The sequence below is a fragment of the Rhizobium sp. AG855 genome, from assembly GCF_003610655.1.
Lineage (GTDB): Bacteria > Pseudomonadota > Alphaproteobacteria > Rhizobiales > Rhizobiaceae > Allorhizobium > Allorhizobium wuzhouense.
This window is the reverse complement of sequence record NZ_RAQG01000005.1, coordinates 173,015-288,357: the sequence shown is the minus strand read 5'-3', so window position 1 is coordinate 288,357 and position 115,343 is coordinate 173,015. Positions and strand designations below refer to the sequence as shown.

Below are 115,343 nucleotides of genomic sequence, written 5' to 3'. Positions count from 1 at the left end.
TCGACATTGCAGCCGCTCAGTGAAAGCGGTGCCGCCGTGGAGCGCCACTGGCAGGAGCTCGCCTCCAAGCGACGCCTCTATACCGGGCTCGGGATCGTCATCCTGTTCTTCGCGGTGACAGGCTCCGTCTGGTTCGCCAATGAGACGAATTCCGGCAAGTTCTTCGATCGGCTGCCCTATTTCTTCGATTTCATCGGCGACCTCGTACCGCGCGATGGCTGGGAGATCTGGCGTGCCCTGTTCGACCTGCCCTCTCCCTATGACGATGGCAGTTTGAAATTCAACTACCCGGACGGCAGGCTCTATCTGACCCAGAGCCTCTATATCCCCGAGTATTTCTACAAGATGGTCGAGACCATCAATATCGCACTGCTCTCGACGGTCATCGGCGTGATCTTCGGCTTCTGCTTCGCCTTCCTGGCTGCACGCAACATGATGCCGCTCGTCTGGGTGCGTTGGCCGATGCGCCGGGTGATGGAAGTGCTGCGCGCCTTTCCCGAAGTGGTGCTTGCGGGCTTCTTCCTCGCCATCCTCTCGCTCGGGGCGATCCCGGCGATCATCGCCGTTTCGATCCATACGATCGGTGCGCTCGGCAAATTGTTCTACGAGGTGATCGAGAATGCCGACATGCGCGCCGACGAAGGCTTGCGAGCGGTCGGCGCCAACTGGTTCGAGCGCGTCTGGTTCGGGATTACGCCGCAGGTCATGCCGAACTTCATCAGCTATTTTCTGCTGCGTTTCGAGATCAATGTCCGCGCCTCGACCATCATTGGTGCGGTCGGCGGCGGCGGGATCGGCGAAGTGCTGCGCCTGTCGATCAGCCAGGGACACGAGGCCAAGACGCTGGCCATCGTTCTCCTGCTTCTGACCACCGTCATTGCCGTCGATCAGTTCTCCGCTTCGCTGCGCCGCAGGCTCGTCGGCGAACAGGCCTTCCAGGCGGTTACGTGAGGATATGACAATGTCCATGATCAACACTGCCGAACTCAACCGTCTGGCCGAGCGCTATCCGCATGTGCTGGAGCGCAGCGTCTGGCAACGCTACCGGATGCCGCTGTCGATCGGCATTCTGGCGCTCTATTTCGTCTTCTGCTGGTGGTTCTTTGCCGTCGGCAAGACGATCAGTGAAGCCAACTGGGGTCTGGCCGGCAATTATCTCGCCGACTGGGTTTCCTATGAGATCCGCCCGGAATTCCAGATCGCGCCGGATGGATCGATGGAGATCACCTATCCGCGTTTCGATCCGATCGGTCCCCACCCCAACCCGGACTGGATCGACGCCAGGAAGGAGACGGTCACCCGCACCCTGACAGAGGTGGCCCCTGCAGCGCAGACGGCCGCTCCGGCTGCACCGAAATCCTCCTTCAGCTTCCTCGCACCGACGGCACCGCAAGCCGGCAGCGCAGCGCAGGCAGCGCCGACCGCCCCGAAGACAGTGACGCAAGAGGTGATCACCAGCGCCCATGTGACGCTCGGAAGCGCAGCCAGCATCGATCTCGACGGGACCAATCTCGTGCTGACACGCTGCGGCGAAACGGTGTCGCTGGCGCTTGATCACGTGCGCGATACCGTCACCCTTCAAGGCCCACGTCCCGACTGGGTTGAACAACGGGCCGAAGGCGGTCGCGTTATCGCCTATTTCGGCATGGCCGGCTGGATCGACGTCACGGCTGAGCGGGTGCGGGTGCGCAAGCGTTTCCTCGGCTGGGAAAATTTCATCTTCGACACCAACTCGCCCTTCTTCGATCTGACGCCTGCGCAGGTCCTGCACAAGATTACGTCCGAAGACCGGATCGATCCGAAGATGAGCAATCTGGCGCTCGCCTGGAACAATGTCCTCTACAATGCGTCCTGGCAGCACCTCGACGTGTGGACCAAGCTTCTGCAGACCATCGTCATGGCCTTCATGGGCACGCTGCTGGCCATGCTCGTCGCCTTCCCGCTGTCCTTCATCGCCGCGCGCAATATCAGCCGCAACCGGCCGATGAACCAGCTGACCAAACGTTTCTTCGATTTCCTACGCTCGGTCGACATGCTGATCTGGGCTCTGTTCTTCACCCGTGCCTTCGGCCCCGGACCGCTCGCCGGCATTTCGGCGATCTTCTTCACCGACACCGGCACCCTCGGCAAGCTCTATGCAGAGGCACTTGAGAACATCGACGACAAGCAGCGTGAGGGCGTGAAGTCCGTGGGTGCCTCGCCCATCGCCGTGCAGCGCTTCGGCGTACTGCCGCAGGTTCTTCCCGTCTTTGCCTCACAGGCGCTCTATTTCTGGGAGAGCAATACACGCTCAGCCACGATCATCGGCGCCGTCGGCGCTGGCGGCATCGGTTTGAAGCTCTGGGAAGCGATGCGCACAAACTCCGACTGGGAAAACGTTGCCTATATGGTGGTGCTCATCCTCATCGTCGTTTTCCTCTTCGACGCCATTTCCAATAGCCTGCGCTCACGACTCATGGGAAAAAGCCGGCACTGATCCCGAACGGGCGCATGCGTTTGCGCTCGATCCAGCATTTCGAAAGCACGACCTTGCGTTACGCCCTCTATTTCACGCCCGCCGAAGACGCTCCGCTCACCCGTACAGCCTCGACCTGGCTGGGACGTGACGCCTTTTCGGGTGCGGTCCTCACACAGGAGGACCATCCGGAGATCGGTTTTGACGAAATCTCGGCACTCACCGAAGATCCACGCCGCTACGGTTTTCATGCCACGCTGAAAGCACCATTTTCGCTGAAAGACGGTTGCAGCGAAGCCGATCTTCTGGCGGCCATGACCGCCTTCTGTCGAAATCACTCGACCTTTGCCATCCCCTCGGTGGTCATGGGCCAGCTCGGCCCCTTCTTTGCGCTGGTGCCTGAAACGCCGCATCCGCCGCTGCAGGATTTTGCCGCTGCCGTGGTTGAGTTCTTCGAACCTTTTCGCGCGCCCCTCTCCGATGCCGATATTGCGCGCCGCAATCCAGAGAGACTCGGCGAACGTCAGCGGCAGAACCTCTTCACCTGGGGTTATCCGCATGTGTTCGATGACTTTCGCTTTCACATGACACTGAGCGGGCCGGTACCCGAACAGCGTGCAGATGTGATGGCGCAGTTGCTTGAACGCCGCTTCTCGCCCTTTACCCGGCGAGCGCTGGCAATCGATTCCCTCACTCTTTTCATCGAGCCGGAGCGCGGTGCGCCCTTCATCGTCCATTCCCGGCAGCCGCTTTCCCCTGCCCCAACCAATGGTTATCATCATGGCTGAACTGATCCTCTCCAACGCCCGCATCGTGATCGAGGACCGTATCGTCCACGGCAGCCTTCTCATTCGCGACGGTCTGATCGAGGCGATCGACGAAGGCGCAAGCCGCCTCGGCGAGGACCTCGGCGGCGACTACGTCGTTCCCGGCCTGGTCGAACTGCACACCGATCATCTTGAGGCCCACTATTCTCCGCGCCCCGGCGTGCGCTGGGACAAGACCTCGGCGATCCAGGCCCATGATGCCCAGGTTGTCACGTCAGGCATCACCACGGTCTTCGATTGCCTGCGCATGGGATCGGATGAAGACGGCGGTTTCGACAAGGGCGAGATGCGCGACATGGCGGACGCCATCCAGGCCGCCGAAAAGGATGACCGCCTGCGCGCCGATCACCTGATCCACCTGCGCTGCGAGGTCGCCTCGAACAATGTGCTGGACCACTTCGCCGATTTCGAAACCGACCCGCATGTCCGCCTCGTCTCGCTGATGGATCATTCTCCAGGCCAGCGGCAGTTCCAGACGATGGACCAGTACACGCTCTATTATAAGACCAAGCGTGGCCTCTCCGACGTGGACTTTACCCGCTTCGTCGAAAACCGGCTTGCGCTGTCGGAGCAGTATTCCAGCATCCACCGAGACACTCTGGCTCGGATCTGTGCCGAGCGCGGCATCACGGTTGCCAGCCACGACGATGCGACGCTTGCCCATGTCGAGGAGGCCAAGGGTCATGGGGTGAAACTCGCCGAATTCCCGACCAGCCTGGAGGCGGCAGAAGCCTCCCACAAGGCCGGCATGAGCGTGCTGATGGGGGCACCGAACGTGGTGCGCGGCAAGTCGCACTCCGGCAATATCGCGGCACGTGATCTCGCCAAGCTCGGCGTGCTCGACGTGCTGTCTTCCGATTATGTTCCGCTCAGCCTGCTGCATGCGGCCTTCGTGCTCGCCGACGATATCGACGGCATCGACCTGCCGGCAGCACTCGCCATGGTCACGGCGACGCCGGCCCGCACCGTCGGCCTTGAAGATCGCGGCCGGATTGCCCCCGGCCTGCGGGCCGATCTCGTCCATGTTCGCCGCTCCGAGGGTGTACCGGTGGTCAAGGCCGTGTGGCGCCAGGGACGACGGGTGGCGTGATGAGTGCATCGCCGGAAAGTCCAGCTGCAACGCAGACCGGCACATTGGTTGCCGTTGTTGGTCCGAGTGGTGTCGGCAAGGACAGCCTGATCGGCGCTGCGAGGACTGCGCTTGCCGACTCTCCGGGCATTCGTTTTGCAAGGCGCATGATCACCCGCCCGGCGGACGAGGCGGGTGAAAACCACATGCCGGTTTCGGCGGGGGACTTCGGCCAGCTGGAGAAAGCCGGCGCCTTTGCCGTGAGCTGGGACGCCCATGGATTGAAATACGGGGTGCCGGCGTCCGTGCTGGATGATCTCGAGGCGGGCCGTATCGTCGTGGTCAATGGTTCGCGCTCGGCGCTCGATCGCTTCCAGTCCGTCTTTCCCCGCCTCGTGGTGGTCACTGTGACGGCCAGCCGCGATGTGCTTGCGGCCAGATTGGCCGCGCGCGGACGCGAGAGCAGGGAGGAAATCGAAGCACGGCTTTCGCGCGCCGTCGATCCGCTACCGGCGAGTTTCAACACCGTCAAGATCGACAACAGCGGTAGCCTGGACACAGCCGTCCGGACCTTGGTCACCCTGCTCCAGGATCTGCAGCAGCAGAAGGCTTGAGTCAGGTTGCCGGGCCGAGGGGCAAATAACCAACCCCAGCCGCTTCGGCTGCCTCAACTGCCGCGTCATATCCTGCATCGGCATATCGGATAATACCAAGCGACGTGTCATTCGTCAGTGCATGCGACAGCCGTTCGGCCCCCGCATCCGTTCCGTCGGCTACGATGGTGACGCCGGCACTGGTCATGTAGCCTGCATACCCCCCACCGCCTGAGTGTATAACGACGAGATCGGCCATGGAGGCGCACAGGGTCATGGCATTGATCAGCGGCCAGTCGGCGATCGCGTCCGATCCATCCTTCATGTTCTCCGTCATGATGTTGGGATGGGCCATGGCGCCTGCATCGAGATGATCACGCGAAAAGGCGATCGGGCCTTTGAGTTCGCCAGACGCAACCATTTCATTGACCGCAACGGCAAGTCGGGTGCGTTCGCCGTGTCCAAGCCACGCGATGCGGGCGGGAAGTCCTTCGAACGGCACATAGTGCCGCGCCAGCGCAATCCAGTTGGTGACAATGAAATTGTCGGGAAAGAGTTCGAGCACGAGGTCGTCGATCCGCGCGATATCGCTTTCCTCGCCCGAGAGCGCCATCCAGCGGAACGGGCCGATCGCCTTGCAGAACAGCGGGCGCAAATAGGCCTCGGTGAAGATCGGAATGTCGAAGGCGTTTGTCACGCCGCCTTCCCTCGCCTGGGTGCGGATCAGATTGCCGTTGTCGAAAACTTCGGAACCCTTTTTCTGGAAGGCGAGCATGGCGCGGACATGGTCGACGATCGAGGCACGGCTCGCCGCCATCAGCTGGGCAGGCCCCTCCTCGCGCAGACGACGAACTTCGTCGAGGCTCATGCCCTTGGGGACATAACCATAAACGAGATCATGCGCGGAGGTCTGGTCGGTGACGATGTCGGGGACCACGCCCCGCGCCTCGATCTTCGGATAGATGTCGGCGGCATTCCCGACCAAACCGACGGAGACGGCACGCTTTTCCGCAACCGCCTCATCGATCAGGCGCAGCGCCGTATCGAGATCCGGCGCGATCACGTCGAGGAAGCCGATCGCCCGGCGCTTTTCGGCCCGTTCCGGATCGATGTCGACCACGAGGATGGCGGCGCCCGCCATACGGCCAGCCAGCGGCTGCGCCCCGCCCATGCCGCCGAGACCCGCCGTCAGGATGAAACGACCGGCAAGCGAGCCGTCGAAGCGCCGCTCGGCAATGCGCATGAATATCTCGTAGGTCCCCTGGATGACGCCCTGCGAGCCGATATATTGCCAGGCACCGGCCGTCAGTCCGCCCCAGCAGATCAGTCCCTTCCTCTCAAGGTCATAGAAGACCTCGGCCTTCGCCCATTGGCCGACGATATTGCAATTGGCCATGATGACCAGCGGCGCTTTGGCATGGGTCTTGAGCAGCCCGACCGGCTTGCCCGACTGGATGATCAGCGTCTGGTCCTCGTCCATGGAAAGAAGCGTTTCGACGATCTTCGCATGGGCGGGCCAGTTGCGCGCCGCCTTGCCAAGGGCCGCATAGACGATCAGCCGATCCGGATCTTCTCCGACCGAAAGCACGTTTTCCAGCAGTCTGAGAAGCGCCTCCTGGCGCCAGCCCTTTGCCCTCAGCTCAGGACCGCCGGGAATGGGAAAGCCGGGATGGCGCGGATTGGGTTTCGGCATGGCACGTCTCCTTCAGCGTTCGGTCAGTCTGCCAGGGCGTAATCGGCGATACGGATGCCGAGCGCCTTTTCGACCGGCGGATAGACGGCGGGATCTTTGACGCCGGACGAAAGAGGGATCACCGTTTTCGGGACATGCAGGATGAAGATCGCCATGCCCTCATGCAGCTGGCCGACGCTGAGCGGCTCGCCCTCGGTCGACAGCGTCGTGATGACATCGGGGAAGGTGGCGAGACGTTTGCCCCCTGCGTCATCGACGGCCATGTATTCATTCATGATGTGCAGCGTCAGGGCCGTATCATCAGAGCCGACCGTGACCGTGCCGACATCGAAGGCCTCGTTGGTGTAGACCACTGCCTTCTTCGTCACGATGCCTTCCTTCAGGATCGTGCCCGAGGTTGCCTTGACGATCGCGTCGATGACGGCACTCGCCCCCTTCGCTTCCGCTGCGATGATCGCTTCACCGAGGGACAGCGCCAGCGAGATGCCGCCAAGGGCTGCGTTGCGCCTGACGTAGGACGCCCGCAACGGGTTGCGGCAGGATGCGATGAAGCCGCCGGACTGGTCGGCGGCCGTGCGCAGGATCGGCGAGATCTTGGCCGTGGCGCCGCGGACCACGAGCTCAATATACCGGTTCTCCGCCCGGTTGCCACCAACGGCCGTCTGGATCATCTGTTCCGGCGAGCCCGCCATGCCGATTGCGCCCATGTCGCCGGTCGGATGGGCGCGGATATCGCCGACCGCATCAACGACCTTTGTGCCGAGAATGGCGGAGGGCAACCAGCCGTTTAGCGTGGAGGATTTGCCGTTCTGGCCGATGATCAGGCCTGACAGTTTCTCGCCGAGCGCCTCCTGCAGAAGCTGTACGGCCTTCACATAATCCACGCCCTGCATTTCCCAGGGGGTCGTCGAAGCGGGTGCGCCTATGGCAGCAGCCGTCGCCACCCAGTCGTCATCTGCCAGTTCCTCGATCGAGACCAGTTCCGGCTTGCCGATGCTGACGGCCGCGTAGCCCAGCATGCGGCCATGATCGGCCCACCCACCGCCACCAGCGGCATAGACGGAGCCGCCCTTGACGGCCGCCTCGACATCCTTCTCAGTCAGTATGCGTCCCATCTTCGGTCTCCTTCAAGTCGTCGTCCAGTCTCAGAATTGCATCGAGCAGCACAGCCGCCCCGAGCGTGATATCGGCGTTGTCAGCCCATTCTTCCGGCGCGTGGCTGCGCCCGCCGGCGCAGGGGATGAAGACCATGCCTGCCGGGCAGATCCGCGCCATGAAGGCGGCGTCATGCCCGGCCCCGGAGGCCATCCGGCGATGGCTGGCGCCGGTCGCATGGCAGGCCGCTTCCAGGGCGTTGATCGCAAGAGAATGCATCGGGGTCGCGGGATTGTCGGAAAGCAGTTTCGGCGTCGCGATGGCCACGCCTGTCTCCTGCGCCACCGCGTCAACGGCTTCTCCGAGACCAGCGCGGAACCGGTCGATGTCCGGCCGTAATTCGGCTCTGACATCAAGCAGCATTCTGACCCGCGAGGGCACGACATTGGCGGCATTCGGCTCGATCTCGAACTCGCCGACGGTGGCCGCGAAATGCCCCGGTCCTGATGCAAGCTCTTTCCCGAGGCGCTCGATCGCCAGCACCAGCCGGGCAGCTGCTGACAGCGCATCAAGGCGTCCCGTCATCGGCGTTGTCCCGGCATGATCGGCCCGGCCGGTAACGATCACCTCAATGCGGGTGATACCGGCAATTGCCGTCACCACGCCGATGTCGAGACGGGCCTCCTCCAGCACCGGCCCCTGCTCGATATGGAGTTCCAGGAAAGCGCGTATATCCGTCCTGGCGGCAGACACGGACGGGTCGCCGCCGACCATGACAAGCCCTTCCTCAAGGCTGAGGTCGCCGGCCTGGCGGCCCAGCCATTCCACCGGCATGACGCCGGCCATACCCCGGCTGCCGATGCAGGAGACGCCGAAGATCGAGACTTCCTCGGCGAGGAAATCGACGATCTCAAGGTCATGACTGAGGGTGATGCCGCGACCGGCGATGGTGCGCGCGACCTCAAGTGCGGCCACCACGCCGGCAATGCCGTCGAAGCGCCCGCCTTCGGGAACCGTGTCCGAATGGGAGCCGAGCATGAGGGTGCCGCGACCAGGCTCGGTTCCGGCTCGCCGGCCAATCAGATTGCCGCTCGCATCGATCCGGGTTTCAAGGCCTGCGCTTCGAAAGCGATCCTCCAGATAGCGGCGCCCTTCAAGAAAGAGCGGCGTAAAAGCGCGGCGCGTATAGGGGCGATCCGGTTCGGTGATGGCGGCCAGCGCATCGATATCGGCGGCGATCCTGCTCGCATCCACCAGCAGATTGCGCGTCATGACATGCGCCCCGGAAGGGCAAGACTTGCCGGCGGCCTAACGAAGTTTCCGGTCCCTGGCTCCGCCAGCATCCGACTGCCGTCAAAGGCGAGCTTGCCGCGCAGATAGGTGGCCGCCACGCGATATGGCAGCCTGATGCCATTATACGGCGACCAACTGACGACGTTATGGCCGCTTTCTCCCGCGTCGTAGACATGGTTGCTTGGCGTCATCACGGCGATATCGGCATCCTTGCCGACCTCCAGCGCCCCCTTCACGTGATCAATGCGGAAATGCCGTGCGGGGTTCTCGGCCATCAGCCGTGCGGCCCAGGTGAGCGGAATGCCGCGCTCAAGCGCGCCCTTGACGAAGAGCGGAAGCATGACCTCGAGCCCAGGCACGCCGGAGGAATTGGCGAGCATGTCGGGGTTGGTCTTGCGCTGCTCCGACCAGCTGACATGGTCGGTCGAGACAAGCGTGACATTACCGGCCGCGACATGGCGCCAGAGCTTCTCGACCTCGGCGCGCGGGCGGATCGGCGGGTTGATCTTGGCCTTGCCGCCGAGCCGCCTGACATCGTTTTCCTCGTCGAGCACGAGATAATGGATGCAGGCTTCGATGGTTGCGGCATGTCCCTGGGCGCGGTAACCGGCAGCGATCTCGTAACCGCGTCCAAGCGAACAATGCACGACATGGGCGGGGCAGCCGGTCGCGACACCTGTCTCGTAGATCTGGTGCATGGCGAGCAGTTCAGTGAGCGGCGGGCGCGACAGGCCGTGGGCGCGGTAGTCGGTGATGCCTGCCGCCTTCACCGCCTCGATCGCTGCGCGGATAAATTCGTCATCCTCGTTATGCACACCAGCCGGCAGACCGGTCGGTGCGATGGCCTGAAAACACGATTGCAGGAGAGCGGCCGGAATGCGAGGAAAACGTTTCGGATCGGTGCCGAAGGTGGAGAACTTGAAGGCGGCGACCCCGGCCTCGACCTGCTCAGGGATCCGGGCTGGCCCCTCCTCCGGGTCGATCGTGCCGTAAAGCGCAAAATCGACTCGCGCCTGGGAGGACGCGTGCGCCACCTTGCGTTTGACGGCAGCGCCCGAGCAGATCAGGTCACCCTCGTCATAGGGCATGTCAACGATGGTGGTCACACCGCCGGCTGCCGCGGAGCGGGTCGACCAGATGAAATCCTCCTGGCCCTTCTGGCTCAGCGAATGCACCTGTGCATCAATGGCGCCAGGAAGGATCAGCGCCTCGCCCAGATCATGGCGCGCGCGGGCAGAGGGCGCAGCGCCCTGGCCGATTGTGGCGATCAGGCCGTCACGAACAGCAACATAGCCGGAGGGTATGATCCGGTCCGGCAACACCAGAGTTCCCTTGAGTACCAGATCGAAGTCCGTCATGACCTTCTCCCTCTGCGGCGCCGAAACTTACGGTCGTGCCGTGGAGTGTATTGCTTTATTCCCGACCTGGGATATCCCATATGTTGAACAGGGGATGCGTGTTCCCAAGCCATCCCGCGCTCAGAGGCCCCATGGATACGTTCACGCTGATTGCCGCTCATACGGTCCTCACATGCGGAGGGCTGCGGCAGGCAGCACGCACCTTGGCACGCCCCGCTGCAAGCGTCTCCGCCGCACTGATCCGGCTGGAAAAGGCACTGGCGACACCCCTCATGATCAAGACAAAGGCGACGATTGCGCCGACCCTGGAGGCCCAGCGTTTGCGGCCGGATCTCGAAACGGCGGCCGACATTTCCCAGCAGCTGCACAGCCTCCTCGGTTCAGCCGGACAGGGAAATCCTCCCGTTCGGACGCTAAGCCTCCTGGCGCTGCAGCGTTATTGTGATGTTGTGCGCGCCGGCAGCATCCGACGTGCCGCAAGAGACCTCCAAACGGGCCAACCGCAACTCTCTCGGCAGATTGCCGGGCTCGAAACACTGGCTGGGCAGCCACTCCTGGAGCGAACCGTCGGCGGCACGCTGCCCACCGCAATCGGCCGCGAACTTCTGGCGCATGCCGAAGCGCTCGATGCCGTCTGGCAGGGCATGACGCGGCAGGCGGACCGCGATTTTCGCCGGACCATATCGACCTTCCGGCTCGGCACCATCATCCCACTGGGGCATGAGAGCGAAACCGCGCGCCAATTGGCAGCGCTGGCCGCCCGCTGGTTGTCGGAGCGACCGAAGACCCCCCTGTTCATCTCCAGCACGACGGCTGAGGATCTTCTGAGCGGATTGCAGTCTGGCCAATTCGATCTGGCGTTGCTGGACACGGATCTCGTGCCAGCACATCTGGAACGCAAGGTTGTGGCGAACCTGAGCCTTGCGATTGTTGGGCGTCCGCCATTGTTGTCAGACGGAGCCCCGGATCTACCGAGCCTGATCTGCAGCCGGCCGATCGCCGTGCCAAGCAAGCGAAGCGGCTTGCGTCAAATGTTCACGGCCTATCTGGCCTCCCATTTGACCGAGGCCGAACGGGATGGCCTCACGCTGCTCGAAATCGATTCTTTGCCGATCCTGGTCAATCTTGTGCTGGAACATGGATTCCTCGCCGTCTTGCCGGAGGCTTCGTTTGCCAAGATGGACGGGCCGCTTGATGCCGTCAGGCTCGAACCGGATTATGACCTGAAACTCACCCTCGCCTGGCCCCCGAGCTTCGCCGCGCGGCGACTTGCCGATCTGGTGCTGAAGTCGCTTTGGGTGCAACCGACCACCCTGGAATGAATGGATTGGCCAATCACACTGCCGCACCGGGCGAGGCTCAAATGATGCCCCATGCCCGAAATCGCTCCCTGCCGGTCATCTCTCTCAAGCCCAGCTCCAAGACAATCCGCCGTGCCGCCTGCGGCGTCACGCCGAGGGTCTTGGCGACCATGCCGGCCGAGACAAGCGGCCTGGCAAGGACCAGGTCCACGAGTTCCGGTAGTTTTGACGAGGTCCGCCGCCCCTCCAGTTTCCGCTCCATCATTTTTCGCGCCAGCGCCAGCCGATCGTGCTCCTTCAGCCCGAGCTCAGCAGCCGCGATCAGCCCTTCGGCAATGGCCACCAGCCGGGTCTCGCGATGGCGATGCCGGCGCCGGTCGATGGGAATGGTTTTCAGTCCGATGTTGATGGCCGCGAGATGGGTGCCGGTCGTCACGCCTGCTTGGCGGAGGATCGAGGCGACCAACAGTCGTCCAAGCCAGGGCGCATGCTGGAGCACCGCCAGCTCATTCCACGCATCCAGGGCAACGATCCCCCGCAGGACCGCCGGCAGATCCTCCACCTGCCGCAAGACCTCGCTCCATTCCGCCAACCGTTCGTCCTCGTCCCAGTCGAGATCATAGACCAGCGGATCCCTTTCCGGCGCGCTCGCGCTTTCGACGGGCCGCTTTGCCTGTTCGATGGCGGCATCCGATCGGGCGAGCAGAGCGTCGATGGCGGCGAATTCGGCATCGAGCAGGCCGGCGCCGTCATCGCTTTCTTCCGCCTCCCATCCTTCCACGACATCGCCAGTGAGAGGCCCGCTCTCCGCGCTTGCCGCAATGCGGTCCGGCACCGGTGCTGCCATCTGTCCTCGCAAGCTTCGCAGGCCTTCGGCCGATAGCGCCCAGCCGGGCAATTGCGACGCAATGCGCCGTCGGGTTTTCAACACGTCCCGGGCGATGGTAAGTTCGTGAGTGGGCGCGCGAATGTCTCTAAGGGCGTCGTGGAGCACCAGGTCTTCAATATGGACGAGCTCGCCGTCGAGCCACAAGGATGCGCATGCATCGGAAAATTGCATGCGTTCGATCCAGCCGGCGCCGACCGGCGAGCGGGCGACACGCTCATCCAGCCGTGCAAGCGCAACGCCTGCGTCGAAAGCCGGACGCACCACGTCCGTAAAGCTCAACTTGGTGGGATCATAAGCCATTGAAATCGTGGTAAACGATTTCCGAACCGAACTCTATATCCGCCTTAATATTCAACTTGGGAAACGGTTGTCGATGGATCATCTGACTTTCGGTGAGCGCAATTCCTGACAGCCGGTAGTTTAACGCAGGCCATAATGCCCGTATCACCGGGATTTCGGGCTAACTAACGACACCGCGCGTCACCGCGACCTGCGCTGGCTTCACGCCACGGCTGGAATGCATCCAGCGCAGACAGTTTAAAGAAAAAGCGGAGTTACCGCTTATGTTTCGACATAGCCACTGCACCGACTTTAGGTCATGCCTGAAGGCATCCAAAGCGGCACAGCCGTCTTGCAATCTCACGACCTAGTTTAACCTGTGATGAAGCCGTCCGATTCAAGGCGCATGCAGACGGCGCGGGGCTCGGTGTAAGCATGCACGACTTCCGTTCCGAATTCCCGTCCAAGGCCCGACAGTTTCACCCCGCCAAAGGGCATGGATGTATCTAGGACGTTGTGCGTGTTGATCCAGACCGTACCAGCGTCGATCTCGGCAGCCAGAAGATGCGCTTTGTTCAAATCACGGGTCCAGATGCTGGCGCCGAGCCCGAATTCGGTATCGTTTGCAAGAGACTTGATCTGCCGAAGGTCATTGATCGGCATCGCAATGACGACCGGCCCAAACACTTCTTCCCGCGCAATCCGCATACCAGCACGTCCACCGGTCAGCACGGTCGGCTGATAGAAATAGCCCTTTTGGCCGTTACGTGCCGCGCCGCAAAGAGGTACGGCGCCCTCATCGAGGCCGCTGGCGACAAGTGCAGAAACCCGCTCTATCTGGCGCGCGGAAATCAGCGGCCCAAGCTGGGTATCCGGATCAAAGCCGCTGCCCAGTCGAAGCTCGCTGGCGATCCGGGCGACACCCGCACTCACCTCGTCGAAAACCGAGGCTTCAATAAAAAGCCGGGAGCCTGCGGTACAGACCTGCCCGGAGTTGGGGAAAATGGCATTCGCCGCACCGGGGATCGCCTTGTCGAGGTCTGCATCGGCAAGGATGATGGTCGGGGATTTGCCGCCAAGCTCGAGCGTTACGCGCTTCATATGGCGTGCTGAAGCTTGGAGAATGCGCTGGCCTGTCGCCGTGGATCCGGTGAATGCAATCTTACGCACTTTGGGATGATCAACGAGCGCCTGCCCTGCTTCCTGGCCGTAGCCAGTGACGATATTGACTGCGCCGTCCGGTAATCCTGCTTCAAGGATGAGCTCGCCAAGACGAAGCGTGGTAAGCGAAGCCTCTTCCGATGGTTTGAGGACAATCGTGCAGCCGAAGGCGATTGCAGGCGCGATCTTCTGGATCGCTTGCCCAAGCGGGAAATTCCACGGCGTTATCCCACCGACGACACCGACCGGCCTGCGGTCGGTATAGGCGCGATAAGTGCCACCATCATCGAAGAGCGGCGAAAGCGTGATGTACTCCCCGTTGACCTTTGATGCCCAACCGCCGTAGTAGCGCAAAGCGTCGATCGCGAACTGCATATCGACATTCCTGGAGACGAAATAGGGCTTGCCGTTGTCCAGAGTCTCCAGGCGTGCGAGTTCATCGGCATCGCGCTCGATGAGGATGGCCAGCTTCTCAAGCAACCGGCCGCGGTCAATCGGACGCATCTTCTGCCACAAGGTGCTTTCGAAGCAGCGCTGTGCCGCATCAACTGCCCGGCCGATGTCATCCGCAGATCCGGCGGCAATCTCGGCGATCTTGTCTTCCGTCGCTGGGTCGTACACGGTGATAGTTCGACCATCGGCAGCCTCACACCATTTCCCGTCGATCAGCATATGCCCCGGCGGAATCCGCACTGGTGCGCCCCCGGCCCTCTCGATCATCGCTAGCATTCAAAGACACTCCAACTTAATGCGGGTCATGGTGCCGCCGAGCGATCACTTGGGTCTCGAAGATCGGCTGGTCGCGTGGCGCCTCTCAGCATTCAATGGCGTGAAAATGACAACCTTGCGTCGCCAAGGTCCAATAGTATTGGAGAACTGGATCAATCGCAATCTGTTATCGCTGAATGCTCTTGACGCATCCTTTTGCTCTTGATCAGGCGCGTAGGAAGGTCAGGAACCGCTGCAGCGCCGGTAAGGCATGTTGGGCGCGATGAACGAGTGCGAGATTGAGCCCGACATCCAGGCCGTTTACCAAAACAAGTTCAACCCCGTTGGGCTTGCGCCATTTCTGGCATTCGTTGACCAGGGCATTACCCAGTCCCGTTGTGACCAGCGCCAGCATCTCAGCTTCGTTCTCGGCTTCATGCACAACGCTGACTGCGACGCCTGACTGAAACAGGGCACGGTGCAGTTCATCATGAAAGGCAGGACTTGCGCGTCGATGAAACTGGATCATCGGCAGACCGGCAAGCTCCGAAATATCAAGGGATTTCCGCCTTGCAAAAGGGGACGCCGACGGTACGGCGAGCATCACGTGATGGCGAGCAATGTGATGGACGGCCAAAAGCGGATCCTGGGGCGGGTTATAGAGAAATCCCGCATCGATCCGGCCGTCATAAATGCCCTCAACCTGATCTAAACTTCTCATGGAGTTGAGGACCAGCGTCACATTCGGGTTATCCCTCCGAAATGCCATGATGGTCTCGGGGATGACACCGTTCCAGGCTGCCACTTCGATAAAGCCCAGCTTCAGCATTCCAGACTCACCACGCGATACCGCCTGCGTTTCGCTAACCGCATGGCTCAGATCAACGAGGATCTTTCTGCAGTGATCACGAAACGTCACTCCAGCTGCAGACAGTTTTACGCCACGTGGGAGACGCTCGAAAAGAGTGACCCCGAGTTCTCCCTCCAGAAGTTGAATCTGCCTGCTGAGCGCTGGTTGAGCGATGTGGATGCGCTCGGAGGCACGGCCGAAATGCTCGTCCTCGGCAACGGCGATGAAATATCGAATTTGTCTCAGATCCATACAGACTGATAGCAATTCGCTATGATCGATGACAAGCGATAATATTGGACCGATCCCGCCGCAGCCGCCTATCCATTCAGAAGACAAAGATCCGGTTTCTGTCATGGATAGAAACAGGACGCATGAGGGATCGGGTATGAACACTCCATTTACCGCGTTCGAGGCTCAGGCCAATAATCACCCGCAAGCACCAATGCTCATCATACCGGCGAGCGCCGGCCTGAGCTATGCGCCGAACGGGCTTCGCAAGTCCTATAGTGAGGTTCAGAGTGAAGTGCGTGCCATCGCAAGCCGCTTTGCCGAAGCTGGTTATGGCGCGGGATCCCGCGTCGCGCTGCTTCTGGAGAACCGGCCCGAATTCTTTACCGTCTGGCTTGCACTGAACGGACTGGGCGTCTCGATCCTGCCAATCAATCCGGATCTTCGCGCCACCGAACTCGATTACCAGCTTGCTGTCGCCGATGTTGATCTACTGGTAACCTATTCAAAGCAGGCGCCCACCCTGTTGCATCTGCAAGAAGGGCCGGTCCGGGTGATCGAAACGTCTGATCCGATCCCGCCGGCAGGGACCAGGGCCGCGCGCCAGACAGGGGCTGCGGAAGACGAATGCGCGTTGCTTTTCACCTCGGGGAGCACCGGCAAGCCAAAGGGATGCATGCTTTCCAACGCGTACTTCATGAACCTCGCCGACTGGTACATAAACCAGGGCGGGATCGCGGCGATCGAACGCGGCCAGGAGGTGGCGCTGACACCCTTGCCGATGTTCCATATGAATGCTCTCGGCTGCACGGCGCTTGGCATGATCATTTGCGGTGGGGCGATCGTCCCGCTGGACCGGTTCCATGCCAGCCGCTGGTGGCAATCGATCAGCGAGTCCGGCGCGACCATCATCCATTGCCTTGGTGTCATCCCGGCGATCCTGCTGCGGTTGCCGTCATCGCACTTCGATCGTGATCACCGCGTGAAATTTGCCTTTGGTCCAGGTGTCGATGCGCAGCACAAGATTGAGTTCGAAGCGCGCTACGGGATCCCTCTCATCGAGGCCTGGGCGATGACGGAAACGGGCGGTCGCGCAACAACGACCACCGCCTGCGATGACTACACCCCCGGACTGCGCTGTGTCGGTCGTCCCCGCCAGGGCATGGACTACCGCATCATAGACGATTACGGCAACGACGTTGCGCTTGGCACACCAGGTGAACTGATCGTGCGTGCAGCAGGTTGCGATCCGCGCAGCGGCTTCTTCAGCGGGTATCTCAAGGATGAAGAGGCCACCGAAGCTGCATGGGCCGGCGGCTGGTTCCACACTGGCGATGTTCTCTACGAGGACGATAAGGGCCTGCTGTATTTCTTTGATCGGAAAAAAAGCATCGTGCGCCGCAGTGGCGAGAACATTGCGGTCCTTGAAGTCGAAACGGCCCTGCAAGGCAACACGATGATCAAGGCCGTTGCGGTGACGCCCGTACCGGACGAGCTGCGTGGTGAGGAAGTTTTCGCATTTTTCGTTGATGGCACTCATCAGAACCATGGCACCAGAAGGCAGCTGGCAGAGGACGTCGTGCGAGCCGGCGCCCAGCACCTCGCGTATCACAAGCTTCCCGGCTATGTCGCCTTCATCGATGCCCTGCCGCTGAGCTCAACACAAAAACTGCAGCGCGGCGAGATCAAGACTATGGCTGCCGAGTTGGTAAAAGGAGGCCAGGCTATCGACCTGCGTGATCTCAAGGCAAGCCTGCGCCGGAAAGCGGAGCAGGCTTGATGGCGGCTGGGACAGCGCGAAAGTCTTACGATGGAATTGTCGCCGCGGTGCCGGTCACCGTGCCTTACGAACGCTTTTCGATCCATCCCGCGCAATGGTGGCTCGGGCGGGCATTGAGGGCGTTGGTTGATGCTTCTGGTATCAGTCACCGAGATTTCGACGGGTTTGCAATGGCGAGTTTCTCGACCGCTCCCGATACAGCCATCGGGCTTACCCAACATTTCGGCTTGTCGCCGCGCTGGCTCGATCACGTCCCCATGGGCGGTGTCGCGGGCGTCATCTCCCTTCGCCGAGCGGCCAGAGCAGTGCAGGCTGGCGATGCCGATATCGTCGCCTGCGTGGGCGGAGACACCAATCATGTGGATAGTTTCCGGAAAACCCAGGCCAATTTTTCTCGCTTTGCCCAGGACGCGTCCTATCCTTACGGAGCCGGCGGCGCCAATGCGAGCTTTGCGCTGATCGCTCGAAACTACATGAACTGCTTCGGAGCCAGGCGCGAGGATTTCGGCAAGCTTTGCGTTGCCCAACGTGAGAATGCGCTAAAAAACCCCAATGCGCTGATGAAGAAGCCGCTCACGCTCGACCAGTACATGACCGCCCGTGCCATCGCCGACCCGATCCATCTCTTCGACTGCGTCATGCCCTGCGCCGGCGCCGAAGCGTTTCTGGTTATGCGGGAAGAGACGGCGAAATCACTGGGACTGGCATATGCGCATATCCTGTCGACGATAGAGCGTCATCATGCGTTTGCCGACGACGACGTGCAATATCGGGGTGGCTGGGTTCGCGATATCGAGGAACTCTATGCCATGGCGGGAGTCACGCCGGACATGATCGACGTGTTGCAGACCTATGACGACTATCCGGTCATTTCGATGATGCAGTTCGAAGACCTTGGCTTCTGCAGGAAGGGTGAGGGACCGGACTTTGTGCGCAGCCACACGTTCGAGATCGAGGGCAGCTTCCCTCACAACACGAGTGGCGGGCAGCTTTCCGTCGGGCAGGCCGGTGCCGCTGGCGGCCATCTCGGTATCGTTGAGGCACTGCGCCAGGTCATGGGTACCGCTGGCCCGACCCAGGTTATCGGCGCGCATATCGGCCTGGCATCCGGCTTCGGAATGATCAACTACGACCGCGGCCTGGCATCCGGCGCCGTCATTCTTGCGGGATCCAAGACGTGACAGACCCGATCGCACCCCCGAAGCGCAAGAACCCACTGATGAGAACGCGGCGGGCCCTGCTGCCGCCATCTGCCCGCAGTCGCACCGCTCAGGGTTTGACATGGGCAGCGGCTGAGGGCCGGTTTGCGCTACAGACCTGCCAGGAATGCCATCGCTTTGCGTATCCGCCGCGTGACGTCTGTCCGGATTGCCTGTCGAGCCACCTGACCTTTGTCGATGCCCCGGCAGGCGGGATGCTGGTCACGGCAACGACGATCCGCATGACAAGCGATCCCTACTTCCGTGAACGCATGCCGTGGCGTCAGGGCATCGTGACGTCCGATTGCGGTCCCAGGATCATCGCCAATCTGAATCGCGGCTGTTTGGAAGGCGAACGGGTGCGGCTGACGCTTCAACTCGACAAATCAGGCAATGCGGCAGTTTTTGCGTGGCCCGAAAAGGACGAACCTCACATGGATGACGATCCTGCACTCCGCGAAATGACCGCTAATCCGAAATTTCGACGGGCATTGGTTACCGACGGAAGAAACCCGGTCGGCCAAGCCATGGCAAAAGCCCTTTCCAGGGCTGGCGCCACGCAAATCTTTGTCGGGATCGCACAACCGTGGAAGCCTCTTGCCGAAGAGGAAGCCTTGCTCGCGATCAACGGCGTGGAACTGGTTACGCTGGATCTGAACGATGAGAAGTCGGTGGTGGAGCTCGCAGCAGATATCGGCGCCAAAGTCGATATTCTGATCAACACAGCCGATCATACCCGGCCGGTTCATCTCTTCGAGGAAGGCGGTTCCCGTAAGCTCTTCGACGCCATGAATGCCACCGTGCTGGGCTCGATGCGCCTAGCGCATGCCTTCGGACCCGTGATGGTCAGCCGTGGTGCCGATGGGGTCAACTCCGCTGCGGCGTGGGTCAACGTGCTCTCAGCCTACGCTCTGGCCAACCTGCCGGAGTACGGGGTGCTTTCGGTGTCACATGCGGCCAGCCTGTCGCTGTCACATTGGCTGCGATCGGAATTGCGCAATGGCGGCGTCAAGCTGATGAATGCCTTTGTTGGGCCTCTGGACACCGAATGGTTCCAGACCGTCCCGCCGCCAAAAGTTGCGCCGGCGCAACTGGCAGAGGCGGTTGTCGATGGCCTGCGTCTGGGACTTGAAGAAATCTATGTCGGCGACGTGGCCAAAGACATCCGCGCACGCCTCGCAGCAAATCCGAAAGCACTGGAGCGGGAGATCGGCAAATGAACTTGGACGCAGTGACACCTCAATCGACACTTGCCTCGCTCGCCTTAGAGATCGCCACAGGCGCCATCGACGTGATCGACCTGACGCAGACGCTCTCCTCGGATTTCCCAACGATCGTCCTGCCACCAGAGTTCGGCCAGACCGCACCTTTCCGCATGGAGCGCATCTCCTGCTACGACAGCAGGGGGCCGGGTTGGTACTGGAACAACATCTCGTTCGGCGAGCACACTGGCACCCATTTCGACGCGCCGATCCACTGGTATACCGGGAAGGATCTACCCCTTAACACCGTCGATACCCTGCCGATGCCGGACATGGTGGCTCCTGCAGTTGTCATCGACTGCTCGGCTCAGGCGGACGCAGACGCAAACTATCTTCTGAGAAAAGCGGATGCCCTAGCTTGGGAAGACCGGTTTGGGTACATTCCCGCGCGCAGCTGGGTTCTCATGCGGACCGACTGGTCGAAGAAGTCTGGCCGCGAATATGCCAATCTGAAGGAAGATGGTGCCCATACGCCGGGGCCGGACGCGGAGGTCATCCGCTGGCTGGTCGAGGAGCGAAATATTCTCGGGTTTGGAACGGAAACAATTGGTACGGATGCCGGGCAAGCCGGACATCTTTCGCCGCCGCACCCCGCTCACCACTATCTTCACGGAGCGGGGCGATATGGGCTGCAATGCCTGGCCAATCTCGACCGTCTACCGCCGACGGGTGCAATAATTATTACAACGCCGCTGAAGATCCAGAATGGGTCGGGCAGCCCGCTTCGCGTGGTTGCACTCGTGGCTGTCTGAGCCAGGCCCACAAGAGGGAAGTCTCCAAGCCCAATTGCCGTCTCCGTTTCGCCGTTGAGGGCGCGGCCCGGGACGGCAAGCAGGGTCCGCGTCGTATCGCGTGGTCGACGTCGGTCGACCTCCACCGATTCAATCCTGATAAATATTCCAGACGTTACGCCGCAGCCGCGCACATGAAAATAGTTTTGGCTGCGCGAGACCGCGGGCGTCGGCACGCACAGTGCAGCAGCCACACCCAAAGTTCCGGAAGAGTTTGCGTCATATGCCCGGCTTGGCGCTAGGCTTGGGGATTGCCTTTCGCGGCGGCCACCAGTTCTTTGGTGTAGGGGTGCTGCGGGTTGTCGAAGACCTCGTCTACCGGACCCTGTTCGACAATCTCGCCCTTGCACATGACGAGCGCGCGGTCGCAGATGTGGCGGACGACCGCAAGGTCGTGCGAAATCAACAGCAGAGAGAACGAGGCATCGTCGCGAAGGCCGCGTAGCAGTTCGAGGATTTGCGCCTGCACCGAAACATCAAGGCCCGAGACGATCTCGTCGGCGATCAGGAGGCGCGGATTCGAACAGAGCGCGCGTGCAATGTTGACGCGCTGCTTCTGCCCGCCCGAGAGCTGATCAGGAAAGCGTCCGATCGCATCGGGTGGCAGCATGACCTTTGCTAACAGGTCGCGGGCCAGATTGTTTCGCTCCTCGGAAGAAGGCGCGTTGTGGCGACATTCCAGGCCTTGGGTCACAAGGCTGCCGATGCGCCGACGGGGGTTGAGCGCGGATTGCGGATCCTGAAAGACAAGCTGAACCTGATCAAAAAACCTGTCGCGGGGCGTCGTACTGCGATCCAGTCCGACGACCTCGAGCGCACCGTCGGTAACATCCTCCAAGCCGACAATCAGCTTCGTCAATGTGCTCTTGCCCGAACCGCTTTCGCCGACGATGCCGACAAATTCGCGTTCGCGCACCTCGAAGTTCAGCCCGCGCAGAGCCTCGACCTGTTGCACCCGTCCGAGCCAATCTCGTTGCCGGTATGTCTTGCCAAGTGCGCTAGCCCGGAGCACGAATTTATCACCGAGCTCCGCTGCAGCCCGACCTGTCATCAACGGCGGGGGGGCAATGAGTGCGGTCTGTTCTGGCCGATGGCAGGCGGACCAATGGCCGGGTGAGACGGTATGCGGCAAAGGACTGATGGTTGTGCAAACCTCATCTGCAATGGGGCAGCGCGGCGCAAATTCACAGCCCTTCATCACCGTCCTCTCGATGGCGCTGGGCATCGATTTCGGGAGAGTGCGCAGCCGCGTCATCGGTCCGGAGAGGTTCGGCGTCGCCAGATTGAGGCAGCGGGAATAGGGGTGCTTGGGCTCTTTTATGATCTCCCGCGCGTCGCCCCGTTCGGCTACTCGGCCGGCATAGAGAACTGCCACGTCATCGCAGATATCGGCTGCCAACTGGAGGTCGTGGGTAATGAAGAGCATGGAGGTGTTGTGAGCCCCTCGCATCCTTGCAATCAGCTCAACGACTTTCCGTTGGCTCGTGACGTCAAGCGCGGTCGTCGGCTCGTCCGCAATGACAAGACGGGGATTGGAAGCAAAGGCCATCGCGATCAGGACCCGCTGCAACATGCCTCCCGACAGCTGATGCGGATAGCTCTTCAGCAGGTCCAACGGCCGGTCCAAACCCACTTCCGTGAAGAGCTCGATCGCACGCTCCTGGCGCTTTCGCGCCGTGCCGAAGCCCACTCTCGCCAGATGACGGCCGATCTGCTGGCCAATGGTCAATGTCGGGTTGAGTGCCGTCATCGGCTCCTGCGGGATGAAGCCGATATCCCGACCGAGGAGGTCTCTGCGGGTCTTCCGGTTCATGTCTGTGAGCGTCAGACCGTCAAAATCGATCGAGCCGCCTGATATCCGCAGCCCGTTTGGCAACGTATCAGCAATCGCGCTGCCGATCATCGACTTGCCGGCGCCAGATTCCCCAATAATGCCAAGAATTTCTCCCGGACGCACCGCAAGATCGACATTGTGCAGGATTTGCTCGCCCGTTCTAAGGCAAATCTCAAGATTCTTGATGTGTAGGATATGGTGTTCCATCATGGCTCAACTGTTCCGCTGTGCGATTTCACGAGGGTCGAGAACCCGGCGGAGCCCATCTCCCAACACGTTGAAACTCAGCACGGTTACAAAGATCGCCAGGATCGGCAGTGCCAAGCCCCACGGTGCGTCAAACATGTCGATGCGCGCGTCCGCAATCATCTGGCCCCAAGCCGGAACATCGGACGGTACTCCCATAGCGACGAAGGAAAGGATGGCCTCAACCACGACCGAAATTCCCATTTGCAGGCTTAGCAGCGTGATGAGCATGGGAAGCGTGGCGGGAAAGATCTCCCGAAGGATGACGCGCGGATGAGAAAAGCCGACAAGGCGGGCGAAGGATACGTAGTCCTTCCCGCTGACAACCTGCACTTCGCTGCGCAGTACGCGGCAAAACCGGGTCCAGTCGACAAGGATGATCGCCAGGATGACCTTGTCCGTTCCAACGCCAAGGCTGATGATAAGCAGCATGGAGAGGACGACCGGCGGGAACGAGAGCCAGATCTCGACGACGCGGCTGATCAGCCAATCGACCCATCCCCCGAAATAGCCGGCCAGATGGGCGAAAACGGCACCAAGGATCATCGCCCCGAAGGATGCTGCCGTGGCAACGACCATGGCAGTGCGCGCGCCGTAGATAAGTCGCGAGAGCGTGTCACGGCCGAGGCTATCGGTTCCCAGCAGATGGTCAGCCGCACCGTCCGGCATCCAGAAGGGAGGGGCCAGCACATAGAGAAGGTCCTGGTCATTCGGATGGTAAGGTGCCAGCCACGGCGCGAAAATTCCGCAGAAGAGCACCAACAGGGCAATAGAGCCGCCCACCAGGATGTTAAGGTCGTACAGCCAGGGAGACTTGCCCATTACTTGCTCCTCAGCTTCGGATTCAGGAGATATGCCGCCGCATCCGCAAGAGAATTGAAAAGGAGCGTGGTGGCGCAATAGATCAGTGCAATCGCCATGATGACCGAAAGGTCCGCCGTCTGCATTGCCTTGACCATGAGATTTCCAAGACCAGGAAACGAGAAGATCATCTCGACCAGCAATGTGCCACCGAACAGACCACCGAACTGTGTTCCGACCAGGATCACCACCGGGAGGATCGCATTCTTCAAAGCCTGCCCGAACAGGATCTCGCGGTCGCTCAGGCCCCGCAGGCGGGCCTGCCGGATGTAGCTTTCCTGGTAGGTATTGAGAAGGCTGGAATGCAGCACCCTGATAATCGTCGGTGAAAAGGCAAGTCCCAGCGCGATGACTGGCAGCGCGAAATGATGCAGGACGCTTGCAAAGATGGAAAGATCGCCGGTGAGGAGTGAATCGATGAGCAGAAAGCCCGTATGCGTCGGCACCTGCATGCCGGGATCGAGTCGACCGTTGACCGGGAAAATCGGTATGAGCATGCCAAAAATGAGGATGAACAGGAGGGCGAGTAGAAAATCCGGCAGAGCCATAATGACCGACGTGATGACCATTCCGGCGGATTCAAAGATCGTGCCTCGGACCGAGAAGATCACGATGCCGCCGGCAACCCCGACGATGATCGCGAACATGAGCGCCGACAACGCAAGCTCGATCGTTGCGGGCAGGCGTTCAAGCACAATGGAGGAGGTCGGCATTCGGTATTGCGCCGAATCTCCAAGGTCGCCCACAATGGTACGCTGAAACCACAACGAGTATTGCTGCCATATGGGCTTGTTCAGCCCCATCTCTTCACGCTTTGCTTCCACCTGCGCGATCGTCGCTGAAGGGGGCAGCGACATCTGCGCGGGATCCACGGGCAGAATACGCAAAGTCACGAAAACCAGAATCGTAACGATCATGAAGACAGGGACGACTGAAATTAACCGCCGGCCCAGCACCCGAAAGATTGACTTGATCAAAACCACACCTCCAAGCCGTCAGCACCTCGGAACCCACACCATTTGTCAATTCCGAGGTTGGACTTTTACCCGACTATGCCGATGTGATACCGGCCGGTCGGATAAGTCCATTGGCTGAGGGCGTCAGCTTGATGTTCTTTGTATAGCCAATGGTCTGGATGGCCTGCAGTAACGGAATAATCGCTCCCTCGTTGACGAGAAACTTGTTGAGCACTTCATACCCCTTGATGCGCTTTTCATAGTTTGGCTCCTTGAGGAGCGACTTGACCATGGCTGTGATTTCCTTGGTTCTGTAGGTCGAAAAGGGCAGATCTTCATCAAACATGTTTCCGGCGAACAGTTCCGGATCACCGGTACCGTTCTCCCAGACGAAGAGGGATGCGTCCGGCAGTTTCCCCGCAGCGTTCAGATCATACCATTGCGCTTCCGTGATCACGGTCAAATTGGTCTTGATTCCGACTTTTTCCCACATCGTCACAATTGCGCGGGAAATGTCATAGTCGCCTGGAAACTGGCCATTCGTGGTGGCAAAGTTCAGGGTCAGTGGCCTGTTTTCGCCATAGCCCGATTCCGCCAGGAGCGCCTTGGCCTTTTCCGGATCGTAAGCGAAGTGGAAGTCAGGCGGAAAGCTCGGCATGCCTGGAATGGTCGGCACGTCGATCGTAACGGCATCGCCACCGAAGAACGCCTTGGACAACAGCTTCTTGTCAATCGCATGATGGGCCGCCAAGCGGACATTGCGATCGGCGAAGGTTCCGTCGGCACGCACGGTCACGTAGATGATACGGGCAATGGGGTTGGCAATTGCATTCAGGTTCTCGCTCTTCTGCAACCGCTTGACGTCGCGCACCGAAAGTTCCATGGCGATATCAACCGTTCCAGATTCCAGGGCGGCCAGGCGAGCGGTCGGATCAGGAATGATCTCGAACGTCAACTGCTTGATCGAGGGACGCTCACCCCAGTAGTCGTCGCGTCTGGCCAGAACAATACGGCTGTCGCGCTTGTACTCGACTAGCTTGTAAGGCCCGGAGCCCATGGGGGAAGTCTGCAGGCCCTGCGCTCCCACTCTTTCAGCATACGCCTTCGAGATGATGTAGCTGGCACTGAAGCCGAGCCATTGCGGCGCAGTGGGAAACGGCTTGGAGAAGCGCATGATGGCTTCCGTGGGAGAGATCACTTCAATGTCGGAGACCGCGCCGAAGCCGACGATCAAGTCGATCTTGTCACCATTTACAAAACGCTCGTGGAAGGTGTAGCGGAAGTCCGCCGCCGTCAGCGGGGTTCCGTCGGAGAACTTCACGTCGTCGCGCAGCTTCACCCGAAGGCTCATGGCATCATCAGCGAGAACCCATTCGGTGAACACACTAGGCACGAGCTTCAGTTCAGGTGTGTAGTCGATCGGCTGGTCAAAGACCGCCTTGAGGATCGACTGTGGGTCCGGCGCCTGCCGCTGATTGGGGTCCCATGTGACAGGATCGGTCATCCATGCGATCGAGATATTGTCGATTTCGCCCGCGAAGGCAAAGTCTGGACGAGCAAGCAATGCACAGCCGGCTGCACCGGCAAGTTTCATGAACAGGCGTCTGTCGAGATCATTCATGCGGAACCCCTTATTTGTTTATTCTGGTTCTTGGTGGCCGCCCGGACTGGCGGCTTGATGATGCCTGAAGATCGGTTCGTTCGCGATGGCGCTCGCCGCTGCAGAAAACCTCTCGTTGGGCCTCGCTATTTTATCTGTTGCTGAGACACTACGTTGCGGCTACCGTAGCGTCTATATCATTTCAGGCCGATATTTTTGCATTTCAGGCCATTTTGAGACTTTGACTGGCCTCTAATGACGATTTGCGAAAACAATAATTCCGCATTATTTTATATATAAAATAATTCTGCGCGCTGGAGGAGCAAATGACTAATATCAAGGCACGCGTTACCACCGTCTCCGCTCCACGCGGCAAGGCGACGGCAAGCGATGAGGCGACCGTAAGGCGTTTCTTCCTCGATCTGATCGTCAACGAGATGCCACCTGACAACCCGGAATGCCGTCGCGTCCTTGCCAAGTTCAAGGTCACCGCCGGCAAGGCGGTCAGCCCCTATTCGACTTACCCCCTGAAGTCCTTTGTCGCCTTTGCCGAAGAGGTTGCTCAAATCCTTGGCCGCCCCTATCTCGGGCTGGAACTCGGGCAAGGCTTTCGCATATGGGAAATTGGGCCTGTCTATCCGCTTTTAGCAACAGCCCCCACCTTGCGCGATGCACTCGATGTATTTTCGCGCTTTCAGGCCAGCTGGCAAAGTCACACCACGCTGGCAGTCACTCGGGAATTCGACGAAACCAGATACGGATATCTGATCGACAACCTGGAAATCTGGCCCCGCATTCAGGATTCGGAAAATGCCATCAGTGGGTTGTGCGCGCTAATCCGGCAAATGCTGTCGGATCGCTGGAGCCCGGCAGAGGTCACTTTCGAGCATGACGTATCGCAAAGAAGTGAAGTTCTCTCGCGGTTTTTTCGTTGCCCTATCAGAGGCAACGCGAGCTCGAACATGATTGTGGTCCGGGACGCTGACCTAGACAAGCCTCTGCATGCCTGGATCAACTCCAACGCGCCTGCAAGAGCGATCGTCGAGCGGCATTTGTTCGATTTGCTTCGCCCGCCGGAAGATCCCTTTCGTCCCCTCCCCGAAAGACTGGCACAGTTGATCGACCAGCGCCTCGGTCGGGAGAGCGTTGATCTGGAGTCTCTTGCCGAGAAATTGGGACTGGCCCCACGGACTCTTCGCCGTCAGCTCAGCACATTCGGAACGAGCTTCAGCGAGGTCCTCAACCAGGAGCGCCGAAAAAAGGGAGAGATGTTGCTCAGTACAGGAACAATCAAGCTTAGCCAGCTTGCGACCCACCTCGGCTATGCAAACCAGTCAGCGTTCTCGAGAGCCTTTCGTGACTGGGCGGGTGAGCCGCCGAGTGCCGCATTGCGACGTGCACGTCGTCCCGAGGCTGCGTCCGAGCCGGCGGACAATGAAACCGAGGAGTAGAGCGAAGGGCATGCGAAGCGGCGGCAGCATAGCCGCTTCGCATGCAAGATACTCTAGCCGGCGAATCGACCTGACAGCAAAGCGCCGAAGCCCGGAATGCGAGGCTCGAGGCCGAGTTTGGTCAGCATCTGATAGGTCGTTGCCACGGAGGCAGACAGAACCGGAATACCGCATTCATCCTCGACCTTCTGGATCGCCGACAAGGACGGCATCTGGACACAGGCAGAGAGGACGAGCGCATCAATGTTCTGCAGGTCAAGCCGTTTGTAGATCTCCAGCAGATTTGCCGGGTCCTGCGCGGCCACCTCGAGATTGTCGGGGATTTCGAGGGCCACGAAGTCTGCAACCTCGACGCCTTCCTCCTCGATATAATCCGCAACCAATTTGGTCAGCGGCTTCATATAGGGCGCCACAATCGAGATCCGTTTTGCGCCCATGACATGGAGACTGTCGACGAGAGCACCGGCGGAGCTGACAACGGGAGCGGGGTGGCCATTGTCAACCGTTACTTGGTGCAGACGCTCCTGGCTTTCCCGATGGTAGCCTTTGCCCATTGCCATGATGGCGACAAGGCAGGCATAGCCCATGACATCTACATCCGCATCGGAAAGCTCAAGCGCGCAACGATCACTGTCGCGGTCCATCGCCTTCAGCTCCTCAGAGGTAACTTTCTTCATGCGCATCCGCGAGGAATGGAAGGAGAAGGTCTCAGGCAAATGCACTTCACGAGTGCGTAGCATTGCCGGAATTTCCCGTTCCATCGTGAGGTTCGACGAGGGAACGATCTGGCCGATCTTGTAGGATTTGCTCATAGTCATTCTCCGATCTTCACGACTGGATTGCGCAGCACGCCGATCCCATCGACGCCGCATTCGATCACATCACCCGGCCACATCCATTCCTGCGGATCACGCCCCGCGCCAACGCCAGCCGGCGTGCCGGTGGCGATGATGTCGCCCGGCTCCAGCGAAATGCCAGACGAGATATCGGCAATGAGCGCCGGGATGTTGAAGAGCAGGTGCTTTGTGTTGGAGCGCTGCTTTTCCTCGCCGTTTTTCTTGAGCCAGAGGGTGAGATTATGCGGATCCGGTATCTCGTCGGCCGTGACGATGGCCGGGCCGAAGGGGCAATAGCTGTCTTGTCCCTTGGAGAAGATCCACTGACCCGCGCGGCGGTTGTCGCGGGCCGACACGTCGTTGATGACCGAATAGCCGAAGACGTGGCTCATTGCGTCTTCCACACGAATGCGTGTTGCCCGCTTGCCGATGATGACGGCAAGTTCGACTTCCCAGTCGAGCTGCTGCGTCATCGCCGCATTGTGCTGGATCGGCTCGCCATCCGCGATAATTGAAGTCGGCGGCTTGGAAAAGACCACCGGTTTTGTCGGCAGATCCTTGGACGTGTCGAGCGTGCGGGCGGATTCCGCGACATGCTCGACATAATTCAGCCCGATGCCGAAGATGTTCTTGCGCGGACGCGGGATGGGCGCCAGCATCCGGGCGTTTTCGACAGGCACGGCAATTCCCGGCGCGCGTTTGCCGTCGGTTTCCTTCAGCGCCCGGTCAAGGGCCGCCAACGCGTCCGGCCCCTGGTCGATGAGGTCGAGCATGGTTGCGGGAAAGCGCGTTCCGGTCGTCGCGCCGAGCTTTTCGACATCAATGACAAGGCCGCCATGTACGATGCCGAGGCGTCCTTCGGATGCCGCCGTCAGACGATATGTGACAAGTCTCATGAGTATTATCTCGATCAGTTGGACGAAAGAATCTGGTGACCGTCGTTGTCGACCAAGGCCTGCTCGGCATAGAAGCCAAGCTTGCGCATGGTCGGCAGGTCGTTGAAAGAAAACAGGCATGCGTCGTCGCCGACCTGCGTGTTGCAGTGCTCGTGCCACATCCAGGTCGGGACGCAGAAGATGTCCTTTTCCTTCCAGTCAAAGCGCTGGCCGTTGATGATGGAATAGCCTTCGCCCTTCGCGACCTGGTAGATGATGTTGCCGGTATGCCTGTGAGCCTTCGTGTGCTCGTTCGGCCGCAGCAACTGCATGTTGGCGCCCATCGTCAGCATCGGGTCATCGCCGGTGACAGGGTTCACGTAGCGCATGATCACGCCGTCATAGGGTGAGCCGTCGGTGACCTTGGAATACTTGACGAGCGCTTCGTAGGTCGGTTGCCAAGCGAACTTGAGAAGCGGCGAATAGGGTTTGTCCCACTTGTCGAGTTCCGGCCGCAGGCCGGGGCTGCCATAGGTGAGCGGGCTGTCGTTCAACGGCAGCGTCACAGTCTGGTAGTCGTCCGGATGCACAGCGTAGAAATTGGCCTCCAGCGCATTGGTAAGCGGAATGTCGAGACCGTCCTGCCACATGCAGATCTCGCCGTCTTGGGCGATGCCGTGCTCGTGCCAGGTACCGTTCGGCGTGATGACGAAGTCGCGGCCCTCCAGTTCGACCTTGTGGCCGTCGACGATCGTGTAGGCGCCCTTGCCTTCCATGATGAAGCGAAGTGCGGAGGCCGCATGCTTGTGCGCACCGGCGCGCTCGCCAGGCTTCATGACCTGGATGCCGGAAAAGAGCCAACCGCAGGCGGCGCTCACGTCGCGCCGCTTGGGATTGCGCAGATAAACGACCCGGCGTCCTGCATCTTCCGGACGGACGAGATCGATGGCACGCAATACCTGGCTGCGGAGATCCGCATTCTTCCAGAGGATCGGGGCCGAACTCGGCGTCGGCTGCCATGGCTCGATCGAGTTTGCCACCGTCCAAAGGGCGCCGGTGTCCAGTTCGGCCAGGTCATCGTAATAGGCCTCAAGCTCGGCATTGTCACGGACGCGGGCACGACCGAGAATGTCATCATTTTGTGCTGTATTGGGCATGGTCACTTCCTTTCGTGGATTAGAGGTGCAGCGTTTCGGATGCAGGCTGTTGTTGAGGCGGCTCGGAGCCTTCCGCAGCCTCGCCCCGGGAGCGCAATGCGACGGGCGGCAGAGGGGTCTGGTTCACATGAAGCTGGAACACGTCGAAGCGATTGTAGTGACCGACGATGTCGTGCATCTGCTTGGGTTGGATGCATCGCCTCAGGTCGATTTCGGCATAGACGATGCCCTCGTCGTCGATCAGGGGATCTCCCAACACCCGCCCGTCCGGGCCGATGATGCCGGAGAAGGCACTGGACTTGCGCTCCAGCAGAGCCCGTGCATCCGGCCTGACCTTCTCCATCTCCCTGATGATCTGCTCGGAAATCGTAGACGTTGAGACAATGGTGAAGACCTTGCCCTCGAAGCTGTGAGATTGCCCGCGCAGCTTGATCGCTTCAGCCATATCGTAGTCGGGAGGCGCCACAGGAAGTGAAATGTAGCTCGCGGCGTGGATCAATTCTCCTTGCGCCAGAAGCGTGAAGCGTGCCAGCGTGTTGGTGTTCTCACCGCATGCAAGGCCGCCAAGAGGACCGATCTCTGTGTCGTAAACCTTGAGACTGGAGCCGTCGCCGCCGGCCCAGGTCAGCTTCTCGGCCCAGGTGGGCACGAGCTTGCGATGCTTGCCGATGATTTTTCCGTTGGGGCCGATGAAGACCAGTGTGTTGTAGAGCGTGCCAAGAGAGACCGCGCTCCGCTCGTTGACGCCGATCACGACATACGCGTTGGTGGCTGCGGCCGCAGCGCAGACGATCTCTATCTCGGGACCGGGCAGAAAGACGGAGGCGCGAACAAGTCGCTCGAACCAAGTGCTTCCTGTCAGCGGATCGGTAATCCAGCTCCAGTAGGGATAGGCCGGAATGAAGACTTCCGGAAAGACGACGAGTCGCGCTCCGTTACCGGCAGCCTCGGCGACGAGGCTGGCCGCCTTTTGTGCCGTCCTTTCCGCATCCAGAAAAACTGGGCTGGCTTGCACCGCGGCTGCCGTGAAAATCGGAAAATCCTTGTCGGGTAGCATGAGGCCTCCAGTCCACGCGTTTTGATGTGGCTTGCGCTGAATGGGAGGCGACGCTCCACATCCGCCACAAACCTCGGCGCCGGCGCTTAAAACCACCAGAGCCGTCCACCTCCGTTCGCCGGCCGATCGAAGCTTTTTATTCTGCCGCGTTGTCCGACTTGAATTAGTTTACATATAAAGTTATGCAATGCCATATATTTTTTTGGAGGCGATCATGGCTGAACGTTCTTTTGCCAAGGAAGTGGAACATTTACGGCTCGGCGACGGCGATATCTTTCGTGGGGAGGGCATTCTTGCCATCACGAAGGCATTGTTGCAGTCGGGTGTATCCTATGTCGGCGGCTATCAGGGCTCGCCCATCTCGCATCTCATGGACGTCCTCGCGGACGCGAATGACATTCTCGATGAGTTGGGGGTGAACTTTCAGAGTTCTGCCAACGAAGCGACGGCTGCGGCAATGCTCTCGGCCTCAGTCATGTATCCGCTGCGGGGGGCTGTCGCCTGGAAATCAACAGTCGGTACCAATGTGGCATCGGATGCGCTCGCAAACCTTGCATCAGGCGGCGTCACAGGCGGAACGATGGTGATCATCGGCGAAGATTACGGCGAAGGCTCGTCCATCATGCAGGAGCGAACGCATGCCTTCGCAATGAAATCTCAGATGTGGCTCCTTGATCCACGTCCGGAACATGCCTGTATCGTCAATCTGATCGAGAAGGGATTTGAACTATCGGAAGCTTCGAACACGCCCGTGATGCTGCAGGTGCGTGTTCGCTCATGCCACATGACGGGCAGTTTCGTTGCAAAGGACAACAAGCGGCCCGAATTCACCATCGCCGATGCGCTCAACAACCCAAAGCGTGACCTGAGCCGGATTGTGCTGCCGCCTGCCGCCTATGAGCATGAGCAGGAAAAGATCAGGCATCGCATGCCCTCAGCGATCGAATTCATTCGCGCTAACAAACTGAACGAGTTCTTCGGTGAACGGACGGGCAAGACCGGGATCATCACGCAAGGCGGCATGTATAACAGCCTCATCCGGGCGCTCCAGTTCCTCGGCCTCAGCGACGCCTATGGCAAGACACGGATTCCGATCTACGTGATGAATGTCGGCTATCCGACCATCACAACGGAAGTGGAGGAATTCTGTGATGGGCTGGATGCGGTTCTCGTGGTTGAGGAAGGCCAGCCGAATTATATCGAGCAGTCGATCACGACCGTCCTGGCGCGCAGTTCCGCCGCCGCAAAGGTCCGTGGCAAGGACTATCTTCCGATCGGTGGCGACTACACCGCCGCAGTCCTGACGGCCGGTGTCGAGAAATTCCTCAGTGATTTCGACCCGCAACAGTTGGGCAACCGGCCACCAAAGCCCGTCGCGGAACCCATTCTGACCCAGCCGGCGATTGCAAGGCTGAAGGACGTCGTTCCCGCACGTCCGCCGGGACTTTGCACAGGCTGTCCCGAGCGGCCGATCTTTGCGGCCATGAAGCTCGTCGATGAGGAACTGGGCACACATCATGTGTCGGCCGATATCGGTTGCCACCTGTTTTCGATCCTGCCGCCTTTCAACATCGGCGCCACCACGATGGGCTTCGGTCTGGGAGCGGCCTCGGCCTCGGCCTTCAACGTCAAGGGCGCAAAGCGGTCCATCGCGATCATGGGCGACGGCGGCTTCTGGCACAACGGATTGACCAGCGGCATCGGCAACGCGGTCTTCAACAAGCACGATGGTGTTTTCCTGATCGTCGACAATTTCTATTCGTCGGCAACAGGCGGGCAGGACATTTTGTCCTCCCGCGCTTTCAACAAGCGTCGGAAGACGAAGAATTCCATTGTCGATGCCGTGCGCGGCATTGGTGCAACCTGGGTGCGTCAGATCGACCGAACCTATGATGTTCCGAAGATGAAGGCGCTTCTGAAGGAAGCCCTGACGACAACCGAAGAGGGGCCGAAGATCATTGTCGCCTCTTCGGAATGCATGCTGAACAAGCAGCGCCGGGAAAAGCCGAAAGTGACCAAGGCCATCAAGGGCGGCGCGCGCACTGTGACGGCGCGTTTCGGCGTAGATGAAGAGGTCTGCACCGGCGACCATGCCTGCATACGGCTTTCCGGCTGTCCGTCGCTGTCCATCAAGCAGCTGGACGATCCCCTGCGCGACGATCCAGTCGCTTCGATCGACAATACCTGCGTGGCCTGTGGAAATTGCGGAGAGGTGGCCGATGCGGCTGTTCTCTGCCCTTCATTCTATCAGGCCGATGTCATCCACAATCCAACGCGCTGGGACAGGCTGAAAGAGAGACTGACCGCGCCCGTTATCCGTTTCCTGCAAAGGCGGCAGGACCGCTTGGCCATCAGTTTCGAGGTTTGAGATGTTGAAAGATGATACCGTCAAGCTCGACCTGAAGCCCGTGGGTCCGGCGACCGAGCGGCCGATATCGATTGCAATCGTCGCGATGGGCGGCCAGGGCGGCGGCGTCCTGACCGACTGGGTGGTCGCACTTGGCGAAGAGCATGGTTGGGTCGCGCAATCGACCTCCGTGCCCGGGGTCGCCCAGCGCACGGGCGCGACCATCTATTATGTCGAGATGATGCAGATGGGAGAGGATGGTCGCTATCCGATCCTGGCCCAGATGCCGACACCCGGCGATGTCGATGTGGTCATCGCGTCAGAATATATGGAAGCGGGCCGCTCCATTCTTCGCGGCATCGTCACCCCGGATCGAACCACGCTGATCGCCTCTAACCACCGCGCCCTTGCGATCACCGAGAAAATGGCGCCGGGAGAAAGTGTCGCCGACAGCGGCGCCGTGACGGATGCTGTCCATGTCGCCGCCCACCACGAAATCATCTTCGACATGAATGCGGTCGCGGTGGAAAATGGGAGCGTGATTTCTGCCGCGCTCTTCGGCGCGCTCGCCGCCTCCGGCGCCCTGCCCTTCGCACGCGAGACCTACCACAAGGTCATTCGCTTCGGCGGGAAAGGCGTTGAGGCAAGTATCGCCACATTCGACGCCGCGTTCGATCGGGCGCTGCAACCTAAACTCAAGCCGGCGAGACCGGCGACAGGTTCGGCAACCGATATAGTCTTGCCCGAGCATTTGCAGAATCCGCGCGCCAATGCGCTCCTGCAGCAGATACGGACCTCGCTCGCGCCACCGGCACACGCAATGACATTTCTGGGCCTGAAGAAGGTCGTGGATTTCCAGGACATCAGGTACGGCAGCGAATATATCGACCTTCTGATTGATCTCCACCAGCGGGATATCGTCGCCGGAGGAGAAGGACAAAATTTTGCTTTCACGGTCCAGGCCGCCAAGTATCTGGCCAACGCTATGGTCTATGACGACATGATCCGCGTCGCTCGCTCGAAGATCCGCTCGGCACGCCGCGAGCGGATCAGGAAAGAACTCGGTGTAGATGCCGAAAAGATAATCCAAACGACCGAATACATGCATCCGCGCATGGAGGAGTTCGTCTCTGCGCTGCCGGTTGGTCTGGCACGGTGGATTTCGCGCCACCAGAAGCTTTACGCATGGGCAGACCGGCGCATCAACAAGGGACGAAAGGTGAAAACCTATTCGCTGCGGTGGTTTTCAATACTCTACCTGCTCGGCAGCCTGCGGTTCACCCGTCGAATGTCGCTACGCTATCAGGCGGAGATGCGCCATCGCGATGATTGGCTCGCGGCGGCCTCGCGCACTCTCACATCAAACTATGCGCTGGCCGTGGAGATCCTCAAGTTCCGGCGGCTAATCAAAGGCTACTCCGACACGCACGAAAGAAGCCTTTCCAAATTCGACAAAGTTATGCGATCGACATTGCAGATTGCGGATCGCGAAGATGCGGCAATGTGGGCAGGGCTCCTTCTCACCAGCGCCGTCAAGGATTCATCTCATGAATCGCTGGACGGCGTCGTCAAGACCATTGAAACGATCCGCTGAAGAGTTTGAAAGCCATGAACATCATCACAACCAGCACGGCGGCACAAAAGCCCGAGCCGATTACACGGGCAGACGTTCCCCCGCATCTGTGGTCCGCGAAATTTGTCTTTCGGCATGGACAATGCGACCCGGCCGGCATTGTCTACACGCCGAAATTCTTCGATGTTTTCAACCAGGCCATCGAAGCATGGTTCTGCGAGTGCCTCGGCATCGACTATTACGATATCCTTGGCCCCCGCAGGACTGGGCTCGGTTATGGCATGGCTGCATCGACCTTCTTCTCCCCTTGCATGATGGGCGATGAAATCGAGGTTTTCGTCACAGTGAAGCGGATTGGAGCCAAGTCCTATACGCTCGTCCTTCATGCGCTCAAGGGCGATAAGGAGGCCTTGAGAGGAGAGTTCGTCACCGTCGTGACATCGCTTGCCACACACCAGTCCATCGAGATCCCGGACGACATTCGCGAGGCGCTCATTGTTTACTCGCACACCGCCAGAGAGTAGATGTGACCTTCAGCGAAAGCCAGACACAGAGAACAATCGGTGCGGACTGACAACAAAATCAACGGGCAGCCGAACGATGCCGGCAGCGAAGGCAAAGTGGAGCGACATGTTGTTGAGACCAGGCTCTGGCTTCAGATTCTGAATGTTCACCGGGTTATCTATACCGACCTCAACACAGCGTTGGCGGATCAATTTGGCCTTTCAGTGCCAAAATTCGATGTGCTTTCGCACCTTTATCGTTATCCGGATGGCCTTGCGCTGGGCGAGCTGTCGAGAAAGCTGAGGGTCAGCAACGGGAATGTCTCAGGCCTCATTGCGCGCCTCGGCAAGGATGGTCTTCTTGGAAAGGAAAATGCGCAAACCGATAGGCGGTCGTTTCGCGCTTACCTGACCGAGCACGGTCGCGCGACCTTCGAGGCAGCGCTTGCAGTGCATAGAGAGGTCGTCTCCCGCGCCATGGCTTCTCAAAGTTCGGCTCAGATCGACATGTTGACTGAAGGGCTAAGGTCGCTTTCCACAGGGAGCGGCCGGGACAAGCAATCTGGTGATATAGCCGATGACATCAAAGACTGATCAGCCGGAGAGACCGGCTCCGATTTTCCCTTTCAATGACAAGGATCAGATGGAGAATTATCTCCCGTATCAGCTGAACCGGCTGGCGCGGGAATGGTCAACCATTCAAGGTCAGGTCTTGCAGGCGCATGGCTGGACGGAACCCATGCTGAGGATCATGTCATCGCTGCATGCTCACGGGCAAATGACGGTCAATGAAGTGGCAGCCCTGTCCTTGATAGAGCAGTCCGGCGCAAGCCGAGTGATCGAAACACTGGTCAATGCCGGTCACGTCGTTCGAAAAATCTCTGACAAGGACCAGCGGGTTCGCACTGTCGCCCTGACGAGCCGCGGCAGGAAGAAGCTTCAGGAGATCGCCCCCGCGATCAACGGCATCTATTCGCAATTTGTCTCTCAGCTGCAGCCGGATGAGTTGCGGGCATGTGTCTGCGGCCTCCAAAAGCTTCACACCCGGATTGCGTCGAACGAAGCGGCGGGGGAGGACCGCGTTGCCTGATCCGGCGGAGACTGGTCCTTAAGCACCTCGCCTCGTGTCAGCCGGTGAAACGATCAAGACTATAGGGAGACGGATCGAGGATCGGCGTGCTGGCGGTCACAAGATCTGCCGCGAGCTGGCCGGCCGCCGGCGACGTGCCGAATCCGTGCCCAGAAAATCCTGAAGCGAGGGTCAACCCAGGGATCTTCATCACCGGCGAAATCACCGGCATGGAATCGGGAGTCACGTCGATCATGCCGGCCCAGCTCTGCCGGACGACGGCCCCCTTGAAGACAGGCCAGGCGGCTTCGAGATTGTGCTGTGCTTCGGCATTGAGCGCCGGATTGACGGGAGGATCCATGATGCGCGCGTTCTCGAAAGGAGAACGGTCGGATGCGGTCCAGCGGCGGCCCAGCGACAGGTCCCGGACAAGATCCCTGCCGACGGAAATTCGTACATTTTTCCACTGTGCGATCAGGGTCGGCAGATATTTATGGCCTATCAGTAGATGGTCCAGCGTCAGCGGCGCAAACAGTGCCCCTCTCTGGGTGATCGTGTAGCCGCCGTCGAGCCGCTTGCGGAAGGAGAAATCGGGACCGCCCACCGCGATATCTGTTGGGCCGTCCATAGGCGCGGTTCGGAAAACGGAGGCGACCAGAGGCAGCGTCGGCAGCGCAACACCCAGATTGCCGAGAAAGCGGCGCGACCACAGACCGCCAGCCAACAATACCTGTTCGCAGCGAATTTCGCCGCGTTCCGTGACGACGCCAGCAACCCGGCCGGCTGCCATCGAGAGCGTCCGAACGGCGCATTGCTCGACAATGACGGCGCCTCTTGCAATGGCGGCGGACGCGATGGCGCTGGAGGCGAGTGTCGGTTCGGCCCTGCCGTCGGATGCGGTATAGATGCCACCCACCCATGTCCCTCTGCCACCGGGAGCCAGCCGGGCGATCTCGGCGGGGCTCAAAAGCTGAGAATCCAGCGACAGCCCCTCCACTGACTTGATCCATCGCTCATGCCCGGCCATTTCGTCATCTGTGCGCGCAACATACATGATGCCAGCCTGGCGATAACCGACATCGGTGCCTGTTCGCTTTGGCATCTCCGCCCAAAGCGCGTCGGATGCCAGCGCCAGTGGAACATCGACCTTGTCGCGCGACGTCTTTCTGATCCAGCCAAGATTGCGCGACGACTGTTCTGCGGCGATGCGGCCCTTCTCAAGCACGACAACGGGAACCCCTCGTTCGGCGAGTGTAAGGGCTGCTGTGAGGCCAACTATGCCGCCACCGATCACGACAACCGTCGTCTGTTCGGGAAGATCCGGAGAGGTTTGAACGGGAACGATGACGGGGGCCAAGGCAGTCTTCCTCAATCACGATGGGATTTGGCGTAAGACCTCAGTCTGGCGACCAAGGCCGTGCTCGCGCGGTCTCAACCGGCCAGGGAGATCACCATTTCCGTAACCTTGGCCTTCGACGCACCGCGATAGGCGGTGACTTCGATCTCCACCTTGTATTCGGTGGACCCAAGGGGTGGGCAGGTCATCGTCAGTGTCGGGTTGATGCCATGCATCCTCTCGGCATAAGCCGCCATGATCGTCTCGATATGTTCCGGAAACTGGACGAAAACCCGCGCGGCCACCACGTCCTCAAGGCTTGCCCCAACCGCTGCTAAGGCGCCTTCAATGTTGGAAAGAGCCTGAAGCGTCTGTTCTGCAAGATCATCGGGTATCAACTTCGTGCGGGGATTACGGCCTGCGGTGTTGGACACGAAGATGAGATTGTCGACCGCAACGAGGCGAGAATAGCTGCCGCGTTCCTCAAAACTTGAGCCGGTTTTGACTTTGATGACATCGGTCATGGTTTCCGGTGTGCTTTCTGCAACAGTTTGATGGGATGGAGGAAGAGCGCGCTTTGCGCAGGGGGTCCATCAGCGTAGCGTCGGTGTATCCCAGAGGTTCAGCTTGACGCCGATCCCCTTCTCCAGAGCATTACGATAGACGACCGTGCCCCAGGCGACATCCTCCACCGGCATGCCTCCCACCGACATGATGATGATCTCTTCATGGTTATTGCGGCCGGGGGCCTCGCCGGCAACGATCTTGCCCAGGTCTTCGAGCTGATCCGGAGACATCTTTCCTTCGGAGATGAGATCCATGAACTTGATACCGACCGCAGGGATCGAGTTATGCACCGGCTTGGGATTTTCCTCATACCAGGCCTCGTAGAGTCCCGTATTGTCGAGAACCTTGCGGATCTCAGGCGCGTGCATGCCCTCATCGACATTGCAGAGTGCCGGCATGGCAAGGAAGGTACCCGGATTGATCCATTCCCTGACAATCAAGGGATAGGTCGACGGGTCGCCGGTGGCGCCGGAACTGCAAAAGGTTACGATGTCGGAATTGCGCACCACCTCTTCGACACTGTCGACGACCGAAACATTGGTGATCTGGGGGAATGTATCGCCAAGCCATTTAAGGAATGCATTGAGGTTCTTCTGGCCGCGACCCTTAACCTTCACTGTGTCGATCTGCGGGCAAACTGCCATGAAGGCGGAAAGGGAGGTTTTCGCCATGACGCCTGGGCCGAGAATGCCGACGACACGGGAATCCTTGCGAGCCAGGTGTCGAGCGCCAACGCCTGGGACCGCGCCGGTCCGATAGGCCGAAAGCAGATTGGCCGACATGAAGGCCAGTGGCGCGCCAGTATCGGCGTCATTGAGCACGAACATCAGGATGGAGCGCGGCAGCCCCTTGTCGCGGTTCGCGATATTCGAGCCGTACCACTTCATGCCGGCTGTCCGGAAGCTGCCGCCCAGATAGGCCGGCATTGCCATGAACCGACGGTCCGGCGTGGCTTTGGGCATGTCTGGAAAGGGTGAATTTTCAGGGAAAATGATCACCGAGCCATGCGAATTGTTGTTGGCGCCCGCCATGCGATAGTCGCCGTGATGAAGCAGGCCGAACATCTCTTCCATGGTATCGACGCATGCCGCCATATCGGCAACTCCGGCTCGGATCATGTCCGGTTCGGAAAGATAGATGAAGTCGATCCGCGTCGAGATCTTGGGCCCGTCCGTTGGGAGGTCGCAGTTGTCCTGAAGCATGGAAGTTACTCTGCTGATTTCCGATGCCTGGAAGCTGTCATGGATGGAGAAAGCAAGGAATGTCGGAAGTGGCCGATAATTTTGCATATCAGGCCACGCTTCAGGTTCCGACAGACGTGTTTCGTGGTCGTCAGCCCGTCGGGTTGATGGCCTCAATCCACCAGTCCCGCCGATCAGGTTGCGCTGACGGCGCATATCGTCGGGCAGCAGGCTGTCCATGCTTCGTGCTTCAATTGAAACACGTCGACTGACAAATCCCCGCCCTTCGTCAGATCTCTGCCTATCGGCAGGCGCGTCGCCCTGCATCAATATGCCAATGCGTTCAGCCCTGTCGAATGGCGCGATGGCCCATCCAGATGATTATGGTGCTCAGCCTTTTCCTATGGTCAAACCGCGAGCGGCCTGCCCCCAGCACCAGCAGTTAACATATCGTCTCAAAACTGAGGCCGGCGCCGTGACCACGCCACGCGCCGGCTACCTGCATGGACTCTCGAATGGTCTAGCCGGGAGGGACAAATACCGGTGCTCGGCATCGACGCCGATGAGTTCAAGCCTGCGGGCGGCGGCGTAGCCTCAGTGGCTCTCGACGAATTCGGCCATGCGCCTGACGAGGAAAAATCCAACGGTTGCGCCGGCATCCTGCAATCCCACAGTCTTTTCCTGGAACGCTGCAGCCTTGCCGTGCTGGGCCACCATCGACTTTGTCGCCTCCAGTGCTTCTTCTGCAGCCTTGGCAGCCGAAGAAAGCGCGACAGGAACACTGTCACCCGTTTCCGCCGCAGCTTCGAGCGCCCTGGTGAGCGGATCAAGCACATCAAGCAGCGTCTTGTCTCCGACCTTGGCCTTGCCTCGTTCGGCAATCCCATCGGTATAGGCCCGCCAGAACAGAGCAAGAGCAGCTGTATCCAGAGCATCCAGTCCTTCGACTGCCTTACTCGCCCTCAGGAAACCTGTCGCCGTGAGCGTTCCCATCGTCGAAGGCGCAGTCCGCGCCATCGTGGCACCGGCGGTACGCAAAAGTTTAGACAGCCCGACATCCCGGCCTTCAGCGGCAACCGCTTCGGCAGCTGCGGCAAAAGATTTGGCCATCGTGATTCCGAGATCGCTATCACCGACCTTACCGTCAAGAGCGATCAGAAATTCGCGTTGCTCGGCAAAGAGTTGCTGCCAGCTTTGAAACAGGGCGATCAGGTGGCCCGCATCCAGTTTTGCAAGGCTCATGGCATTATCCCGTAACATGCTTGAAGAATGGCGTGTTGGCTGGAGCGGCCATCAGGCGGTCGAGTTCTGCATCCAGATGCAGGATCGAGACAGAGGCGCCCGCCATTTCCATCGAGGTGGCGAACTCGCCGATCCAGACATGCTTGGCCGTGATGCCGCGCGAGTCGAGGAGCTGGCGGACCCGACGAAACAGGATATAGAGTTCCTCAAGCGGTGTACCACCGAGCCCGTTCACGAGGACGGCGACGTCGTCACCCGATTTATAGTCGGTTTCATTGAAGATACGGTCCATCATCTCATCGACGACCGCGTCTGCCGGAGCGAGTTTCTTGCGGCTGATACCGGGTTCGCCATGGATACCCATGCCGATTTCCATTTCGTCCTCGCCGATGGAAAAGGTGGCGTGACCGATTTCCGGCACGACGCAACTTGAAAGTGCGACCCCCATGGTCCGGCTTTTCAGTCGTGCCTTGTCGGCAATCCTCGATACCTCGTCGAGCGACAGACCTTCCGCCGCCGCTGCACCTGCCGCCTTGTAGATGAAGAAGATACCTGCAACGCCACGGCGCTTGTGTTCCTCTCCGACGACTGAGGAGGCGACGTCGTCATTTCCAACGACCTGCTTAACGGCGATGCCATCAAGATCTGCAAGTTCGGCGGCCATGTCGAAGTTGATGATGTCGCCGGAATAGTTGCCGTAGATGTAGAGGACCCCTGCGCCCTGATCGACGGCCTTCGTCACCTGGTACATCTGCTCTGCGCTGGGGGACTGGAAGACACCACCAACGGCTGCTCCGTCGAGCATGCCGTCGCCTACAAAACCGAGGAACGTCGGCAGATGGCCCGAGCCTCCACCGGTGGTCAGTCCGACCTTGCCCGCCTTCGGTTTTGCCGTGACGAGGCAGCGCAGGTCGCCATTCGCGTAAGTGACCATAGGATGTGCCGCGTAAATGCCCTCGAGCATTTCGTCGACGAAGTCGACCGGATCGTTGAGAAATTTCTTCACTTTATCCTCCACTGTTACTTTTTGCGCTGTCGCGTGACGAAGAAGGCAGCTGCGAGCAGGATGAAACTGCCGACGACCAGTCGCTGCCAGGTGCTCGGGATCCCGACCAGCACCAGAACGCTGTTGATGACGACGATCAGCAAGACGCCGAGAACCGTGCCGAGAACCGTGCCGGTTCCACCTGTGATCCGGGCTCCACCGAGAACGACGGCCGCAATCACGTTGATTTCCGTTCCAACAAGATCAAATGGATTCGCCTGACGGTTGGCGCAGACATGAATGACACCTGCAAGACCTGCCAATGCTCCCGCATAACCGAAAAGGAACAGGTGTACCGTGCGCAGGCTGTAGCCCAGACGCTCGGCGATGCTGGCATTGCCACCCACGGCAAAGATAGCCCGCCCCATCAGGGTCCGGTTCAGGATCCACCAGGTGAGAATGGCGGCTGCGGGAAGCACGACGAAGTAGAAAGGCAAGGTAATCAAAGCGCCATTGGCGGATTCGAACTGCAGCAGCGGCATCCGCCCGAACGCCCCCATTTGTGGTGGCAACGACATGATCCACACGGTGCCGATGAAGGAGAGCAAAAAACCCCGAAACAGATACTGAGTGCCGATCGTCACGATCAGCGAGGGCACCCGCAGATGGTGAACAAGGAGCCCGTTGATGATGCCGAGAAAAACACCGCCTGCCATCGCGATCAGGATGATCACCAAGATCGGCAACCCGGGCAGATGGGTTTGCACCAAAAGGGTCACCGAATACATCGTGAAGGCGGCAATGGCAGTGAACGAGACATCGATGCCTCCCGCCGCCAGAATGACGAAGACGCCGAGTGCAAAAAGTCCCATCACGACGCTTGAGCGACCGATATCGATCAGTGTCGAAGGCTGCAGAAATGCCGGATTGGCGATCGAGACCGCAACACAAATGGTCACGAGCAGAGCGAAGGTAATCGTCTCGGGGCGCCGGCGTATCAGAGAACCCAATCCATAAGTTCTTTCGGGCGTCGAAGAAGGGGCCGCCTCGGCTTTAATTGCATTCATTATTCGGCCCCCTTTGCACTGCCCAACATTGCCCGGTAGAGGTCGTCCTCAGACGCTTTCTCCGCATCGAATTCCGAGACGATCTGGCCACCGTTCATGACGATGATCCTGTCGGCGTTCTGCAGGAGTTCCGGCAGATCATCACTGACGATAATCAACCCCATGCCCGAGGCGGAAAGAGATTGGATGACCCGATAAATGGTATCCTTCGAACCGACATCGACTCCAACCGTCGGGCCGTGCAGGATCAAAAGCCTGGGGCGGATGCTGAGCCAGCGTCCAATCAGAACGCGTTGCTGGTTGCCGCCAGAGAGCGAGCCGACAGGAAGGTCAATATTCTTTGTATTGAGGCGCATTTGAGCAGACAGGTCGTCGGCGAGGGCCCTTGCCCGATCGCGGTCAATGACACCGATGGCATTGGTCAGATCCCGGACGGTCAGGGCGATCTCGTTGTCGAGAATGGACTTGTCTAGAAACAGTCCCTCGGCGAGGCGATCCTCCGGGACATATCCGATACCGTACTGGATGGCGTCAGAGGGTGAGTTCAGCCTGATCTCTTTCCCGTCGATCAGCATCTTGCCCCGCCCGGTCGGCATGACACCTGCAAGTGCCATGGCAAGCTCGTTGCGACCGGAATCCGCAAGACCGGTGATACCGAGAATTTCGCCGCTTCGCACGGCGAGTGAAACATCTTCGACATTGTCGGTCTGCAAATGGTCGATTTCGAAGAAGACTTGACCGCCCGGACGTGCCTCGCGATACCGAGTTGCAGTAATCTGCCTTCCGGTCATCAATTCTGCCAGATCGCCCTTGGTAAAGTCGGCGATCGGGCCTTGGGCCACACACTGCCCATCACGGAAAACGATGGCGTTTCCACCGATCCGGTAGCACTCTTCGAGCTTATGGGTGACGAAAAGCACGGTCACACCTTCGGCACGCAGGCGCTCGACCACTACAATCAGATTGTCGACTTCACGTCTCGTCAGGGACGTCGTAGGCTCGTCCATGATCACGAGCTTTGCCCGCGTTGCGATGGCTCGAGCGATCGCCACCAGTTGGCGGGTTGCAAGCGGCAGGTCAGAAACGATCTCCTGCAGGAAGCCTCGGTCGGTGGGCAGGCCGACGGCAGCAAGCGCACGTGCCGCCGTTTCATGCATCTGGCTACGCCTGAAGATACGCGCAAGCCGCCCGCCCGCAGACACGAGCTGCTCCGTCAGCGCGACATTTTCGGCGACCGTCATATTGGGCAGGAGCGAAAGATCCTGGTAGACTGTCTCGATACCAGCCGAAAGCGACTGAATGGGGGTAAGCGCTGGAAAGCTCTTGCCTTCCAAAATGATCTCACCCGCAGACGGTGGATGGGCACCTGACATGATCTTGATAACAGTGCTTTTGCCGCAACCGTTTTCACCCAGAAGGTGATAGACCTGACCGCGAGCAAGCGTCAGGTTGATGCCCCGAAGCGCGTGCACACCGCCAAACCACTTCTGGATATTGTTCAATCGCAGCAGCTCTGCCGGCTGCTCAATATTGGTCTGCATTGCTATCACGGGCACACGATCCTCATTTTTTCCGCAGACGTGTTCATGCTGCGGTGGCGTGACCGGAAGATCTTCCCTCCGGTCACGGGGCTGATCGGGAGGATCAGAACAGGAAGTCCTTGTAGGTAGCCTTGTCGGCGAGAACCATGCCGTTACCGACCACCAGCAAGCCCTTGCCGGCGCCCTGCTTCACGGTCACCTTTTCATAGCCGGGCACACCGAGATCCATGCCATCGGTGAGCTCCTTCTTTTCGAGCAGGAGCTTGGCAATCGTGTTCATTGCCATTCCAGCTTTCTGGGGATCCCAGAAGCCGATTGCGGTGATTGCTCCGGATTCAAGAAGATCGGCCGAAGGGTTCGGAAGACCCGTGCCAACCAGGCAGACTTTGCCGCTCAGACCTGCTTCATCGATGGCCCGGCCAACGCCGAGGACGTCATTGCCGGCGGAAGTCTGGAAACCCTTGATGTCAGGATGCTTGCGCAGGATTTCCTTGGCCTTTTCATAGGTCCCATTTGCATCGTCGAAGGACTCGTTGTTCGCATCGACAAGCTCCATGCCGGGATACTTCTTGGCATTTTCTTCGCCGGCCCCGACCCACTGCATGTGCGTACGGCTGCCGAGCGACCCAACAAATGTCGTCCACTTACCTTCCTTGCCCATGCACTCCGCAAGGCGCTCGTTCAACGCGGCACCATAATCAGCGTTATCGAATGCTTCGACATTGGCGTTTGTATTGATCTGGTTGTCGGCCTCGTGGGTGACAACGATGATGCCACGTTCCATGGCCCGCTGCAGCGTGCCTTCGAGCACGGCCGGATCCATCGGAACGACCGCGAGCGCATTCACGCCCTTGGCCACCAGATCGTTGACGATCTGCAGCTGCTGGGCAGAGTCGGCAGTCGCCGGACCGCTCTGGCTTGCGACTACATCCGGATTGGCCTCCTGGAAGGCAACCACACCGGTGTTCATGCGGTCGAACCACGGGATACCGCTGATCTTGACCACTGTCGCGATCACAGGCTTGTCCTGCGCGACCAGCACTCCGACCGAGCCTCCAAGCGCGACGGCTGCAAGTGCGGTGCCGAGCATCATTTTCCTGGCAAACGAGTTCATGCTTTCCTCCACAAGTTTTCCCTCGATTTGTTACTTCGGCGATTGAGGGACAGACGCCGAAGGATCTTCAGGGCGACGCATCGGAGCAAAAAAACCGATCACGTCGTAGCGTCCAACCGCCAGAAAGGTGAGCAACAGTGCTCCCCAGGCGAAATCCCGGACAAAATTGGAAAGACCGCCGAAGTTGAGCAGGCTCGACATCAGCTGAAGAGCGACCGCACTTAGAACTACGCAGACGACGCGGCCGTAGCCACCTTCAGGGCGAACACCTGCCATGACCGCGATCAAGATGGCGATCAGCAGATAGGAGCTGCCATAGTCGAACTTCACATTGACGTTGCGGGCCGCGATTATGATACCAGCCAGACCCGACAGCGTTCCGGACAAGGCATAGGTCGTTAGGACGACACCATTCTTCGGAAATCCGGCGAAAGTCGCAGCCTTAGGGTTCGTCCCCATCAACATCAGCCATAGGCCGAAAGGCGTGAACTTCAACACGGCGCCAATAAGCGTAGCAACGACCACGAAGATGACGAAACTGATCGGTATGCCAAACAGCATATCGTTGCCGAGGCTCCAGAGTATCGCCGGACTGCCGACGGTGACGGCGCGGCCTTGAGAGACAACGATCGCAAGGCCCATGAACGCCATCTGCGTGCCAAGCGTGCAAAGGATCGGCGTGATGGAATAGCGGGCAATCAAGATCCCGTTGAAGAGACCACCAACCAGCCCGACCAGCAGGCAGCCAACCATGAAACCGACGCTGAACGTGGCTGGATCGGAGGCCGGCCCCAACAAAGACACCATCAGCACCGCAGAGACCACGCCCGACAGATTGGCAAGCGCAATCCCCGACAGATCAATGCCGCCATTGCCGGCACACATCGCAAGCATCACCCCGATGGCCAATAGGCCGATTTCAGGCACCTGACCCGCCATCGATTGCAGATTGAACAGCGACAGGAAGGAGCCGCCGGAGATCAGCTCTCCAGCAACAAGCAGCAGGGCGTTCATGACGACAAGCATCACGAATTGGCCGCCGGTTCCCCGCATGGTCTCCTCCCATGTTTAGTGAACAGTTTACGACTTCACTAAACGGTAACAAAGCAGAAACCCGCTGGCAAGGCCTATTTTGAACGCAATTCTCGTTGCGAACGCATCCTATTTGCCTTAAACATGCTGATTGACCGCCACATTGTTTAGTAAATTATCTCGCAGATGCAGCATTCGGAACAGTGATGAAGAACGGCAAAAATCTCACGATCAGAGACATTGCGGAGGCCGCCGGCGTATCTGCTGCAACCGTGTCTCTGGTGCTGAATGGGAAGGGTGACATTTCGGGCGTGACGCGGGCCAAGGTGCTGGAAGCGGTGGCAAGCCTCAATTACGTTCCGCGGACAAACAAGTCCTCCGCCGAACCTGGCGAGACGCTGCGCTTCCTGAAAATCGCAAAGCATGGCCATACGGTGAACCGCGACCATAGCGTGTTCATTTCGGACTACATCGATGGAATGTCAGCCGAGGCGACCAGACGGAACTACACCCTCGAGGTGGTCAGCTTTGAAGGCCAGCCGATCAGTTCCGTTGCGGAATCGCTTGCTGGCGCTCCCATCTCGGGTGTCGTTGCACTTGGTACGGAATTGACTGAAGCTGACATCAGGTTGATCCAGGGACTTGGATACCCGACAGTGTTCATCGATACGTTCTTCGATGTCGTCGACGCCAATTTTGTCAATATGAACAACGAGGATGCTGTCTTCAAGGTACTGTCCCGCTTTCATCAACAAGGCTTCAGGCGGATCGGCTTTGTTGCCTCGCATGTGGAAACCACGAATTTCAAACTTCGGCGGGATGCCTTTTTCAAGAACATGGGACGGCTAGGCCTGACGGTGGATGAGGCCGATATCCTCTCGGTGGAATCGACATATGACGGCGCTTACAGCGACACCCGGCAATTGCTGGCAGATGGACTTGATCTGGCTGAATGTTATTTCTGTACCAATGACATCATTGCCTACGGTTTCATCCGTGCATTGCGAGAGCACGGGCCGAAAATCCCCGAAGATGTCTCAATTATCGGCTTTGACAACCTGCCTCAGAGTGCCACGATGGATCCCGGCCTGACGACGATCGAGGTGTCAAAACGAAAGATTGGCTATCTTGCCGTCACCATTCTCGATGACCTCATCCATTCGACCGAGTCCCAACCAGCCGTAAAGATCCTGGTCGGAGCAGATCTGGTTCTACGCGGAAGCCACGAAAAACTCGTGCAGCGCAGCAGAAATCGTGCGCCGAAGATCGAACTGCCCGCAGAATGACAGCTTCCAGGCCGATGACCCCGGTCCGCAAGCTGACCTTCATCCACACCGTCTCGGCATTGGAGCCCATGTTCGCATCGCTGGCCTCGGAAAGACTTGCCGGCTGGGAAATCGCATCCACCATAGATGAAAATCTGCTGGCGCAAACCATCGCGAACGGTCGGGTGGACCAGAAGGTTTTCAGCGACCTTGAACGCCATGTTCAGGCGGCGACAAACGTTGGGAGCAGTGCGATCATTGTCACGTGCTCGACACTTGGCGAGGCCGTAGATCAACTGGCCGCAAGAACCGTGACGCCGCTTTATCGGATTGACAGGGGAATGGCGGAAAGGGCGGTTGTGCAGGCTTCAACGATCGGCATCCTTGCAACTTTACCCACCACGCTCGACCCAACCACCCGGCTGCTCCAAAGCACGGCGGAACGAATGCGCCGCCATTGCAAATTCATATCGCGGCTCTCGGCCGGCGCATTTTCCTGCCTGCGCGAAGGCAATCGTGAAGGCCATGACGAGCGCGTCCGCAAGGATTACGAGGCGCTGTCCGGCGAAGTCGAACTTGTGGTTCTTGCCCAGGCATCCATGGCGCGCGCGCTTCACGAAGGGCCACTGCATCGGCCCTACCTGACGAGTCCCGAACTCGGCATGGACTATATCGCTCAAGTGCTGCGCCTATCGCGCATGTCGGTTGACTGATTTCGAGGAGGAGAGAATGGAATACAGATTTCTGGGACGTTCGGGTCTCAAGGTATCGGCGATATCCATGGGCACGTTTTCGTTCGGAGGGGTCGGGGGATTTGCCAAGGTTGCCAACCAGGGAGTCGTGGAAGCGCAGCGCCTGATCGACAGTTGCATCGAACTCGGCGTCAATCTCTTCGATACGGCAAATATGTATTCGCTCGGACGATCGGAGGAAATACTCGGCGAAGCGCTGGGAACGAAGCGCAATGATGTGCTGATTTCATCCAAGGCGCGCATGAAGATCGGCGACGGTCCCAACGACGAAGGCGCCTCTCGCTTTCACATCATTCGCGAATGCGAGCGATCACTTAAACGGTTGAAGCGTGACTATATCGACATCTACTTCATGCATGAATGGGATGGCCTGACACCTCTCGATGAAACCCTGGAGGCACTGGATACGCTGCGCCAACAAGGCAAAATCCGCTACATCGGCTGCTCGAACTATTCCGGCTGGCACGTCATGAAGGCTCTCCACACCTCGGACGCCAAGGGATTGCTGCGGTTTGTCACACAGCAGATCCATTACACACTTGAGGCACGAGAGGCGGAATACGAACTGCTCCCGCTTTCGGTCGACCAGGGCCTGGGCGTAATGGTCTGGAGCCCCTTGGCCGCAGGGCTTCTCTCCGGCGCATTCGGGCGCAACAAGGCTCCGGAGCAGTCGCGACAGGCGCAAGGTTGGAGTGAACCGCCGATCCGCGATCAAGAGCGCCTTTGGACCATTGTTGATGTGCTCGAAGAAATTGCGACGGAACGAGGCGTGTCGGTCGCGCAGGTGAACCTCGCCTGGACACTGTCCCGCCCTGCGATTTCAACACTTGTGGTTGGCGGCCTCGACGAGAAACAGTTTCGCGACAATATCGCAGCCGCCAGTCTCAAGCTTTCTCAAGAAGAGCTATCTCGGCTCAACCTGACAAGCCGCCCGCCATACATCTACCCATACTGGCATCAGCACAACTTCGCAGCCGAGCGGCTGTCGTCGGCAGACCAGGCGCTGCATGCCTCCTTCGCTGATCTCGGCATGGTTTGAGCTCAGGGGCCGGATTGCACAGAGACTTGTAAGAAACTCGCTTCGGCGAAACACCACAGGTAACCGTACAGGAGTGGACTGACCTGAGACAGCGGTAGCAACCTCACACACGATGGCATCGCCCTGCGTCCGACATTCGCATGCGCGCACCTCGCAAGGGGTATTCCAACAGCGGTTTTAAAGCCGCCTTCATGCACTTGATGATCGGTCCGCTTTTGAAGCCGATCGAAAATGAGTGGGGGCCGCAGCATGTAAGGCGGCGATGCCTTGGCGTCACAACTGTCTCCGCGCAGTTACAACCTAGATGTTGCTAAAGCCGCTGTAACCAAGAAGGGGCACATCACAGCGGGTATCGAGCCTGCCTGGTGCTGCGCTCCGAGTACAGCCCGTTCGGGTCTCCAACGTCTGACTTTATGACGGGGCCCGCATCGACGCTTGTTGGGCTGTCTGACTGCATCCGGACAGCAGGGTTATCCATGCCAGAGATCGACATGACTACGGCCATGGCCGTTGAGGCTTTCGCGCCCACAACGGTGAATTTCCGAAGTCGGCGCGATTTTGCCACTTGGCCCGGCTTGGTGCCGAAACGGAATTCGAGCGGTGAGAAGCCGTTTCTTGCCTAATCGCGACGCGAAATTCGAACGCGCTTGGCGACCTGCTTTTCCTCGACGTCCAGCCATTGTGGCGTGTCGAATGCAGCCGGATCTTTCAGCAGACCTTCAATATCAAGCCCATGACGCAGCAATTCTTCGCGCGCTTTGCGAGGCAGGAGACCGGCTAGAAACTGCACTGGCCCCGCAGGAACCTGCAGTTCTTCGACGCAGATTCCGTCGACGAATTTTTCGATGATGATTGTGCTCATGGCGTCGTCTTTCCTGATTGAATTGTTTCGGGTCGTTTGGGTTTCAAGGTTGGCCTGCTCCAGCACTCGGATGAGACGGTCTGTCTCTGGCAAAGAAGTCGTCAATGGCAGCTGAACGCCCCTCAACACATCCCCAAATCAGCGCCATTGCCAGAAGCGTGATGAGCCAGCCAAGCATCACGTCGGAGAGGAAATGCGCGCCGAACAGCACCCGATTGAAAGCGATGAAGGCAAGGCAGGGCGCTGTGATTGCAGCGACGACGGCACGATAAGGTGATGCGACGAGAACCACGAGCGACAGGGCCGCTGCTGCTCCAGCCGCCTCTCCGGACGGGAAGGAGCAGTTGCGCGTGCAGGCCGCCGCGAATTGCCAAACGGGGGTGAAATCCGCATAGCCGCCGAACTCGAGCAAATCCCGGGGGCGGGCTCGCCCAATTAGCGCTTTCAGTGCCTCGACGATCGCGACCGGGCCAACCATGAAGCTGAGGAGAACAAAGAGCGGCTTGTGCGGTTGGCAGAACCAGCGGCGTCTGGGGAGTACAAAGTGGAGACAAATGAGAACCACCATCGCAATAATGATGCAGTACAAGCTCTGCCGGCTGAGGTCCCTAACCGCCTTGAGGAAGGGATGATCAGATAGGAAGAAGGTTCCGCCTTTCGCAAACCAGCGCGCTACTGTCTGATCGATCATCGGAAAGACCATGAAAACGAAGCTTGTGCCGACAGTGGTGGCCGCAAGCCAAAACACCACCTTGTCGACCAACGGCTGCGAAGCGCCACGCCACGTCGCGGATGGGGTCTGAACCGGGGCCTCCAAAGCGATTTTCTGCATGCCGTTCTCCCCAAAGCACTCCCACCGTGGCGCACGACAAGCGAAAGCCTCCGCAGGCACGATGCGTTTCGGTCAGAAAAATAGAGCAGCCCGGATGTCGAATTGACCTCAGGGCCTGTGAATGCGGAAAACTTGAAATCGGATTGTCAAGAAACGACGAAGAACTGGTGAAGGTCGTGTCCGCCTCTCCCTCACGGCACCTTTTTCAAGCCGTTTGGAATTGCGCAAGTCTTTGTTTTCGCTCATAGTCCAGGCGCGGTTTCGACCGCATTCAACGCAAGTGGCGACCAGGAGACAAAGTGGAAAACAATCTCGTTCTGATCGTTGAAGATGAACCGGCGATCGCTCGGATTCTCGACGGATACCTGAGGCGTGACAGGTTTCGCACGGTTCAGGCATCTGATGGAGAAATCGCGCTTCAACATCACGCGCAATTGAAGCCGGATATCGTTCTCCTGGATGCAGGCATTCCAAAGGTGGATGGCTTCGCCGTGCTCGCCCGCCTTCGACAGAGCAGCACGACGCCCGTGATCATGGTCACGGCGCTTGCCGACGACCTCGACCGGTTGAGCGGCCTGCATCTCGGCGCAGACGACTATATCGTCAAGCCTTTCAACCCGCAGGAAGTCGTGGCACGCGTCAAGGCAGTTCTGCGGCGCACCCTCGGCGAACACAAAGAGGCAGTGCGGCGTTTCCGCGACATCGAAGTGGATTTCGGCAACTATTCGGTGCTGGTCCACAAGGGCGGCAAGCGCATCCCGCTGACTTTAACGCTGAGCGAGTTCCGGATTCTCGCCCACATGATCCGCCACCCCACACAAGCCTTCGGACGTGCCGATATTCTAGATGCTTGCCTCCCGGAAAGCGACGCACTTGTGCGCACCGTGGATACCCATATATCCAATCTGCGGCGCAAGATGGAAGAACTGGGGCAAACCGGTTTTTTCCCCGCCGTACGGGGCATCGGGTACCGTCTCAGTGATCCGCAATGAGCCGGCCAAATCGACTGAGCCCGTCGCTGGCCACAGTGACTGCCATCGTCATCGCCACCATGCTTCTGCTAAGCGTCGGCCTCGCTTACGTCGGCGTCACCTGGTACTCGTCCTATCTCGACGAAAGCATGACCACCAGCATGCCACCGCAGGCAGCCTTGGCCTACAGGTTACTGAAAGAAGGACAGTCTTCAGACGGCGCCTCCGTCAGAGCACTCATTGACTACATGAATGAGCAGGACGCGCAGGCAGATGTGAGGATCCGGCTTTCTGCCCTCGTCTGCGGCCTGATCTCGGCAACCGCCTGCGCTATCATCGGCATCTATCTCGCCAGACGCATCGCCTCCCCTCTCGAAGATCTGACGGCAGCGGCGAAAACGCTGCAGTCCGGTGACTTCTCCGCCCGTGTAGTGGCACCGACTGGCAGCACACGGGAAGTGGCAAGCCTCGTGCAAACCTTCAATGCTCTCGCCGTCAGCCTCGACACGATGGAAAAGCGGCTGCGTTTCAACAATATGGCGATCGCGCACGAGTTGCGCACGCCACTGACAATCCTGCAGGGCGGTTTGCAGGGCATGATCGACGGCGTGTTCGCCCTGGAGCCGAGACACGTTTCCGATCTTCTCCTGCAGGTCGAGGGGCTGGGCCGCATTGTTGAAGACCTGCGGACCCTGTCGCTGGCGATCGGCCATCAGCTGGTGATGCAACGGCAAATGCTGGACATGGCAGAAGTCGTCGCTGCCGTGGTTGCTGCCGCTCGGCCGATGCTGGAGGAAAGCGGTCTTGCAGTCGAAACCGCACTCGCTCCAGCGGAAATCGCCGCGGACCCACAACGCGTCCGGCAGGCCGTGTTGGCACTTCTGGAAAATGTCAGGCGCTATGCCGCAGGCGGCGGCCGGCTGCGCTGCGAAACAGAACGTCTTGACGATGGCAGCGTGGTGATCCGCATCCTTGATCGCGGCCCCGGCTTTCCGGAAGACATGGACGCAGTGGCCGTCAACCCCTTCTGGCGTGGCGACTCTTCCAGATCGCGTGCCACCGGCGGCACCGGGCTCGGGCTCTCCGTGGTCAAGGCGATCGCGCTGGCCCACAACGGGCAACTCACGTTCTCCAACCGACCCGAAGGAGGCGCGATGGTTGCGATCCGTCTTTGCCCTGCGTAAATGCCGGGAACGCTATCGCTGCGGGCGAGATGCGGGCTTTTACAGAGCCTGGCCTGCTGCCGGTTTTCGCACACCGAGTTGGGCTAATCCCACCGTGTCTTCAAACTGCATAGGGATGACATAGCCCAGTGTCGAATGGCGACATTTTGGATTGTAAAAGCGCTCGATGTAATCAAACACGTCCGACCATGCTCTTCAGAAATCCCAGTCCTCGTCCTCGGTCGCCACCGCCTTGCCGATAACATAGGAGGAGCCGGAGCCCGAGAAGAAGTCGTGGTTCTCGTCGGCATTGGGCGAAAGCGCGGAGAGGATCGCCGGATTGACCTTGCAGGCGTCCGGCGGGAAGAGCGCCTCGTAGCCGAGGTTCATCAGCGCCTTGTTGGCGTTGTAATGCAGGAATTTCTTCACATCCTCGGTGAGGCCGACGCCGTCATAGAGGTCTTCCGTGTAGCGCGCCTCGTTGTCGTAGAGTTCGAGGATCAGGTCGAAGGCGAAGTCCTTGATCTCCTGTTTGCGCGCCTCCGGCTCGCGGTCGAGCGCGCGTTGCAACTTGTAGCCTATATAATAGCCATGCACCGCCTCGTCGCGGATGATGAGCCGGATCAGGTCGGCGGTGTTGGTGAGCTTGGCCCGGCTCGACCAGTACATCGGCAGATAGAAGCCGGAATAGAAGAGGAAGCTTTCGAGGAAGACCGAGGCGATCTTCTTCTTGAGCGGATCGCCGCCGTCATACTGTTCCATGATCAGCGCGGATTTGCGCTGCAGGAACTCGTTTTCCTCCGACCAGCGATAGGCGTCGTCCACGTCCGGCGTCAGGCAGAGCGTGGAGAAGATCGAGGAATAGGAGCGCGCATGCACCGCCTCCATGAAGGAAATGTTGGAGAGCACGGCCTCTTCATGCGCGGTCTGCACATCGGCCATGAGCCTGATGGCGCCGACCCCGTTCTGGATCGTGTCGAGCAGCGTCAGTCCGGTGAAGACGCGGATGGTGAGCGTCTGTTCCTCGGGCCGCAAGGTCGCCCAGGAGGGAATGTCGTTCGACAGCGGCACCTTTTCCGGCAGCCAGAAATTCGAGGTCAGGCGGTTCCAGACCTCAAGGTCCTTGTCGTCCTCGATCCGGTTCCAGTTGATGGCGCGGATGCCGCCGAGCGGCCGGGCGGGCCGGGGTTTCGTCTGAATGTTCATGGGATCGGTCCTTGCGGTCACAATGCGCAGGAAACGCAGCCCTGCACTTCCGTGCCGGTCAGCGCCATCTGGCGAAGGCGGATGTAATAGATGGTCTTGATGCCCTTCTTCCAGGCATGGATCTGCGCCCGGTTGATGTCGCGGGTCGTGGCCGTATCCCGGAAGAACAGCGTCAGCGACAGGCCCTGATCGACATGCTGGGTGGCCGCCGCATAGGTGTCGATGATCTTTTCCGGCCCGATCTCATAGGCATCCTGATAGTAGTCGAGATTGTCGTTGGTCAGATAGGCCGCCGGGTAATAGACGCGGCCGATCTTGCCTTCCTTGCGGATCTCGATCTTGGAAACGATCGGATGGATCGAGGAGGTCGAGTGGTTGATATAGGAGATCGACCCCGTCGGCGGCACGGCCTGGAGGTTCTGGTTATAGAGCCCGCCGGCCATGACGGCGGCCTTCAGCTCCAGCCAGTCCGCTTGCGTCGGAATATGAATGCCCGCCTTGTCGAACAGGTCCGCGACCTTTTCGGTCGCCGGCGCCCAGGCGCGTTCGGTATATTTGTCGAAATACGCTCCGGTCGCATATTTCGAGTGTTCGAAGCCCTTGAAGCTCCCGCCCTTCTCCACCGCCAGCCGGTTCGACGCCTTCAGCGCGTGATAGGTCACGGTGTAGAAATAGATATTGGTGAAATCGATGCCTTCTTCCGAACCGTAGAAGATACGCTCACGGGCGAGATAGCCATGCAGGTTCATCTGGCCGAGACCGATGGCGTGGCTGTCGTCATTGCCCCTGGCGACGGAGGGCACGGAGGCGATGTTGCTCATTTCGGAGACGGCGGTCAGCGCCCGGATCGAAATCTCGATGGTCTTGCCGAAATCGGCTGAATCCATCGCGGCGGCGATGTTCAGGGAGCCGAGATTGCAGGAAATATCCTTGCCCATCTCAGCATAGGACAGATCCTCGTTGAACTGGCTCGGCTCGCTCACCTGCAGGATTTCGGAGCAGAGATTGCTCATCGAGATGCGGCCGGCAATCGGGTTTGCGCGGTTCACCGTGTCCTCGAACATGATGTAGGGATAGCCGCTCTCGAACTGGATTTCGGCAATCACCTGGAAGAAATCGCGCGCCTTGATCTTCTTCTTGGCAATGCGGGCATCAGCGACCATCTCGCGATATTTCTCCGTCACCGAAATCTCGCTGAAGGCCACGCCATAGACGCGCTCCACGTCATGCGGCGAGAAGAGATACATGTCCTCGTTGTTCTTCGCGAGTTCGAAGGTGATGTCGGGAATGACGACGCCGAGCGACAGCGTCTTGATGCGGACCTTCTCATCCGCATTCTCGCGCTTGGTGTCGAGGAAACGCATGATGTCCGGGTGGTGGGCATGGAGATAGACCGCGCCCGCGCCCTGCCGCGCGCCGAGCTGGTTGGCATAGGAAAAGGCGTCTTCCAGAAGCTTCATCACCGGAATGACGCCGGAGGACTGGTTCTCGATCTGCTTGATCGGCGCGCCCATCTCGCGCAGATTGGTCAGCGAAAGCGCGACGCCGCCGCCGCGCTTGGAAAGCTGCAGCGCCGAATTGATCGAGCGGCCGATGCTTTCCATATTGTCCTCGATGCGCAGCAGGAAGCAGGACACGAGTTCGCCGCGCTGTTTCTTGCCGGCATTGAGGAAGGTCGGCGTTGCCGGCTGGAAACGGCCGGAAATGATCTCGTCGACGAGATCGCGGGCGAGCGCCTCGTTGCCGCGCGCCAGCGTCAGCGCCACCATGCAGACGCGATCCTCGTAGCGCTCCAGATAGCGCTTTCCGTCGAAGGTCTTCAGCGTATAGGACGTGTAATACTTGAACGCGCCGAGAAAGGTCGGGAATCGGAACTTCCTTGCATAGGCCGCGTCGAAGAGATCGCGCACGAAATTGAACGCATACTGGTCCAGAACCTCGCGCTCGTAATAGCCTTCCGTCACCAGATAATCGAGCTTTTCCCGCAGGTTATGGAAGAAGACCGTGTTCTGGTTGACGTGCTGGAGGAAATATTGCTTGGCCGCCTGCCGGTCCTTGTCGAACTGGATGTGGCCGTCCTCGTCATAGAGGTTCAGCATGGCGTTGAGCGCGTGGTAATCCAGCTGAGGTGCTGCGGCCTTGGCCGGTCTTTCGAGTTCTAGCGTTTCCAAAATCGTTCCAGTCCTGCTGTGACACGGGCGACGTCCTCATCCGTGCCGAGAAGCTCGAACCGGTAGAGAAGCGGCACGCCGCATTTGTCGGCGATGATCTTGCCGGCGCGCCCGAAAGCCGCGCCAAAATTGGTGTTGCCTGCGGCGATCACGCCGCGGATCAGGCTTCGATTGCCCGGATCGTTGAGAAAGCGGATGACCGGCTTCGGCACCGCGCCCTTGTCCTCGCCGCCGCCATAGGTGGGCGTGACCAGGACATAGGGCTCAGCGACCGGCGGCGGCGCGTCGCCCGGCGCGATCGGCAGGCGCAGGGCCTCGATCCCGAGCTTCTCGACGAAGCGGCGGGTATTTTCCGATGTGCTGGAGAAATAGACGAGGCCGCCCACGGCGCCGGACCTTCAGGCAAGCGCGCTGATCATGTCCGGACGGAAGCCCGCCCAATGCCGCTCGCCGGCCACCACGACAGGCACCTGACGGTAGCCGAGATCCCGCACCAGCGCGAAGGCCTGCGCATCCTCGGAGACATCGATGACGGTGTAGTCGATCCCCTGCCGGTCGAGGGCACGGGTGGTGGCGTTGCACTGGACGCAGGCAGGCTTGGAGTAGACGGTAATGGACATGGGTTCCTCGTGACGAATGGGCGCAGAAAGTCGTTCCGGATCGAGCTCGGTCCGGAGCAGAGATTGAAATTGAACGGGACAGGAAAATTACCGCAGTCGAAACGACTACGGACCGGAGACGATCTTGAATGACATGTTCATGGCCTTCACCCCGAAGCTGACGATATGACGGGGAGCGAGAACGGCGCACGCCCGGCTTCACCAGGACGCAATCAACCGCACCCTGCCGGACACCCCGCCGGCGGACGTTTCGATCAAGGCAGGTCTCCTGGCTCACGGGTCGTCACACCTTCTCCGCCTTCCCGGGGAAACCCCAGTGGCATGAGGGAGCAGGCACTCGCCGTTCACAGTTGCGGGGGCAGCCTCGGCTTCACGAACATCATGTCCGCTACCGAATTCCCGTCTTAGCCCATGATCCGAATCGAATCGAAGGGAACCTCGAACACAACATATGGTATACGAGGTTAAATCCTCGTCAACGGCTATGATGAGCCTGCGTCAAATCCATCGGGGATAACTGGTGATGGCCGCTGATCCTCGTCGATGGCCACCATGACGAAGCGCCCCTGCTCGGTCTGGCAGCGCTCTCCGTCCAGCAGTGTTTCCGTCCAGAGCTCAACCTCGACTGTCATAGAGGTTCGCCCCATACACCCAGACCTCGACTGTCTGCGAGCGGCGACCAGCCCAGATCGGCGTCGCTGGGAATGAGACCAGCCATTACTGGCTTCGCCGTCGCATGGTCATGCCCGGGCAGAGCCTCGACAAATTCCAGCCGACAGAAGACGTCACCCGCCGAAAGATCGGTCCGGAATGTTACACTTGCTGCTTGGCATCGGCCTTGCGAGCGCGGCAGAGAGCCCGGCCAATTGAGGTCGATCCATACCGTCGACCGGCTGGATGTTGAGTGCTTCCTCCTTCGGCCACCAGTCGCCGCCCGCCCAGTAGGCCCAGCCGATCATCACATCCCGGTTGGCGTCAACCGCCTCCGTCATGGCGGCGGCGGCGGCAATGCAGGATCGATCTCCCGTGACACCAAACTCGCCGAGAAAGCCCTTGGCTCGGTTGGCTCGCAACCAGTTGGCAATCTTGCCGATCGAGGCAACAGCCTCTTCAGACCGTAGGCAACTGTCTTTCTTCCCGGAGAAATCCTCATCGAAATACTGATGAAACTCGTAGGCAAAATGGTTGGCCGGATCTCGCACACCCGCCATCACGGAGGCGTTCGAGCCTCCATACCAATCGGCAGACCAACTGTGCGCGCCGGTCCATGCCGTACCCGGAACCATCACCAGATTGCGGGTCGAGACGGTGCGTATGCCGGCGATCGCCTCGTTCGCAATGCCCAGCCAACTCACCGCTGAAATATCGTGGGGCTCGTTCATCAGCGCAAAGATGACGCCAGGATCCTGTCCGAATTCCTGCGCGAGCCGCTGCCAGAAATCGACGAAAGCCCCGGACGGAACATCCGGCGAACCAATCAGCTGACCTTGATAGCGCGCATAATTGTGCGGGTCGAGTATCACCGAGATACCCTTGTTGCGCATATAGAGAACAGTCTCGTGCAGCCGTTTCACCTCATCGGGTGCGAAGTCCCCGAACAGCGACGGCTGAAGACGTTCCCAGAGGAAGGGAAGCCGGACGGTGTTGAAACCCTTTGACGCAAAATAGTCGACCGTTTCGACAGAGGGGTAGATATAGTCTTTGCCAAACGTGCCCGGAAGCGGACCGAATTCAGCTCCGGCAAGGTTGACACCACGAAGGCATGTTCCCTCGGCGGCGGAAACGCTGTCAACCAACTGCCCCGCCATGAAAAGCGCCAACAAAGCCGTTCGCCAAACATCATTCATGTAATCACGACCCTCCTGCCGCCCGCCTCCACATGGGTGCATTGCGCAGTTGACCCTAAGACGCATCGGAAAAGGCTTCAAGCAACCGGCAATCGACATGATTTTGGAATTCGGAAAGTTGGAATGGCGTTCATTCCTCGCAAGCAGACCGCTTCCAACAGCGGCGGCAACGTCCTGTCCACCGATACCATTCCTGCCATCCAGTGCCGATTTCCCAATTTTTGGGGCTATGTGGCGTTTTGGGGCAGCGATCGCAACTGGCGCGTCTGAAGAACGATGCAACAGACAGATCGCACAGCGAGGCGTAGTCTGTTTGGATACCCAGTGACCCTAAATGGCACGGGTCTACTCTCCATGGGACTAAACTTCACGATATGGTAACCATCTTCATTAGATCAGGCTTAGGAAGCGAGTCCTTTACATATGCGGAATATGTGAAGTTTCCAGATTGAAAATCCCTTTCATCACAAATACTTAGGAAAACCCGGCAATCACCTGCGATTGGCTTGAGGCGCCTGAACCCACGCCATCTCTTAGCAATTTGCTAATAAATCACCCCTAATTTCCGGCCATTCCTTTTGGGGGGTCACCGCAGATGAATCTGCGGGTGAATGAAAGATGGGGTTCTGCACATGAGGTGTGCTGCGTTGCCTGCAATCATTGCGGGCCTTTTTGGTGTGTTTCTGCTGTGGCTGCCGATCAGCCTCCAGGCGCAACTGGTGCTCAGCCTGGCCGTTCTGGCTCTGATGCTCCTGTTCATGATGCGTCCGCAGAACAAGACATTCCGCCTGATGACTTTCGTGTTCTCTGCCGTGCTCGCCCTGCGCTATGCGTTCTGGCGTACGACAGAGACACTTCCCGACATCAACGAGCCCTGGAACTTCATCCCGGGCATCATCCTCTATGCAGCGGAAATGTATTGCCTGATCATGCTGGCAATCAATTTCTTCATCGTCGCGGATCCGCTGCAGCGCAAGCCGGCGCCGCAGCTTGCCGACGACGACAAGCCGACCGTCGATGTCTTCGTCCCGTCCTACAACGAGTCGGCTGATCTCCTGGCGCTGACGCTGGCCGCTGCCAAGTCGATGAACTATCCGGCCGACAAACTGACGGTCTATCTGCTCGATGACGGCGGCACAGATGCCAAGTGCAGCCAGTCGGATCCACGCGCCGCGATCGCTGCCCGTCGTCGCCGCGAGGAATTGCAGGCGCTATCGGCAGCACTTGGCGTCCGCTATCATGCCCGTGCGGAAAACAGCCATGCCAAAGCCGGCAATCTGAACGCGGGCCTTGCGATTTCGAAGAGCGAGCTTGTGGTCGTCTTCGATGCCGACCATGCGCCTGTGCGCGAATTTCTCAACGAGACGGTGGGCCACTTCAAAAACGACGAGAAGCTCTTCCTCGTCCAGACGCCGCACTACTTCCTCAATCCGGATCCGCTGGAAAAGAACCTGCAGACCTTCGGCAAGATGCCGTCGGAAAACGAGATGTTCTACTCCGTTGTCCAGCGTGGCCTGGACAAATGGAATGCCTCCTTCTTCTGCGGCTCGGCGGCCGTTCTGCGCCGCAAGGCTCTCAAGGAAACCGACGGCTTCTCGGGCCAGTCGATCACCGAGGACTGCGAAAGCGCGCTGGCCCTTCACTGCCGCGGCTGGCACAGCCTCTATGTCGACAAACCGCTGATCGCAGGGCTGCAGCCTGAAACGCTCGTGTCGTTCATCGGCCAGCGTGTTCGCTGGGCCCAGGGCATGCTGCAGATCCTGACGCTGAACCGCCCCTTCCTCCAGCCTGGCCTCTCGGCGGCGCAGCGTATCTGCTACGCCGGCACGAACCTCTTCTGGCTCTTCCCGCTGACGCGGCTGACCTTCATGTTCTCGCCGCTCCTCTACATTTTCTTTTCGCTGCAGATCTTCGAAGCCAATATCACCGAATTCATCTGCTACTCGGTGACGTATCTCATCTCGTCCTTCGCCATGCAGAGCTACCTCTTCGGGCGCGTGCGTTGGCCCTGGGTCTCCGAGCTCTATGAATATGTGCAGTCGGTGATGCTCTTCGGCGCGATCCTGAGCGTCGTCAAGAACCCGCGCAAGCCGACTTTCAATGTCACGTCGAAGGGCCAGACACTCGATGAAAGCAAGCTCTCGCCGCTGGCGCGGCCCTACTTCCTGATCTTCTTCCTGCTCTTTGCCGCCACCTGCTATGCGATCTGGCGTTACACGACGGAAGCGATGCCCTCCGAACTGCTGCTGATCGTGGCCGGCTGGAACATCATCAATATGGGTATTGCGGGCGCTGCCCTCGGTTCCGTCTCGGAACGGCGCGAGCGTCGGCGCAACCAGCGCCTCAGCGTTCGCCGTCACGCGATTCTGCATGCCGGCGGCACAAGCCACGCCGTCATCATTGCGGACGTGTCGAGTGGTGGTCTTGCGCTGCAGTTCATCGACGGCGAACCTGTTAACGGGCTGGAGAAAGGCGAAGAGGCCGTCATCGAGATCCGGCGCCACGGCCGTGGCATGCGAGTCCCGCTGGTCAGCCGCAGCATGCTTCACCGGCAGGACGAGACGAGCTTTGGCTTTGCCTTCGCCGAGCGCACACCCGAAACCTTCGTTGCGATTGCCGAAATGATGTATTGCGAACAGCAGCCGCTCCAGGATCGTTGGAACCGTGTGCAGACGCACAGGGGCTTCTTCACCGGCACCTTCCGCTTTGCCCTCTGGACGATCACCGAGACACTGCGTGGCTTCACCTATGCTTTGCGTCTGGTCCGCGAAACGACGGAAATCTCGCATCCCGACGCACCGTTGATCGTCAGGCCTGCAGGCAGCGCCTCAGACCCAGGCCCGACTTATCCGGCAGCTGTCAGAGGATCGGCCTATGCGTAATCGAGACATGTTGCACCGGCTGTCTGGAGCCGCGTTCCTCATTTGCCTGTCGGCAAGCGCCTCGCGTGGTGGCGACTTCGTCCCGGCAGATCTTGGGACCACGAGTGTGGAAACCACCGTTCAGGCCGGTCCGGATCTCGCCCGCCAGCTGGTCGCTTTCAACCAGACGGCAACTGCCATGCGTCTTGAAGGCGAAGATGCATCGAGAGAACTCACCTTCTATCTCTCGGCGGATCAGGTGACGACAGCTGGCCTGCTCAGACTGAGCTATACCAACGCTGTTTCGGTAATGCCCGATGACGCCGTCCTGGACGTCGAACTGAACGGCAAGTCTCTCGCGGCCTTCCCGATCCGCTCGCCGAATGGACCGGCCACCCACGACATTCCGGTCGCAGCCAAGGATCTGACCGTCGGCTGGAACCAGGTCCGTCTGCGGGCAAGACAACACCACCGCATCGATTGCAGCGTGCAGGCGACTTACGAATTGTGGACGCAGGTCGATCCACTGGTCAGCGGTTTCCTGACCAGCGCACGCCCGAAAGACGGCGACCTTGCAAGCCTTCTGTCGGTTGGCCGAAATGGTGACGGCGCCACGGAAATCCGCGTCGTTGCAGGAAGTGATGCGAGCCAGACGCCCCTTCGCGACAGCCTGCCACTCGTGCAGACCCTGGCGCTGGTGCTCGGTCGTGAAGACCTGAACGTCAGCATCGGCGATGCTGGAGGCAGCGGACCGGGCATCGATCTCTATCTGGGCGACCCCTCGGACGTGAAACTTCCGCAACCCGCCCGCGATGCTCTTGCCACCGCTCCGCGTGGCCTCTTTGTCCGACAGGGCGAAAACGGCCGCTACATGGTCACCATGCGTGGTTCGAACAAGAGCGAGCTTCAGTCACTCCTGCTTGCTGCCGTCAACGGTCCCCTGCTTCCGCTGATCCGCTCGAACAAGCGCGCGATGACAGAGACGCGGATCGATGGCGAGATCCCCGGCAGACACACGCTGTCGAGCATAGGCTATCAAACAATGCCTTTCGCCGGCCGTCTTTTTCAGACGAGCTTCGATGTCTTGATGCCCTCCGATTTCTATCCGGGCGACTATGCGACGGTCGATCTCAATCTGGACGCTGCCACTGCGCCTGGCCTCGCATCGGGAACGCAGTTGCTGGTCCGGGTCAACGAACGTGCCGTGGCCAGCCTGGTGCTTTACGATCCCGAGGGCACGACGCTCAAGGACAAGCCGCTGAAGCTACCCCTGCGCGCGTTCCATCCCGGCGTGAACCATGTTCGGGTTCTGGCCGAGTTGCCGCTTGCCTCCGATCTCGCCTGCGATCCGACTGCGCGCGACGAAGCACGGTCCCGTTTCCTGCTGCTGGAAGAAACCACGGTGACGATACCGCCTTTGGCCCGCGCCGGGCGTCTTCCCGACCTTGCAGCCTTTGCCGGCACCTCCTTCCCCTTCAAGGGCTCTGCGGCCTTTGATCTCTACGTCGATACGGCGACCCCCGCACAACTGGGCTCTGCACTGACCCTTTTGACGCGCCTTGCCATGTCGGCGGGTCACCCCCTGCCGGCAGAACTCAAGATCGGCCGGCCGGATCCGCGCCAGCCGACCAACGCCCTGATCATCGGCGCCGGCGGCGAGCCACTCGAGCTCGCATCCCTTCCCGGCCATAAGGGGGATCGCCTGCCGTCTTCGTCGACCGATCCCCTGACCACGGCCTCAGTAACGGCGGGCAACGGCGTGTCGGACTCACAGGCGCTTCTTGATGCTTTCCAGATCGAAACGCGGCTTGAACAGGACCAGCTGTCACTGAAGAGCCGTGTCTTGGACTGGGCTGCGCGGGCGTCAACGACCGTCAACCGCTGGCTGGACTACAAGGATATCGGCCGTGAAGACGTCACGATCGATCCGCGCGACCGCCTGATCAGTCTAAGACAGGTGGCCTCCGCCGAAAGCCCCGCCGTCTGGACCCTTGTCAACGCAGCCGATGAAACCATGCTTCAGCAGGGCGTCGCTGCGCTGACGAAGCCGGTAATCTGGACGGCCATTGAAGGGGGGGAAGCCGTGATAAGGCGTTCGGACCTCGAACTTGTGAACCGTTATCCCGAAAGCTACAGCTTCTTTCCGATCACCGATACGAGCCCCGCCAATCTCAGACGCCTCGCCGCCGCCTGGCTCTCCGACAACTTCATCATCTATGTCGGCCTTGTGCTCGCACTGATGGGCGGCTTCGGCTGGTGGGTTGGTTATGCTGTACCGCGCAAGGGCGTGAGGACAGTCGAATGACGAAGACAATCAACACAAGGCTGTTGGCCGGCACCATCGTCGCCATTCTGTTCGTCGCTTTGCCGGCTGGCGCGACGTCGCCAGGGGTGCCGCAAGTCAACTTGGCCATAGCGCAGCCTTCGGGCGACGCAAAAACCGGCCAAGCAGACACCCAGACGACGCCGGCGCCCGACACGGTCGATCTCGCAGCACTCTACTACTATGCCCGCAATGGCGAGGCAGAACGCGTCGAAGCCGAGACCCGTCGTCTGGAGCGGAAGTTCCCGGGCTTCGCGCCCCCGGCCGACCTCTATGCACCCGACGCCGGCGGCCACGTCGATGAGACCACTCTGTGGCAGCTCTACGAGCGCGATGATTATGCCGGAATCGAGCAGGAGATCAGCCGGATCGCCGCAAGCCATCCGGGCTGGGAGCCGTCGGAGGATTTCCGCAGCAAGCTCGAGCGGCGCAAGCTGAGATTTGCCATGACGCGGGCAAACGAGGCAAAGGACTTTGTGACCGTCATTCGCCTCGGCGCAAAACTCGATCCTGCCCAGGAAACCGAGATCGACCTCCTTTGGATGATGCTCGACGCATACAGGGCAAACGACATGCAGGAGGGGCTGACGGCGGTCTATCGCGGTATCCTATTCCGGACCGCGGAGAAGGCGTTTTCCGATGAGCTGGTGCTCACCACTCTGCAGAAGGCGATGGAGGACATCCCGGCAGCCGATCTGCGCGCGGCGATCCGAGCGCTCTCTGCGGACCCCGAGCTGGCCCTCTCGATGCGGTCGCTGAGCCTTGATCTCATGCGCCGCGAACTGGGCGACTTCGCCTCCGGTGTTGCGGGCGCGCCGCAACCGGGCCCCGAGGTGATTGCCGCCGTGAGGACGGCCGCCGAGACCACGCAGGCACCGGAAGACCTCGCTCTCATGGGCTGGTACATGTTGAAAATCGAGCAACCGGATCAGGCGGCAAACTTCTTCCAGCGCATGCTTCAGAAGAAGGTAACGCCGGAAGCCGTTCGAGGCATGACGCTCAGTCTATCCCACCAGTCGAAGGACGAGGAAGCCTACACATTTGTGACCGCACATCTCGATGTGCTTTCCGGTGAGGATACCTTCCTCCTCGATCAGCTCTCCTTCCCCTTCAAGGGCGAGGGCAAGACCGACATCGATGAGCGTGTCGTAACCCGCTATTCGGAAGCGATCCAGAAAACGGAATCCTCAGACCATGCCCGCCTCATCGGCTGGTATGCCTATAACTCGCGCCAGTTCGAGCCGGCGCGCGCCTGGTTCGCAAAGGCCTTCCAGTGGACGGCAGAGGCAGACAGCCTGAAGGGGCTGGCCCTGACGCTGACGCGATTGGGCGAGAAGAAAGCCCTAGCCGAACTGCGTGAAAAATATGGCGAAGCCTATCAGACGGTTTTCGCCGAGTTGAAATCCGCAGCCGAGCCGCGGGAACGGAGCGGAAAATCGGTCTCGGCCCCCGCAGGCGTGCAGGCCGGCTATCTCTCGCGGCTGCAGAAGAAGGACTACGGTGGCTGCGTTTCCGAACTGAGGCGGCTTGAATCCAAGACAGCCTTGCGCCCTGATGCCCAGGTGGCCAAGGGCTGGTGTCTTCTCGGTCTCAATCATCTGGCAGAGGCACGCCAGGCCTTCACGGTCGGTCTCGCGGGCGGTGGCGGCAAGGCGGATGACGCCGCCTACGGCCTTGGCCTCACCCTGCTCCGCGCCAATCTGACCGACGACGCCGAAGCCCTGCTGATGCAGCATAGCCTGACGCCGCTGCGCGACCGCGAACTGCGCGCCGAGCTCCTCTGGCAGCGGGCACGTGCCGCCTTCGATCAGAAGCAGTACCGCGTCACGCTCGAAGCGCTAAACGCTCGCCTTCAGATCATGCCGGAGGCCGTCGGGATCAGCCAGATGCGCGCCTGGAGCCATTACCACCTCGGCAATCTCGCACAGTCGCGCGCAATCTTCGCCCAGCTCAATCAGGTCATGGCCGACCCGGCAAACACCAGGGGCATTGCAGCCATCAATGAACGCATGGGGGTCAGCCAGTGAAGCGAAGCATCGTTGTGATCCTGGCACTGCTTGGCCTGCACGGCTGCAATACCGTCGAGGATCCCTTCCTCAACGGTATGACGAGTAGCGTGCCCGACGCGACCGGTAACCGAGAGCTTCCGATCCATCTCGCATCCGCTTCACTGACCGGAGTAAGCGAGATGCCGATCGGCCTGCGCCAAACGTCCACAGATGGCGTCACACGGCAAATTCTGGTCTGGGCAAACACGACTACGCTTGTCGGCGAGAACACTCTGACGATATCGACCTCAGCGGCCCCGAGATCTGCGCCCAGGAAAGGGCCGGACCGATCCGAGATCACCGAAGCTTTGCGACGCGAGTTCCCGGGCGTCGCAATGAGCATCGATCAGGTCATCCGCCAAAATGCCTATGGCTCGTACGGCGCAGCGACCGGAAAGCTGGGCGACAAGGGTGGCTGTGTCTATGCCTGGCAGATCGTCGACCGTGACGCCAAGCTTGGGCGGAACAAACCGGCAGACGTTCGCCTGCGCTACTGCCATCAGGCGCTTGGACCGGAAGTACTTGCAAATCTCCTCACCGGCTTGTCGCTGCGAGGCCCGGTGATAGCAGCCCCGGCCTACGCTATAACCTATGGCCATCCAGGCGCCGTGGTAACCACGGGTTCGGTCATCCAACCGGATTCCAACGATAGTGAGACCGCAGAGGCATTGCCGAAGGCGCACATGTCTGCGGCCAAGAGCAGCGAGCAAGACATCACTACGACAACGCGCGTCAGGATACCGAAACCTTCAATCGGACCAGCCACATCAAGCACAATATCACGAAAGCCACCCCAGTAAGTACGACCGGACATGTGGCGCTCCCGTGGGTGTCTCGTGGAACCTTGTCTTTGGCACGATGTCGATCAGCGGCCCTGATCCCCTAAACGGGAGTGGACGTGGAGAATTTGTCAGAACGCACGTCAAAATCGACTGTTTGAAAGGGCCAAGGGAATCGCTGCAGCATTCATCTTGTTTCCAAGCAGGGTTTCAAAGCGCAAGCGCTACCAGCGATCGGTCGGTTAAGCCTTTCCTTGTGCCCTGCATGCCCGTCTCGCTTGCTCATGTTGGTGTGGAAATGATGGCCGCCGGGAACGGGCAACGGATGACAAAGTTCCAGGCGGCCAGTTTTTGCTATCGGACCGATAGATGCGTTACGGTTTGCCGTGGCCGGGCAAATCGTCCAGCGGACCGTGGCGCGGCGGTCCTCCGGCCGGTCCGAGTGCCTCGACGCTGCCGTCCTGGCGAACAATGAAGCTCGCGTGCAGGACGCCGCGCTCGAAGCGACCCTGGACGCTGATGGCCTCATTGACACCGACAAGCTTGCTGCCTTCGCCGGCAGGCCCGGTCTCGACCAGAGCGCGCCCACTGTCGTCCTGGACGATGAACTTGTTGCCGAAGACTTCAGCTACCTTGCCTTTGACGGTCACCAAGCTCCAATCCGGCATGGCCGAAATCGCGACCGGCGTCATGGGGGCGAGCTCCATGCTGGGGCGCGTCAGTTTCATTGCGCCAGCACCGGCGGCAGCTCCGAGCGCAAGAATTGCAAAAGCGGCAATACCGAATGCCGCAAGACGACGCGACCGATGCCCATGCGGAGGCTTGGGGTGCGGGGGCTTGCCGGCCTCGGCCTCGTGATGATTGTCGGGTACGTTTTGGTCGAGGGTTGACATGAACATCTCCTGTTCTGGTTTGACAGGAGAGTTCTATCAGTGTGGTACCACCACGGACCTGAACCTTGCGGTTCAGGTTGAGTTAAGCCTTGCTGACTTAAGAATGGGCGATCTCCAGACAGAAACGGACCCCAGATGCGCGTGCTTCTTGTCGAAGACGATACCGACCTATCCAAGCGAATTGCCGCAACCCTGCGGGCGGAGAGCTTTGTGGTCGATATCGCCCAGAATGGCGAGGATGCACAGCATGCCGGCCTGACCGAAATCTATGATGTTGCAGTTCTCGATCTGGGATTACCCAAAATCGATGGCGTTTCGGTTCTCAAAGCGTGGCGTGCGGCTGACCGAACCTTTCCGGTGCTGATCCTGACGGCGCGTGACGGTTGGCCTGACAAGGTCGAGAGTTTCAAGGCCGGGGCGGACGACTTTCTCACCAAGCCCTTCAAGGTCGAGGAACTGGTGCTGCGGCTTCGCGCACTCGTCCGGCGCTCGGCCGGCCACGCCAGTTCGAAGATCACGTGCGGGCCAGTGGCATTCGATGCACAGCTCGGCACGTTCGAACTGAGCGGCTTGCCTTTGAAGCTCACAGCCCTCGAATGGCGGGTTCTATCCTGCCTGATGCTGCGAAAGGACGTTGTCGTTGATCGGCGCGAGTTGATCGAGAGGGTCTATGAGGGCGATGCCGACGTTGATTCCAACTCGATCGAGGTCATTGTTGCCAGGCTGCGTCGCAAGATTGGGGCTGAGTTGATCGAGACGGTTCGCGGACGCGGTTACATGCTGACGGCCGCGTCATGAATAGTCTCGGCTTGTTCAAGAGACCGTCGATATCGAAGCGGCTGGTCGTATTTTCGCTCGTTTTCGTCACGGCGACCGTCATCTTTGCTTCGGTCATTCTCTATCTGATCGCCGCAGGCGTCGTTCGTGAGCAGATCGATCAGCGACTCGATACCCAGATCGAGGGTTTGCGAGGGAACCTTTTCGTAGACGCGGACGGAAAATTGGCTCTTAGAACCTCGTTAGACGGTCCGCCGTTCGACCGTACGGGCGCGGGGTGGTATTGGCAGGTCTCGAACGGCCAGATGCGGATCGCGTCAAGGTCACTCGCTGGTCAAACCATCGATAGCCCCCCTCGTCCGCTGGACTGGCGGCACGTCTTGAGTGGGGCACCCCAGCCGACCGATCACATGCCATTCCAGGGAGAAGAACTCTACCTGCGTGTCGCCTCGGCCGACATCGACGGCAAAACAGTTGAGATCTCAGTGACAGCGCCACAATCGGCACTGACCGCCCCCGCCAGGCGCGCGCTTTTGTGGTTGATCCCCGTGATGACGCTGCTGGGCACCGTCTTGGTGGCTGGGACCCTGCTACAGGTCCGCTTTGGTATACGCCCACTTCGACAGCTGACCTCCAGCATCTCGGATATCACGGCCGGCAATCTGCAGCGCCTCCCAGAGATCGAAGTCGAAGAGTTGAAGCCAGTGACGCAGGAAATCAACCGCCTGGTCGATCAGAACCTGAAGCGACTCGCCGACACGCGATTGCACTTTGCCAATCTTGCTCATGGCCTGAAGACGCCCGTCACAAGTCTTTCGCTCGCGCTCCATCCCGGAAACGACCCTGACGGCGAAATGCGCAACCTGGTCGACCGGATCGATCGCCGCATTCGCCATCATCTTGCCCGCGCCCGGAAAACCGCTGCAGGGGGAACGGGTCTGAGAACGGCGATCAAACCTCGAATCGACGATCTCCTGCTTGTCATGACACGGATCTATTCCGATCGAGGTATTGCTGTCCATTGCGACATGGATCCAGAAATCTCCGTTTCATGTGCCGAAGAGGACGTTGATGAGATCCTTGGCAATCTGATCGACAATGCGTTCAAGTGGGCGACGGGCTTGATCACAATCTCCGCTAGAACGGAAGGCAGCACACTCGCGATCGTCGTCGAAGACGACGGTCCGGGCATCGCGGCGGCAACGATCTCAGACGCCTTCCTCCCGGGAAAGCGCCTGGACGAGACCGTTCCGGGTGACGGATTCGGATTGGCAATCGCCGGTGAGCTCACGCAGCTTTATGGCGGATCGATTCACCTTTCGAAAGCCGCGTCTGGCGGGCTTCGCTGCCTGGTTTCGTTGCCACGCGCGCTTCCGCCATCGACATGATCTACGCCCGTCCGCAGCCGGGTTTCTGGTGTCAGGACGGGCATGGCAAGCGAAAGGAGCATCATGATCGCGGCAATGGCAGCCGCGTCGGCATGGTTGAAGTCTTCCAAATGCGCCGACATGCCATCTGTTGATGCAGACAATTGCGGCTACGCAGATCATCGCTGAAAGCTCGGGTCATACCACCTTCGACCACATCACAAGTCGGAGCGACCGACGTGCTCCAATTCTCAAATCCAGCCAAGCGATGGCGAGTACCAAAGCTTACTCTTCTCCACGCAATCTCCACATCGCCTCCGCTGAACCGCAACATCCGACTGCAACCAGTCCATGGGAGACTAGCCAGACGAAACGTGGAGCCCACATGACAGAACAAATTCGGACGCCCCAGGGTGAGAAATATCCCGCTTTACTCCGTATCTTGCACTGGTTGAGGGCAGTTCTGATCCTGAGTTTGATCGCGTGCGGCTGGTATATGACCGGCCGGGCCGAGCACGACCCTGTCGCGGGCTTCCTGTACCCCGGCCACAAGCAGTTCGGCCTATTGGCCTGGCTTCTGGCGCTCGTACACTTGGTACTCCGCTGGCGTCATCAAGCGACGTTACCGACCACGCCCGCAGCGCTCAAGCCCTTGGAAAAATTGCTTTCCCATGGGATTCATCGGCTGATCATCGCCCTGACGCTGCTGACCCCGATGCTGGGCTACGCCATGTCGAGCAGTCTCACGGATGGCGATGGCGTTCCGTTCTTCTTTCTTTCACACGTACCGGAGATCCTGCCGAAGAACGATGGGGCATTTGCGGCTTTCCAGATGCTACACCGATATTCCGCCTATATCCTGCTGTTGTGCATTGCCCTTCATATTGCGGGCACCGTGAAGCATCGACTGCAGGATAGGAACGGCGAGACCGACGTTCTTCCACGCATGCTTTGAACGCCCAGCGGGATGCTGGATGCGGCAGCGCGGTGGCGAACAAGGCCTTCAGGCTTGCAACGACCAGGCCGGCGATAAAATTCCAGACGTCGGCCACATCGTGGGGCATGTCGAATGCCCCGGCCGTTCGTCAAGTGTAAAGCACCAGCACAACTGCTCTGATCCTTTGAAAACTGGAGGGAAAGTTGGGGCTCAGGTTAAGCTCGCGGGCGAGCTTCTTCATCGACCAATCTTGAACATCGAAGGCCCGTCGGACGCCCGCGAATAGTATCAACTCACTCTCCATGCGCCGTGAAAAGGCGGATGGTCAGATAAATCCGACGAGGGTCAGAAATTCGACGTCGATCATCCCGCTACTTTGGTCAATTTTCCATGCTGAAACACAGGCATCAGACGCTAGCATCGACCGAATTGGGCATTCACCCCACCACTTACCCTCTTAGAAATAGTCAAATCTCTTCCACTTTTTTGTGTCCTTCGGGAGCTCTCCAAAAGTCTCCAAGTATATTCTCGAAAACTCACCGGGAGACAGAAAGCCCCATTTCCTGGCAACGTCGCCGATCCTGACCAACTCGCCGCTCATGATTTCATCGCGCGCTTTGTTCAACCGGACGCGGCGAAGATAGTTGCTTGGCGTCGTTTCCAACCATTTTTGGAAGGACAGTTGAAGAGACCTCACACTCACCCCCATGGCAAGTGCAACGTCCGAAGGGCCGATAGGAGTCATGCATTGTGCGTGCATATAATCGATCGCGTCTCGAACCAAATTTGGCGCTGAGATGTGACCACTGTTCAATTGTGCTGTGTAATTATTTTCAATCCCAAAAAGGATACAATTTAAAATGGCGCTCTCTATGTCGGCAACGGCCATAGGATTCGCCTCAAGAAAGCCACCTCTCATGGTTCCCGAAATCAGGAGATCGCAGAGCGACTCGTAGCCTTTCGCGACAGGTTCAGGAAAGTACTTATTCTTGAACTGAAGTGGGGTAAATGCCACCCCGGACAGACGTTCTGTGAGTGCTTGGTTCAGCGTTGCCGTATGCAAAGCGACCCCGATGAAAGCTGCCCCTGGTGCCACCTTGTTCTGATCAACTTCTCTCGCATGGATCAGGAGCGGAGCATTCTGGGCGACCACAAACTTCTTCTTTCCCGAGACTGAATGCAGGCTGCCTCTTTGCACTCGATTGAGCGTGTACCCATCAAAGCGCTCATTGCATGTAAACTGAACGCCCGTATTGGATTTAGTTTTGTAAACCTGGAGCGATCGCCCCATCAGCGCCGATACCTCCAAATGAAACGATGCGGCCTGCGCGGAATCAATTGTCACACCGGCGTAGGGAGAACTCAGTACCTTTGAAGCTTTGTCTGGATCATCGAATTCGATAGAAATTGTACTCGGCAGTTGGGACCTCAACTTACATCTCCATGCTCGGTCGCGACCGCCGGTGTTTTGGACCTAGCAAAATCCTCGAGCGACATTTACTTGCTAGATCGTCGTCCCTTGTTGGCAGGCTTGGATTTCACTTCAAATGACACAAATAGGGCGGCCGACGAATTGGATCCAGCTTGTGCCGGTCAAACTGCAGTGCGCCGTATTCTTAAACAATGATGCGCAAAAAACATTCACGTTCAAGTGGCCACCGCCATGACGGGTAGAACCAAGTCTACTGGTAGTTCTAAGCACCCGGGGTCATCACACCACATTTACAGGGTCCTTTCAGCTCCCGTTGGATTGTCAGGAGGTTGGTATTTCAACCTCGTGCCTAGGCGAAACCAACACCGTTATTCATTCGTATGACGGTGGCTGCCTGGTCGGCCACGCGGATTGTGTAGGGTGATCGGGACGTCATATCCGATCGTAGAATGAGGAAGTTCCTCGTTGAGACTGGTAACGGCAAACGTTTGACGGCGGCAAATACACCAGCGCAGGTAGCGCTCTGTTGACGGAGTACTACCTGCGCGGTTTGTGGGTTTCGCTATTTTCGGCCTGCCGGTGTCAGCACTTTACCTTTGCAGGTCCGGAATCCGGCGGAATTCACTAGGTCAACTTTCGCTCCTAGAAATTCTGCCATTGCTTTTCGGTGTTGTGACCGCCGCGTCCCGCCATGGCGATGTGCAGTTTTCGATGCATTTCGCGCGCAGACGCCGGAACATCGCCTCCAAGAGCGGTCGAGCCGGGTCTGACAGAAGGGCGTGAATCGACGTGAAGCTTGAAGCGAGAAATGAGCCTTGCCAAGGTATTCACCTCGTCAGCCAGACGGCTAGTGCTGGCTGTCGACTCTTCGACCATTGCTGCGTTCTGCTGCGTGACTTGGTCCATCTGATTGACAGCAGAGTTGACCTCCGCCAACCCAGTTGATTGCTCTTTTGCGGCGATGGCAATGGAATGTACGTGGTCATTGATCTTTGCAACATGCCCTTGAATCAAGATCAGCGCTTCGCCAGTTGCAGTCACCAGTTTTACACCGATGTGAACCTCACCGCTCGAGCGGTTGATCAGTGTTTTGATGTCCTTTGCTGCTGTTGCTGACCTTTGGGCGAGTTCCCGAACTTCTTGTGCTACGACAGCGAAACCCTTCCCTGCATCACCCGCTCGAGCGGCCTCCACGCCAGCATTGAGAGCGAGCAGGTTAGTCTGAAACGCAATCTCGTCGATAACATTGATAATCTGGCCGATTTCTCCCGAAGCCTGTTCGATCCTGCCCATTGCCGAGACTGCTTCATTGACCACTGAACTAGACTGATCTGTGCTGGAGCGGGCTTCTCCAACCATATGGCTTGCTTCGAGGGCCCTCTCGGTAGAACTTTTCACAGCAGCTGTGATTTCCTCAAGCGCGGCGGAAGTCTCTTCCAAGGAGGCAGCCTGTTGTTCCGTGCGCCTTGACAGGTCATCCGAAGCCGTACGTAATTCGCCGGTTCCGCCGTTGATTGTGTCTATTGCGTTGCGGACCTCACCGAGCACGGATCTCAGGCTTTCCATGGTGTTGTTGACGTTCTTCTGCAGGTCACCGAAAGCACCTTGAAATTCGCCACGCATCTCCTCTGTGAGGTCTCCATCAGCAAGCGATGCAATCACACGCTGTGTCTCCTCGATGCCTCGCTCAACCGAATTCACCAACTCATTGACGCTCGCGGCGAAACGGTTCAAGTCGGCATTTTGGTAGTCCTTCGCGATGCGCTTTGTAAAATCGCCAGCAACGGCGGCGGCAACGACAGTTGCAATACTCGACTGCAGGTCTGCACTCTTCGCTTGCAGCGCTGTCTCTTGCGCATTGAGGTCGCGCACCTTGATTCCGTTTTCCTTGAAAACTTCGACCGCTGCGGCCATGCGGCCGATTTCGTCACTTCTGTTGCCGAATGGGATGTCGATTGCCAAGTCTCCCTCAGCCAGTCTCGACATGCTGTCGGTAAGTCGGGCGATTGGCGTGGCGATAGACTTCGCTCCAAAAAGCGCTGCTCCAATCAACGTCATCACAACAGCGACCCCAAAGCAAAGACTAAGGGTAGTTGCCATGGAAACCGCAGACTCACGTTCTGCTGTTGCTGATGTCGTACGATCCTTGGCAACCTTGACGCACTCATCGATGAGGCTGGACACCTCATCCATCAAGGGCGACATCAGGTCACGCAGATCGTTTTCTTGGCGTTCCAAAGCTGCATCATCCTCATCCGTAAGCAATTGTTTCTTCACCACCGGAGTCATTTGCTGGAAGAGACTGCCCCACTTCGACTTGAGCTCAGTGAGCCGATCCACCCGAGCGATGTTCGCCTCAAGTGTCATCGATGCCCTTGCTGCTGACAAAGACCGATCGGCTGACTGCTGACGGTCGGAAACATATTGTATCGCCGCATCCAGCACTTTGGAATTTTCGGCTAGACGCAGGTCCCGGACCCCTATTTGCATGCCGCGGATCGACGCTTTCGCCTCCACCAGCGAACGTGCAATGTTCTGCTGACTTGTTTCGAAGTCCGAAGCCCTGTTAACACTTTCAAAGCCGATCCATATGGTGGAAAGCATAACAGCTACCATGATTATGCCGACGATAGACATAAGGGTCATCTTGCGACCGATATGACGAGAAATTGAGAATACAGTCATTGGCGAAGCCCTAATAGTATTGATCGGGAGCTTCATGCCTCCGCCAAGTCCAAGAAAATTGGAGGAATCATTTCCTCCGACAGCTGATGTGACTGCACAGATATTTTATTCGGCTTTTGCTAGCAAAATCCGGAATTATATATCCAGTCAACGCTCCGAATCCATGTTCGAATATTCTGATATGATCACGCTCCAACGTTAAGACACCGGTTAATGGCGGGTAAAATTGTATGCGTACTGCGGGCAAAATGTGCGCGTCAACGCTGTTTTGGAAATTTTGATTGAGTTGCATAAACCGCTTTTCTGCACCGAGAGTATAGTCTGCATCGGCTGATGATTTGAGGCTTTGCAGCTGGTGCAAGACACCCATGATGTCGAATAGAGAAAACCATCCATTGTCAAACGTGGCTTCCATTCGCGCGGCGGTTTCAGGGCGGGAGAGCAGAGATACATAGCCGCTGTCACGCTTAACCCCGGGCTTCAATTGCAAATTTGAGGTGCCTGAGATCGTGCGAGTGGGTTGGTGGCCGACGAATGACAACCCCCGTTGACGAGAAGCGAGCCACTAGAATAAAGTTAAATTTACCGTGAAGATGATGACAACTGGGCCTTGGGCCTTGGGCCGAAAATGGAGAGGTTTCCTTGAGCGCCAAGAGTGCGACACCACACGCGAAAAGAACCTGGCCATTTTACTGGATCAGTCGCGTCGATCAGCGTTATGTGCAGGTACTCGAAAAGCGGTTGAAGCCGATGGGTATGGATGCACCGCGCTGGCGTGTCCTGATGTCGCTGCACGAGGACACCTACCTGTCGATCTCCGAAATTGCAGAATTTTCTGCAATGCGGCTCAATACGACCACGAAAGTGGTACAGCGTCTGATAGCAGACGGGTTCGTCACGACCCGCGTGCGACCGACGGATGCGCGGGCCACGGAAGTGAGCCTGACGGCCGACGGCGAACGCATGGGTGCTCTGGCGCTCGCCGAAGTTCGCGACATCTTCGAACTCGCATTCCGCTCGGTCAGCAACGAAGAAATGGACGTGCTGAACACCATTCTGGAAAAAGTGTTCAGCCAGTTGAAACGCATGTAGCCCAAACACTTCAGCGGGCCACGTGTGCCTCCAGGTGGTGGAAGTGACGACCGAACCAGATCAGGCCCTGCGGCTGATCCGAATGCAGCTTTACGGCGTCCACTTCACAGGTGAGCACCGAATGGGACCCGACTGAACGCACATCGACAATGCGGCAGTCAAAGACGACCTCGGCATCGTTGAGCACCGGGGCTCCGGTCGCAAGTGTGACCCAGTCAGCGCCTTCAAAGCGATCCCCGATATCCTTGCTGGCGAAGCGGCGCGACAGATCCTGATGCCGGCCGCCGAGCACGTTGACGGCCAGGACAGCGTTTTCCACGAAGAGATCGTGACAGCGAATGCCCCGATTGACACAGACGATCAGCGTCGGAGGGCTGTCGGTCACGGACACGACGGCGGAGGCCGTCATGCCCTGGCGGCCAGCGGGGCCGTCCGATGTCAGAAGGGTTACCGCGGCTCCGAGGCGGCTCATGCCTTCGCGGAAGGTCAAGGCGGCTTCAGTCGGCTGAGCTATTGTCATTCTCTCCTCCTTGGCGCGTCGGCGCCTCAAATATCCAGGACCAATTTCGAGCTGCAGGACCGCGAACAGCAGGCGCAGATCATTGTGCCTTCCTCCCGTTCGTCGTCGGTCAGGAACTTGTCGCGATGGTCCGGCGTCCCCTCCAGGACGTCGGTCACGCAGGTGCCGCAGACCCCCTCCTCGCACTTGACCTCAACCTTGACACCGGCCCGGGCGAGGGCCTTGGCAATGGTATCAGCGGGGCCGATCGTCACCGTGATGCCGGAGCGGCGCGCCTCCACTTCGAAGCTCTGGCCGGTTGTGTCGACATCGGCGCTGAAATACTCGCGGTGAATATTTGCAGACGCATGCCCGGCCGCCTCAGCACCGGAAATGACCCAGTCCATGAAACCTTGCGGCCCGCAGACATAAAGGTGCGTATCGGCCGCCGGAGCGGGCAGATCACGGGTCAGATCCAGCTTTTGCTCGACGGCCTGATCGTCAAAGTGGAAGACGACCTTATCCTTCCAGGACGCATGCGCGATGATCTGGCAAAACGCCGTGACGGCATGGGAACGCGTGCAGTAGTGCAGCACGAAATCCCGACCGAGCGCATGCAGCCGACGCGCCATGGCAAGCATCGGCGTTATCCCAATTCCCCCACCGAACAGGACGGTCTTTTGCGCGGTCTCGGCGAGCGGAAAATGGTTCCGCGGACCGTCGACCTCGAAAGTCACGCCCGGCAGAGCAAGCTTGTGAACGGCAGCAGAGCCGCCGCGTGTCTTCGGATCGAGCAACACGCCGATCTCGTAGAACCCCGTATCCGCCGGGTCCGAACACAGTGAATACTGGCGCCACAGGTCGACTTTGCCGTCATTGAGCCGCAGGTCGAGATGCGCACCCGCCTCGAATTTCGGCAGAGGTGCACCGTCCGGGCGCGCAAGCCGCAGGCGCAGGATATTGCCGGGCTCTTCCAGCCGTTCGGCTATTTTCAGGGTCAAGCCTTTCGAAGTCATGTCTCACCTCACCGCATGTAAATGCCGCCATTGACGTCCCAGCAGGCGCCATTGACGAAATCGGCCGTCGGCCCGGCCAGAAGAGCAACGAGTTCGGCCACGAAGACGGGATCGCCGAGCCTGCCGACCGGAATGTTGGCGAGCGCACCCGCCATCTTCTCAGGTGTGATCACTGAGCGGACCATGGGTGTATCCATCGGCCCCGGAGCAATCGCATTGCAGGTCACGCCGAACGGCGCGAGATCGCGGGCGAAAACCTTGGTCAGCGTCAGGATGGCGCCCTTCGAGGCGGCGTAATGCGCACCGGTTGCCGTGCCGCCATTCTGGCCCGCAAGCGAGGCCAGATTGACGATGCGGCCGAAGCCGCGATCCTTGAAATGGCGACCGAAGATCTGACTGCCGGCGAAAGTGCCGCCGGCATTCGTGGCCAGCACCGCGTTGAAGTCCGCCGGATCGATGTCGAGCAGCGGCTTGACCGCCGTGCGGGCAGCATTGTTGACCAGCACCTCGACCGAGCCCCAGCGCTCGACACACCGATCGAGCACCGCCTGGAAGTCCTCGGGCTTCGACACATCGAGCGTCGCGGTCACGGCCGTTTCGCCGGCGAGGTCGAGTTCGGAGGCGAGGCTTGCCCCCGCCTCCGCGTCCATATCGGTAATGACGACGCGAAAGCCTGCGCGGTGCAGCGCACGGGCAATCTCGGCACCGAGACCGCGAGCGGCACCCGTGACGACCGCTGTCTGGATCTTTTCAGGAAGCGGCGCCGGCATCAGAACAAATAGCTGAACGAGTTCAGCATCCCATCCGAGTTGAGAAGACGCACCACCTTGTTGCGGATCTTGAAACCTTCGCCAGAGGCGACCAGCACATGGCGAACATTGGCGGCCCAGATGCGCTGACGGCCGAACTTGTCTTCGACCACCTGCTCGGCGCTTGAGACCGTGATCGTATCGCCCTCGACGGCGTCGATGACGAAACGCGACACGGTACGGATGGTGCGTGCCGGTGGTGCCGACGAAATCGAGAAGCCCTGCTGGAAGCGCTGAATACGGTCGCGCCGCATCCGGTCGTTGTCATGGCAAAGGTTCAACTGATTGTCGAAATCATCACCCTCGCCGATCGGCAGCGTGTAGAAGCCTTCCGGAATCCAGAGCGCGAGCCAGGCGTCATAGTCCTTGCCATCCAGCAGCGCCGCCTCGGCCCAAAGGAAGGCACTGACCTTTTGTAGCAGCGCCAGATCCGTGGTTTTGACCATCATGTTCATACCGACATCATCCTCTTCCACATGTGATAGGCGGCACGCATACCCGTTTCGGCACTGATGTGGCCGCGCGGGCCGCGCTCGCCGGGTTGCTCATCGACAAGGCCGCGGTTCACGAGAATGGGCAGATCTTCGCCCCCCTTCGTGCCGCGCTGGACGCGCTCCCAAACTTCGGCATCGTCGGGCGAGCCAAAGCCCATGGGGCCCTGGAAGTGCTCGTGCAGGCGAAGTCTGGCGCGATTGGCTGCCGCCGGGCCGCCATCCATGCCGAGCGCGATATGACGGATATCGGTTCGCTCGACGTTTATGGGCGTCAACACGCGGAAGAATGCCAGCGACAGGGAGACATTTGGGAACAGATTGAGATTGAAGCCCGCGCCGCCGACAGCCCGCACGATCTTCAACACCTGGTCTTCCGGGTATCCATATTCGCGCAGTTCATGCACGAGCGGCATGAAACGCTCCTCGATCGGATCGTTGAGATGCTCGTCGAGGTCGATGCGCTCGGGGATCATCACCATCACGGAATGGCCGTTGCCAAGATCCTCGACATAGCCCTTGCCGGTGTCGAGAAACTTGAAGGCTTCTTCCGCATCGCCGTCGAGCGACTGCATGAAGCTCTTGTGCACGACCGGGAAATGATAGGCGTCGGTGGTGTTCTCGAGCTGGATCTTCCAGTTCATCGGCACCGTGAACTGGTGTTCACCAAGCACCTTGACCGGGAAACCGCCGCCCTGCTTCATGAACAGATCGATGTAGCGACACACGCCCGGACCGAGGAAGTCGACCAGAGGCTCGATCTCGTCGTTGAAGGTGGCGAAGATCATGCCGTTGTAGCTTTCGGTGCGCAGCGTCTTCAGGCCATGGGCGCCCTTGTCGAAATCCGCACCATACTGCTCGGGATAAGGCAGACCGCGCAGCGAACCGTCCAGGCCGTAACCCCAGCCGTGATAGGGGCACTGGAAGGACGAGGTCTTGCCCTTCTTCACCTCGCAGACAGTCGCGGCACGATGGCGGCACCGGTTGACGAGGACATTGACCTCGCCCTTGCGGTCACGCACCACGATGACGGGCTCCAGCCCGACATTTGACAGTTTGAACGACCCCTTGTCGGCGAGTTCGCTGTCATGGGCGACCCAGACCCAGGTGCGCTTGAAGATGCGCTCCATTTCTTCCTTGAAGAGGTCGGTATCCTCGTACATCGCGGTCGCGACTTTCGCCTCGGGTGAGTAAAGGGCGTCGAGATCGCCGAATTTTTCTGCTGCGTCCAACATGACAGCTCCTGTCCGTTCTCAGAGTTCGGGGATGGTGAGCGCGCGACCCATGCGCGCTTCGACGCGCATGTATTTCCAGAGCCGATGATCCTCCTCATCGACCACGATCGTGCGCAGAAGGTTGCAAGCGGCAATCACTGACTGCCGGTCGGGGAAATCGCAGAGCATGTACCAGGTCCAGGGAAAGGCCGGCGAGGTGCCGACCTGGGTCTGGTCGTCATCGAGTGTGCCGAGCACCGACACGCCGTCGAGTTTGGCAACGCCGGACATGAAGGCCTGGGTGGCCTTCCAGACGCCGCCGATCTGGCCGAAGGGCAGATCGAAAAAGGCAGGCTGAACGGCGAGGCATAGAAGAGTACGGATGGGTGTTGGTTCAGACATCGGATGTTCCTTTGTAAAATCCTGCATTCAAGGATAGCCGGGGGGCGTCTGCTGCTCGAAAAGCGCAGCGCCTGCCGCCTGCCAGCTGCCGGCATTGATGAAGGCGTGCTGCGCGACACAGGCCGCATCGATCATGGCGCGTCCCAGCGGATGGCCTGTCGTCATGGCATCCGAACCGCCCAGCACGAAGGCGATACGTGCGGCTTCGGCGCCATCCTGGGCGGCCTTGGAGGCGGTATGGCGCAGGCGGATATGACACAGCCGATCGATCTCGCCGTGAGCCTCCATCTGCCGCCAACCGGTTTCGATGGCGTCGTAGAAAGCCGACCGGGCTCCGGCGAGCAGGCCCTCGGCGCGGGCAAAATCAATCTGCACATAGGCGCGAGCCGCAGGGCTCGGTGCCCCTGTGATCGAAGTTCGGGCGAGCGCGTCACCGCGCACCCAGTCGAGCGCCGACCGAGCGACACCAAGCGCCACCACCGCCAGCACCTGCGCGGCCAGGGCCATGGCCGGATACCGGAAGACGAGATCATCCATCTGTGGCTTGCCGCCGCGGATGAAGGTCCATTCCTCGGGCACGATCACGCGGTCAGCCACGATGTCATGGCTTCCTGTGGCTCTAAGACCAATCGTGTTCCAGGTTTCGTCGATCGTCACCTTGTCGCGCGGCATGATGGCGGTGCGTGGCAGCGGGCTTGCCTCCCCTTCGATCTTGATGCCGGCACCGACGATCGAGGCACCCATCACGCCGGATCCCCATGGCCAGCGACCGCTGACCTCGAAGCCGTCACCGACGCGTTTGGCCGCTTGGGGCGGGAACATGGCGCCGGCAAAGACCGTGTTCGGATCCGTGCCGTAGATCTTGGCGTAAGTCTCCGGCGGCAGGGATGCCAGATAGGTGGCCGACACGCCGAAGCTGGCGACCCAGCCGGCAGAGGCATCCGCTGTGGCAATCTCCTCGACCAGCCGACAGAAGGCCTGCGGGGTCAGTCCATCTCCGCCGAAACGCTTCGGCACGAAGGCGCGGTACACACCCACATCCTGAAACTTGCGGACGATATCGATAGGGATATGACGCAGGTCCTGAAACTCCTGCCGCCTGAGACCGATCTCAGCCTTCAGGGCCTCCAGCGCGTTCGTTGGCGCAATGCTGCTATGGGAATTCATGATTCGCCCCTCAAGTCTGAGAACATCGGATGGTGATCGCAAAGCCAGCGGGCGACGGCGCAGAGCCGTGCATCCGCACCCTTGCGAGCGATAAGCTGGATGCCGGACGGCAGACCGGTCGAGGTGACGACCGGCAGGACGATGGCTGGGTGACCGGATAGGTTGAACGGCCGCAGATAACGGGTCAGTGGCAGGACCTTTGCAGGGTCTGCGGCCTCCGACAGAAGTGGCGGCGCCTGCGGCAGAGCCGGCGTGACGATGACGTCGAACTCAGACAGACAGTCGTCTACGGACTGCGCAAACGCGCCTCGAATGTCTTCGGCCGCCGCAAGAACAGCGTCGCTGATGGCGCGTGCACCTTCCAACCGAAGCCGAATGTCCATCCCGAACGGCGCCCCCGCCTCGAGACGGGACCGGTTCGCATCCAGTGTTTCGCGAGCGATGATCGCCATGCCGGCGCGGAAGGCAGCATCCAACTCCGCCAAATGAACCCGGCGCGCCACCATCCCGGCCAGCGAGAGGGCCTCATGCGCTTCTAGCATCTCGGGATCATCGGTCTCGTCGGTGACCAGCCACGCCATGCGCGGGGTGCTCGTCAGCATTTCGACCCGATAATCAGGGGCGATGATCTCCATGGCGCGCTCGATCATGTCCATGCTGCGCGCCAGAGGACCGATGCAATCAAGAGAACTTGCCGCAGGCATCGCCCCACGACGATCGACACGACCGAAGGTGGGCTTGAACCCGATCACGCCACAACAGATGGCCGGCTGGCGCACGGAGCCGCCTGTATCCGTACCGATGGCGAAATCGACAGAGCCCGCAGCCACGGCAACTGCCGAACCTGACGACGAACCGCCGGGAATACGATCAGGCCAGCGCGGATTGACGGGCGTGCCCTCGAAGGCATTCACGCCGGTCATGCCATAGGCGATTTCATGCAAGCGTGTCTTGCCAACGATGCGGCAGCCCGCGTCAAGCAGCCGATCGACAACGGCGGAATTGCTCAGGGCCGGAGCGGCATCGGCATAGGCGGCAGATCCGCAGCGGGTCGTATGACCCGCCACATCCAGACAGTCCTTGATCGCGACGGTCAGACCGCGATCGGCGCCGAGTGCCAGCATGCTGGCAAAAGCCGTTTCGGCCGCACTCCCGTTCTGTCCATCCCGATTGATCATTGTCACGTTCCCTTTTACGTGAAAATTACTGCAAATGATCGTCCTGTCAATCCGATATTCAATCGGCTTCGAATTTTTATTGTTTTAGATCAATTACTTGAGACGATCGCAAAGCTTCGCCCCCGGCATGAAGCCGGCCCACTTTTACGATTTGGGTGCCTGGACAGCGCCTCCTCAGCGCGCCAGGACTTCTCTTTACCACGACGAGAACGCGATCAGTGTTGCGGCGGCTGCAATACTGTTTTTAAGGAAGGGCTTCCGCAATGAAATCAGAGACTTAAAAGCTATCAGCCTTAAATTAATTATTACGTGAATATTACCGCTTGACGCAAGCATCGCCCCCGATACCATTCCAAGCGTGCGGGAGAGGAACCTAAAGGCTTTGCCATCCTGATCGCACGCGCCTTCCCGCAGAAGGCTTATCGCTTGCGAAGGGGACATCCATGACTGCCGATATCGATCTCACAGCCCTGCTGCGCCGCGTCGAGGTGCTCGAGGCGGAAGCTGACATCCGCCGCATCCAGGCGCGCTACATGTTTCTCTGCGATACGCCCAATCCGGAATTCGGCGTGGCCGACGACATGGAGCGCATCGACCGGATCATGCAGCTCTATACCAAAGATGCCGTCTGGGAAGGTGTCGGCGAATACTACGACAACCAGTTCGGACGTGCCGTGGGCGCAGCCGCCATCCGCGAACATTTCGAAGGCTTCTGGGGCGGCAAGACGGACCCGGCGCTGATCCTCAACTGCCACTATCTAACGTCGGAACAGATCCACGTGCATGACGGCGGAACGACGGCCGATGGCCAATGGGTCCACATGCAGCCCTGGCTCTTTTCGGACGGCAAGGCGCTGCTGCGGTCGTCGCGGCTGAACAACACCTTCCGCAAGGAGCCGGACGGCACCTGGAAGATCACCCGCACACGCACCGAAAACGTCTTCGTTGCACCGCTGTCGGCCACCTGGGCATCGGACTACCCGTCGAAGTCGGTGCTGATGAAACCGTAAGGCCTTGCCGACATAAAGCGTGGCTCCAGCAGCTGGACAAAATGAAAACGCTCCCGGCACAAACCGGGAGCGTTTTCGCTTGACGGCGCAAAGGCATATCCAGGCAGTCAGCGGACGCACCCGATTTCCCGGAAACGTCCGCATGAGTTTGTTTCAGCGGTAAGCGACGCAGACGGACTTGGCCTCAAGATAGTTGTCGAGCGCGCCGCGTCCGTGTTCACGACCAATCCCCGACTGTTTCATGCCGCCGAAGGGCATGTTCTGATCCGGGATGTTGTGGCTATTGACCCAAACCGTGCCGGCCTCGATCTTCGGCACATAACGCATCATCTTGTTGATATCCGTCGTCCAGATCGAGGCACCCAATCCATAGCGCGTGTCATTGGCCATGGCGATCGCAGCATCCGCATCGTCGAACGGAGTCATGGTGATGACAGGTCCGAAGACCTCGTCCTGCATCAGGGCCATGTCCTGCCGTACATCGGTGAAGAGTTCCGGCGCCACGAAGAAGCCCTGCGATGGAGCCGTGGCACCGATGACCGGCTTCGCGCCATCTTCAATGCCGCGCGCGATACAGGCCTTCACATGCGCCTGGTGGCGGGCGGAAACGACGGGATTGATCTGGTTGCGCGGGTCGAGCCCCGAGCCGATGGCGAGACTGCGGGTGACATTGGCGATCACCTCAAGTGCCTTCTCGTAAATGCCCTTCTGGGCATAGATGCGCACGCCCGCACAGCAGGTCTGCCCAGTGTTGAAGAAGCTGCCGATGCCGGCAGCGACACCAAGCAGGTCGAGATCCATGTCGTCGAACATGATCATCGGCGCCTTGCCGCCGAGCTCCAGCGTGACACGCTTCATGTCCTTCATTGCCTGAACGCCGATCAGCTTGCCGGTTTCCGTCGAGCCGGTGAAGGTGATCTTGGCGACCTGGGGATGTGCCACGAGCGGCGCTCCGGTCTCCTCGCCGAAGCCGGTAACGACGTTGACGACACCCTCGGGAACGCCGGCTTCCAGGCAGATTTCGGCCAGACGGATCGAGGTGAGCGGCGTTTCCTCCGCCGGCTTCAAAACAACCGTGCAACCGGCCGCCAGCGCCGGCGCGATCTTCCACACAGCCATATTGAGCGGGAAATTCCAGGGCGTGATCGCGGCAACGACCCCGACGGCTTCCTTGCGGGTATAGGCCTGGTAACGCATGCCGGGCGGAATCGGGATGGAGACATCCAGCGTCGACCCCTCGATCTTGGTCGCCCAGCCCGCCATGTAGCGGAAATACTCGGCCGAGGACTGAACCTCGATCAGGCGCGAGAGCATGATCGACTTGCCCTGGTTCAGCGTCTCGAGCTGGGCAAGCTCTTCGCCATGGGCTTCGATCAGATCTGCAATCTTGAGGAGAATGCCTTGGCGCTGAGCCGGCAGCATCTGTGACCAAGGCCCCTCGAAGGCGCGACGCGCCGCCTTCACGGCCAGATCGACATCCTCGGCCCCACAGGCAGGCACCTCGGCCAGCACCGAGCCATCGGCCGGGTTGTAGACGGAATAGGTCTTGCCAGACAGCGCCGCATGCGGCTTGCCGTCGATCAGACATTTCGGTGCGGACAGAAAAGCGGTGACCTGCGCAGAAATGCTGGTCACGGCGCTGTCAGGTTGGGCGATTTTCATGATGTTTCCCTCCGGTTTGGTTTTGTTCGTTCAACAGCCGCGTTCCCGGCGTGGCTCCCCGTTCAGGCTTAGGCTCTGCTCGCTGTGGCAGGAGCGAGGACAAAATCGAAATGCGCCCGCCAGCGCTCGCTCGGGCTCTCGACGGGTTGGAAATCGACGATCAGCGTCTCCTTCACACCAAAGACCGCGTCGGAGGTGAGATAGGCGTCGCCGGCAACGAAAATGTGGGTAATCAGGCGCTCGCAACCCGGCGCGGTGACCAGGAAATGCATGTGCGCAGGACGCCAGGGATGGCGGCCGAGCGCGGCCAGCATCTTGCCCACCGGCCCGTCATCGGGGATAGGATAGGCGACCGGCTTGATGCCTCGAAACGCATAGCGGCCATCCTTGTCGGTCCGGAAAATGCCGCGATTGTTGAAAGGCGGCTGTACGTCTGGCTGCTGCACGTCGTAGAAGCCGTCCTCATTGTCCGACCAGACGTCGACGAGTGCGTTTTCAATCGGTCGGCCCTGGAGGTCGAGCACCCGGCCTTCGAAGAGACAGGTCTCGCCCTTGCCATCCAGGCTGATATTGGCCCCCATCTCGCGCTCCGGCGCTCCATCGACGTGGAAGGGGCCGAAAACCGTGGTCTCCGTGGCCTGGCCTGGAGTTCGGTGATTGATGGCATCGACCAGCATGGAAACGCCGAGCACGTCCGACAGCAGAATGAATTCCTGCCGCGCATCCGAGCAGGTCTGGCCCGTGCGGGTCAGAAAATCGATGGCCACGCCCCATTCCGCCTCGGTCAGCTCCACATCCTTCACGAAGGCATGCAGATGGGTGACGAGCGAGGACATGATGCGTGAAAGCCGCGGTGAAACCGACGGCCCCATGCGTTCGTTGACGACCTCAGCGGATGCCTCTTCAGTGAAATAGCGCATATGTCCTCCTCCTCAGTCGATGACGGGCCGCTCACCGGAATAGGCACGGGCGATCAGCGCGGTGATCTCCTCCTTTTCCAGCGGACGCGGGTTCCAGTAGGGATTGGCAAAGGCACTCTCCACCGCCTTGTCGATGCCATCTTCAGGCATGCCGATCTGCGAGAGCGCAACGGGCGCCCCGATGGCGCGAGCGAGATCAAAGAGTGCGCCGCTCGGATCGCTACCGAGAACGTCTGTGAGCTTCTTCATGACGTCGGGGATCGCCGGCGCATTATAGGCAAGCGCATGCGGCAGCATGATCGTATGGGTTTCGGCATGCGGCAGGTCGAAGCCGCCCCCGAGCGTGTGACAGAGCTTGTGATGCAGCGCCATGCCGACCGACCCCAGGCATATGCCACAGAGCCACGCACCGTAGAGCGCATCGGCACGCGCATCACGATCGCCGGGTGCCTTGGCGATAACCGGAAGCGCGCGGGCCAGCGACCGGATCGCCTCGATGGCGAGCGCCGAGATGATCGGATTTGTCTCGCGGGCGTAGAGTGCCTCGATGGCATGCGCCATCGCGTTCATGCCGCTGGTCCCGGACATGCCGACCGGTAGTCCGAGCGTCTGCTCGACATCATAGATGACGACTTCCGGAAGCACCTTGAGCGTGGTCTGCGTCCGCTTCACGCCATTCTCGGTCTGGCCGATGATCGGCGTCATTTCGGAACCGGCATAGGTGGTCGGCAAGACGACCTGGGGCAGATCGGTGCGCAACGCGATCGCCTTGGAGAGACCGATGGTCGAACCACCGCCAACGGCGACGAGGACATCCGCCGAGAGCGCTTCCGCATGTTTCGTGGCGAGCTCGCTGACTTCAACGGGCGTGTGCATGACGGCACCGGCGAAGATGCCGGCGCCTGCCGGTCCAAGCAGAGCAAGCAGGGTCTCGGCTTCCGCCTTCTGGGCAGGGGTTGCAAGGACCAGTGCCCGTTGTTTGCCGAGACGAGCAAGCTCCTCCGGCAGGCGCGCCGTGGTGCCGAAACCGAAGATGACGCGGGCGGGATGACCGGTATAAATGAAGTCTCGCTCGGCCATCATGCGGCATCCATCGAGCGAATGCAGTAATCCACCTGATACCGGGCGACCCTCACCCCTTGCAGTTGGTCTCGGACGGCCAAGTGCAGAGGATGCGTCGCATAGGCCTGAAGGCTAGCCTCACTGTCGAAGTCGGTGACGAGGACCATGTCGCACGCATAGTCGATGCGGCTGTGGTCGATCCCGATCTCGAGGCTTCTCAGCCCGGGGATCCGGCCCCGCAGAGCCTCGAAGGCATTGCGGACGATCTCGATCGCGGTCGCACGCGCTTCTGCTGTGTCTCCCGCCACATTCCACATGACGATGTGGCGGACAGGGCTGGACTTGTGGCCGGCATCGGACATGTACGATCTCCAGAAAATGATGGCACAAACGGGTCCTAGAGACCGCTGCGACGTCGGCGCATCCTGCCCTTCAAATGAAACGTGATAAATCACGTAAATCGGAAAACATTCTTGCAGATCTTGCAACACCGAGAAGTCGCGCTCAGCCCACTTGATAAAATGCATATTTGGGTGAATATTACCGTTATAAAAAACGGGAACTTCAACAATTGAGTAGACAAGATGGATCGCTTCGTCGAACTGGAAGTCTTCACGCGCATCGCCGATGAGGCAAACCTCACGCGCGCCGCGCAAGAAATGGGCCTGTCGGTCTCCGGCGTCAGCCGGCATCTGACAAACCTGGAAAACCGCCTCGGCGTGCGGCTTGTGCAGCGGACAACGCGGGCTCTGTCGTTGACCTCTGAAGGACAGCGTTTCGCGCGCAGCGCGCGCGATATTCTCTCGACGCTGCAGGAAGCCGAAGAAAGTGTCAGCCACGTTTCGGCAGAGCCGACCGGCGTGCTGCGTCTTGGCGCGTCGCTGTCCTTTGCGATGCTGCACCTGATCCCGGTGATCAACGCCTTCAAGGCACGCTACCCGCAGGTGCGCATCGACCTCCAGGCCTCCAACCGCTACTGCGACATCATCGAAAACGGACTTGACCTCGCAATCCGGACGCGACGAGCCGAGGTGGACAGCAGCGTCACGATCCGGAAACTGGCCGAGATGCCACGCATGATCGTCGGTGCTCCAGACTATCTCGCGCGCCAGGGCGTGCCGCAGGCGCCCGACGACCTGGAACGCCACGATCTGCTTCTCTACACCCTCTCGGAAAACTGGGACCAGCTGACCTTCACACGCGGCAATGAAGAGCGCCGCTTCTCTGCCCTGGCCGAGATGGCAAGCAATGACGGCCAACTTCTGCGCCAGGCCGCCCTGTCCGGCATGGGGCTGCTGGTGCAACCGGCCTATGTCGTTCATGAGGATATCGAGGCAGGGCGGCTGGTACCGGTCCTCACCGACTGGACCCTGCCGAGCCTGACGATGAACATCGTCTTTCCTTCGCGAACCCATCTTCCGGCACGCACACGCCTCTTCATCGATGCCCTGGTCCGGCATTTTCGCGAACACGATCTCGAACGAACCTGGCAGCAGGTGGCATCCCGCCCCCTGCAGTAAATGAAAGCCTATACGCCGATTGAACGGCAAGGACGGCTTGCAGCATAAAGAGAAGGATTTCCCATGGCTGAAATGAAGACTGCGACGGCGGCCTATCTCGACCACGTCGCCTTCACCGTCCGCGACATCACCCCGCATCTGTCCTTCTTCCGCGATGTGCTCGGGATGACCGTGACCAAACGGGACGGTCCGGACGAAAAGCCAAGCCAGGTCTGGCTGCTCGGCGGCCTTCAGATTGTCGAGGATGCTGGGTTCACCGGCCCGGAAGGCCGTTTCGCGCATCTGGGCCTCATCTGTGCCGACGTGCCGGCGGCAATCCAGGGCGCGCTGGCTCATGGCGGCAAGCCGTTGGACAAGGGCGCCCATTGGGTCGAAATGCCAGACGGGTTGCTGCTCGAATTCCTGCCGGACACCCGCAACGCGGTTGAGATCGTCCGCAGCCTTGATCCCCGTCGGGTCTGAGGAAGGGTAGTGGCGGACACGAGAGGCCCGCCATTCTGCCTGCTGCTGACAATCGATCGGCAGCCTCGATAGAGCTCAGGAAAATCGTTCGAGACGATAGGGTGTCGGATCGAGCAGCGGCGTAGAGGACGCAGTGACCAGGTCTGCGGCAAGCTGGCCGGCAGCCGGTCCCGTACCGAAGCCGTGGCCCGAAAAACCGGTCGCAAGCGTAAGGCCCGGAATACCGGCAACCGGGCCGATCACCGGCAGGGAATCCGGCGTGATATCCATCATGCCTGCCCAGACCTCTTCGACGACAGCGTTACTGAACAGCGGCCACGCAGCGGTCAGATTGCGCATCGCTTCGGCGTTGATGTCAGGATTTGCCGGCGGATCCATAACCCGCACCCGCTCGAACGGAGACCGGGATTTCGCACCCCAACGACGCGGCAGGGAGATGTCTTTCATGAAATCGGACCCGAGGCTGATGCGCAGCAACTGCCGCTGGCCCCGCAACATGTGCAGGTAACGCAAGCCGATCAGCAGGTGGTCGAGCATCAGCGGTGCGCCGAGCGCGCCGCGCTGGGTGATGGTGTAACCACCATCAAGGCGTTTGCGGAAGGAGAAGTCCGGGCCGCCGACAGCGATCTCCGTCGGCCCCTCCATCGGGGCGGTGCGGATGACCGAACAAACGAGTGGCAAAGTCGGCAGGGAGACGCCGAGATTGGCCAGGAACTTGCGCGACCAGAGCGCGCCGGCAAGGAGAACCTGATCACAGCGGATTTCGCCCCGTTCGGTGACAACACCCGTGACGCGGCCTGCCGAACGGACAAGCGTGCGAACGGCGCAGTTCTCGACGATCACGGCCCCTTTCGCAATCGCGGCCCGCGCAATCGCGCTTGGCGCCAGCGTCGGCTCTGCGCGACCATCAGAGGCGGTGTAGATACCACCGGCCCAGGTCCCCTTCCCACCCGGCACCCGGTCATCGATCTCCCGGGCACTCAGCATCTGGGAATCGAGCGACAGGCCTTCGACCGTCTTCATCCACTGGCGGTGCATATCCATCTCGGCTTCGGTTCGGGCGAGATACATGATGCCCGCCTGCCGATAGCCGACGTCAATTCCGACACGTTCGGGCATCTGAGCCCAGAGACGGTCTGCCGCCTGCGCCATGGGCACATCCGGCGCCGAGCGGCCCATCTTGCGGATCCAGCCGAGATTGCGCGAGGACTGCTCCCCGGCCACGCGCCCTTTTTCCAAAAGCACAACCGGCACGCCACGCTCGGCAAGAACGAGGGCGGCCGTCAGCCCGACGATCCCGCCGCCAATGACGACAACAGTCGTTTGTGCAGGAAAGGAAGAAGCTGTCTGAACGGGGAGGATGGTGGGTGCCATGGCTGCGAACCTGAAGTTTCTGGAAAGGACGGAGGGATGGATCACAAACCTGCCGGACGCTGGATCAGAGGGAGATGACCCGCTCTTCGGTCTCTGCCTTTCCCGCGCCGCGATAGGCCGTCACTTCGATCTCGACCTTGTAGACGGTCGAGCCGAGCGGTGGGCAGGTGACGGTGCTGGCGGGATTGATGCCGCGGAACTTCTCCCCGACAACTGTCATCACGGCCATGGTATCGCCAGGATCCTGGATGAACACCCGCGAAGCCACGACGTCGGCAAGGCCGGAATCGACGGCTGCCAGCGCAGCTTCGATGTTGGCAAAGACCTGGAGGGTCTGCTCGGTGATATCCTCCGGAATTTCCTTGGTCACCGGGTTGCGCCCGGCCGTATTGGAGACGAAAATCCAGTTGTCGACCGCGACGATACGCGAATAGCTGCCGTGATCCTCGAACTTGGATCCGGTCTTGATCTTGACGACCTTGGTCATGATGGCACTCGCTGCTGCATTAAAAAAGAGAAAGGCCGGGCGGGCTGGAACACCGCGATCCGCCCGGCAAGTTGGCGCCGGGGATATCAGCGCAAGACGGGAACGTCCCAGAGGTTGAGCTTGACGCCGATGCCGCGGCTGATGGCGTTTCGGTAGACGATCGTGCCCCAGGCGACATCCTCGACCGGCATGCCGCCGACGGACATGATGATGATCTCTTCATCGCTCGTGCGGCCGGGCGCATCGCCGGCGACGATCTTGCCGATGTCTTCGAGGTCGGCGCGATCCATGCGGCCCTCGGCGATCATGTCCATGAACTTCACACCGACGATCGGTACATGCACATGGGCCGGCTTCGGCAGTTCATGGAACCAGGCGTCGTAAAGGCCCGTGTTGTCGACCACCTTGCGAACATCCCGGGCCTCCATGGCTTCGTCGATGTTGCAGAGGGCCGGCATCGCGAGGAAGGCGCCGGGCTTGACCCATTCTCGCTTGACCATCGGATAGGTGGAGGGATCGCCGACGGCACCCGAGTTGCAATAGCTGACCAGATCGCTGTCGCGTACGACGGCCTCAATGCTGTCGACCACAGCGACGGACGTGATCTGGGGATAGGTCTCGGCAACCCAGGCAAGGAAGCTCTTCAGGCTCTTTTCACCGCGACCCTTGACCTTCAGCGTATCGATGTTGGGGCAAGCGGCCATGAAGGCTGCAAGCGTGGTCTTCGCCATGACGCCCGGTCCGAGAATTCCGACGACACGGCTGTCCTTGCGCGCCAGATGGCGTGCGCCGACGCCCGGAATGGCACCGGTGCGATAGGCCGACAGCAGGTTCGCCGACATGAAGGCGAGCGGAGCGCCAGTGTCCGCATCATTGAGGCAGAACATCAGGATCGAGCGCGGCAGGCCCTTGTCCCGGTTTTCGATGTTGGATCCGTACCACTTCATGCCTGCCGTGCGGAAACGGCCACCGAGATAGGCGGGCATCGCCATGAAACGGCGGTCGGCGGTCGGCTTCGGCATGTCCGGAAACGGAGAGTTTTCCGGGAAGGAAATGGCCGCACCATGGCTGTCGCTGTTCGGACCAGCCATCCGGTAGTCACCGTGATAGAGCAGGCCGAACATTTCTTCCATGGCATCGACGCAGGCCGGCATATCGGTCACGCCGGCTTTGATCATGTCTTCTTCCGACAGATAGATGAAATCGATCTTCGTGCTTTGGATGGCGGTCATGTCGTTCATGGCTGATGCTTTCATTTGGCCGCAGCACATCGCATCCGGTCTTGAGGACAGGAAGGAGGCCGCTTTGGAAAAAGACGGGACGGTTCGACGCCGTCCCGCGGTGATGGGTTGGGCGTTACGCCTCGAACACCTTGCCGAGGGCTGCATATCGGACGGGATCGGCGCCCTTGATCCGCATGGCGAAGATCACGCCGCCGAGGCCAACAAGCGCCACGATCAGCGGGAAGCTATCGACGACGATGTTCGACGCACCTGCCAGCAGTTCGAGGTTCGAGATGACCAGACCGAGCGCACCGACAAGGCCGACAAAGGAGAGCGCAGGCGCGACGAGTGTCTGCCAGGGGCCATGTCCATGGCTGTTCTTGCGGAAATAGAGGATCACCGCGATGCATACCACCGCCTGCACGGTGAGGATGCCGATGACGGTCAGGGCGGACATATACGAGAAGACGACGGCGAACGGGTCCTGTCCGGCAAGCGCAAACGCGATGATCACGGTGGCGGCCAAGGCGGACTGCAGCATGCCGGCAACATGGGGCGAACCATGAACCGCATGAACCTTGCCCAGCACACGAGCCGCGAGCCCTTCGCGTCCAAGCGCAAAGAAGTAGCGATTGAGCGTGTTGTGGAAGGAAAGCACGCAGGCAAACAGGCTGGTGATCAGGAGCAGGTTCATGGCGGTTGCCGACCATGCGCCAAGCACATCGGTCGCTGCGCCGAAATAGAAGGCGTCGAGCGACGCAGCCGCAGTTTCCTGCACCTTCGACGGACCGTAATGCAGTCCGATCGTCCAGGTGGAAAAGGCGTAGAAGACGGCGATCAGAAGAACGGAGATATAGGTGGCACGGGGGATCGTTTTTTCCGGACGGTCGACCTCTTCGGCGAAGATCGCCGTCGCCTCGAAACCGATGAAGGACCCGACAACGAAGACGAGGGTCACGCCCAGCCCCGCGCTGAACACCGTGGAAGGCTCGAAGGAAATCAGGTTGATGCCCTCTGGCCCGCCGCCTGCGAGCAGTATCGCAATATTCAGCAGGAGCAGGATGACGATTTCCGCCACCATGCAAATCCCCAGGATCGCACCCGAGAAGGCGATGTTGCGCTGGCCTGCCAGATGCACGAGCACCAGGAACCCGAGTGACCAGACATACCAGGGCAGATCGGCACCGAACTCAACCATCATGTTGTGGGTGAAAAGGCCGAGCAAGCCATAGACCGCGATCTGGACGGAGCTATAGGTCAACAGCGCAATGAAGGCACCGCCCACACCGGCAGGCTTGCCGATGCCCTGTGTGATGTAGGTATAAAAGGCCCCTGCCCCGCCGACATGCCGGCTCATAGTGGTGAAGCCGACCGAGAAGAGCAGGTAAAGCAGACCGGCAAGCACGAAGGCGCCGGGAACCCCGGCGCCATTGCCGAAAGCAAATGCAGGCGGCGTTGCACCAACGACAGCGGTCAGCGGCGCGGCAGCGGCAACGACGAAGAAGATGATATGGGCGATGCCCACGGAATTCCGGGCCAGACGTCCTGTGGACGCTGGCGCATTCTTGGCGACAGTCATGTGAACCCCTCACGGTTTCTTTGTTTATTGTTAAGAAAGATGAGAGAGCGCTGGCCGCTTGGATATTGCTATATATGACATTTATTTGATAATTTATGCCAAACAGTGGAGAAATTGGCCATGTCCAAGGGCGCCGTGCAGATTGGCGGGCGACAATCCGTCACTTATATCCGCGTCGCGGCACTGACCCCGTTCATCGAGCATCTCCAGAATGCGGGCGTTTCGCCCGCCACCTTGCTCGATCGACAGGCCATCCCGTCGAGCCAACTTGGCGATCCCTATGCATTGATCCCTCTCCACCACTTCGTCGCCTTTCTCGAAGATGCTGCGGCAGCAACAGGTGATGATGCGTTTGGTGCAAAGCTCGGCGCCCATCTCAAACCTGCCGATATCGGCCCCATGGGCATCCTGTTCTCCGTTTCTCCGTCCATTCACATCGCCCTTCAACGGATTGCGCGCCTCGCCAATTCCCTGCAGGGCGCGACCAGTTCCGGCGTCGTGGAAGAAGACGGCACGCTGACCTGGAGCTACGCCTTGACCGATCGCACCATCTGGCCACGCAGGCAGGATGCGGAATACTCCATGGCGGCGACCTGCGAACTGGTGCGATCCTGCTTTCGCGCCAACCTCAACCCGCTCGAAGTGCATTTCGAGCATGAGCGTCCGGCAAAGATCGAGCCTTTGAAGCGCATATTCCGGGCACCGATCCTGTTTTCGCAGTCCAGCAATCGGCTGATCTATGATGTCGAGGAGACCGATCGCGTCTATCGTACCGAAGACAAATTCCTCATTGCCACGCTGGAGCGGCACCTTGCCGACCTGATCAGCGAGATGAAGCCAGAAGACGGGGTTTCGGAAAAGGTCAACTTCCTCATACAGCTCTATCTCGGGCGGCGCCCCGTCACGACGACCTTCCTCGCCCAGGAACTGGGCATGAGCTTGCGCACACTGCAACGGCGCTTGGATGACGAGGGCACCTCGGTGCGGGCCTTGATGCGCAAGCACCGGTCGGAACTGGCGGCCAACCTTCTGGAGCGTCCGGATACCCGCGCAGCCAACGTCGCGCTGGCACTCGGCTATGCCGACGGCGCCGCCTTCTCGCGCGCGTTCAAGGATTGGACCGGACAATCGCCTCGTGAAGCAAGACTGCACCGATCGCGAAAACTGCAACTACCGGAAGACTGACGATATTTCGCCAAGGTCGGCATCGGCACCCGATCTCGGTTCTGGACAGGCAGGCAAGAGGCAGCTAGGAGCCGAGCGCTCAGCCAGCGCACCCCAGCTGGAACCAGCGACGCAAAGGTATGAAACTCATGGCGACCAGGCCTATATGGCAGGTGGCAGGCGTCAGCCCGGCCATTCTCTTCCTCGCGTTGCAACTCATTATCGCTTCTGCAGCGGCGCTCGGACTTGCCAAGATGTTTGGCCTTGCCAATCCGTTCTGGGCCGCCATGCCCGTCTGGGTGGTCCATCAAGCGTTCAGGGAAGATCTTCTGACGCGTGCGGCGTTGCGCATTGTCGGAACGTTGATCGGCGCGGCAGTTTCCCTGGGTCTGCTTTTCCTCGATCCACCTCAATCGGTGCTCATTCTCTGCCTGTCCGGCTTCATCGGCGCTTGTGCGGCTCTCGCATTCCGCATCGGCACGACGCGAAGCTACGGCGCTTTCATGGCCGCGATCACAATGCTCGTTGTCGTGCTGCCGTTTCTATCCCGCCTGCCACACGACGCAGTTGCGACCCCGGTCGCGCTCGCCGTCGATCGCATCCTTTGCACAATTCTCGGTGTTGTTTGCGTAGCGGCGGTCACCGTCCTCTTTACTCCTGCGCGCGGCGCTCCTCTTGCGCGTCAGCCGCATGGCCGCACCCGAACAGCCGGTATCAAGCGCTTTCTGATCTGTGCCGGAGCGACGATGGCTGCGGGAATCACAACCGCAGGCTTTGCAAGTTTCCAGGTCCTTGCTTTCGGCATGACACTGGTCGTCTACACGCTGATCATGTCGAGTGCACCCGATCCAAGACCAATACACCGCAACCTTCTGCCGGGGGTCGCAATCGGTGTCATCAGCGGAATCGTGTACCACACAGCAAGCTATACGCTGCTCGCCGATACGCCTGTGCTACTCGTTGTGTTGACGGCCCTGTTCCTGGCTGCAGGGGCAATGCTCAGAGCGCACCCCGCGACGCAGGGCATGGGCCTCGACGCCAACATGTGCTTCCTGCTGGTGGCCGAGGTTGGCACCTGGCGACATGGAATGTCCGATGTGGCGCTTGCAGGCATGGCGATGCTGGCAGCAGCAGCCGTGGCTTGGTTGCTGATCAAGCTCGAGCTTCTCCGCGACTTTCCAACGGAACCGATTTGAGACCGCCGCAAACCTGCAGAAGATGTCCGGCACTCTCCCTAAGAGGGAACGTCACTCCAGAGATCCAACGATGAAGCATCGTCCATTTGCATCTCAAGAGCGAGCCTCCTGACCAATGTAACGTGAGCAGAATTGTCGCTGACGCGCTGACTGAGGACGACAGGGGAAGTGGACCGTTCACCAGCGAGGAGGCGATAATGGACATCCGAGCGCAGCTTGCGGGCTGACGCAGGAACAACGCAGACGCCAGCCTCTGCCGCCACCAGGCCAAGCGCTGTCTGAATTTCGGTTACCTCCTGAATTTCAGCGGGGCGTACGTCTTTCTCAAGCAGCACATTCAGGACATGATCTGCAAAGCTCGGGCGCGGTGTGCGCGGATAAAGGATCAGTTTTTCCCCGACCAGGGCTTCAGGCAGAATGGGATCACTCGTAAACGCGAGCCGCGTATCACGAGCAATCGCCACGGCAAGCGGCTCTTCCCGGAGAATTGTAGTGACGATCTGCGGATCGGTGTGTCGCAACCGTCCAAAGCCGATGTCGATCCGGCCCTCCTTCAAGGCAGAGACTTGGTGCACCGACATCATCTCGAGAAGCTGGATATCGACATCTGGCGCCTGCTGTCTCAGTTTGCGTACGAGTGCGGGTAGGCCGCCATAAAGTGTGGATGCCACGAATCCGATCGACAGCACGCTGTTCTGGTTGAGACCCACACGGCGGGTTGCCTCCTTCATCTGCTCGACGCGCCCGAGAATCTGCAGGGCCTGTTCGTTGAAGACACGACCAGCTTCCGTCAGGCGGACGGGCCGGCTGGAGCGGATGATGAGGTCTACGCCGAGTTCCTCCTCCAGCAACTGGATTTGCCGGCTTAAGGGTGGTTGCGCCATGTGCAGCAGATCGGCGGCGCGCGTGAAGTTGCGCTCCTTCGCCACGGCGACAAAATATCTAAGCTGCCTGAGATCCATCTGCGCACCCGCCCCTCACTGTCATAGTTTCAACAGGGTGCGCCAAATCACATCAAGAAACCAGCGGGCAAAACAGGCATCATACCTGGAAGGTATCATGCGACACTGAAATGGTCTTGGACGGGACCCACGTTCTTTTCCATGATCATCCGCATGAACGCGACCATTCACCCACCCCTTGAGGCGCTTGCCGCCACCCCGACCATCGAACGCATCGAAACGATGCTCGTCGACCTGCCGACGATCCGACCACACAAGCTTTCGGTCGCGACGATGACGGGCCAGACGCTGATGCTGGTCCGGATCCATGCCAGCGACGGGATTGTCGGCATCGGCGAAGGCACGACCATTGGTGGACTGGCCTATGGCGGCGAAAGCCCTGAAAGCATGAAGCTTTCCATCGATCAATATTTCGCACCGGTGCTTCTTGGCCAGGATGCCACGCGCGTCCAGTCCCTGATGGCGCGGCTCGGCAAGAGGGTGAAGGACAACCGCTTCGCAAAGAGCGCGGTGGAAACAGCCCTCCTCGACGCGCAAGGCAAGCGAGTCGGATTGCCTATCAGCGAAATCCTCGGCGGTCGCCGCCGAGATCGGTTACCTGTGGCCTGGACGCTTGCATCGGGAGACACCGCCCGCGACATCGACGAGGCCGAGCAGATGCTTGCGCTCCACCGCCATTCGATCTTCAAGCTGAAGATCGGCCTGCGATCGGTTCGCGAGGATGTCGCCCATGTTGCCGCCATCAAGCGCGCACTCGGGGACCGCGGGGCCGTCCGCGTCGATGTCAACATGGCCTGGACCGAAACCGAAGCCAATCTCGGCATTGCAGCCCTTGCCGATGCCGGCTGCGAACTCGTCGAGCAGCCGGTCAAATCCGCCGCAGCACTCGGTCGCCTCGTCCGTCGCTTTCCGATCGCGGTCATGGCGGACGAATCCCTGAACGGACCGGAGAGCGCCTTCGAGATCGCACGCACCAACGGCGCCGATGTCTTTGCCGTCAAGGTGGAGCAGAGTGGCGGGCCATTCAATGCGCAGCGCGTCGCCACCGTTGCCGATGCGGCCGGAATCGAGCTCTACGGCGGCACCATGCTTGAGGGCGCAATCGGGACTATCGTTTCGGCCCATGTCTTCTCGACTTTTGCGGAACTGCAATGGGGAACCGAGCTGTTCGGCCCGCTGCTTCTCACCGAAGAAATCCTTGAGGCGCCGCTCGACTACGGCAATTTCTCGCTGGCTGTCCCCACTGGTCCCGGTCTCGGCATCTCGCTCGACGAAGAAAAGCTCAAGCGCTTCACCCGCGAGGGATCGCGCCACATGACCGCAGCGCAGGATTGAGGAGGGGACGATGCTGTTTCACGTCAAGATGACCGTCAACCTGCCGCATGATCTGCCTGCGGACCAAACGACCGAAATCCTCCAGCGGGAGAAAGCCTATTCGCAGTCGCTGCAGGCACAAGGCAAATGGCGCCATATCTGGCGGATCGCCGGACACTACGCAAACATCAGCATCTTCGACGTGGCTGATAATGACGAGTTGCATGCGCTGCTGTCAGGCCTGCCCCTTTTCAACTTCATGGACATCGAGGTGATGCCGCTACTTCGCCACCCCTCGGCTGTTCGCGACGACGACCGTTGACGACTATGCCGGAGACATCTGGCTCAATTCACCCCATGTGAGGAGGACATGACATGAGCGTAAAGATCTTCAACCGCCCCGACATCCAGGACTTTCTCAAGGTCTTGAGCGGCTTTGACCAGAAGGACGGCAATCCGCGCGTCAAGCAGATCGTCCATCGGGTCGTCTCGGATCTCTTCAAGACGATCGACGACCTCGACGTGACGCCAGACGAGTACTGGACGGCGATTGCCTGGGTCAATGAGATCGGCGCGTCCGGTCAGGCCGGCCTGATTTCGCCCGGCCTTGGCCTGGACCACTTCCTCGACGAGCGTCTGGATGCCATCGACGATGCGCTCGGCATCAAGAACGAGACGCCGCGGACGATCGAGGGGCCGCTCTATGTGGCTGGCGCTCCCGAATGTCAGGGCTTCGCCCGTCTCGATGACGGCACGGATACGGACGGTCATACGCTGATCATGCACGGCACCGTTTACGGTGCCGACGGCAAGCCGAGCGCCGGGGCGAAGGTCGAGGTCTGGCATTGCGACACGCGCGGCTTCTATTCGCACTTCGATCCGACCGGCAGGCAGGCACCCTTCAACATGCGCCGCACGATCATCACGGACGAGAAGGGTCGCTACAAGTTCCGCAGCATCGTGCCGCACGGCTATGGCGTTCCGCCGGGCAGCCCGACCGAAAAGCTGCTGTCGGCGCTCGGTCGCCACGGCCAGCGTCCGGCCCATATCCACTTCTTCGTCAGTGCAGATGGGCATCGCAAGCTGACCACGCAGATCAACATCGCCGGCGACCCGCTGATCAACGATGACTTTGCCTATGCAACGCGTGACGGCCTGGTGCCTGATGTCATCGAGCGCACCGACGAGACCAGCATCAAGGCGAATGGCTTGAAGGGTCCCTTTGCCGAGATCGTCTTCGACATCAAGCTGACAGCCCTCCTCGACGGTGTCGACAACCAGGTGAACGCCCTGCGCCCGCGCGCTGTTGCCTGATGAATATGGGTTGACAGCCGCTCCTCCGGGGCGGCTGTCAACAAACGCCGTTCTCGGTCATCTGCACTGGTTCGTAACCCTCATGCCTTACCTGATCCTGCCAAGCCATCGCCTGCACTATCAGGTCGAAAACACGGCCACCGATCGTCCCTGGCTGGTATTCTGCAACTCGCTGGGAACAGACCTTTCAATGTGGGAGCCGCAGGTGGCAAGCCTCGCCCGGCATTTCAGAATCCTGCGCTACGATCGTCGCGGCCATGGCTTGTCGACTGCTCCGAGCACAGGTTGCACCCTCGATGAACTTGGCAATGATCTCCTGCAGTTGCTGGATGCATTGGGGATCGAGCGGACGCATTTCTGCGGCTTGTCGATCGGCGGACTGATCGGCCAATGGCTGGGGATAAATGCAGCCAAGCGGATCGACAAGATCGTGGTCGCAGCAACGGCACCGAAGATCGGCACCGCGGAGGCTTGGAGCGGACGCGTCGATCTTGTTCGTTCACAAGGCTTGAAAGCACTCCTTCCAGGTACTCGGGAGCGCTGGTTTTCGCCTGAGTTTGCAGCCACGGCACCCGTCACCGTCAATCATTTCCTGAAAGTGTTCGAGGCGACCTCCGTCGATGCCTATGTCGGATGTTGCATCGCGCTCTCAAATGCAGATCTGGGCGACCAGATCGGGCAGATACCAAATCAACTCCTGGCGATCGCTGGCACCAGCGATAGCGTCTGCCCACCAGAGGACGTCAACCAATTGTCGCTGAAGGTCCCGGCGGGACAATATTGCTCCTTGCCGGGCCGCCATCTTGTCAGCACCGAATCGGCTCAGGCGTTCAACAAACTCCTGGTCGATTTTTTTGGTACCAACTTCACCTGAAAATAGATATCCGGCTAAAGAATCCCGGTCCAGAGCACTACCCGACAGGCTCGATGTTGAAGTGTTTGATGTAGCCGGTCATCCAGAAGTTCTTTACCCGCGCGATGAGCCAATCAGATCAGCCAACCTTCGCGCCGAACCGAGCGCAAGCGTCCAGCCGAGCATCCCGTGACCGATGTTCAGGTACAGACCGCGCGTTCGGCGCGCGGCGCAGATGATCGGTTGGGATGACGGTGTGGTGGGCCGCTCTCCCGACCAGATGGCATCGTCGCGGCTCGTGACCTGGAACTCTGGGAGCACGGAGGCCGCCGCCATCCGTAGAGCACCGAAGCGTTCGCGATCGAAGCCTGCGCCAACAGCAGTGATGTCAGCGAGGCCTGCGACACGGAACCGATCACCGATGGCCGCGAAGGCCAGTTTGCGTTTGACATCCGTGAGACTGACCCGCGGCGAGCCTTCCGAAAGAGGAACAGTTAGCGAATAGCCGCGCACGGGACGGATGGCGCGCGCCTCCGGCACCGCACGCGACAGGAACGGCGCGCCCGCCCCGGCAGCCAGAACCGCCATTTCAATCTCAAGATCGTCGCGATCCAGAAATCGAAGGGCGCGAAGCCGGCCCTTGTCCGTGTGAAAGCCACAGACTCGGTGACCGAGAAGCGTCGTCATCCCATAGTGTTGGACCAGATGATCCGTCAGCGCGCGGCAATAGGCAGCTGCATCGCCGAGGGCATCGCCCGGCGTATAAACCGCGCCCGCGATCTCGCTTTGATAGAGACGGAGTGCAGGTTCGATGTCCTCTGCCTCTTCGCGGCTCAGCAAACGCTGGACGAGGCGGAGCGCCTTCTTCCTGTCCACCGTCCCGCGGGCTGCTGCAAAACTGGCGGCGTCGCTGTAGAGGTGCAGCTTGCCGGCAAGCCGGTAGTCGAAGGCAATCTCGGTTTCGCGGAGGAGCATGGCAAGTTCCTGCTGCGAGAGGGCGGCAAGATCTAGGATGGCGCTTGTGTTTGCCCACCAGCGGCCGGGCGTTGCATTGGCGAGAAAGCGCAGTCCCCAGAGAAGAAAATCGGGATCAGCCTGCCAGCGGATCCGAAAAGCAGGATCAAGCCCGAGCGCGATGGCCGGCAGATGCCGGATCAGTGCGGGCGATGCCATGGCATCACCATAGGCCCAGGACAGCTGCGCGGCATTGCCGGCGCTGGCGCCGGAACCGGGCACACTAGCTGCATCAATGAGGGTCACACGATATCCGCGCCGCGCGAGCATATAGGCGGTGCTCACGCCGACGACGCCGGCGCCGATGACAGCGATCTCTGCCATGTCAGCAGCCCTCATCCATGATGGTTGCGGTCAGCTCGATTTCCACCGGAACGCCGCGGGGCAGCGACGCGACCCCGACGGCAATCCGGGCATGGGACCAGCGATCCGGAAAAAGCGCGGCAAGCAGTTCGGATGCCCCATCGACCACCGCGCCATGCCGGGTGAAATCCGCACTGGCCGCGACATAACCGGCAAGCCGTACAAAGCCGGTCACCCGCTCCAGCGCCCCTGCCACCTGCTCCAACTGGGCAAGCGCATTGAGGAGCGCAAAGCGGGCGCATTCCTGCCCGTTCTCGATCGAGACATCCTCTCCCAGACGCCCCGTTTGCAGGACCTTGCCGTCCTTCAATGGCACCTGACCGGACACGGTGACGAGGTTGCCATGTCGCACGGCACCGACGAAGGATCCCGGCGGCATCTGTGCCTGCGGCAAGGTCAGTCCCAACCCGGACAGCCGATCATGGATGGACGAGCCGCCATAGGTCGCTTCGATCGACGATGTCAGCTCGGAAGCCGCACGATCGACGAAGGTCTCGATCACGCGCCGATCCAAATCCGTCAGCCGGTATTCCGGATGCCACTGGACGCCCAGTGTAAAACCGGAGGTCTGACCCTCACATATCGGCGTTACACCGAAGCGGTTCATTCTCGAGACCCGTCTGCGCTACGCGCGCTTCCTAGTCGAGAATGGCACCATGTCCATGACCGAGATCGCATTCGAAACCGGCTTTTCGGACTCAGCCCACCTCGCGACCGCTTTCAAGTCGAAATACGGCCATCCGCCCACAATGCTACGATAAGGCTGAACCTCTATCGTCTCCTCGCCTCACCCCTCCTGGAACGCCTCCTCACGCTTCCTTCTGACCGATGGCAGAACAACCAGCAGCAGCATGATCGCTGCGATCGAAAGCAGGCCTGCGCTCAGCGGCCGGGTGAAGAAGACGCTCGGATCGCCCTTGGAGAAGAGAAGTGTGCGGCGCAGAAACTCTTCCATCATAGGCCCGAGAATGAAGGCGAGCAGCATCGGCGCCGGTTCGACCTCCAGCTTGCGGAAGAGGTAGCCGACCACGCCGAACAGCGCCATGGCATAGACGTCGAACAGGCTATTGTTAACGCTGAAGACGCCGATGGCACAGAGCGCGATGATGGTCGGGAACAGAAAGTGATAGGGAATGGCGATCATCCGGACCCAGAGGCCGATCAGCGGCAGGTTGAGGACGAGCAGCATCAGATTGCCGATCCACATCGACGCGATCAGCCCCCAGAACAGGGTCGGCTGTTCGGTCATCACCGAAGGCCCCGGTTGAATGCCCTGGATCAGCATGGCGCCGATCATCAGGGCCATGACGGAGTTCGAGGGCAGACCGAGGGTCAGCATCGGGATGAACGAGGTCTGCGCCCCGGCATTGTTGGCAGATTCCGGACCGGCCACGCCTTCGATCGCGCCCTTGCCAAAACGCTCCGGCTCTTTTGACAGGCGCTTTTCCAGCGAATAGGAGCCGAAGGAGGCGAGTGCCGCCCCGCCGCCGGGCAGGATGCCCAGCACCGAGCCCAGCGCCGTGCCGCGCAAAATCGGTCCGATGATGCGGCGCCAGTCCTCGCGTGTCGGCATGAGATTGGTCACCTTCCGGGTGAGCAGCGTGCGCTCCCCTTCGGCCTCCAGATTGGCGACAATCTCGCCCAGTCCGAAGATGCCCATGGCGAGGACGACAAAATTGATGCCATCGGAGAGCATGGGCACATCGAAGGTGAAACGCGGAACGGCAGAGTTGACGTCCGTGCCGACCATGCCCAGCAGCAAACCGGTCAGGATCATGCCGAAGGCCTGCAGCAGCGAACCGGACGCCATGACGATGGAGGCGATCAGGCCGAGCACCATCAGGGCGAAATACTCAGCCGGGCCGAATTGCAGCGCCACCACGGCGAGCGCCGGCGCGAAGAGCGCGATCAGCATCGTCGAGATCGTGCCGGCAATGAAGGAGCCGATGGCGGCAGTCGACAGCGCCCGACCGGCATGGCCCTGACGGGCCATCTGGTAGCCATCGAGGGCGGTCACCACCGAAGACGGTTCGCCGGGCAGGTTGACAAGAATGGCGGTGGTGGAACCACCATACTGGGCGCCGTAATAGATGCCCGCCAACATGATCAGCGCCGTTTCCGGCGGAAGACCGAAGGTCAGCGGCAAAAGCATGGCGATCGTGGCCACCGGGCCGAGGCCCGGCAGCACGCCGATGGCCGTGCCGAGAAAGACACCGAGAAGGCAATAACCGAGATTGGTGATCGACGAGGCGACGGTGAGCCCCATCCAGAGATTCGACAGCATGTCCATGGCGGGGTCCTCAGGAGGCGAACAGGGGCGAAAGCCAGCTTCCAACCAGCGGCATGGGCACGCCCAGCCCCTTGACGAAGACCAGGGAGCAAACCACAACCAGCGCCACAAGAGCGGCGAGCGAACGCGCCGACAGGGCGAAATGCTCGCTCGCCAGGGCGGATACCAGCAGGAGAACCGCCAGAGCCAGCGGCAGTCCCGCCCCGGTCAGCAACAGGCCGAACAGGCAAACCGATGCCGTAACCAGCAGCAGGGCTTTCCAGTTGAGCGGGCCCATCGGATCGCCATCCCGTTTCAGGCTGCGCAGCAGCGATACGAGCGCGACCAGAATAAGCAGGCCGGAAATGACCCTCGGGAAATATCCAGGCCCCATGCGTCCGGCCGTGCCGAAACCATAGTCGCCTGCGATCACAAAACCGGCTGTGCCCAGTGCCCCATAGAGCAGCGCGCTGCCAAACTCCTTCTTCGACCTTATTCTCAGTGCCATCCTATCCTCCCTGTGTATCCTCAGCCGGTGTTCGACGGGCTTTCGGGGGCTTTATACGCCGCCGGAAGCACCGAGCGCCCCTCGACCTCATGCATGGTGATCAATGTCAGTCCGTAGGGCGCCTGCGGGTCGCTCCACCGGCTTTTCAGCCGCGCATACAGCGCCTCGGCCTGTTCCTGGGCGCTGTAGCCGATCAGGTGAAAGAAGCTTTCCCGCTCGGCCTCGACGTCGCTGCGGCCCAGAAGGACGATGGAGATATCCTCCGGAACCCGGATGCCCCGCGCATGCAGGCCGGCGCGCAGTCGCTGCCCGCTCTCGACGCCCCAGACGAGAACACCGCGACGCTCGCCGCCGGGTTCGCGGGCGATGGCCGCCAGCCGCTCCAGCACCGCCAGTTCGAATTCGCGCGATGGCAGCGAGGGCAGCAGGTCCGGCACGCGCAACTGCGTGCCCCGGGGAGCCTCCTCCCGCATCTGCCGGTAGCGATGCAGCCCAAGCTCATTGGCGAGAAAGGCATTTGCCGTCGTGATGTAGTGGATATGCTGATGCCCACCTGCCGACAGCAGGCGAACGGCGCGCTCGACAGGCCGGCCCCATTCGAAGCCGACGGCATCAACATCCGTGCCGACCAGCCAGGCGCCATCGACGATCACATTGTCCGACTTGCGGCGCAGTGCCGCCAGCATTTCGACCGGCATCTGCTCGAAGGAATTCTGGATGACACAGGCATCGAAACGCGGCAGGGATTGCAGGACGCGGCGCGCGTGATCGGCATCGGAATAGCCGACCTCCAGGGTCATATCGCCGCCGTCGGCGACCATGGCCTGCAGCCGATCCATGACGAGGCGTGCCCTTTGCGTGGCGCTCGGCCGGCGCAGCAGGATCACGCTTCGGCCCTTCTGTGGCAGATTGCGCATGGCTGAGCCCCCGTGATCGGCGCTGCCGCCGACGAAAAAGGTGCCGCGGCCGACATGCGCATCGATGAGCCCCTCTTCTTTCAGCGCCTGCAGGGCGCGCTGCACACCCGGCTGCGCCAGCTTGAAATCGCGCATGAGGCTGCGAACCGTCGGCAGCCGGTCTCCCGGCTGCGCTGTCGTCGCCAGCGACTTCAGATAGTCCTGCAGCTTCCCAATCTTCTCCATGCCCGGCTCCTAACACAATACAAATTGCATCATCAAGAATGTATTTCCTCTTCGTGTTCGAAATACTATTGCCTGATTTCCAGGTAATACCTAACAGATACGCGAAGCCAAAACCAGGCTGGAAAATACAATATGTATCACTCGGAGGAGGAGTTCACATGTTTCACAAGATTGGGAATGCCCTGGCGGGCCTGGCCCTTGCGCTCGGGGTTGTCGCTCCGGCTGCCCAGGCGCAGTCCGATGCGCCCCTGACATTGCTGGTCGGATACTCGGCTGGCGGCAGCGCGGATCTTGCCGCCCGCATCATCGCGCCAGAGATCTCCAGCCGTATAGGCCGCACGGTCATCGTCGAAAATGCGACGGGTGCGAGTGGTATGATCGCCCTGCAGAAATTGATCAACGGCGCAGCCGATGGCAATACGCTCTACTATGGCGGCTTCGACACGGTTGCCGTGCCAATGACCAATGCCAAGGTTGGCATCAACTGGGAGACCGACACGATTGCCGTCGGTCGCACAACGACCACGTCAATGGCGGTGGTGGTTCCGGCGCAGTCCGAATACCAGGACATGGCCGCACTTCTGGCCGCCGCGAAAGCCGCCACGGAAAGCATCAGCTACGGCTCGCCGGGCATCGGTTCTGCCCAGCATCTGCTCGGCGAGATCATCTCGCAGCGCGCAGGCGTCAAGCTGCTGCATGCCCCCTATCGCGGTGGGGCGCAGGTGACCAACGACCTTTTGGCGGGCGTCCTGAATTCTGCCGTGCTGACCCTTTCGACGGCATTGCCGCTGGCCAAGGAAAACAAGATCCGCATTCTCGCGGTTTCCGGAACCGAGCGTGCTCCGCAGGCTCCGGATGTGCCGACGCTGGCCGAACTCCCCGGCATGGACGGACTGACCCTGCCCCTGTGGCAGGGCATCTTCGCCAAGGCCGGCTCGCAGGCCGATTTCGTCGCTGCCGTCGACAAGGCGATCAGCGATGCCCTGGCAAATCCCGATGTGCAGAAACGCTACGCCGACGTCGGCTTCCTTGCCTCCCCGCTTTCATCATCGGCGTTGAGGGATTTCGTGATCCAGCAGGGCGCTGTCTACAAAGGTGTCATCGAAAGCGCCAAGATCGTTGTCGAGTGATATGAATAGCCCGTGGCGCCTGACCTGTGTCGGGCGCCACAATCGTTACACATAGCCATTCCGTTGAGGTTCCGCATGACTGTCGGCATGTTCACGTCTTTCATCACTCGGCATTGGTTCAGTCCAACCGCAATCTCGATCTGGTCGGACGATGCAACGCTGCAGGCATGGCTGGATGTCGAGGCCGCACTTGCGCGTGCCCAGGCGGAACTGAAGATGATTCCCCAAGGCGCTGCAGACCGAATTGCTGCCTGTTGCCAAGCCGAAAGTTTCGACTACGAGCGGCTGAGCCGCGAGATCGCCTTTGCGCAACATCCCTTCGTGCCTGTGCTCAAGCAGTTGGAAGAACGCTGCGGCGAACCGGATGCCGGCTTCATTCATTGGGGTGCCACGACACAGAACATCTTCGACACGGCCATCGCCCTGCAGTTGAAGCAGACCCACGCGCACCTGATCGGCATTCTTGGCAGATGCGAGGACCATCTTGGCCGACTTGCCCATCAGCACGAGGCAACGCTGCAAGCCGGTCGCACCCATGGTCAGCACGCTTTGCCGATGACATTCGGCTTCAAGGCGGCCGCCTGGCATGCGGAACTGCGTCGTGGCCGCGAGCGTCTCAATGCCCGGGCGGATGGCGCCTTCCTCACCTATTTCGGCGGTGCGATCGGCACTTTTGCCGCCATGGGCGGCAAGGGCCGGGCCGTTGAAGAGGTCGCCGCCCGACTGCTCGGCCTTGCACCGGCACGGCTGCCCGTACGTTCATCCTTCGACCGGGTGGCGGACTATCTGGCCGGGTTTGCCGTTCTCGCCGGAACGCTTCAGAAGATCGCCGGCGACATCGTCTTCATGCAACGCACCGAAATCGGCGAAGTGGAGGAAGCCTTTCACATGGGCAAGGTTGGCAGCTCGACCATGGCCCAGAAGCGCAACCCCTCCGCAGCCCTCGTTCTGGTCAGCCTCTGCCGCCTGCTCGAAGCACGCATGCCGCTGATCCTGTCGAGCATGGTGCGCATGGATGAAGGCGATTCCTCCGCCACGAACGTGTCAGACATCGTGGTCGGCGAGATGGCGATCCTCGCCGCATCGATCGCCGAAGCGGCCGAACGCGTGCTCGGCGGCCTCCGGGTGAACGAGGCGGCCATGGCCCGCAATCTCGAACTCACGCAAGGGCTGATCATGTCTGAAGCTGCGATGATGCAGCTCTCGCCGATGATCGGACGCCACAAGGCCCATCATCTCCTCTACGAGGCCGCACAGGAAACAGCCACGCACGGAACGCCCTTCGCCGACACGATGCGCAATGTACTGAAAAGTGTCGAGCTTGCGGATGTTCGCCTGGATCTCTCTCCATCGGCCTATCTCGGGGAGATCAGCGAGCTCATCAGCGATGGCATGAATGGTGACGAGCTTTAGTTCCGAACGGAAACGATCAAGACATAGCGAGAAGTACGAGCAGCCATCGTCGGATCTCGGTCTCGCCATTTCGACCTGAAGCCGGCTGGCAGCTTTTTCACCCGCGCATTCACGATGCCGGCTCGCTCGACGAAATCTCTTGCGAGAGAATTGGAAAATAGCGCGCGCCATTCCCCGACTCGCGGGCGCGCTCCATAAGCGACCAGGCAAGCTTGGCCCCCTGAAGCTCGATACCCAGCTCATCGGCGAGTTCAAGGGCACACGACATGTCCTTCATCGCGTAGTTGATGGGAAAAGTGTTCTCGGGAAAATCCTGGGGCACAAGGGCCTTCATACCATGGTTGCGCAGCGCAAAACTGTCGGCTGATCCCTTGGCCAGCGTCTCGAAGAGCCGCCGAGGGTCCATGCCGGCCGCTTTGCACACGGCCAAAGCCTCAGAAAGAGCCACGATATTCTCGAACAGGATCATGTTGTTGAGAACTTTTGAAAGCTGTCCGCATCCGATCGGACCACAATGCAACACCTCGCTCGAGGTATAGGACAAAAAGGGGCGGATCCGATTGAAGACATCCAAGTCAGACCCCACCATTGTGAGCAAAGTTCCGTCTTCCGCTGCCTGTCTTGTCCTTGCTACGGGCGCGTCGGCAAAGGCAATATCCCGCTCGGCCAGGGCGGCGGCGAGCCTGCGCGTTAGTCCGACCGAGAGCGTCGACGTATCGACAACGGTCAGACCGGGACTGGCATTTTCAAGGATGCCTCCAGCTCCCGATATAACCTGTTCCACCTGCAAGCCACCGGGCAAGGAGAGAAAAATTATGTCCGCAGTCTTTGCCATCTCGGCAATGCTTTCGACAGGAACGGCACCAAGAGCGACGAGGCGCTCGACAGGAGCAGGGTTCAAATCCAGGATCTGCAGGGGCGCACCGGATTTTGTCAGGATGTTTCTGCACATCGGTTCGCCCATGACGCCGAGCCCCGCAAAACCGATTTTCAAGTCGTTCATCCTGTTCTCCAAATTATGCCTGCGACCAAGTTTTGCATCGCCGCGTCTTGCTCGTGCGTCGTCTTAGAAAGACGGTTCCTTGCCGGCTTTGACCAGACGTCCCGCCCGGCATCTTGAGAGCGGGCGGAACGTCAGCGGCGGTATCAGTCTTCAGTGTGCTGCATGGGCCTTTACGGCTTCGCGGTAGGCGGAAAGCGCCTCGGAACCCTTTTGACCCCGACCGTCCAGCAGCTTTGCCCAGTCGGTCGTGACGCCTTCCATCTTCGTGTTTAGCGCCTCGGTGTCTTCCGGCGAGAGCTTGAAGACAGTCGCACCTTCTTCAGCCAGCTTCCGGGCAAGCTCCGCTTCGCCGACGTCGAAGGCGTGGCAACCGCTTTCGGTCACTTCGCGGCCGACACGGGCAAAGGCTTCCTGCATGTCCTTCGGAAGTGCATCCCACTTCGCCTGCGACATCGAGAAAGTCACTCCAACTGTTCCGAAATTTGCGCCTTGAGTTGACGAGCCCGCGATCTGGTCCAAACCGTAGGAGAACATCGAGGCAAAGGGTAATAGCGCACCGTCCACCGTACCCTTGCTCATCGCGTCGAAGATCTCAGGCGGGGCCATGCGGACCGCTGTCGATGCCGTCGACTGAAGTGTCAGTTCCATCGCGCCCGCATTTGCACGGATCTTCTTGCCCGCGAAATCCGCAAGTTTAGCGACCCCTGCGCGCTTGGAAAACACAGCTTGGTAGGGAGCCTGCGCGACATTGTAGATGACGCGAATCCCATTGGGTTTGAATTCGGCCTCATCGAGCATGCCACCATTCGTGACCAGATCGTAGAAGGCCAGAGTTGCTTCGCACGAACTCGACGCGATACCCGGCAAGTCGGCAACATTGCTCAACGGCATTTTTTCAGACACGTAGCTGGGGCCGATATATCCGATGTCGGCAATGCCCGCCTGCGTGAGCGTGAGCATATCCGAAGCCTTGCCGAGCTGCTGGGCCGGATAGTGCTCGAATTTGATACGGTCTCCGAATTCCGCCTTCAGCTTTTCCATGAATACGTTGGTTGTATATTTCGTAATCAGATGTTCCGCTGGAAGGCTGTCAGCAATCTTGATGGTCACTTCCTGCGCAAGGGCCGGCCCTGCACCGATCGAAATGACAACGGTGGCAGCAAACCCCGCGGTTGCTGCGGCGTATAGGCTCTTGAATGCTCTTTGGTTTCTCATGCTACTCTCCTCCTCTAAAGTTCCTCGAGATGACGATATGCGGCGGCGTAATGTCCATGTTCAGGATCTTACTTTCCGCGCTGATCTCAGTTCAGTTGGCTCGGCAGCCACAAGATGATTGACGGGAAGATCACCATCAGAGCCAAGACGATAATGTGCGCAACGACATGGGGCAGAATCCCATGGAAGACTTCGCTTAAGGGCCGTCCCGAGTATCGAGCCACGACGAAGGCGTTCAGCCCCAGCGGCGGCGTGATCATCCCGACTTCCGCTGCAACCACGACCAGCACCCCGAACCAAACGGGATCGAAGCCCAGCGACACGATTGCCGGCACCATCACCGGTACGGTCAAAATGAGGATCGCCAGCTGCTCCATGAAGCATCCGAGGATAAGGTAGAACACGATGATCCCGGCGATGATCAGGTAGGGCGAGACGTCGAGCGTGGTGACCCAGCTGACGAACTGCGGCGTGATCTGCCCCAAGGTGAGAACATAACCGAAGACATTTGCGGCAATGATGATCAGAAAAATCATGCACGTGGCATGGACCGCGCGTCCGAGCGCCAGGAACGCCGTCTGAAAATTCAGAGCGCCACTGAAGAGCGCAATGAGAAAGGCGCCTGTTGCACCCAATGCGGCAGCCTCTGTCGGCGTTGCAATACCGAGATAGATCGACCCGGTTACGCAGAACAGCAGCAAGAGCATCGGCCCGATTTGCTTGAGCGCACCCAGTCGCTCGCTCCAGCTGTAGCGTTCCGTTTCCGGAGCGATGGAGGGATCACGCCAAAGCAGGACGTAGACGGTCGCAATGATGGCCAAGGTGACGACAATGCCGGGAATGACGCCGCCAATAAGCAGCGCAGCGATATTCACCTCGGCAATGATGCCGTAGAGCACCAGCGCAATCGACGGCGGAATCAACATGGCGAGTGTGCCGGAGACGGCGACGACCCCTGCAGAAAAACTGGGCTTGTAGCCGGCTTTCTGCATTGCAGGCAGCGATGTGGAAGACAAGGCGGCAGCGGCGGCGGTCGACGATCCCGAAATCGCACCGAAGCCAGCGCCAGCCAATGCTGTTGCGACTGCAAGACCGCCGGGGACCCGGCCGACCCATACGGCGATTGCATGGAACATACGATCGGCGATCCCAGAGATCACAACGAACTCTGCCATCAAAATGAACAGCGGTATTGCGATCAGTTCGTAGCCGTTCGTCATGGAAAGCGGCGCAGTGGACAATATCGACAATGTTCCACTCAGGCCGACAAAGGCCCACAAGCCAAGGATGGAAGTGAAAAACAAAGCAATCCCGACAGGCACGCCCAGAAGCAGCAGAACGAGCAGCCCGACAACAACACAAATGGCAATCACTTCGAGACCTCCGCGGTGGTTTTGCGCGTCTTCAGCACATCCGGCAGGCAACGGAAGAAACTCGCGATACAGAAAAAGACCATGAAGCCGGTGCCGATCGGAACGATCGCAACGCTCGCCCAGACTGGCCATGCGATGAGGGTATTCAAGGTCTCGTTCGCAGCGAAGCTGTTGGCTGTCCTGACCGCCGATGCCCAGGCCAGAAGACCAAAGACGAACAATCCGATCACGGCTGCAAACAGTTCAAGAAGCTTCTGAAGTCTGGTCGGCAGCGTTCCAGTGAGGAGGTCGATTGCGAGATGCTCCCTCCGCCAGAGGGTCGCGCCGAAGCCGAAGAAGAACAGTGCCGGCGTCAGATAGAGCGAAACGAAGTCATGGACGAAGGCTACCGGTTCGCCGAGCAGATAGCGCATCATGACGTCAGCCGTCACAAGTGCTGCGAGAGCGGCAAGAGCCACCCCTGAGACTGCGGTCGTCAATCTCGCCAGTGTATCGATAGCCCCCGGCTTACCTGATGAAAGCGGTTGAAACGCCTCGCCATTCTGCACCGGCGCGTTCGAATGATCCAAGGATCCTGTCATCGTGCCCTCCTCTCCTCTTTGCCGAAGCGACCCAACTGGTCTGGCAACTCTCTTATCCCGCAGATGCGTGCGCCTCTATCCCGCCTGCAACTTTGTTCTATCAGACAGACCATTGGTTTGCTTGACGGAACGAATAACATCTCTTTGATATCGGCGTCAACCGGATCGGAACCGTCCATGCTCACTTCATGCGAAGAGCTAACGGCCCGCCGGCAAGCCGGACACCTTTCCAAGGCAGATGAAAGACCGAGGCCGCAAGACGTCATTCGCCGCGGAACGACGTGCGGGATCCATGCCAACGAGCGCTAGCCGTGAGGCAGGCACAGGCATCGCGCGGCCGTCAGGCAACGCGACACCAGTCTTTCAACCTTGGCCGGCGCTTCGCCGCTTGGGAAAATTGGATTGGATCAGTGGAATACAGGCAGAAGTGGACCGTCCGGTGGATCGAACTTCACATCGCGGCGCCGAACGAACGGCTGATCTCGGTCGCGGCAGCGCGTATTTCGACAATCAGGCCCTCGACCCGCTCGGGCGTGAAACGTTCCATGGGGCCGGAGAGCTGCAGGACCCCGACCAGCGCATTCTTGTGGTCCAACACCGGCGCGGCGACTGCGGCGCAATCCGGAGAGGTTTCGCAATAAGACACCGCGAAGCCCGCCTCCCTGATGGCAACGACCTTGTCAGAATGCGGACCCGGCCCGTAGGCTTGAAAAAGATACCCGCCTGCTCCCCTGTCCAGCGGTCGCACGGTACCGACTGTCACTCGATCGAGGGTGGAATGGTTGGAGTTGACACGCAAGATGCAAAGCCGTGTGTCATCGTCCTGTCGCACGAAGAAGCTGGCGCTTTCGCTTCCGCGTTCAACGAGCCTTTTCAGAACAGGTTCGATCCGATGGGCAATTTGACTGCCATGTTGATAACGCGCGGCAAGGCGCACGACGGCAGGGCCCAGGTCGTAGCGTCCGTCTTCGGTGTGGATGATGTAACCGAACCGCTTAAGAGAGCCGATCAGCCGCAGCGCTGTGCTCTTGTAAAGACCTGTACGCCTTGAAATCTCAGAGATGGTGAGGGGACCATCGGATGTCTCGAAGACCGCGACAATGCTCAGCGCGCGATCAACGGCGGCAACGCCTGACTGCATTTCCTGGCCTGCGGCATCTTCGGTCGATCGGTCGGACATGAGACTCTTTCTCCACCATTGAGCGCGCCTTCGACGCAAGCTCGTAAATGCCGCCGGAAAAAACAGAATTCAAGCGCCTCTCTCAATG

103 protein-coding genes, 2 pseudogenes and 1 riboswitch (1 of these 106 cut by a window edge) are annotated in these 115,343 nt (G+C 59.9%); of the genes and pseudogenes, 43 read left to right on the top strand and 62 right to left on the bottom strand.

The window, feature by feature from the left end; genetic code table 11:
- The 5 genes in view from phnE (DFO46_RS20565) to phnN are tightly spaced (at most 53 nt apart) and all read left to right on the top strand, a layout consistent with a single transcriptional unit that may run on beyond the window.
- Positions 1 to 951, top strand: partial view of a phosphonate ABC transporter, permease protein PhnE gene (gene phnE, locus DFO46_RS20565; RefSeq protein WP_120278864.1) — the 3' portion only. The gene continues 9 nt to the left of window position 1, outside the view; the window shows 951 of its 960 coding nt (coding positions 10-960); its start codon lies off the left edge, out of view; it ends in the stop codon at positions 949 to 951.
- Positions 952 to 961: 10 nt separating this feature from the next.
- On the top strand, positions 962 to 2,476 hold the full coding sequence (gene phnE, locus DFO46_RS20560) for a phosphonate ABC transporter, permease protein PhnE (protein ID WP_120278863.1): 1,515 nt from the start codon (positions 962 to 964) through the stop codon (positions 2,474 to 2,476).
- Positions 2,477 to 2,529: 53 nt separating this feature from the next.
- Positions 2,530 to 3,243, top strand: a complete 714-nt coding sequence (locus DFO46_RS20555) for a DUF1045 domain-containing protein (RefSeq protein WP_120278979.1) — start codon at positions 2,530 to 2,532, stop codon at positions 3,241 to 3,243.
- Entirely contained in the window at positions 3,233 to 4,372 is a 1,140-nt protein-coding gene (locus tag DFO46_RS20550) for an alpha-D-ribose 1-methylphosphonate 5-triphosphate diphosphatase (protein WP_120278978.1), read from the top strand. Before DFO46_RS20555 ends, DFO46_RS20550 begins: the two co-directional genes overlap by 11 nt.
- Positions 4,372 to 4,965 (top strand): phosphonate metabolism protein/1,5-bisphosphokinase (PRPP-forming) PhnN, encoded by a 594-nt coding sequence (gene phnN, locus DFO46_RS20545; RefSeq protein ID WP_120278862.1) that lies wholly within the window; start codon positions 4,372 to 4,374, stop codon positions 4,963 to 4,965. The genes DFO46_RS20550 and phnN overlap by 1 nt, the downstream gene beginning before the upstream one ends.
- Position 4,966: 1 nt before the next feature.
- Here phnN and DFO46_RS20540 read toward each other — a convergent pair whose 3' ends face one another.
- The 4 genes from DFO46_RS20540 to DFO46_RS20525 are packed head-to-tail and all read right to left on the bottom strand — an operon-like array spanning position 4,967 to position 10,383.
- Entirely contained in the window at positions 4,967 to 6,637 is a 1,671-nt protein-coding gene (locus DFO46_RS20540) for a urocanate hydratase (protein ID WP_120278861.1), read from the bottom strand.
- Positions 6,638 to 6,660: 23 nt separating this feature from the next.
- Positions 6,661 to 7,752 carry a DUF917 domain-containing protein gene (locus tag DFO46_RS20535; protein ID WP_120278860.1) on the bottom strand — a complete coding sequence of 364 codons (1,092 nt, stop codon included), beginning with the start codon at positions 7,750 to 7,752 and terminating at the stop codon, positions 6,661 to 6,663.
- Positions 7,733 to 9,004 (bottom strand): Zn-dependent hydrolase, encoded by a 1,272-nt coding sequence (locus DFO46_RS20530; protein ID WP_120278859.1) that lies wholly within the window; start codon positions 9,002 to 9,004, stop codon positions 7,733 to 7,735. Before DFO46_RS20530 ends, DFO46_RS20535 begins: the two co-directional genes overlap by 20 nt.
- Positions 9,001 to 10,383 (bottom strand): amidohydrolase family protein, encoded by a 1,383-nt coding sequence (locus tag DFO46_RS20525; protein ID WP_120278858.1) that lies wholly within the window; start codon positions 10,381 to 10,383, stop codon positions 9,001 to 9,003. The genes DFO46_RS20530 and DFO46_RS20525 overlap by 4 nt, the downstream gene beginning before the upstream one ends.
- 131 nt (positions 10,384 to 10,514) lie before the next feature.
- Here DFO46_RS20525 and DFO46_RS20520 point away from each other — a divergent pair, with 131 nt between their 5' ends.
- Positions 10,515 to 11,705 carry a LysR family transcriptional regulator gene (locus DFO46_RS20520; RefSeq protein WP_183041979.1) on the top strand — a complete coding sequence of 397 codons (1,191 nt, stop codon included), beginning with the start codon at positions 10,515 to 10,517 and terminating at the stop codon, positions 11,703 to 11,705.
- A gap of 37 nt (positions 11,706 to 11,742) precedes the next feature.
- Here DFO46_RS20520 and DFO46_RS20515 read toward each other — a convergent pair whose 3' ends face one another.
- The 3 genes from DFO46_RS20515 to DFO46_RS23785 form a co-directional block, all read right to left on the bottom strand.
- The gene (locus DFO46_RS20515) at positions 11,743 to 12,873 is read right to left on the bottom strand and encodes an RHE_PE00001 family protein (protein WP_120278856.1); all 1,131 of its coding nucleotides are present in this window, start codon (positions 12,871 to 12,873) and stop codon (positions 11,743 to 11,745) included.
- A gap of 351 nt (positions 12,874 to 13,224) precedes the next feature.
- Entirely contained in the window at positions 13,225 to 14,742 is a 1,518-nt protein-coding gene (locus tag DFO46_RS20510; RefSeq protein ID WP_120278855.1) for an aldehyde dehydrogenase family protein, read from the bottom strand.
- A 205-nt stretch (positions 14,743 to 14,947) separates the two neighbouring features.
- On the bottom strand, positions 14,948 to 15,928 hold the full coding sequence (locus DFO46_RS23785; RefSeq protein ID WP_147412785.1) for a LysR substrate-binding domain-containing protein: 981 nt from the start codon (positions 15,926 to 15,928) through the stop codon (positions 14,948 to 14,950).
- Between the two features lie 31 nt (positions 15,929 to 15,959).
- On the opposite strand from DFO46_RS23785, the gene DFO46_RS20495 reads away from it, so the two are divergent.
- From DFO46_RS20495 to DFO46_RS20480, 4 genes are read left to right on the top strand one after another with little or no spacing between them, the layout of a single operon-like run.
- Positions 15,960 to 17,582, top strand: a complete 1,623-nt coding sequence (locus DFO46_RS20495; RefSeq protein WP_183041978.1) for an AMP-binding protein — start codon at positions 15,960 to 15,962, stop codon at positions 17,580 to 17,582.
- Positions 17,582 to 18,763 (top strand): thiolase family protein, encoded by a 1,182-nt coding sequence (locus tag DFO46_RS20490; protein WP_120278853.1) that lies wholly within the window; start codon positions 17,582 to 17,584, stop codon positions 18,761 to 18,763. The genes DFO46_RS20495 and DFO46_RS20490 overlap by 1 nt, the downstream gene beginning before the upstream one ends.
- Before the next feature lie 38 nt (positions 18,764 to 18,801).
- On the top strand, positions 18,802 to 20,001 hold the full coding sequence (locus DFO46_RS20485) for an SDR family NAD(P)-dependent oxidoreductase (RefSeq protein WP_210210652.1): 1,200 nt from the start codon (positions 18,802 to 18,804) through the stop codon (positions 19,999 to 20,001).
- Complete coding sequence (locus tag DFO46_RS20480) at positions 19,998 to 20,795, top strand: cyclase family protein (protein ID WP_120278851.1); 798 nt, start codon at positions 19,998 to 20,000, stop codon at positions 20,793 to 20,795. The genes DFO46_RS20485 and DFO46_RS20480 overlap by 4 nt, the downstream gene beginning before the upstream one ends.
- Positions 20,796 to 21,072: 277 nt before the next feature.
- Here the strand turns inward: DFO46_RS20480 and DFO46_RS20475 are convergent, their stop codons facing one another.
- The 4 genes from DFO46_RS20475 to DFO46_RS20460 form a co-directional block, all read right to left on the bottom strand.
- Positions 21,073 to 22,878, bottom strand: a complete 1,806-nt coding sequence (locus DFO46_RS20475) for an ABC transporter ATP-binding protein (protein WP_120278850.1) — start codon at positions 22,876 to 22,878, stop codon at positions 21,073 to 21,075.
- A 3-nt stretch (positions 22,879 to 22,881) separates the two neighbouring features.
- Positions 22,882 to 23,736, bottom strand: coding sequence for an ABC transporter permease (locus DFO46_RS20470; RefSeq protein WP_120278849.1), 855 nt, complete (start codon positions 23,734 to 23,736; stop codon positions 22,882 to 22,884).
- Complete coding sequence (locus tag DFO46_RS20465) at positions 23,736 to 24,752, bottom strand: ABC transporter permease (protein WP_110792797.1); 1,017 nt, start codon at positions 24,750 to 24,752, stop codon at positions 23,736 to 23,738. The genes DFO46_RS20470 and DFO46_RS20465 overlap by 1 nt, the downstream gene beginning before the upstream one ends.
- A 73-nt stretch (positions 24,753 to 24,825) precedes the next feature.
- Positions 24,826 to 26,352 (bottom strand): ABC transporter substrate-binding protein, encoded by a 1,527-nt coding sequence (locus DFO46_RS20460; protein ID WP_120278848.1) that lies wholly within the window; start codon positions 26,350 to 26,352, stop codon positions 24,826 to 24,828.
- Between the two features lie 305 nt (positions 26,353 to 26,657).
- Between DFO46_RS20460 and DFO46_RS20455 the strand changes: the two genes are divergently transcribed.
- Positions 26,658 to 27,782, top strand: coding sequence for an AraC family transcriptional regulator (locus DFO46_RS20455; protein WP_120278847.1), 1,125 nt, complete (start codon positions 26,658 to 26,660; stop codon positions 27,780 to 27,782).
- 53 nt (positions 27,783 to 27,835) lie between these two features.
- Here the strand turns inward: DFO46_RS20455 and DFO46_RS20450 are convergent, their stop codons facing one another.
- Genes DFO46_RS20450 through DFO46_RS20435 form a run of 4 tightly spaced genes read right to left on the bottom strand, consistent with a single transcriptional unit; the run spans position 27,836 to position 31,803 of the window.
- Positions 27,836 to 28,594 carry an Asp/Glu racemase gene (locus tag DFO46_RS20450; protein ID WP_120278846.1) on the bottom strand — a complete coding sequence of 253 codons (759 nt, stop codon included), beginning with the start codon at positions 28,592 to 28,594 and terminating at the stop codon, positions 27,836 to 27,838.
- A gap of 2 nt (positions 28,595 to 28,596) precedes the next feature.
- A complete protein-coding gene (locus tag DFO46_RS20445; protein ID WP_120278845.1) occupies positions 28,597 to 29,514 on the bottom strand; it encodes a fumarylacetoacetate hydrolase family protein in 918 nt (305 codons plus the stop codon).
- A gap of 14 nt (positions 29,515 to 29,528) precedes the next feature.
- Positions 29,529 to 30,650 (bottom strand): cupin domain-containing protein, encoded by a 1,122-nt coding sequence (locus DFO46_RS20440; RefSeq protein ID WP_120278844.1) that lies wholly within the window; start codon positions 30,648 to 30,650, stop codon positions 29,529 to 29,531.
- A 19-nt stretch (positions 30,651 to 30,669) separates the two neighbouring features.
- A complete protein-coding gene (locus tag DFO46_RS20435; protein ID WP_245422666.1) occupies positions 30,670 to 31,803 on the bottom strand; it encodes a carbon-nitrogen hydrolase family protein in 1,134 nt (377 codons plus the stop codon).
- A gap of 118 nt (positions 31,804 to 31,921) precedes the next feature.
- On the opposite strand from DFO46_RS20435, the gene DFO46_RS20430 reads away from it, so the two are divergent.
- Genes DFO46_RS20430 through DFO46_RS20410 form a run of 5 tightly spaced genes read left to right on the top strand, consistent with a single transcriptional unit; the run spans position 31,922 to position 37,220 of the window.
- Positions 31,922 to 34,075, top strand: a complete 2,154-nt coding sequence (locus DFO46_RS20430) for an indolepyruvate ferredoxin oxidoreductase subunit alpha (protein ID WP_120278842.1) — start codon at positions 31,922 to 31,924, stop codon at positions 34,073 to 34,075.
- Between the two features lies 1 nt (position 34,076).
- On the top strand, positions 34,077 to 35,648 hold the full coding sequence (locus DFO46_RS20425) for an indolepyruvate oxidoreductase subunit beta family protein (RefSeq protein ID WP_210210648.1): 1,572 nt from the start codon (positions 34,077 to 34,079) through the stop codon (positions 35,646 to 35,648).
- 14 nt (positions 35,649 to 35,662) lie between these two features.
- Positions 35,663 to 36,151: a thioesterase family protein gene (locus DFO46_RS20420; RefSeq protein ID WP_110792789.1), complete on the top strand. Its 489-nt coding sequence runs from the start codon at positions 35,663 to 35,665 to the stop codon at positions 36,149 to 36,151.
- Positions 36,152 to 36,190: 39 nt separating this feature from the next.
- A complete protein-coding gene (locus DFO46_RS20415) occupies positions 36,191 to 36,724 on the top strand; it encodes a MarR family transcriptional regulator (protein ID WP_120278841.1) in 534 nt (177 codons plus the stop codon).
- Between the two features lie 49 nt (positions 36,725 to 36,773).
- Complete coding sequence (locus DFO46_RS20410) at positions 36,774 to 37,220, top strand: MarR family transcriptional regulator (RefSeq protein WP_165826288.1); 447 nt, start codon at positions 36,774 to 36,776, stop codon at positions 37,218 to 37,220.
- A gap of 37 nt (positions 37,221 to 37,257) precedes the next feature.
- Here the strand turns inward: DFO46_RS20410 and DFO46_RS20405 are convergent, their stop codons facing one another.
- The 9 genes from DFO46_RS20405 to DFO46_RS20365 all read right to left on the bottom strand — a co-directional run bounded on the left by DFO46_RS20405 (position 37,258) and on the right by DFO46_RS20365 (position 47,285).
- Positions 37,258 to 38,556 carry an FAD-binding oxidoreductase gene (locus tag DFO46_RS20405; RefSeq protein WP_120278839.1) on the bottom strand — a complete coding sequence of 433 codons (1,299 nt, stop codon included), beginning with the start codon at positions 38,554 to 38,556 and terminating at the stop codon, positions 37,258 to 37,260.
- Between the two features lie 74 nt (positions 38,557 to 38,630).
- Positions 38,631 to 39,059, bottom strand: coding sequence for a RidA family protein (locus tag DFO46_RS20400; protein ID WP_120278838.1), 429 nt, complete (start codon positions 39,057 to 39,059; stop codon positions 38,631 to 38,633).
- A gap of 69 nt (positions 39,060 to 39,128) precedes the next feature.
- Positions 39,129 to 40,304 (bottom strand): tyramine oxidase subunit B, encoded by a 1,176-nt coding sequence (locus DFO46_RS20395; protein WP_120278837.1) that lies wholly within the window; start codon positions 40,302 to 40,304, stop codon positions 39,129 to 39,131.
- Between the two features lie 573 nt (positions 40,305 to 40,877).
- Entirely contained in the window at positions 40,878 to 41,525 is a 648-nt protein-coding gene (locus DFO46_RS20390; protein ID WP_120278836.1) for a DAK2 domain-containing protein, read from the bottom strand.
- Positions 41,526 to 41,529: 4 nt separating this feature from the next.
- The gene (locus tag DFO46_RS20385; RefSeq protein WP_120278835.1) at positions 41,530 to 42,531 is read right to left on the bottom strand and encodes a dihydroxyacetone kinase subunit DhaK; all 1,002 of its coding nucleotides are present in this window, start codon (positions 42,529 to 42,531) and stop codon (positions 41,530 to 41,532) included.
- Between the two features lie 14 nt (positions 42,532 to 42,545).
- Positions 42,546 to 43,577, bottom strand: a complete 1,032-nt coding sequence (locus DFO46_RS20380) for an ABC transporter permease (RefSeq protein ID WP_120278834.1) — start codon at positions 43,575 to 43,577, stop codon at positions 42,546 to 42,548.
- Positions 43,577 to 45,118, bottom strand: a complete 1,542-nt coding sequence (locus tag DFO46_RS20375) for a sugar ABC transporter ATP-binding protein (RefSeq protein ID WP_120278833.1) — start codon at positions 45,116 to 45,118, stop codon at positions 43,577 to 43,579. The genes DFO46_RS20380 and DFO46_RS20375 overlap by 1 nt, the downstream gene beginning before the upstream one ends.
- A gap of 103 nt (positions 45,119 to 45,221) precedes the next feature.
- A complete protein-coding gene (locus DFO46_RS20370) occupies positions 45,222 to 46,232 on the bottom strand; it encodes a substrate-binding domain-containing protein (protein WP_110792779.1) in 1,011 nt (336 codons plus the stop codon).
- Between the two features lie 30 nt (positions 46,233 to 46,262).
- The gene (locus tag DFO46_RS20365) at positions 46,263 to 47,285 is read right to left on the bottom strand and encodes an ABC transporter permease (RefSeq protein WP_120278832.1); all 1,023 of its coding nucleotides are present in this window, start codon (positions 47,283 to 47,285) and stop codon (positions 46,263 to 46,265) included.
- Between the two features lie 185 nt (positions 47,286 to 47,470).
- Between DFO46_RS20365 and DFO46_RS20360 the strand changes: the two genes are divergently transcribed.
- From DFO46_RS20360 to DFO46_RS23975, 4 genes are all read left to right on the top strand, one after another.
- On the top strand, positions 47,471 to 48,550 hold the full coding sequence (locus DFO46_RS20360; protein ID WP_120278831.1) for a LacI family DNA-binding transcriptional regulator: 1,080 nt from the start codon (positions 47,471 to 47,473) through the stop codon (positions 48,548 to 48,550).
- A 14-nt stretch (positions 48,551 to 48,564) separates the two neighbouring features.
- A complete protein-coding gene (locus DFO46_RS20355; RefSeq protein WP_120278830.1) occupies positions 48,565 to 49,242 on the top strand; it encodes an aspartate/glutamate racemase family protein in 678 nt (225 codons plus the stop codon).
- A 16-nt stretch (positions 49,243 to 49,258) separates the two neighbouring features.
- Positions 49,259 to 50,320 carry an aldo/keto reductase gene (locus DFO46_RS20350; protein ID WP_120278829.1) on the top strand — a complete coding sequence of 354 codons (1,062 nt, stop codon included), beginning with the start codon at positions 49,259 to 49,261 and terminating at the stop codon, positions 50,318 to 50,320.
- Positions 50,321 to 50,733: 413 nt separating this feature from the next.
- Positions 50,734 to 50,943 (top strand): transposase, encoded by a 210-nt coding sequence (locus DFO46_RS23975; protein WP_348627762.1) that lies wholly within the window; start codon positions 50,734 to 50,736, stop codon positions 50,941 to 50,943.
- On the opposite strand, the gene DFO46_RS20340 is transcribed toward DFO46_RS23975, so the two are convergent.
- Entirely contained in the window at positions 50,940 to 51,182 is a 243-nt protein-coding gene (locus tag DFO46_RS20340; RefSeq protein ID WP_110792773.1) for a hypothetical protein, read from the bottom strand. The genes DFO46_RS23975 and DFO46_RS20340 overlap by 4 nt on opposite strands.
- A gap of 43 nt (positions 51,183 to 51,225) precedes the next feature.
- Entirely contained in the window at positions 51,226 to 52,014 is a 789-nt protein-coding gene (locus tag DFO46_RS20335; protein ID WP_210210647.1) for a phosphatase PAP2 family protein, read from the bottom strand.
- A 299-nt stretch (positions 52,015 to 52,313) separates the two neighbouring features.
- Between DFO46_RS20335 and DFO46_RS20330 the strand changes: the two genes are divergently transcribed.
- Together DFO46_RS20330 and DFO46_RS20325 are read left to right on the top strand one after the other, a co-directional pair.
- The gene (locus DFO46_RS20330) at positions 52,314 to 53,006 is read left to right on the top strand and encodes a response regulator (protein WP_110792772.1); all 693 of its coding nucleotides are present in this window, start codon (positions 52,314 to 52,316) and stop codon (positions 53,004 to 53,006) included.
- A complete protein-coding gene (locus DFO46_RS20325) occupies positions 53,003 to 54,169 on the top strand; it encodes an ATP-binding protein (protein ID WP_120278827.1) in 1,167 nt (388 codons plus the stop codon). Before DFO46_RS20330 ends, DFO46_RS20325 begins: the two co-directional genes overlap by 4 nt.
- Before the next feature lie 195 nt (positions 54,170 to 54,364).
- Here DFO46_RS20325 and nrdF read toward each other — a convergent pair whose 3' ends face one another.
- The 5 genes from nrdF to DFO46_RS20300 all read right to left on the bottom strand — a co-directional run bounded on the left by nrdF (position 54,365) and on the right by DFO46_RS20300 (position 60,091).
- Positions 54,365 to 55,354 carry a class 1b ribonucleoside-diphosphate reductase subunit beta gene (gene nrdF, locus DFO46_RS20320; RefSeq protein ID WP_120278826.1) on the bottom strand — a complete coding sequence of 330 codons (990 nt, stop codon included), beginning with the start codon at positions 55,352 to 55,354 and terminating at the stop codon, positions 54,365 to 54,367.
- A 17-nt stretch (positions 55,355 to 55,371) separates the two neighbouring features.
- Entirely contained in the window at positions 55,372 to 57,525 is a 2,154-nt protein-coding gene (gene nrdE, locus DFO46_RS20315) for a class 1b ribonucleoside-diphosphate reductase subunit alpha (RefSeq protein WP_120278825.1), read from the bottom strand.
- Positions 57,513 to 57,911 (bottom strand): class Ib ribonucleoside-diphosphate reductase assembly flavoprotein NrdI, encoded by a 399-nt coding sequence (gene nrdI, locus DFO46_RS20310; protein ID WP_120278824.1) that lies wholly within the window; start codon positions 57,909 to 57,911, stop codon positions 57,513 to 57,515. Before nrdI ends, nrdE begins: the two co-directional genes overlap by 13 nt.
- 12 nt (positions 57,912 to 57,923) lie before the next feature.
- Positions 57,924 to 58,145 (bottom strand): glutaredoxin-like protein NrdH, encoded by a 222-nt coding sequence (gene nrdH, locus DFO46_RS20305; protein ID WP_110792767.1) that lies wholly within the window; start codon positions 58,143 to 58,145, stop codon positions 57,924 to 57,926.
- A gap of 240 nt (positions 58,146 to 58,385) precedes the next feature.
- Positions 58,386 to 58,601, bottom strand: a riboswitch (cobalamin riboswitch).
- A gap of 329 nt (positions 58,602 to 58,930) precedes the next feature.
- Positions 58,931 to 60,091, bottom strand: coding sequence for a glycoside hydrolase family 5 protein (locus DFO46_RS20300; RefSeq protein WP_120278823.1), 1,161 nt, complete (start codon positions 60,089 to 60,091; stop codon positions 58,931 to 58,933).
- 24 nt (positions 60,092 to 60,115) lie between these two features.
- On the opposite strand from DFO46_RS20300, the gene DFO46_RS23970 reads away from it, so the two are divergent.
- From DFO46_RS23970 to bcsN, 5 genes are all read left to right on the top strand, one after another.
- Positions 60,116 to 60,262 (top strand): hypothetical protein, encoded by a 147-nt coding sequence (locus DFO46_RS23970; protein WP_183041976.1) that lies wholly within the window; start codon positions 60,116 to 60,118, stop codon positions 60,260 to 60,262.
- A 377-nt stretch (positions 60,263 to 60,639) separates the two neighbouring features.
- Positions 60,640 to 62,874, top strand: coding sequence for a UDP-forming cellulose synthase catalytic subunit (gene bcsA, locus DFO46_RS20295; protein WP_245422665.1), 2,235 nt, complete (start codon positions 60,640 to 60,642; stop codon positions 62,872 to 62,874).
- Entirely contained in the window at positions 62,867 to 65,158 is a 2,292-nt protein-coding gene (locus DFO46_RS20290) for a cellulose biosynthesis cyclic di-GMP-binding regulatory protein BcsB (protein ID WP_120278821.1), read from the top strand. Before bcsA ends, DFO46_RS20290 begins: the two co-directional genes overlap by 8 nt.
- The gene (locus DFO46_RS20285; protein WP_120278820.1) at positions 65,155 to 67,203 is read left to right on the top strand and encodes a hypothetical protein; all 2,049 of its coding nucleotides are present in this window, start codon (positions 65,155 to 65,157) and stop codon (positions 67,201 to 67,203) included. The genes DFO46_RS20290 and DFO46_RS20285 overlap by 4 nt, the downstream gene beginning before the upstream one ends.
- Positions 67,200 to 68,024, top strand: a complete 825-nt coding sequence (gene bcsN, locus DFO46_RS20280; protein ID WP_120278819.1) for a cellulose biosynthesis protein BcsN — start codon at positions 67,200 to 67,202, stop codon at positions 68,022 to 68,024. The genes DFO46_RS20285 and bcsN overlap by 4 nt, the downstream gene beginning before the upstream one ends.
- 353 nt (positions 68,025 to 68,377) lie before the next feature.
- Here bcsN and DFO46_RS20275 read toward each other — a convergent pair whose 3' ends face one another.
- Positions 68,378 to 68,896 carry a hypothetical protein gene (locus tag DFO46_RS20275; protein ID WP_120278818.1) on the bottom strand — a complete coding sequence of 173 codons (519 nt, stop codon included), beginning with the start codon at positions 68,894 to 68,896 and terminating at the stop codon, positions 68,378 to 68,380.
- 135 nt (positions 68,897 to 69,031) lie between these two features.
- Here DFO46_RS20275 and DFO46_RS20270 point away from each other — a divergent pair, with 135 nt between their 5' ends.
- From DFO46_RS20270 to DFO46_RS20260, 3 genes are all read left to right on the top strand, one after another.
- Positions 69,032 to 69,694 (top strand): response regulator transcription factor, encoded by a 663-nt coding sequence (locus DFO46_RS20270; protein ID WP_110792759.1) that lies wholly within the window; start codon positions 69,032 to 69,034, stop codon positions 69,692 to 69,694.
- An 11-nt stretch (positions 69,695 to 69,705) separates the two neighbouring features.
- Complete coding sequence (locus DFO46_RS20265) at positions 69,706 to 71,061, top strand: HAMP domain-containing sensor histidine kinase (RefSeq protein WP_245422664.1); 1,356 nt, start codon at positions 69,706 to 69,708, stop codon at positions 71,059 to 71,061.
- Between the two features lie 364 nt (positions 71,062 to 71,425).
- Positions 71,426 to 71,995, top strand: a complete 570-nt coding sequence (locus DFO46_RS20260; RefSeq protein ID WP_120278816.1) for a cytochrome b/b6 domain-containing protein — start codon at positions 71,426 to 71,428, stop codon at positions 71,993 to 71,995.
- A gap of 439 nt (positions 71,996 to 72,434) precedes the next feature.
- Here the strand turns inward: DFO46_RS20260 and DFO46_RS20255 are convergent, their stop codons facing one another.
- Both DFO46_RS20255 and DFO46_RS20250 read right to left on the bottom strand, forming a co-directional pair.
- On the bottom strand, positions 72,435 to 73,409 hold the full coding sequence (locus DFO46_RS20255) for a helix-turn-helix transcriptional regulator (protein WP_120278815.1): 975 nt from the start codon (positions 73,407 to 73,409) through the stop codon (positions 72,435 to 72,437).
- 642 nt (positions 73,410 to 74,051) lie between these two features.
- On the bottom strand, positions 74,052 to 76,094 hold the full coding sequence (locus DFO46_RS20250; protein WP_245422676.1) for a methyl-accepting chemotaxis protein: 2,043 nt from the start codon (positions 76,092 to 76,094) through the stop codon (positions 74,052 to 74,054).
- Between the two features lie 642 nt (positions 76,095 to 76,736).
- Between DFO46_RS20250 and DFO46_RS20245 the strand changes: the two genes are divergently transcribed.
- Positions 76,737 to 77,186 carry a MarR family transcriptional regulator gene (locus DFO46_RS20245; protein WP_210210646.1) on the top strand — a complete coding sequence of 150 codons (450 nt, stop codon included), beginning with the start codon at positions 76,737 to 76,739 and terminating at the stop codon, positions 77,184 to 77,186.
- Between the two features lie 10 nt (positions 77,187 to 77,196).
- Here DFO46_RS20245 and DFO46_RS20240 read toward each other — a convergent pair whose 3' ends face one another.
- From DFO46_RS20240 to DFO46_RS20205, 8 genes are read right to left on the bottom strand one after another with little or no spacing between them, the layout of a single operon-like run.
- Positions 77,197 to 77,706, bottom strand: coding sequence for a flavin reductase family protein (locus DFO46_RS20240; RefSeq protein WP_183041975.1), 510 nt, complete (start codon positions 77,704 to 77,706; stop codon positions 77,197 to 77,199).
- Between the two features lie 26 nt (positions 77,707 to 77,732).
- Complete coding sequence (locus DFO46_RS20235; protein ID WP_120278814.1) at positions 77,733 to 78,701, bottom strand: PDR/VanB family oxidoreductase; 969 nt, start codon at positions 78,699 to 78,701, stop codon at positions 77,733 to 77,735.
- Positions 78,702 to 78,709: 8 nt separating this feature from the next.
- Complete coding sequence (locus tag DFO46_RS20230) at positions 78,710 to 79,471, bottom strand: SDR family oxidoreductase (protein ID WP_120278813.1); 762 nt, start codon at positions 79,469 to 79,471, stop codon at positions 78,710 to 78,712.
- Positions 79,471 to 79,965 carry an aromatic-ring-hydroxylating dioxygenase subunit beta gene (locus tag DFO46_RS20225; protein ID WP_120278812.1) on the bottom strand — a complete coding sequence of 165 codons (495 nt, stop codon included), beginning with the start codon at positions 79,963 to 79,965 and terminating at the stop codon, positions 79,471 to 79,473. Before DFO46_RS20225 ends, DFO46_RS20230 begins: the two co-directional genes overlap by 1 nt.
- Positions 79,962 to 81,236 (bottom strand): aromatic ring-hydroxylating dioxygenase subunit alpha, encoded by a 1,275-nt coding sequence (locus DFO46_RS20220; protein WP_120278811.1) that lies wholly within the window; start codon positions 81,234 to 81,236, stop codon positions 79,962 to 79,964. The genes DFO46_RS20225 and DFO46_RS20220 overlap by 4 nt, the downstream gene beginning before the upstream one ends.
- 18 nt (positions 81,237 to 81,254) lie before the next feature.
- Positions 81,255 to 81,617: a hypothetical protein gene (locus tag DFO46_RS20215; RefSeq protein ID WP_110792936.1), complete on the bottom strand. Its 363-nt coding sequence runs from the start codon at positions 81,615 to 81,617 to the stop codon at positions 81,255 to 81,257.
- A 27-nt stretch (positions 81,618 to 81,644) separates the two neighbouring features.
- Complete coding sequence (locus DFO46_RS20210) at positions 81,645 to 82,784, bottom strand: acyl-CoA dehydrogenase family protein (protein WP_120278810.1); 1,140 nt, start codon at positions 82,782 to 82,784, stop codon at positions 81,645 to 81,647.
- A complete protein-coding gene (locus DFO46_RS20205; protein ID WP_120278809.1) occupies positions 82,781 to 83,962 on the bottom strand; it encodes an amidase in 1,182 nt (393 codons plus the stop codon). The genes DFO46_RS20210 and DFO46_RS20205 overlap by 4 nt, the downstream gene beginning before the upstream one ends.
- Before the next feature lie 443 nt (positions 83,963 to 84,405).
- Here DFO46_RS20205 and DFO46_RS20195 point away from each other — a divergent pair, with 443 nt between their 5' ends.
- Complete coding sequence (locus DFO46_RS20195; protein ID WP_120278807.1) at positions 84,406 to 84,972, top strand: nuclear transport factor 2 family protein; 567 nt, start codon at positions 84,406 to 84,408, stop codon at positions 84,970 to 84,972.
- Positions 84,973 to 85,125: 153 nt separating this feature from the next.
- On the opposite strand, the gene DFO46_RS20190 is transcribed toward DFO46_RS20195, so the two are convergent.
- The 4 genes from DFO46_RS20190 to DFO46_RS20175 all read right to left on the bottom strand — a co-directional run bounded on the left by DFO46_RS20190 (position 85,126) and on the right by DFO46_RS20175 (position 88,978).
- Positions 85,126 to 86,634, bottom strand: a complete 1,509-nt coding sequence (locus tag DFO46_RS20190; protein WP_120278806.1) for an aldehyde dehydrogenase family protein — start codon at positions 86,632 to 86,634, stop codon at positions 85,126 to 85,128.
- Between the two features lie 68 nt (positions 86,635 to 86,702).
- On the bottom strand, positions 86,703 to 87,554 hold the full coding sequence (locus DFO46_RS20185; RefSeq protein WP_120278805.1) for an intradiol ring-cleavage dioxygenase: 852 nt from the start codon (positions 87,552 to 87,554) through the stop codon (positions 86,703 to 86,705).
- Positions 87,555 to 87,566: 12 nt separating this feature from the next.
- On the bottom strand, positions 87,567 to 88,637 hold the full coding sequence (locus tag DFO46_RS20180) for a maleylacetate reductase (RefSeq protein ID WP_245422663.1): 1,071 nt from the start codon (positions 88,635 to 88,637) through the stop codon (positions 87,567 to 87,569).
- Positions 88,634 to 88,978, bottom strand: coding sequence for a Dabb family protein (locus tag DFO46_RS20175; protein WP_120278803.1), 345 nt, complete (start codon positions 88,976 to 88,978; stop codon positions 88,634 to 88,636). The genes DFO46_RS20180 and DFO46_RS20175 overlap by 4 nt, the downstream gene beginning before the upstream one ends.
- A gap of 222 nt (positions 88,979 to 89,200) precedes the next feature.
- On the opposite strand from DFO46_RS20175, the gene DFO46_RS20170 reads away from it, so the two are divergent.
- Both DFO46_RS20170 and DFO46_RS20165 read left to right on the top strand, forming a co-directional pair.
- Positions 89,201 to 90,136 (top strand): LysR family transcriptional regulator, encoded by a 936-nt coding sequence (locus tag DFO46_RS20170; protein WP_120278802.1) that lies wholly within the window; start codon positions 89,201 to 89,203, stop codon positions 90,134 to 90,136.
- A 63-nt stretch (positions 90,137 to 90,199) separates the two neighbouring features.
- Positions 90,200 to 90,598 (top strand): VOC family protein, encoded by a 399-nt coding sequence (locus DFO46_RS20165; protein ID WP_120278801.1) that lies wholly within the window; start codon positions 90,200 to 90,202, stop codon positions 90,596 to 90,598.
- A 75-nt stretch (positions 90,599 to 90,673) separates the two neighbouring features.
- On the opposite strand, the gene DFO46_RS20160 is transcribed toward DFO46_RS20165, so the two are convergent.
- The 4 genes from DFO46_RS20160 to DFO46_RS20145 form a co-directional block, all read right to left on the bottom strand.
- Positions 90,674 to 91,972, bottom strand: a complete 1,299-nt coding sequence (locus DFO46_RS20160; protein ID WP_120278800.1) for an FAD-binding oxidoreductase — start codon at positions 91,970 to 91,972, stop codon at positions 90,674 to 90,676.
- Positions 91,973 to 92,036: 64 nt separating this feature from the next.
- Positions 92,037 to 92,459 (bottom strand): RidA family protein, encoded by a 423-nt coding sequence (locus DFO46_RS20155; protein ID WP_110792734.1) that lies wholly within the window; start codon positions 92,457 to 92,459, stop codon positions 92,037 to 92,039.
- Positions 92,460 to 92,545: 86 nt separating this feature from the next.
- On the bottom strand, positions 92,546 to 93,700 hold the full coding sequence (locus tag DFO46_RS20150) for a tyramine oxidase subunit B (protein WP_210210645.1): 1,155 nt from the start codon (positions 93,698 to 93,700) through the stop codon (positions 92,546 to 92,548).
- A 115-nt stretch (positions 93,701 to 93,815) separates the two neighbouring features.
- Complete coding sequence (locus DFO46_RS20145) at positions 93,816 to 95,261, bottom strand: APC family permease (RefSeq protein ID WP_120278799.1); 1,446 nt, start codon at positions 95,259 to 95,261, stop codon at positions 93,816 to 93,818.
- A 120-nt stretch (positions 95,262 to 95,381) separates the two neighbouring features.
- Here DFO46_RS20145 and DFO46_RS20140 point away from each other — a divergent pair, with 120 nt between their 5' ends.
- Both DFO46_RS20140 and DFO46_RS20135 read left to right on the top strand, forming a co-directional pair.
- Positions 95,382 to 96,446 carry an AraC family transcriptional regulator gene (locus tag DFO46_RS20140; RefSeq protein WP_120278798.1) on the top strand — a complete coding sequence of 355 codons (1,065 nt, stop codon included), beginning with the start codon at positions 95,382 to 95,384 and terminating at the stop codon, positions 96,444 to 96,446.
- Positions 96,447 to 96,574: 128 nt separating this feature from the next.
- The gene (locus DFO46_RS20135; protein ID WP_183041974.1) at positions 96,575 to 97,621 is read left to right on the top strand and encodes an FUSC family protein; all 1,047 of its coding nucleotides are present in this window, start codon (positions 96,575 to 96,577) and stop codon (positions 97,619 to 97,621) included.
- Between the two features lie 38 nt (positions 97,622 to 97,659).
- Here DFO46_RS20135 and DFO46_RS20130 read toward each other — a convergent pair whose 3' ends face one another.
- The gene (locus DFO46_RS20130; RefSeq protein WP_120278796.1) at positions 97,660 to 98,583 is read right to left on the bottom strand and encodes a LysR family transcriptional regulator; all 924 of its coding nucleotides are present in this window, start codon (positions 98,581 to 98,583) and stop codon (positions 97,660 to 97,662) included.
- A 153-nt stretch (positions 98,584 to 98,736) separates the two neighbouring features.
- On the opposite strand from DFO46_RS20130, the gene DFO46_RS20125 reads away from it, so the two are divergent.
- The 4 genes from DFO46_RS20125 to pcaD all read left to right on the top strand — a co-directional run bounded on the left by DFO46_RS20125 (position 98,737) and on the right by pcaD (position 102,085).
- Positions 98,737 to 99,918 (top strand): muconate/chloromuconate family cycloisomerase, encoded by a 1,182-nt coding sequence (locus DFO46_RS20125; protein WP_120278970.1) that lies wholly within the window; start codon positions 98,737 to 98,739, stop codon positions 99,916 to 99,918.
- Between the two features lie 10 nt (positions 99,919 to 99,928).
- A complete protein-coding gene (gene catC, locus DFO46_RS20120; protein WP_120278795.1) occupies positions 99,929 to 100,219 on the top strand; it encodes a muconolactone Delta-isomerase in 291 nt (96 codons plus the stop codon).
- A gap of 53 nt (positions 100,220 to 100,272) precedes the next feature.
- Entirely contained in the window at positions 100,273 to 101,211 is a 939-nt protein-coding gene (gene catA / locus DFO46_RS20115; protein ID WP_120278794.1) for a catechol 1,2-dioxygenase, read from the top strand.
- Positions 101,212 to 101,293: 82 nt separating this feature from the next.
- A complete protein-coding gene (gene pcaD, locus DFO46_RS20110) occupies positions 101,294 to 102,085 on the top strand; it encodes a 3-oxoadipate enol-lactonase (RefSeq protein ID WP_120278969.1) in 792 nt (263 codons plus the stop codon).
- Between the two features lie 93 nt (positions 102,086 to 102,178).
- Here pcaD and DFO46_RS20105 read toward each other — a convergent pair whose 3' ends face one another.
- Together DFO46_RS20105 and DFO46_RS24290 are read right to left on the bottom strand one after the other, a co-directional pair.
- A complete protein-coding gene (locus DFO46_RS20105) occupies positions 102,179 to 103,402 on the bottom strand; it encodes an FAD-dependent oxidoreductase (RefSeq protein ID WP_120278793.1) in 1,224 nt (407 codons plus the stop codon).
- Between the two features lies 1 nt (position 103,403).
- Positions 103,404 to 104,048 (bottom strand): RidA family protein, encoded by a 645-nt coding sequence (locus DFO46_RS24290; protein WP_120278792.1) that lies wholly within the window; start codon positions 104,046 to 104,048, stop codon positions 103,404 to 103,406.
- On the opposite strand from DFO46_RS24290, the pseudogene DFO46_RS20095 reads away from it, so the two are divergent.
- Positions 104,020 to 104,202, top strand: a pseudogene (locus DFO46_RS20095) (helix-turn-helix transcriptional regulator); the annotation flags it as partial. The gene DFO46_RS24290 and the pseudogene DFO46_RS20095 overlap by 29 nt on opposite strands.
- A 26-nt stretch (positions 104,203 to 104,228) precedes the next feature.
- On the opposite strand, the gene DFO46_RS20090 reads toward DFO46_RS20095, so the two are convergent.
- From DFO46_RS20090 to DFO46_RS20080, 3 genes are read right to left on the bottom strand one after another with little or no spacing between them, the layout of a single operon-like run.
- Positions 104,229 to 105,731, bottom strand: a complete 1,503-nt coding sequence (locus DFO46_RS20090) for a tripartite tricarboxylate transporter permease (protein ID WP_120278791.1) — start codon at positions 105,729 to 105,731, stop codon at positions 104,229 to 104,231.
- Positions 105,732 to 105,741: 10 nt separating this feature from the next.
- Positions 105,742 to 106,218: a tripartite tricarboxylate transporter TctB family protein gene (locus DFO46_RS20085; protein ID WP_120278790.1), complete on the bottom strand. Its 477-nt coding sequence runs from the start codon at positions 106,216 to 106,218 to the stop codon at positions 105,742 to 105,744.
- 20 nt (positions 106,219 to 106,238) lie between these two features.
- Positions 106,239 to 107,360, bottom strand: coding sequence for a GntR family transcriptional regulator (locus tag DFO46_RS20080; protein ID WP_120278789.1), 1,122 nt, complete (start codon positions 107,358 to 107,360; stop codon positions 106,239 to 106,241).
- 158 nt (positions 107,361 to 107,518) lie between these two features.
- Between DFO46_RS20080 and DFO46_RS20075 the strand changes: the two genes are divergently transcribed.
- On the top strand, positions 107,519 to 108,490 hold the full coding sequence (locus DFO46_RS20075) for a tripartite tricarboxylate transporter substrate binding protein (RefSeq protein WP_120278788.1): 972 nt from the start codon (positions 107,519 to 107,521) through the stop codon (positions 108,488 to 108,490).
- A 75-nt stretch (positions 108,491 to 108,565) separates the two neighbouring features.
- Positions 108,566 to 109,903: an adenylosuccinate lyase family protein gene (locus DFO46_RS20070; RefSeq protein WP_120278787.1), complete on the top strand. Its 1,338-nt coding sequence runs from the start codon at positions 108,566 to 108,568 to the stop codon at positions 109,901 to 109,903.
- A gap of 109 nt (positions 109,904 to 110,012) precedes the next feature.
- Here the strand turns inward: DFO46_RS20070 and DFO46_RS24325 are convergent, their stop codons facing one another.
- The 6 genes and pseudogenes from DFO46_RS24325 to DFO46_RS20045 form a co-directional block, all read right to left on the bottom strand.
- The gene (locus DFO46_RS24325; RefSeq protein ID WP_348627761.1) at positions 110,013 to 110,426 is read right to left on the bottom strand and encodes an NAD-binding protein; all 414 of its coding nucleotides are present in this window, start codon (positions 110,424 to 110,426) and stop codon (positions 110,013 to 110,015) included.
- A pseudogene (locus DFO46_RS24320) lies at positions 110,424 to 110,936 on the bottom strand (NAD(P)-binding domain-containing protein); the annotation flags it as partial. The gene DFO46_RS24325 and the pseudogene DFO46_RS24320, both read right to left, overlap by 3 nt.
- A gap of 120 nt (positions 110,937 to 111,056) precedes the next feature.
- A complete protein-coding gene (gene dctP / locus DFO46_RS20060) occupies positions 111,057 to 112,016 on the bottom strand; it encodes a TRAP transporter substrate-binding protein DctP (RefSeq protein ID WP_183041972.1) in 960 nt (319 codons plus the stop codon).
- Positions 112,017 to 112,207: 191 nt separating this feature from the next.
- Positions 112,208 to 113,494 (bottom strand): TRAP transporter large permease, encoded by a 1,287-nt coding sequence (locus DFO46_RS20055; RefSeq protein WP_110792719.1) that lies wholly within the window; start codon positions 113,492 to 113,494, stop codon positions 112,208 to 112,210.
- Entirely contained in the window at positions 113,491 to 114,075 is a 585-nt protein-coding gene (locus tag DFO46_RS24175) for a TRAP transporter small permease (RefSeq protein ID WP_120278785.1), read from the bottom strand. The genes DFO46_RS20055 and DFO46_RS24175 overlap by 4 nt, the downstream gene beginning before the upstream one ends.
- A 451-nt stretch (positions 114,076 to 114,526) precedes the next feature.
- Entirely contained in the window at positions 114,527 to 115,255 is a 729-nt protein-coding gene (locus DFO46_RS20045; RefSeq protein ID WP_120278784.1) for an IclR family transcriptional regulator, read from the bottom strand.
- Positions 115,256 to 115,343 lie beyond the last annotated feature (88 nt).

Coding starts and splice junctions, on each gene's coding strand:
- DFO46_RS20370 (WP_110792779.1), bottom strand. CDS start 46,232: ATGAACTCGTTTGCCAGGAAAATGATGCTCGGCACCGCACTTGCAGCC.
- DFO46_RS20270 (WP_110792759.1), top strand. CDS start 69,032: ATGCGCGTGCTTCTTGTCGAAGACGATACCGACCTATCCAAGCGAATT.
- phnN (WP_120278862.1), top strand. CDS start 4,372: ATGAGTGCATCGCCGGAAAGTCCAGCTGCAACGCAGACCGGCACATTG.
- DFO46_RS20150 (WP_210210645.1), bottom strand. CDS start 93,700: ATGAACGACATGACCGCCATCCAAAGCACGAAGATCGATTTCATCTAT.
- DFO46_RS20380 (WP_120278834.1), bottom strand. CDS start 43,577: ATGAATGCAATTAAAGCCGAGGCGGCCCCTTCTTCGACGCCCGAAAGA.
- DFO46_RS20530 (WP_120278859.1), bottom strand. CDS start 9,004: ATGACGCGCAATCTGCTGGTGGATGCGAGCAGGATCGCCGCCGATATC.
- DFO46_RS20260 (WP_120278816.1), top strand. CDS start 71,426: ATGACAGAACAAATTCGGACGCCCCAGGGTGAGAAATATCCCGCTTTA.
- DFO46_RS20085 (WP_120278790.1), bottom strand. CDS start 106,218: ATGGCACTGAGAATAAGGTCGAAGAAGGAGTTTGGCAGCGCGCTGCTC.
- DFO46_RS20335 (WP_210210647.1), bottom strand. CDS start 52,014: ATGCAGAAAATCGCTTTGGAGGCCCCGGTTCAGACCCCATCCGCGACG.
- DFO46_RS20540 (WP_120278861.1), bottom strand. CDS start 6,637: ATGCCGAAACCCAATCCGCGCCATCCCGGCTTTCCCATTCCCGGCGGT.
- DFO46_RS20445 (WP_120278845.1), bottom strand. CDS start 29,514: ATGAGACTTGTCACATATCGTCTGACGGCGGCATCCGAAGGACGCCTC.
- DFO46_RS20070 (WP_120278787.1), top strand. CDS start 108,566: ATGACTGTCGGCATGTTCACGTCTTTCATCACTCGGCATTGGTTCAGT.
- DFO46_RS20350 (WP_120278829.1), top strand. CDS start 49,259: ATGGAATACAGATTTCTGGGACGTTCGGGTCTCAAGGTATCGGCGATA.
- DFO46_RS20395 (WP_120278837.1), bottom strand. CDS start 40,304: ATGCTTCAGGACAACTGCGACCTCCCAACGGACGGGCCCAAGATCTCG.
- DFO46_RS20455 (WP_120278847.1), top strand. CDS start 26,658: ATGACTAATATCAAGGCACGCGTTACCACCGTCTCCGCTCCACGCGGC.
- DFO46_RS20285 (WP_120278820.1), top strand. CDS start 65,155: ATGACGAAGACAATCAACACAAGGCTGTTGGCCGGCACCATCGTCGCC.
- DFO46_RS20360 (WP_120278831.1), top strand. CDS start 47,471: ATGAAGAACGGCAAAAATCTCACGATCAGAGACATTGCGGAGGCCGCC.
- DFO46_RS20175 (WP_120278803.1), bottom strand. CDS start 88,978: ATGTCCGATGCCGGCCACAAGTCCAGCCCTGTCCGCCACATCGTCATG.
- DFO46_RS20180 (WP_245422663.1), bottom strand. CDS start 88,637: ATGATGGCCGAGCGAGACTTCATTTATACCGGTCATCCCGCCCGCGTC.
- DFO46_RS20195 (WP_120278807.1), top strand. CDS start 84,406: ATGACTGCCGATATCGATCTCACAGCCCTGCTGCGCCGCGTCGAGGTG.
- DFO46_RS23970 (WP_183041976.1), top strand. CDS start 60,116: ATGGCGTTCATTCCTCGCAAGCAGACCGCTTCCAACAGCGGCGGCAAC.
- DFO46_RS20410 (WP_165826288.1), top strand. CDS start 36,774: ATGGAGAATTATCTCCCGTATCAGCTGAACCGGCTGGCGCGGGAATGG.
- DFO46_RS20225 (WP_120278812.1), bottom strand. CDS start 79,965: ATGAACATGATGGTCAAAACCACGGATCTGGCGCTGCTACAAAAGGTC.
- DFO46_RS20460 (WP_120278848.1), bottom strand. CDS start 26,352: ATGAATGATCTCGACAGACGCCTGTTCATGAAACTTGCCGGTGCAGCC.
- DFO46_RS20440 (WP_120278844.1), bottom strand. CDS start 30,650: ATGCCCAATACAGCACAAAATGATGACATTCTCGGTCGTGCCCGCGTC.
- DFO46_RS20365 (WP_120278832.1), bottom strand. CDS start 47,285: ATGCGGGGAACCGGCGGCCAATTCGTGATGCTTGTCGTCATGAACGCC.
- DFO46_RS20090 (WP_120278791.1), bottom strand. CDS start 105,731: ATGGACATGCTGTCGAATCTCTGGATGGGGCTCACCGTCGCCTCGTCG.
- pcaD (WP_120278969.1), top strand. CDS start 101,294: ATGCCTTACCTGATCCTGCCAAGCCATCGCCTGCACTATCAGGTCGAA.
- DFO46_RS20275 (WP_120278818.1), bottom strand. CDS start 68,896: ATGTCAACCCTCGACCAAAACGTACCCGACAATCATCACGAGGCCGAG.
- DFO46_RS20130 (WP_120278796.1), bottom strand. CDS start 98,583: ATGGATCTCAGGCAGCTTAGATATTTTGTCGCCGTGGCGAAGGAGCGC.
- DFO46_RS20080 (WP_120278789.1), bottom strand. CDS start 107,360: ATGGAGAAGATTGGGAAGCTGCAGGACTATCTGAAGTCGCTGGCGACG.
- DFO46_RS20135 (WP_183041974.1), top strand. CDS start 96,575: ATGGCGACCAGGCCTATATGGCAGGTGGCAGGCGTCAGCCCGGCCATT.
- nrdF (WP_120278826.1), bottom strand. CDS start 55,354: ATGAACATTCAGACGAAACCCCGGCCCGCCCGGCCGCTCGGCGGCATC.
- DFO46_RS20215 (WP_110792936.1), bottom strand. CDS start 81,617: ATGTCTGAACCAACACCCATCCGTACTCTTCTATGCCTCGCCGTTCAG.
- DFO46_RS20390 (WP_120278836.1), bottom strand. CDS start 41,525: ATGAGCCTTGCAAAACTGGATGCGGGCCACCTGATCGCCCTGTTTCAA.
- DFO46_RS20400 (WP_120278838.1), bottom strand. CDS start 39,059: ATGACCGATGTCATCAAAGTCAAAACCGGCTCAAGTTTTGAGGAACGC.
- DFO46_RS20485 (WP_210210652.1), top strand. CDS start 18,802: ATGAGAACGCGGCGGGCCCTGCTGCCGCCATCTGCCCGCAGTCGCACC.
- DFO46_RS20425 (WP_210210648.1), top strand. CDS start 34,077: ATGTTGAAAGATGATACCGTCAAGCTCGACCTGAAGCCCGTGGGTCCG.
- DFO46_RS20495 (WP_183041978.1), top strand. CDS start 15,960: ATGAACACTCCATTTACCGCGTTCGAGGCTCAGGCCAATAATCACCCG.
- DFO46_RS20205 (WP_120278809.1), bottom strand. CDS start 83,962: ATGATCAATCGGGATGGACAGAACGGGAGTGCGGCCGAAACGGCTTTT.
- DFO46_RS20170 (WP_120278802.1), top strand. CDS start 89,201: ATGGATCGCTTCGTCGAACTGGAAGTCTTCACGCGCATCGCCGATGAG.
- DFO46_RS20165 (WP_120278801.1), top strand. CDS start 90,200: ATGGCTGAAATGAAGACTGCGACGGCGGCCTATCTCGACCACGTCGCC.
- DFO46_RS20520 (WP_183041979.1), top strand. CDS start 10,515: ATGGATACGTTCACGCTGATTGCCGCTCATACGGTCCTCACATGCGGA.
- DFO46_RS20325 (WP_120278827.1), top strand. CDS start 53,003: ATGAGCCGGCCAAATCGACTGAGCCCGTCGCTGGCCACAGTGACTGCC.
- DFO46_RS20480 (WP_120278851.1), top strand. CDS start 19,998: ATGAACTTGGACGCAGTGACACCTCAATCGACACTTGCCTCGCTCGCC.
- DFO46_RS20230 (WP_120278813.1), bottom strand. CDS start 79,471: ATGCCGGCGCCGCTTCCTGAAAAGATCCAGACAGCGGTCGTCACGGGT.
- DFO46_RS20475 (WP_120278850.1), bottom strand. CDS start 22,878: ATGATGGAACACCATATCCTACACATCAAGAATCTTGAGATTTGCCTT.
- DFO46_RS20185 (WP_120278805.1), bottom strand. CDS start 87,554: ATGCGCTATTTCACTGAAGAGGCATCCGCTGAGGTCGTCAACGAACGC.
- DFO46_RS20220 (WP_120278811.1), bottom strand. CDS start 81,236: ATGTTGGACGCAGCAGAAAAATTCGGCGATCTCGACGCCCTTTACTCA.
- DFO46_RS20125 (WP_120278970.1), top strand. CDS start 98,737: ATGAACGCGACCATTCACCCACCCCTTGAGGCGCTTGCCGCCACCCCG.
- DFO46_RS20075 (WP_120278788.1), top strand. CDS start 107,519: ATGTTTCACAAGATTGGGAATGCCCTGGCGGGCCTGGCCCTTGCGCTC.
- DFO46_RS20155 (WP_110792734.1), bottom strand. CDS start 92,459: ATGACCAAGGTCGTCAAGATCAAGACCGGATCCAAGTTCGAGGATCAC.
- DFO46_RS20375 (WP_120278833.1), bottom strand. CDS start 45,118: ATGCAGACCAATATTGAGCAGCCGGCAGAGCTGCTGCGATTGAACAAT.
- catC (WP_120278795.1), top strand. CDS start 99,929: ATGCTGTTTCACGTCAAGATGACCGTCAACCTGCCGCATGATCTGCCT.
- DFO46_RS20430 (WP_120278842.1), top strand. CDS start 31,922: ATGGCTGAACGTTCTTTTGCCAAGGAAGTGGAACATTTACGGCTCGGC.
- phnE (WP_120278863.1), top strand. CDS start 962: ATGTCCATGATCAACACTGCCGAACTCAACCGTCTGGCCGAGCGCTAT.
- DFO46_RS20490 (WP_120278853.1), top strand. CDS start 17,582: ATGGCGGCTGGGACAGCGCGAAAGTCTTACGATGGAATTGTCGCCGCG.
- DFO46_RS20450 (WP_120278846.1), bottom strand. CDS start 28,594: ATGAGCAAATCCTACAAGATCGGCCAGATCGTTCCCTCGTCGAACCTC.
- DFO46_RS20525 (WP_120278858.1), bottom strand. CDS start 10,383: ATGACGGACTTCGATCTGGTACTCAAGGGAACTCTGGTGTTGCCGGAC.
- DFO46_RS20250 (WP_245422676.1), bottom strand. CDS start 76,094: ATGACTGTATTCTCAATTTCTCGTCATATCGGTCGCAAGATGACCCTT.
- DFO46_RS20515 (WP_120278856.1), bottom strand. CDS start 12,873: ATGGCTTATGATCCCACCAAGTTGAGCTTTACGGACGTGGTGCGTCCG.
- DFO46_RS20300 (WP_120278823.1), bottom strand. CDS start 60,091: ATGTCGATTGCCGGTTGCTTGAAGCCTTTTCCGATGCGTCTTAGGGTC.
- DFO46_RS20290 (WP_120278821.1), top strand. CDS start 62,867: ATGCGTAATCGAGACATGTTGCACCGGCTGTCTGGAGCCGCGTTCCTC.
- DFO46_RS20510 (WP_120278855.1), bottom strand. CDS start 14,742: ATGCTAGCGATGATCGAGAGGGCCGGGGGCGCACCAGTGCGGATTCCG.
- DFO46_RS23785 (WP_147412785.1), bottom strand. CDS start 15,928: ATGACAGAAACCGGATCTTTGTCTTCTGAATGGATAGGCGGCTGCGGC.
- DFO46_RS20160 (WP_120278800.1), bottom strand. CDS start 91,972: ATGGCACCCACCATCCTCCCCGTTCAGACAGCTTCTTCCTTTCCTGCA.
- DFO46_RS20145 (WP_120278799.1), bottom strand. CDS start 95,261: ATGACTGTCGCCAAGAATGCGCCAGCGTCCACAGGACGTCTGGCCCGG.
- DFO46_RS20235 (WP_120278814.1), bottom strand. CDS start 78,701: ATGACTTCGAAAGGCTTGACCCTGAAAATAGCCGAACGGCTGGAAGAG.
- DFO46_RS24290 (WP_120278792.1), bottom strand. CDS start 104,048: ATGAACCGCTTCGGTGTAACGCCGATATGTGAGGGTCAGACCTCCGGT.
- DFO46_RS20535 (WP_120278860.1), bottom strand. CDS start 7,752: ATGGGACGCATACTGACTGAGAAGGATGTCGAGGCGGCCGTCAAGGGC.
- catA (WP_120278794.1), top strand. CDS start 100,273: ATGAGCGTAAAGATCTTCAACCGCCCCGACATCCAGGACTTTCTCAAG.
- DFO46_RS20420 (WP_110792789.1), top strand. CDS start 35,663: ATGAACATCATCACAACCAGCACGGCGGCACAAAAGCCCGAGCCGATT.
- DFO46_RS24175 (WP_120278785.1), bottom strand. CDS start 114,075: ATGACAGGATCCTTGGATCATTCGAACGCGCCGGTGCAGAATGGCGAG.
- DFO46_RS20190 (WP_120278806.1), bottom strand. CDS start 86,634: ATGAAAATCGCCCAACCTGACAGCGCCGTGACCAGCATTTCTGCGCAG.
- DFO46_RS20355 (WP_120278830.1), top strand. CDS start 48,565: ATGACCCCGGTCCGCAAGCTGACCTTCATCCACACCGTCTCGGCATTG.
- DFO46_RS20140 (WP_120278798.1), top strand. CDS start 95,382: ATGTCCAAGGGCGCCGTGCAGATTGGCGGGCGACAATCCGTCACTTAT.
- DFO46_RS20105 (WP_120278793.1), bottom strand. CDS start 103,402: ATGGCAGAGATCGCTGTCATCGGCGCCGGCGTCGTCGGCGTGAGCACC.
- DFO46_RS20340 (WP_110792773.1), bottom strand. CDS start 51,182: ATGAGCACAATCATCATCGAAAAATTCGTCGACGGAATCTGCGTCGAA.
- DFO46_RS20240 (WP_183041975.1), bottom strand. CDS start 77,706: ATGACAATAGCTCAGCCGACTGAAGCCGCCTTGACCTTCCGCGAAGGC.
- DFO46_RS20210 (WP_120278810.1), bottom strand. CDS start 82,784: ATGAATTCCCATAGCAGCATTGCGCCAACGAACGCGCTGGAGGCCCTG.
- DFO46_RS23975 (WP_348627762.1), top strand. CDS start 50,734: ATGACGGGGCCCGCATCGACGCTTGTTGGGCTGTCTGACTGCATCCGG.
- DFO46_RS20470 (WP_120278849.1), bottom strand. CDS start 23,736: ATGGGCAAGTCTCCCTGGCTGTACGACCTTAACATCCTGGTGGGCGGC.
- nrdH (WP_110792767.1), bottom strand. CDS start 58,145: ATGTCCATTACCGTCTACTCCAAGCCTGCCTGCGTCCAGTGCAACGCC.
- DFO46_RS20045 (WP_120278784.1), bottom strand. CDS start 115,255: ATGTCCGACCGATCGACCGAAGATGCCGCAGGCCAGGAAATGCAGTCA.